Genomic DNA, 115,343 nt, shown 5'->3' with positions numbered 1-115,343 from the left:
CCCTCATCGGGGAAGCGTGCTGGCTTCAGCCGCGGTGGGCAAGCTGGGTCGAAGCCTGAGATACAACGGAGATCTGGTCCGTTCCCTGGCGGACAGAGACAAATGCTCCACGACGACAAAAGTGAGCATCTTCGCCCCCCTGGACAATATGGTCGCCCCGGCCTGCGCCCTGCATCCCCAGAATCCGGGATGGAAAGAGGTCCAGACTCCACCTGTGGGCCATATCTCCCTGCTTTTCCACCGTCCGACCGCCAAGCAGGTGCTGGCCTGCATATCCGAACATGCAGGCCCATTTTCCGGCCCGGAGCAAACCTCCCTGCCACCCAGCATCCATAGGAGCCAAGGGAAATGACTGTCTCCAGGCAGTGAGGGAGCCATGCACAGCCCGGACCTCATCTCATGATGCCTTTTGTGAACAGGAATGAATATTGACATGGGAGACCGATAGGATACTATGCACAATACTACGCCTAAAAGAAGTGACAGCAAATGGTCCGCGGATTGAAGGACAAAGGAGCAATACTATGGAATACAAGGATATGAAGACATTCCTTGTGGGGCTGTGCCTGAGCGGGCTCCTGGCTGGATCAGGGCTGGGGATCTCCGCCACGCTCGCCGGCTGCGGGTGAGGATCCGCCAACAGCAGTGCGGTCGGCAATGCTAACAGCAGTGGTTGAGGAGCCGCCACCGGGGACGCAGGTAGCGAGCCCGCAGGCAGCGGCTGAGGCGCAACTGACCAAGGTTCCGGAGGAACCGACCAGGACAAGACGCAGCACGGAGATACCGATCAGGATTCAAAGGATACTGAAGCACCTGCACCAAGCGGTTGAGGCGGAGGCACAAACTAGCGCGGGTCGCGCTGGAAAACACTCGCAAACCGGGCAGGGCATGAGGGGCGTAGGTGCTCTGCCCGGGGAGATTTACCATGGCGGACACCACCTTCTGGAAGCAGGTCTTTCCCGCCTGCCACCTGGCCATGGGGCAGACCCTGTGGACAGATGCCGAACACCGGGGTGACCATGACCACCTGGATGCCTTTCCTTCCACCTTGCAGCAGGTAATTCAAGACCGGGATCATCTGGCCTTCCTCCCGGATCTGGCCAGGCTGGAGATTGCTGTGCACCGCTTGCAGGATTGCCGGGCACAGCGCGGGAAAGCGGGCATTAAGGTCAATCCATGCCTGGAGCTTTTGGAGCTGGAATGGACCAATCTCTGGACCATGATTCCGAACAGGAGCACACATCCCCCCCTCACCCCTGAATATGGCAGTCAGCGAATTTTGGTCTGGCAGGATACAAGTGGCCGTGTCCGCTGTCGTCCAGCAACGGAACCCGATCTCGCCGCACTCAAGCTGGTGACCGAAGGCATCTCTGTACCTGAAGCGGCGGCACAGACCGGGTATCCTCAGTCGAGGATCTGGCCGATTTTGCACAAGGCACTACGGGAGGATATCCTGCTGCAAGGTGAGAGCTTGATTCGGCGTGCCTGGAGCATCCCGGCTGAGCTGGAAAAATATCAAGCAGCACAAGCATTCACCCTTCAGTGGCACATAACCCAGGCCTGTGATCTGAACTGCAGGCACTGCTACGGACGGGAAGCCAGGGATCCACTGCGCTTGGAACAGGCAATGGATGTCCTTGACGATTTCGACCACTTCTGCCGCACCAAAAACGTCCACGGGCAGGTTAGCTTCACCGGCGGGAACCCGATGCTCCATCCCCAATTGGACACAATCTTTGAGGAAGCGGTCAACCGGGGGTTTACAGTAGGTTTTTTGGGAAATCCGACCTCCAGGGAACGGCTCCAAAGCCTGCTGCACAAAGGGCCGATCACATTCTATCAAATCAGTCTCGAGGGTCTGGAAGAACACAACGACTACATCCGCGGCCCAGGGCACTTCCAGCGATCATTGCAGTTTCTGGATATCCTGCGGGAGCTGGGCATATATTCAATGGTCATGCTCACTCTGACCCAGGCAAACACCGGCCAGGTCCTCGATTTGGCCCGGGAGCTGGAGGGCAGGGCCGATCTGTTCACCTTCAACCGTCTCTCCACAGTAGGATCAGGAGCGTATTTGACCCCCGCAGACAGGGAGGAGTTCACCAGACTCCTTGCCGCCTATCAGGCCCAGGCCAAGGAAATTTCCGGAATGGGCTTCAAGGACAACCTGTTCAATGTCTACCGCTCGCAGCATGACCTGCCCTTGTTCGGCGGGTGCACAGGCTATGGCTGCGGGGCGGCCTTTAACTTTGTGGCCCTTCTCTGTGACGGAGAGGTCCATGCCTGCCGCAAGTTCCCCTCTCCTCTGGGAAATATCCATGACCACTGCCTGGAGGAGATCTACGACTCAGAATTGGCCGATTCGTACCGGCAGGGGCCGTCGGAATGCCAGAACTGCCGCCTTCGCCCTGTGTGCCGGGGCTGCCTGGCAGTGATCCACAGCTGCGGCAAGGATGTATTCACCGCCAGGGATCCTTATTGCTGTTCTCGGCCTGATGAACCGAATTTGTCCGTGGGGACTGAACGCTTACGCTGAACCTTGCACATAGAGTCGGGGACGCAAGAGGTGTGCATAGCGCAAAGCCTCGTGCCAGTCTTGGGTGTAGAACTGGTCAACTTCGTGTATTCGTGAGGGTGGAATCAGATCATCCCGGCCCAGAAACGATTCAGGCAAAATATACGCCGCATAGCCTATGAGATACAGCAGGCCGTCGCCAAGCTTGCGGTGTACAAACTTCAAAAACGGGGATTGAGTCCGAGAATGATCATGCGTAGAGAGCTGATTGAACTTCCGGATAAGCCTTAACTGCTTTTCAGAGAACGAGGCATTCTTAGCAGAAATTTGTATATCTTCAGGCCGATAGTCTGCACCGACATAGTCTGCGAGGGCATCAATTGCCGCAAACGGCTTGTTGATGAACTCTTCCTGAAACATAACAAATACAGGATGAGCGAAATGCTTCTCCAGTATGCGTATCTTTTGGCAATAATCTAGGTTTCTGATTTTTACAACCCCAGTATCGTTCTGAAGATCGAAAAAGTGGTCAAAGTGCTTACAGCCATGCTTGCGTATATAATACTTGTACTTGGACTTGATCATTCTTCCATGGCTTCGTAAAATCAGGATTGGACGAGTATCAGGATATCTGACAGCAACTTCCCGAATCTTGCGCATATATTTTTCTTGTTCCGGCTCCAGCTCTCGCGAGAGCAGAAATCTCTTGTCAGGAGAGCTTGCAATAATCTCATCCTTGCTTCTGAAGTCATGCTTCTTGATGAAGTGAATATTGCTCAAGCACGGAAAGACACTTTCCTGCAAGAAAGTCGATGCGGTCTTGTGCAGGCCGAGATGGAAGTATATTTCCTTGTCTTTTTCCGGACCGGCAACAGTTTGTTCGTTTTCCGCGTCAAGGCCGGGACGAATGCGCATTATTCTGGCTCCTCATTTCCCACCGGGCACCCCAGCTCGCATAACCGGCAATACTTGACTGCATACCCATAATCATCTTTCGCCCCCGGCAAAGTGCCTGATTCAAAAGCGTCAATAGATGTACGCAGGGCCTGCTGCTCTTCGTCTTGGTCAGCCAGGGCCTGTACGGCTTCATCGATGTCCAGGCCCATCTTCTGGTTGCAGACCACCCGGTCATAGCTTCCATCTGTACCTGGAAGTATAGATTGATGCATGATCTCGGAGGAATAGACCTGCTCGGCAAATGCATCGACCGGACAGGCCCTGCGGCAGAACTGCTCACAGCCCTGACAGGGATCAAAGGTAACCGGCCCGGTTGGCTGGGCCTCCAGACTGAGCAACAAGGCTCGAAACCGGACCCGCGCCCCGAACCGAGGCGTGATCACCAGATTGTTGCTGCCCACACAGCCCAAGCCGGCCATCACAGCCGCATCCTTGAGAAAGATGCCTCCTTTCTCGATGAGGTAGGGCATCTTCCAGGTCCGGCAGGCAAAAGATGTCTCCACCCAGGCCGAAAGATCCCGATTGATGCGCATCAGGATCCGATTTCCGGATGTTCCTTTCCCGTCCCACCAGTCCATCTCCGGCTTCTCTTCCGGATGGGACACCCCGATGACCACAACAGAGCGGGCCTCCGCAGGCCAGGCCACTTCCTGTCTTTTGTCCCCATCGGGCCAGTGGGTGTCCAGATCGCTTCCGATTTTGGGGTATAAAAGATGCGAGGGGGATCCACGCAATGCATCGACGCCAGCGACACCGGCAATATCCGCGCCCAGGGAAAGGGCCTTGTTCACCACTGCGCCGGTTATCTCTGATGCTGTCGGCATTGGTTGCTCCTGTGCAAATTGCTGTTCGATCTGGAGTGGGGAATAAATTGGCACGCATTGACGGCGGCCCATGGGTCTTATTTATGCATGAACAGACATGGACAAGGCATCTGTAGGACAATGCTGGGCACAGGCAGGTCCTTCCCCCCTCTGCACACAAAAATCGCATTTGTGCATCACTCCCCGGCTATCGAATTGGGGAACTTGATAGGGACAGGCATCCCGACAGACGCCGCACCCGACGCAGACCTCCTGGTCCACGACAACAATGCCGTCCCCTTCCCGCTTGACGATGGCCCCGGTCGGGCATTCCTGAACACAGGCCGGATCCTCGCAGTGCCTGCAGACCAAGGGAAAGAACTCCCTGCATATATCCGGATACGCGCCTTTCCAGACCTCCTGGATTACAATGGGCCAAATACCCGGCTCAAGGTCGTGGACTTCTTTGCAGGCCAGCTCGCAGGTCCGGCACTTGACGCACCTTCCTGGATCAAAGCGTACCCCGGTGTCGCTCATTGCTCTCTCCTCGTAAGCATCCAGCACCCTTCCAAAGGCCCTTGAACTCACACCTCTTCTCCACTCTCATCTCCCTTCTGCCTTCCGGATCTGAACCAGGGTCTGCTTGGGCATGGCCGTTACCAGGGGATCAAACGCGTCCGCAGGATCCGTGCTGTACATGAGATTCACATTCGCCCCGCCCTCCACCAGGGAAAACCCCTCCAGACCGAGCTCTTCGCATCCCTGCCACCACCCGTGCAGGCTCATGACCGTATCCGGACGGATGCCCGGCGTATACTGGGCCTGGAGACTGATCCGGCCGTGGGGGGACTCCACGATGACCCAGTCCCCATCTTCTATGCCTCTGGCCTTGGCTGTATCCGGATGCAGATGCAGCCAGGGATAGGGCTGCATCTCCCGCAGATAGGGGATGTTGCGCAGCCACCCGTGGCAATAGGCGTCCGAGGTATGGGTGTCGGTAAAGATCAGGGGATATTTTTCGGCCAGATCCGGGGTCCCGGTCTGACCTTCCGGAGGTTCCCTCCATTCCGGCATTGGGGCAAAGCCGTGGGCTGCAAAGGTCGTATTGTACAGGGCCACTTTGCCCTGGGGCAGATACGGTGCCTTGGACAGCCTGGTGCTGGGAGTGGAAAAGATCTGCTCGTACTTTTCATAGACCATGGGCTTTGGCTCGTACACGATCCCGGTGGGATAGGCTCTGAGCTCCTCCATGCTGAAGCCAAAGTTCTCCAGCTGATAGTCCATGCATCTCTCTATACTTCCCTCCCAGAAGTATTCGCCGTAGCCCATCTTCACTCCCAGATCCAGCCAGAACTGGTAGTCGGACCCATACTCGCCCAGGGGCTCAACCACCTTGTTCCGGGCCATGATCCAGTTTCCGGCCACTTCAAAGGGATGATCACACTCGTACATGCTGGCCACCGGAACAACCACGTCGGCCCAGGGCATGGCCGCAGTCTCCATCACATCGATCACGGCCAAGAAGTCCACCCTGCGCAGGGCCTCAATGACCCGACCCGGATTGCGGGTGCTGACCGTGGGCTGGGTCCCAGGGGCAATGATCGAATGAATTGGATACGGATCCTGGGTCAGAACGCTTTCCAGACAGCTGTAGTAGGCGGACGAGGGCCCTTCAATGAAGGGCTGAAACGGCATGGCAACTTCCGGAGCCACCAGCTTATTGATCAGTTCCGGGGTAAAGAGCTCCCAGGGGGTTACCGGGTTCAGCTTGGGCATGTCACTGCCCACCGGGACCACATTGCCCCCGGGCCGGTCCAGATTGCCGCTGATTGCAATCAGGGCGGCCACAGCCCGAACCGCATTGCTTGAGTTCACGGTCTGATCAAAGGCGTTTCCGGTTATGATGCAGGCCGATCCGGAAGTGGCGTACATCCTGGCCAAATCCCGGATCTTTTGTGCAGAAATCCCGGTTATCTCTTCAGCCCACTGCGGGGTGTACTGCCGGACATGGTCGGCCAGTTGATCGAATCCATAGCACCATCTGGAGACAAAATCATGGTCATAGATATTATCCTCAATCACGACCTGTAGCATAGCCAGGGCCAAGGCCCCGTCCGTCCCCGGCCTGATCGGAATCCAGACATCGGCCCGGGCTGCGTCCGGCTGCAGTTCCGGCTTAATGGACACAACCCTGGCCCCTCTTTCCCGGGCTTTGAAAATCTTTTGCAGCCGTCCCTGCGGCCCGCCGGAAAAGACAGGATTCGCACCCCAGATCAGAATGAGCTCGCTCTGGTCCAAATCCGCCCCACGCATGCCCAGCATGGGAAAGCCCACTATATAGGCAAAGCCGAAGGCCTGTTGAATCGCGCACAGTCCGCTGTGCCCGTAGTTCGGACTGCCGTGCACAGCCAGAAACCGCTGCAGGTAGTCGTTGTAGCTCCGTCTGGCTGGAGAGAGAATGGCCAATGATTCCGGGCCGTACTTCTCCTTCTGCTCCCCGAGCTCACCTGCGATCAGAGTGAGGGCTTCATCCCAGGATATGGGCGCAAACTTGCCCTCCCCGCGCTTGCCGGTTCGCTTCAGCGGTGTCTTGAGCCGCTGCGGAGAGTACAGCCACTGTGTGGAGGCAAATGCCTTGGGGCACAGTCGTCCCTGATTGGTGGGCGCCTCCGGCATGCCGGCAATATCTACAAGCCGGCCGTTGTGGATGTAGCAGTTGACGCCGCATCCGGCCATGGGGCCGCACATGGAGCAGAATGTAGGGATCTTGTGCATAAACAGCTCGAAACTTTACAAACTGGATAATTCGCCTGCGGCAGTCAAGCCTGCGAATTATGATTCTTCGACGTAGCTTGTGGATTTTTGCAGTTTACCATCTCTCTTTGGGCTCATGACCTTTTTTCCGGCCTCTGCCATTGTCATGGCCTACTTTTCGTCCCCTGCCGCGATCATGTGCTTTTTTCTCCATCATTTCACGGCTTTTTTCCCATCCCTTGGTTTGCTCGCGTCTTTCCAGCCCTCTTTCCCGGTCATGGTCTCTGCGCTCTCTATCCCAGTGCTCTTCAACACCCCGTTTTCTTTCATCAAAACGTTCGTTGGCCCGGCCCCGGTCATGACCACGCTCGAACCTTTCCTCTTTCATATCCCGTTTCTTATCAAACCTCGCTCTATCCCGATCACGTTCCCTCTCAATCTCCTCCCGGCGATCGAACCCATCTCTTTTACGGTCGAACCGATCACCGTCTCGATCTCTATCCCGGCCAAACTCATCCCTCTTTCTTTCGCCTCGGCGTTCAAACTCGTCTTCTCTCCGCTCCCGCTCTCTGTCCAGCCGCTCCTGTTCCCGTTCCCGCCGACGTTCGAGCTCGTCTCTTCGTCGTTTTTGCTCCCTCTCGATCTCATCTCGTCTCCGGTCCAGACCCCGATCTCGCTCGGCCTCCACCCTCTCCATCCGCTCTTTCTTCTTTCGCAGCATTCGCTCGATCTCTTCCTGAGTCCGAGCAGCCTCTTGGCCCTCCACTCCGTGCTCACTCTGCACAAGCATTATTGCGGGTTGCAAAAGCACGTCCCAAACACTTTTTTCATACCTGAACTCACTGTCAGGTTGGGCCGTGGCCGGAGCTGCAACAATGGTTAGGGCCAGCACGAGGCCGGACAACACATAGAACGTCCTTTTCATTTGGTTGCTCCTCTATCACGTGGTTGAAGACAAATACGCACAAGAACAATAACCCTACGGTTTTCGGTGTCAATAAATCCAAAGTCCTGGCAGGGTGCCCAAACCCGGACTGGAGGGACCGGACCGCGAGCCCCCCTGGCGGGCATTACCTGCATTGCTGTGTATTATGCGGCCCGTTGGTGTGATCTCCCTCATCAATCAGCTGCCCCATGACCGTTTGCGCCTCACCTCCCGGCACAATCCCGCCGATTTCGGCTTCCAGGGCCTTTACTCCGTCTTGTTTTGTAATCGTTACGGATGCTGTGGCTCGACCTTGTGGATCTATTTCTGTGATGACCCAGGTGCATCTCAGTCTCTCGCCAACATAAACCGGCCCCTTGAATCGGAGATTGAAGGCAGAAGCCAGCCATCCAATCTGTCCCCCGATCTCGGTAATCAGACTTGCAACCAGCAATCCGTGACAAATCGGGGCCGAAAAATTCCGGGCCGCAGCAAAACGGGCATCGAAATGAACAGGATTATAATCCCGTGAGATCCGGGCAAACCGAAGCACGTCGTCATTTGTAAATGTCCGGAACGTTTGAAATGAATCCCCGACTTGAAGGCCCTCTGCGGCCCGCTCCCTGAGACCTGCCATCTCTGACCTCCTCTTCAGTCAGCTTTGCCTCCGGCAGATCCGACATCTCCTTTGGGCCAACGAGTCCCAAAAAAGAGAACTTGCCGGATTAATCATGAATGAAACTGTCCGCTTACCCTCTCCTCCGTCATTGCTTGCCCCGGCACGCAGGCAATCATCGCTCTCAAGGCGTATACACGGAACATGCCTTTGGTCAAGAATGCCGATGCATACGCAAGCATGCGTCTAGGTCACGATCGTTTGGGGCAGTTTGGGGCACGAAAGACATGGCATTGCGCAAAAAAGAGTTGCAACGGTGGGAACTGATATTTCCGCAAGCCCGGACGGTACAAGTAAGTTCAGCCGGCCATTTCGTCCAGGAGGAAGCGCCGGATGAGCTTGCCGAAACCGTTATCCCTTTTCTCAGCGAGGACCCGTAGTCCATCAAGGCACTGTTAAAATCAACATATGTGCATTGACTATCAGGAGTACGTACAACACGGTCTCAAGTATGTGGGCAAGCCTCCAATCTGTGTTGAGCTCGGCCTGCGCTGCAAATAAGGTCCGCAACAAGAGAGGGCTTGTCTCGCTATGCTCCTGTAATCATCCCTCTCGAAAGCTTATCCTTCGTTCCAATGCGGGGTTGGGCTATGGCCAACCCCGCATTGGGGCCGCCAAGCACACCGCTGACAGCGGCCAATCTGAAAGTACATCCCCATCTCTGTTTACTCATCCTATATGCGATACCATTATTTGACGATAGGCAGCACGGCCCGGAATTCATCTGTATTCGACCGCTTGGCCCACTCAAAGATAACGATCTCTGCCGAAGTAACCACCGCCCCGGCCTGCCGCAGCTGAGACACGGCGATATCCCGGTTTTCCTTCAGCCTGGAAGCGACTGCGTCGGCTGTCAGGTGCACCTGAAAACCAGCCTGAATCAGATCCAAGCTGGTCTGCAACACGCAAACATGGGCTTCCGTTCCAGCCACCACTATTTTTTGCTTGCCAAAGGACTGTACCCAGGGAACAAAATCCGGCTCCAGACAGGCACTGAAATGCTCCTTGGCAAATACCCTGGGGTGACCAATGGCGTTCACAATGTCCGGATGGGTACCGCCCAATCCTTTGGCATACTGTTCAGTGAGCAGGATGGGAATATTTAAGAGTTTAGCGGCCTGAATGAGCTGCCCGGTTCGTTTGGCCACCTGATCCCAGCCTGATATTGCCTTGAGCATGGAGGTTTGCAGATCAACGATCAAAAGCAGGCTGTCTTCCTGAATGGCCACATAATCGTGCCGCATGAGCATACCTCCAAGGTAATCATTCACCCTGACTTTTTCCAACGAAGACATGACGGAAACGGCATGCGACTCTCATCTTTGGCTACAGTGATAATACCTTGCAGGTAGTTAACATATTGATTTCATACAACAAAATATTCTCTTTTTTCAAATGGTCAATCTCGGTTTATGAACCAAAGGTAGGATTTTGAGGGATTAGGGGTTGCTCGTGCCCTCCCGCCGAACTGCGGCCCGGCAGGAGGGTGTGGAATATACGGCCAGAGGTTACAGGGTCTGCAGGGAAAAGCCCTGCTTGTCCCGGACCAGGACAAATACCCTGTCTTCTCCTTGGAAGGTACAGAAACCGAAGTCGTAAATGTCCTTGGATATTTTCTTTGATTCCCAGGTCTCCTGAATGTTCTGCCCGTTCCATTTCAGCCCCACCAGGCTGTCCTGGGCATTTCTGTCGCCCATGAGGTCCTTGATCCGGTTCAGGCCGGCACGGGTCTGCCGCTGTTTGTTGATCACAAAGGCTTGGCCGTCGAATGCATTCTTGAGCACCAAGCGTCTTGGAGCAAAGACAAGGCGGGAGTTCTCCTCCATGGCTTGGGTGAATTTGGCCTTGTCCCTGAGAACAGGATAGGATGTAAGATGAAACTGGCCGTAATTCTTGTCGCTTATATCATTAAGCTCTTCTGTGGGCACAAAGTAGACGGCTACATCGTTTGACGGCTCCAGGATGAGCACATGATCCGAAGCCTGGGGCTGGAAGGCGAACTGATAGAGGGCATAGATATTGGCCGCCGGCTCGTACAAACCGCGGTTTACCAGCTCCTGGCTCTCTGCGTCCCAGGTGAAGCGGCAGATGTCCCCGGCATAGGGCTCGGATTCCCCCTTTTTTTGTCCGATAAGGACCTGCTCGCCGTTTCTGTCTTCAATCACCCGCAGGTAGTAGGGGAGGTCCCGGGCATAGGTGCGCACCCGACCGTCTTGGCAGGCCAGTATTCGGGAACTGATGAACGTATCCTCTCCATAGGGCGTGTCCTTGACTTTTCCCATGGTCACAACAAGCTCATCCTGCCCGTCGCCGGTTATATCCAGGGCATGCAGATGCAGCCCCACGCTGTTTTCCAAGTCAAATGAGCTATCGGCCAGCTGCTGCAGCCTGCCCTCCTGGTAATCGTAGATATCCAAGCCGTTGTCCCGGAGCAGGGCGAACTCCGGGCCGGGGTTCCCGTCCGCCTCACAAGGCACAAAGCGTGAGTACTTGCGCTCCAATCGAAGGACCTCTCTGTGGTAAAGGGGCTGGGCCTGCTCAAAGCCTGCTGCCTGCTTTTTCGGCTTTTCGGTTTCCGCAGATGGAACCTTTGTGTCCATGCCTGAAGACTGATTGGATGCAGGCGTCTTAGATGCTGTCTCCTGGATCGCGGAGGCCTGGGCAAGGTGCAGAGGGACTCCAGCCGCAGCAGTGGTCTGGATGTCAGTGGAGATCTCTTGGGTACGGGCAAAAAATGTATCTCCAGAGTACAGGGACTGCACCTTAACCGCCAGATTGTCTCCAGCAATGCCTTCCAGGCGCAGGAGAAGGCCGTAGCGGTCGGCATAGCGCTGGATGTCGCGGCCGTAGACCTCGACTACCTCATAGTTATTTTCCAAAAGCGTATCAATCAGGTGGGTGTACTGGGCAGACGATTCCTTTTCCCGTATGTTCGTGTACACATAGAGCACCGGGGAAGCCGGTTGGGCCACAAGATCGCCCTCTTCAATGGCACCTCCCAGGCTGGTCAGGGTCTGGGCCAGGACCTTGTCCTCGAACTGCGATTCCACCCGGATGACTCCGGCTGAAGGCAGAAGATAGTCCGGAACGTCAGTGTCCTGCTTGAGCACGAGGAGCTCATGCCCCCTGGAAACACTTTCGTCTGATGCGGCAAAGGCCAGGCGTCCGCTGTGGACCTCGTCCACAGGGGAGAGAATGCGGTGTCGGGGCGGATACTTGGAACCCAAGTGCTCGATCAGCCGCTCATAAGAAACGGCGTCTGCATGGACCAATCCCGGAACAAAGGCTAGAAGGACAAAAAAAAAAGGCGGCCTTTACTGCGGAGGGAAACATATGATGCTGCTCCTTCTTATTTTACAAACAGGGGAGCAACTCCCCTGTTTGTAATCAGCGAGAAGTTCGGGAAACAGAAAGGCTTCCGTTTAGAAGCTCCATCTCATCTCAAAGGTGTTCATGATCGCAGTCTGGTCGAAATCGTCTCCGTGCAGATCCTGGATCCCATCCCCTGGCTCGAAGATCGACAGCGTATTGCCCAGGGAAAAGTGGTTGGTGAAATTGTAGGTCAGATTCACGTCGAACTCCAGGCCCATCTCGTCGTCAATGCTATTGCCTTCCACATCTTCCAGGGCCCCGGTATCTTCAAACTGGAAGTACTGCAGCATGGCCTTGTACTCCCAGTTGTCCCGGGAACCTTTGGCCCCCAGCCCCATGGAGACCATGCCCGGAGAGTTGGCAGAGGCCGAGTTGCTGATCCCACCATAGCCCTGGCCTATATCTTCATCAATACCCAACATGCTCGGGGTCCCGTCGTACAGATTGCTGCCCAGGACCGGAATGGCTCGGTAGATAAAGGCGTTTTCCATGCCAAAGACCGGGGCATATCTGGCGATATTGGTCACAGCGTTGTAGGCGTCTATATCTCCGTCGTTGGCATCCCCGTCGCCCTGGTAGAAGTAGCCTCCGATAAAGGGCTTGAACAGGGAATGGACATCCGCTTCCAGGGCGGCGAACAGGGCATAGGATTCAATGTCCACGTCGTCTGTGTTGCCATTGGCTAATTCGTGGTTGTCTTTCTCCCCAGTGATGTAGACAAGCTCCGCCCTGGGGGTGAAGATGCCGAAGTCAGTAGGTACCACCGGCATAGCCGGTGGCTTGCCTAGCCCTAGAAGGGCCTTGTTACTTGCACCCCTTAAGGGGTACTTGAGGTTGGGGCTGAACCCAATCCTCGTTCCAGTTAGCAGTTACTACGTGCTCCCCTAAAAGGGGCTACGCATGTCTGTATCGTATTGGTCTTCTATCATTTCATGTTGTTCCTGGTTCTGGATATATTTTCGTACCTTGGCTTCATCTAATCCAACGGTGCTTACGTAATATCCTCTGGCCCAAAAACTATGGCCACGAAAATTCTTACGCAATCTACTGTACTTCTCAAATATGATCATGGCGCTCTTGCCTTTCACGTAACCTACTATGTTTGCAACTGAATATTTGGGCGGTATGGATACACACATATGGATATGATCAACACAGGCTTTGCCTTCAATGATCTTAATACCCTTGTACTCGCATAATTTCCTAAGTATTTGCCCAATCTCAACTTTTAGGTGACCGTATATGACCTTACGCCGTCTCTTCGGTACCCACACTATATGGTATTTGCACTCCCATACCGTATGGGCTAAACTCTCTTTCATATGCGCTCCTTTCGTTTCGCTTGTGCACGGATTCAGCCCCGTGCCAATATACGAAAGGAGCGCTTGCTTTTAAATACTACAGCATAGCTTTTTCAACTCTCCCCGGCGTAGCCGGGGGTTTAGCTCTGGAATTACCGATGCCCTCCAGTCCGAAGTAGTGCACGTCTGCCTCTCTGTCCTCATTGTCGCTAAAGAGGTAAAAGGGGCTTACATTAAAGCCGGTGTCTCCCAAGGGGAACTCCAGCTTCAAAGTATAGGCCCGCCAGTCCAGATCGTCTGCGTCATAGGCTTCTGTTTCCCCGTCCTGATCCAAGTCATCCTGAATAACCAGATAGAGAACATCCCATTTCACATCCGGCATGAGCTCCCCGCTGAGTTCGATGAATGGATGGTCGTCACCGTAGACCATGCCTCCTGTGGCCATGTCCGTGCCTTTGGTGTTCCACCCGGATCCCAGCTTTATCGGCACCCCGTGAGACGCGAAATCGTAGGTCGCCTCCAGCTTTTCTATCCCAAAGTCTTCACCGGTCATCCCGGAGTCTTCCAGACCCAAAGCTTCACCAGCCCCCCGGTCGGCATTGGCCTTGTTGTAGACAAAATCGGCTTCCAGGATGGAATGAAAGGTCCAGTTCTGCCCTTGGGCGTTGAATCCGATCCGAGCCTCATTCCTGATGCTTTCTTCATTTCCCAGGGCCCCGCTTTCGTCCAAAAAGTAGTCATACTCGGTGTCGTCATCGTTGAAATCCACATTGTCCACCAGGTGCGGATACACCTTCAGGCTGCCGAAGAGCTCCCAGTTCACGTCCCCGCTCTTGGCGCTGATCTTGCCCGAGCCCATCTTGGCTGAACCGACCGCAGCACAAACAAGCACCAACGACATGACTACACACCCAATACCAGCTGCTCTTTTCAAGCTCTCCCCTCCTTTTGACCGTGCATGAAACATCGAAAGCCCGTCTGCTGCCCTGGGTCGGAAAATTTACCGCCCTGCGGCCTGACCAGCCTCCCCTCCCCTAAACGCTGTTTGAAACAATTACAATTGTTCGAGATCTTGTATCGGAAAAAGACATCTTTGTCCATACCTTAGTTGATGCACATGCCTAGATTGTAAAAATCACAGAGCTTGCGGCCGATGAAAGCCGGACTGATGATGAACCCCAAGAAATTGATGACACAACCAGTATCCACTGCCGGATCTGAAATTGACGCCCGGGGAAATTCTGAGTATGCACACCGGATGAATATACACCCGCGTTTTCCTTCCAGCTTGCTGCTCACGGCAGCTTTGTTTTCCTTCTCGGCCCTTTTTGCCTGCTCCAGCACCTATTACACGGCAATGGAGAAGGTCGGTATTCATAAACGGGATATACTCGTGGACCGGGTTGAAGGGGCCCGGGATGCGCAGACACGTGCCCAGGAGGAATTCTCCTCTGCCCTGGAAAAGTTCTCGTCCGTTGTTGAGCTGGAAGAGACAGACTTGAAAGCGGCCTATGAAAAAATGCGGGATGCCTATGACCGCAGCAAGGAGCGGGCTGAAGAAGTATCCGAGCGGATAGACAGTGTGGAGTCGGTTGCCGGGGCCTTGTTTGCGGAGTGGGAAGACGAGCTTTCACTGTACGAAAATGCTAAGCTTCGACGCTCCAGCGAGCAGAAGCTGGATGCAACACGCAGGCAGTACGAAAAAATGCTGGCCAAGATGCGGGATGCAGAAGAGAAAATGGAGCCTGTGCTGCAGACCTTTCAGGACAATGTCCTGTATCTCAAACACAACCTGAACGCCCAGGCCATCGGGGCCCTGCGGACTGAGTTCGCCTCTCTGCGGGGGCAGATCGACACCCTGATCGAAAAGATGAACTCCTCCATCCAGGCCTCCAATGCGTTCATTGCCGAACTGCAATAGACGGAGAACGTTTTTTCTCTCAAGGATATGTGGACGCTTTTCCCATGCACAACAGGCCGGGATACAGAATAAAACACTTCAAGCCCGATTGGTTATCGAACCAAAGCTGATTTTTTTTATAAAATTTTCTCTGAAAGACTTGCTTTTTTCTTTTCCTGCTCTATACTATTAGTTGCATCCATCCATCACCATATTTGTGATCCACCCCCTCCTCACTTTCTTCATCAATCTGACATGGATGCGCACTGTGTATCTTGCTTGGATGTAAAATTTTTGACTGAGAGCTGAAATACTCCAATGATCTAAGATCAATTATAAATATATTTCTGCAATATTATAACGTGTTATCATTTTCTCCATATATACTAAGAATATGGATAACCATTCATGAACCATGGAGGGGGAGATGGTTACGCAATACATTCCCGGGTCATGTAAGCTGCCTCATGAGTCCTTTTATTTTTGCACACACTGCAACAAGCCTGTATATACAAGAAAAAATCCAACTGAACCATTCTTATGTCATAGCTGTGTTCTCCAAAAAAGGATCAAAAGAGGGTACATGTATTGTCAAAATTGTGGCAGCCGGGTATACCTCGATGACCAAGACACGCACTAACCCACTTGCCTGCCAAAGCGCAGGCAAGTGGGTTAGTTTTCCAGACCTGCGATATCCTGCAGGGGAACATCCTGCATCTGGGAGCGCATTTCCTGCTCCCCGGACACTGGTTCAGACTCCAGGACCACCAGGGTCTGATCGCCAAGAGCAACAATCAGCGTTCCTGCCCTGGCCTGCTTGTCGAACTGATACATTGCCTTATTCCCGTCCAAGTCCAGGGACCTGGCGATCTGATCCTGGCTTTCGGTATTAAACTCCGGCATCTGCCGAAACTGCTGCACTTGGGGAGCCGGGCCCTTGATTATGCTCAGGGTCATCTCCCTGTCCGAATCAGCATACCTTTGCTGTAGCGTGGACCATGCCTGTCCGCCGGAATCCATATTCATGCCCTCCGGCTCACCATCCTGCTCAACTCCGGCGATGCTCTGGGGCAAAACCGGAATCCAGTTCGTGTAGTCCATGGCAGATGCGTTCACCGAAAAAAACAGCAGCCCCAACCCGATCCCGACAATTGCCCAGCCTGTGGTTCGCATACCAACGCCTCCTTGTTGTGCATTCCGGTTGCAACCGTCCGATTCCAGCCAGTCCCGCGTACAACTCGTGCCCTGACAGAGGTCCGGACTCCGGAACACTGTCCCCCTGCACGCAGCTTTCCCGTGGCCGAGGTGTGCGTGATTCTTTCATACTACCACATGTTTCCTGTTGGTCAAAGAGGTAATCCGGCATCCGGCGCCGAAAACGTCTCTGGGGCATCGTCAGAGCCCCACCCGGCCTGATTGCAGCGACCTGCCCGCAGCACAAAGCCCATCCAGGTATCTGTACGTCGTATCGCGGATTCTTGGATCCAATGCTGTAAGTTCACCAATCCGCAGTCTGTGAAGACTCGGATGAGATCACCTTCTGGCCACAGATAGAACACCCGTCCATCCGGTCCGATCTCCCTGCCCCGCCCCTTTTTCATTGTGATCAGCACGTGCCCGCCGCTTTTTTTCAAGGCCCGCAATATCCGGGCCAGGACCGGCTTGAAACGGGCCTGGGGCACATGGACCAGGGCCCCGACCAAGATCAAGGCATCCATGTCCATTTTCTGAAAATCAAAGCTCTCAAAATCAGCTTCAATGACCGGCAGGCCGGTGTGCCTGCGGGCCAGTCCGGCCAGGGGCGAAGAAAGCTCCAGACCCCAACAGGTAAAGCCTTTTTGCTGCAGCCAGAGCATATCCCGTCCGGAACCGCATCCGATATCCAGAATGCGGGCCCCGGGGGATAGATATCCGGTCAGAGGACGGAGAAAAGAGGACGGATCGATGCCAAAAGTCTGCCCGAAATACTCCCGGGCCCGGGAGGAATAGAAGGTTTCTGAGCTCATAGCCGCTGCTAACGCATTGGTTCAGACCATGCTCTGTGCCCGATCCCTTTGGCCTTCACCCCCAGGCGGGGATGATAGGGCTTGGACAAGGTCTCGATCATGGCTGCGGCCACAACCAGAACCCCGCCCAAAGCCATGAGCCTGGAAAACGGTTCTCCAGCGAACAAGGCGGCGCTTATCGCGCCTACAATGACCTCGCTCATGAGCAGGATCCCGATTCTGGCCGGCTCTATGCGGGTGGTGGCCCACATGAAGCCGGTCAGGGAAAAGGCCCACCACAGCCCCCCAATGAGCAGGATCCAGCCCACAGCGGCTGGAATGGTGCCGGCAGAGATGTCCGGGACTGGTTGGTTCAGGGCCAAAGCCAGGACCAGCCCCATGATCACCCCCCCGGCGCAGAAAATAAAGTTGGTTTCAGCGGCTCTGGTTTTGGAATGGGCGTTGATCCCGGTTGCGGCAATGGACCACAGAATGCCGGAGGCTAATCCCAGAAAATCCCCCAGCGTCCTGGGAACGGGCAGGCCCGGATGACTTCCGGACAGGACCAGGCCGATCCCGATCAGGCCCAGGACAATGGCCAGGTACCTCCAGGGGGAAGCGGGCAATCCCAGCCAGAATCTGGCGATCAGTGTGCTCCACACAGGGGTCAAATAAAAGAGGAGAATGACAACAGCCACATGCCCGTAGATAAGACCATTGGAGTAGAGAACGAAGGACGCCCCGCCGAGGGCGGTGCTGAGCAGGGCCCTGGGCTTGGAGACGGCCAGCTGTTTTCGGCCCCTCCAGGCCAGAGGGGCTAGACACAGACAGCCGACCAGGACCACTGCTAAGGTCAGCCAGGGGCCGACAGGTGCAAGGGATTCCAGGCGGCGCAGAGGAACCCAGTAGATTCCCCACAGGGCGCCGATGACAACGACGAGAAAGCTGGGAAAGACTGTCTGGTTTTCGTGGTTCATAAGTATTGGAAGTACGGAAGCTCCGCTCCTGCCCACCCGCTCAGCCGGATCGAAATGGTGGACTTTTATGAATTTCAGGAATCATTTGCTCCAAAGAACAAAATATGGTACCCGATCGATTTCAGGAGTCAAGCCCGACCCAGATGGCTTTCGAGGTCCACGGACCCAACTTGCACTCCCCTGCCTCAGGGACGCGGCGAGCCATGGGTTATGCGCAATCCATAATCGGCAGAGAGGTTTTCATGCCTTTTCGCTTTTCGGTTTCCAAGCACCGGCCGGCTGAGAATGAGGATGGCAAAGCATTGCGCTGCAAGAGCTGCAACGGACTCCTTGCCCCATTCAAGACCTGATTTTTCATCGGTCTGCGCTGCAGGTCATGCGGCACACGTTTTCATTGGGAGCAATACGCTCACCAACTGGATGACGACTGGGAAGAAACTCTGGCCTCGGTCCCCTGTGATCGGCTGTAGCCGGCCCCGGCATACCGGGCCAAGGGCTGGCAAGAACCTCGAAGGACACGAGAAAAGAGGCCCTTCGACCCAGAAAGTGGAATTGCATACATAAGAGTTTGCCGTCTCTTCTGTGTGCCGTGAGCGGCAGGCCCGCACATTTTCTTGATCCCGCCACCCGGCACTCACGTGCATGATACGCTCACTCACACAGAAAGCAGTGACCTGCACGTGAGTAGCCGGGAGGGGGCAGGGATCCCCCTTTGGCGGGACTTAGAAAATACCGGGCCGAAAGTGGACACACAGAAGAGGTGGCAAACTCCAAAAATCCACAGGCTACGTCGAAGAACCAAAAAAGATTGGAGAGAACATGAACTGCGTATGTCTTTTGGGCAGCCCGCGGACCAAGGGCAATTCGGCAACCCTGGCCGCACGATTCACCCAAACGGCCCAGAGCCTGGGTGCCGGCGTGCAGACCTTTGCCCTCAACGAGCTTGCCTTTCAAGGCTGTCAGGCCTGCTTTGCCTGCAAAGGACAGGAAGAGAAGTGCATCCTTGAGGACGATTTGCAAGAGGTGCTGCAGGCCATTTCTGACTGCGACTGTCTGGTCCTGGCCTCCCCCATCTATTTCGGGGATGTGACCGCCCAAACCAAGGCCTTTATCGACCGCAGCTTCTCCTTCCTCCGGCCGGACTTTAAGACTTCGCCTCAGCCGGGCCGGTTGAGCGGGGAAAAGCACCTGGTGTTCATCCTCACCCAGGGCGACCCGGATGAGGAGTCCTTCAAGGACGTGTATCCCAAATATGCACGGTTTCTGAAGATGGAAGGCTACGCCCAGACCCACCTGATTCGGGGCTGCGGCCTGATGGGACCAGATGATGCCGCTGGAGACGAAAAAACGCTCCGCCAGGCCGAGGAGCTGGCCAGGCAGCTCTTCAGCTAGGGACCCGCAGTCCTTTCACCCCTTGCTCATTGCCCGAATCCAGGCGGCAGGTCATCCCCTTTGGTCCCTGGAGAGGTTGGACTTGATTGCACTGCCTCGTCCCGCTGCCCCCGGCTGATGGCCAGCCCCAGCTGCCGTCCCCGGGTCCGGTAGCTCCCCTGGGCCATTCGTTGGCTTCCGGTGGAGACGACGCGGATGGCCGCCCGCCCTTGCACTGGACAGGCATGCTCGCAGGCCCCGCATCCGGTGCACCTGTTTTCAAGGACCACGGGGACCGCCTCCTGGTTGCCTGCAATCTGCTGCATATCGATTGCCCCATAAGGACAGGCCTCGTCACAGACCAGGCAGCCCCGGTCCCATTCCCAGGCCAGACACAGCTGCCTGTCGATGGCCGCAGTCCCCATCTTGGCCCACATCTTCTCCGGCAGGGGCAGACTGCGGATGGCGCCGGTGGGACAGACCCGGCCGCAGGCTGCGCACTCCGGCCTGCACGGGCCACGCCTGGCCACGGCCAGGGGAGCGAACATGCCCTGCACGCCCTGCTCACCTCCCTGGGGCTGGAGCATATTGGTCGGACAGACCCGCATGCACGCTCCACACCGGACGCAGAGCCCTTGAAAGACTGTTTCCGGGACCGCCCCCGGGGGCCGAATCAGCTGCGCTGCCCTGAGCTGCCCTTTCTCCCGCTCACCCCGATAGGACCACAATCCCCCCCAGCTCACCCAGGCCGCTCCCGCACCCAGAATCATGGATCCCAGAACCTGTCGTCGGCCGGGCCAGAACCCGCTCCCCTGAGCCGGCCAATCGGCTGCCATCCAGGTCACGGACTGCTGCGGGCATGTTGTCTCGCATCTGCGGCAGACCAGGCATTCACCGGCCGGGACCCTTCCGGGACCGGCGATCCCCGCCGGACACTTGCGGGCGCATAGTCCACACTCCGTGCACCTGTCCCCAACCTTTCTGGTGATCAGGGCCAAGCGGCTGATCAGGGCCAGAAAAGCCCCGGTCGGACACAGATAGCGGCACCAGAACCTTGGAACCACCCAGGCGCTTCCAAGGACCACTCCCAGGAGCAGGACCATGCCGCCCAGGTGAGCCGTCCGTGGAGACTCACCTTCCATCCCCGGCAAGGGTGAAAGCCCGGCCGTAGCAACCACGGCGTGGACAAAGGGCCAGACCACGATGGTGTACAGGCGGCCGGCCAGAGACAGGGGCGAGCCCCAGTGGGTCAGATTCTGCCCGGCCAGGGCGGCTGCGGCCAAAATTACCAACAGGACGTATTTGCCCCGCCTCCAGCTCTGAGGCGGCCTCCACCCGCGTTTGTTTTTCCCCCTGCACGCAGAGACTGCTTCCATGCTGGTGCCCAGGGGGCAGACGTGGCTGCAGAAAAAGCGTCCCAGTATCAGGGTAACCAGGACAATGGTCCCGGCCTGGAGCAGTCCGGCCGGGACCATTTTTGTGCTCAGCCACTGCCCGATCCAGAGCAGGGGATCCAGCCTGATCATGGCCGGCAGGGGCGTCCATTTCTCCCAGGGGGAAAAACACAGCCAGACACCAAGGATAAAGAGGCCCAGGAAGCCGCCCTGAACTATTCGCTGCTGCATCCCGCTTCTCGCTTTATAGGAGCGCGTTCACAACCGCCCGTACCGGGCTCAAACCGAAACAGTACGCACATCCAGATTCTGCACATCCATCCGGCCCAGCCCCCACTCATGCCCAAGACGGATATGCTTGACCTTGGAGGGCGGTATCCGCTGCCCGTACCAGGGAACCATGGACACCGCCTGGGCATCGGCGGCAACCATGTCTCTGGAGGCCACGACCTTGTTCAGCTTAATCACCTCGCCAGGCCCGCTGGGCCCGTTTGTGGTCAGCGCCCGGGTCACGTCTATGACCGTGAGGTCGGCCTTGAGCAGACGGCATAGATCAGCGATGGAGGTGTGCAGATCGTATTGCCAGTGCATCTGGCTGCGGTTGGCGATGAGCCCCATCATCCCCTTCATGGACAGGCTGACCCCTGTGCTTCCATGGTGCTTGGCCACTGGCGCGGCTATGAGCACGTCCGACTCCAGGACCTCGCGCATGACCTCGGTTTGGGTAAAGTGCCCGGCCTTTGGAATGTTTTGGGCCACAAATCCCCGGGGGGGGTCCATGGCCCGGACCGTGCTGCCGGGCACCTGGCGGCACGCGGCCTGTATCCCGCTGTTTTCCAGGCAGGCCTCTGCTCCGCGCAGGGTATGATCCAGGATCAGGACCTTTTCCGCTCCGGCCTCCCGGCACATGGCGGCCAGGGTGCTGATGACCTCCGGATGGGTGGTGGTCCCCATTTCCGGGGGATTATCAAAGCTCATGTTCGGCTTGATCACCACCCGCTGCCCGGAGCGGACAAACCGGCCCATTCCGCCCAGAAGCTCCACCGCAGCCCTGGTTGCTGCGGCCGGGCTTCCCTTTGCCACTGCAATGTCCGGTGTGCTTTCGGCCCATAGATGCTTGGGCAGCACAGTCAGCGAACCGGCCAGGCTCAATGCGGCTCCGGCCTGCCATTTCAAGAACACGCGTCGGGAAAATCTGTTCATGTCTGCCTCCTCGGCTCAGTTCCGGCAGGTTGGAAGGAAAAGCGGGTCCCCAATCAATCCTCAGGCTTGGGGAACAGATGAAAAATGCAGGGATTGTCATTTTGCATACGTATGATATAGAACCAGCATACAAAAACATTTTTTTGAACCGGACCAAGCAAGGAGGGTGTGGTTATGGCCCTGCGCAGTCTGTCTATTTTCGACCATTGGGTCCAGAACGCATACATGGCCCCGGAGTCCCCGGCCCTGGACTGGCCGGAGGGACAGATGGACTACCCTCAATTACTCAAAGAATCTCAAGCTGTTGCCGCAGGACTCCAGGATCAGGGTGTGAAGTATGGAGACCGGGTCGCTGTTATGGCCCAGAATGTGCCCCACTATTTCTCCTTGCTTGGGGCCGCTTCCCTGAGCGGTGCGGTCTTGGTGTTGATCAACCGCCGCCTGTCCACTGAAGAGGTCAGGGTCATTCTCGACGACACCGCACCCAAGGTCATGTTCTATGAACCTGAGCAGCGGGAGGCGGTGCAGGACATCCTGGCCCAGTGCCCTTCTGTGCAAACCCGGGTTGCCCTGGGACAATCCCAGCCCGGAGAGCTGGCCTATGCCGACCTGCTCCAGGCCGGACTGGCCTACCCGGTTCAGGTTCCGGCCAATGCCCCCTATGCCATCATCCATACGGCTGCGGTTCAAGGCCGGCCCCGGGGAGCGGTGTTGAGCCAGGAAAACCTCATCCTGGCCGGCCTGCAGCTGACCCAGGCCTTTAAACTGCACCAGGAGGATGCCTGCCTGAACCTCCTGCCCCTCTACCATATCATGGGCCTGAATCTGGCCCTCGCAGCCAGCCTAGGACGGGGCAGAAACATCCTTCTTCCCAGATTCGACCCGGTCCGGGCAGCCCAGATCATAGATGCGCAAAAGCCCTCGGTGTTCGGCAGCTTCCCGCCCATCCTTTCCCAACTCATGCAGGCCATTGAAGACCAGGGCACGGATGCGTCCAGCCTCAGGCACGTCATCGGCCTGGAGAATGCGGAGAACGTAGAAAGGTGGGAGTCCCTGACCGGGTCCACATTCTGGACCATGTATGGTCAAACCGAGACCTCAGGCCTGATCACCTTTGCTCCCCAATCCAGACGTCCTGGCAGTGCCGGACTTCCGGGACCGTTGTCCAATATCGCAATTCAAGACGACAATGGCAAGCATCTTTCCATTGGCCAGACCGGTGAGATAACCCTCCAGGGTCCCCTGGTCTTTCTCGGATATTGGAACCAGGACGAGGTCAATGCCTATACCTTCCGCTTCGGACGGCACCACACCGGGGATCTGGGCCGGATTGACCAGGACGGACACCTTGTCTTTCAAGGCCGCAAGGCGGAAAAGGACCTGATCAAGACCGGCGGGGAGAATGTCTTTCCCGCCGAAGTAGAACAAGTCATTCTGCAGCATCCTGAGATCTGCGAGGCATGTGTCATTGGGGTCAACGATCCCAAGTTCGGAGAGGGGATCAAGGCAGTCTGCGTGCGGACGGATTCCAGCCAGGTCCAGGACAGGGATCTGATCGCCTTTGTGGGCTCGCGCATAGCCGGGTACAAGAAGCCCAGGTGGGTGGAGTTTGTGGACCAGCTGCCCAAGGCCGAAGGAGGAGATATCGATAGAGCGGCAGTCCGGCAGAGCTATTCCTAGTCCAGCCCTTTGCGCTCTTCCAAATAGCCAACGCCGAAGGGGCCTCAGGCCCCTTCGGCGTTGGCTATGGGCCTCGCCCGCTGTGTTTTGTTTTTTTAGGTCCAGGGCTTTCCGACCGGGAGATGGATGCCCACATCGGCACAAATGATATGGGCCATCAAGTACCAGGCAATCCCAGCGCACACAATCAGGTCCCATGCGGCCAATGTTCCTATGGCCTGCGATCCAGCAAGTTCTTTGAAGTCCAGTCCGATAAAGCCCAAAAGCAGGGTCAGAAACAAGAGGGCCATGACGGTATGATGCTTCATAGACGCAATAAACATGATGGCCGTGTAGATTGTCCAGGCTACCAAGAACCAGCCAAGCCCATTGGCTGAGAACTTCAATGTGGGATTCGCCGCCACCCAGTCAGGATTATGGCCGAAAATGAGAAATGCACACAAGGCCATCCAGAACGCTCCATAAGAGGTAAAGGCTGAAAAGCCAAAGTTATTGCCCAACTTGAACTCATGATATCCTGCAATGAGCTGAGCCAATCCCCCATAAAAGACCCCTATCCACAAAACAGGACCTAACTCAACCCAGCCAAGGTTGTGGATCTGGAGGACAAACGTTGTCATTGCAAATCCGCCAAGTCCTATCGCCCCTGGGTTGCACAACTTTCTCTCTTCACTCATGATGCCCCTCCTTGTCTGATTGCAATCCTCGGTCCGGCAAAATCCAGGGGGCCTCTAATGACAAACCACCGGAAGAGACCCCCTAACTTTGTGCAGACTAGCTCTGAACTTGTTTACGTATTTCTTCCACAATCTGTGGATTGGCCAGTGTGCTCACGTCACCAACGTCTTTTCCGCTGGAAATCGAAAGCAGTACACGACGCATGATTTTCCCGGACCGGGTTTTAGGCATATCCGGGACGATATAGACATTGGATGGCTTTGCTATCTTGCCAAGGACATCAGCCACATTGTCCGACACCTTTTTGGCCAGCTCGTCGCTGGGCTCATAGCCCGGTTTCAAGGACACGTACAGCTCCGGGACAGATCCCTTGATTTCATCTGGCATGGCCACCACCGCCGCCTCAGCCACTTCCTCGGTAGTCAGGGCCGCGGACTCGATCTCCTTGGTTCCCAGGCGATGCCCGGAGACATTGATCACGTCGTCGATCCGGCCCAAAATACGCACATATCCGTCCTTGGACATCACCGCTGCGTCCCCGGCCATATAGATCCAGTCCCGCCAGTCTTTGCTGTTCCGGTCCTTGGAGTATTTGCCGTAGTAGCTGTTGATGTACCGTTCCTTGTCCTTCCAGATGGTCTGAAAGGCCCCTGGCCAGGGATTGCGAATGCACAGATTGCCGGCCTTGCCTTCACCCGGCTGGATCTCATGGCCCTCATCGTCCAGGATAACCGGATGGATCCCGGGCAGCCCGGGCCCCGCACTGCCGGGCTTCATGGCGCTCACGGCCGGCAGGGTGCTGCACAGAAACCCTCCGGTCTCGGTCTGCCACCAGGTGTCCACGACCACAGCCTTGCCCTTGCCCACTACATTGTAGTACCAGCGCCAGACTTCGGGCTCTATGGGTTCACCCACAGTGGTCATGTGCTTGAACCGATAGTTGTATTTGGCCGGCTCATCACCCCCCACCTTGCGCAGGGCCCGGATGGCAGTGGGCGAGGTATGGAAGATGTTCACGTCCAGCTCCTCGGCTATCCGCCAACATCGTCCCGGGTCCGGATAGGTTGGGACCCCTTCATAGATCACGGTGCTGGCGGCCAGGGCCAACGGACCGTAGACGATGAAGGAATGCCCGGTGATCCAGCCGATATCGGCCATGCACCAGTAGACGTCTTCGGGATGGATGTCCTGCACATACTTGGACATCCAGGTCACATAGGACAGGTACCCTCCGATGCTGTGCTGGCACCCCTTGGGTCTTCCGGTCGAACCGCTGGTATACATGAGGAACAAAATGTCCTCTGCGGGCATGGAAACCGGTTCGACGATTTGGCTGCGCTTTTCCTTGATCAAATCGTCCAGGAAATAGTCCCGACCGTCGACCATATCAGTGGGCGATGAATACTTTCCGGGATAACGTCTCCAAACCAGAACCTTGTTCACCTTTTGACCGGCCTTTTCCGCAGCCTCCACCGCCTGATCGGAATTGGCCTTGTGATCCAGGAGCTTGCCACTTCGGTAATAGGCGTCCATGGTGATCAGGACCTCGCTCTCCGAGTCCCAGACCCTGTCCCCGCACGCCTTGCCCGAAAACCCGGCGAAGACCTGGCAGTGGATCACTCCCAACCGGGCGCAGGCCAGCATGGTGATGGGCAGCTCCGGAGTCATGGGCAGATACAGGGTCACCCGGTCCCCGGCCTTGAGGCCGCAAAAATCCCGGAGCACGGCAGCCGTCTCATTGACTCGGCGATAGAGCTCCTGGAAGGTCATGTGGACAACAGGTTCCTCTTCCAGCTCAGGAACGAAATGAATTGCCGTTTTATTCTTGTACTTTTCAAGGTGCCGATCAACGCAGTTATACGATGCATTGAGCTTCCCGCCCACGAACCATTTCCAACACGGGGCGTCACTGGTGTCCAACGTGGTGTGCCAGTACTGGTCCCAGTCCAATAGATCCGCAAATTCTTTAAAGCATTCAGGAAAGTTATCCAGAGAAAAACGGTCGAAAATTGAGGTGTCCGAGCAATTGGCCTGTCCGATAAATTGTGGTGGTGGATAATAGTATTCTTCCTCTTGCCAATGGACGTCGTAATGTGCGCTCTGCTCTTGTCCGTTTGTCATCTCCTCTCCCCTCCTTGATAGGTATGACGGTTTACTAGAGCCGAAAATGCAGAATAGCACCTTCGACTGGCCCCAGAAACAACTTAAGACTTTTTGATCCTTATGGGAAATATCCTATACCAAAGGCGTTTTGTCAACAGGGGAATAGTTTTTTTTTGATCGGTCCCGGGTACAGGACCCAAGCAGAGGCCCCTCCGAGCCAGGAAATGAAAGGCTCTTGGACACAGGAAGTAGAATTGCATGCGTAAGATTTTGCCGTCTATTCCGTGTGCCTTGAGCGGCAGGCCCGGCACATTTTCAAGCAGAACATGCCGGTTGATTCCCACAGATATGTGGGGTAGGTTTGAGCTGTTCCCCCATGGATCTGCACCGGGCTGCCTGGGCCCGAGAAGGAGAACGCGGCATGAGCCTCCGGCACCTGGAATCCCTGTTTCGCCCCAAGTCAATCACCTTGATCGGGGCCTCCAACCGCCCCAAGAGCATCGGGGCGGTGGTCATGAACAACCTCTTGCGCGGCGGCTTTTCAGGCCCCATTCTGCCTGTCACCCCGCGGCACAAGGCAGTCTGCGGAGTACTTACCTATCCCGCTGTGCAGGATCTGCCCCTGATCCCGGATCTGGCCGTTGTCTGCACTCCCCCCCAGACAGTGCCGGACTACGTCCAGGCCCTGGGAGAAAAGGGAGCCCGGTCCGTGCTGATCATGAGCACTGACCTGGAAAAGCATACCGACAGTCAGGGCCGCACCCACCGGCAGGCGGTTCTGGAGCTCGCCCGGCACTATTCCATGCGCCTTCTCGGCCCCAACTGCCTGGGGATCATGGTTCCCCGCTCCGGAGTCAATGCCAGCTTCGGCCATGCGAGCGTGCAAAAGGGACAGATAGCCTTTGTTTCCCAGTCCGACTCCCTGGGAATAGCTGTTCTGGATTGGGCCCAGTCCAAGGGTATAGGCTTCTCCCACTTCATCTCCCTGGGAGACGGGGATGATATCGATTTTGCCGACGTCATCGACTTTTTGGGCGGAGATCCGTACACAGCCTCCATCCTCCTGTATATCGAACAGGTCCAGAACGCCCGCAAGTTCATTTCCGCAGCCCGCTCGGCCTCCAGAAACAAGCCCCTGGTGGTCATCAAAAGTGGACAGGAAGACGAACGGGAACAAGCCACCCTTCCGGCCGGAACGCCGGTTCACATCAATGACATTTACGACGCCCTCTTCCGCCGCTCGGGCATGCTGCGGGTCTACGACGTGGCCGAGCTCTTCGACACCGTGGAAACCCTGGCCAGGTCCAAACCCCTGCAGGGCGACCGGTTGGCCATCATCAGCAACGGCGGCGGTCCGGCCTTGATGGTCAAGGACACCCTGGCCAATCAAGGAGGCCAGCTGGCGGCCTTTCAGGAACAGACCCTGTCTGATCTGGAGCCGGTCTACACCACCCACAGGCCGAGGACAAACCCGATCCGGATCATGGACCACGCCCCGAGCGAGACCTACGCACAGGCCCTGGAGACCGTGCTCAAGGACAAGGGGGTGGACGCGGTCATGGTCATTCACGTGCCCACAGCATTCGCCTCCAGCGAGGATATTGCCGGGGCCGTGGTCAACACCTTGGGCCGGACCCGGAAGAACATCTTCACTATCTGGCTGGGGGAGCATGATGCGGCTCAGGCCAGGAGGATCTTTGCTTTGGCCGGTGTGCCCACCTATGAGACTCCGGATCAGGCCGTGCGCTTGTACATGGATATGGTCCGCTACAGGCGGAATCAGGAAATGCTCATGGAGACCCCGGACAGCGTCCCCAAGGAGTTTACGCCGAACACGGACGCGGCCAAAGCCATCATCAACAACGCCCTGGAGGAGGGCCGGTCTCAATTAAGCCAGGCTGAAACCAACGAGGTGCTCTCTGTTTACGCCATTCCGGTGGTAGAGACCAGGATTGTAGAGAACGCGGAAGAGGCCGAGCTCATGGCCAGGGAGCTGGGATATCCCGTGGCTTTGAAGCTTTTGTCCCCGGACATCAAGAGCAAACACGCCATCGGCGGCCTGGCCATGGATCTGGAGTCGGCGGAGGAAATACATAAGGCAGCCCTGTCCATGTGGAACAGGGCGGAAAAGATTGAGCCCGAGGCCAATCTTGAAGGCTTTATCGTGCAGAAGATGGCTCGACGGCCCGGAGCCCACGAGCTGATCCTTGGGGTGACCTCCACCACCGAGTTCGGTCCGGTGATCATGTTCGGCCACGGCGGCCCGGCGGCGGACATCATTCACGATCATGCCGTGGGACTTCCGCCCCTGAACATGACCCTGGCCAAAGAGCTCATCCAGCACACCCGGATCTCCAAGCTCATGGAAGGTTTCGGCGGCCACCCGGCCACCGACATGCAGGCAGTCAAGCTGACCCTGGTCCAGATCTCGCAGCTGATCATCGACATCCCCCAGATCAAGAGCTTGAGCATCAATCCCCTGCTGGCCGATGCCCAGGGGGTTCTGGTCCTGGACGCCAGGATATCCATCGAGGAAAGCCGGGTTTCCGGCCCGGCCCGTCTGGCCATTCGGCCCTATCCCGAGTACCTGGAAGAATGCGTCAAGCTGTCCCCGGACCTGAAGGTCATGCTCCGGCCGATCCGCCCGGAAGACGAGCATCAGCATGCCGATTTCATCAACAGTCTGGCCCCCGAAGACTTGCGGATGCGCTTCTTCGGCTTTGTCCACGACTTTCCTCACAATCAGCTGGCCATGATGAGCCAGATCGACTACGACCGGGAGATGGCCTTTATCGCCACCACCATGGAGGATGAAGGCAAACCCAAAACCCTGGGCGTGGTCCGGACCTTCTTCGATCCGGACAATATCAACGCCGAGTTCGCCATCGTGGTCCGCACCGACCTGAAGATCAAAGGACTGGGCTCGGCCTTGATGGAAAAGATGATTCGCTATTGCCGGGAACGGGGAACCAAGGAGCTCATGGCCTATACCCTGCGGGAAAACAGGGCCATGCAGGCCCTGGGCAAAAAGTTCGGATTCAGGATCAAAACCGATCCAGACGATCCGGAGGCCATTCAGCTCGTCCTTGATATGTAGGGGCTCTTATGAATGCAGCAGACTCGGATCTCCAACCGGTCCCCAACATGGACACCACTTGTTTTGCCTGCGGTTCAGGGAACCCCTGTGGGCTGCACATGAAATTTTATACAGACGGAGAGAAGCTGTACTCCACAGTCGTTCCCCCATCTCACTTGAGTGGGTGGGAGAGCCTGCTCCATGGAGGGATCATCTCCACCCTGCTGGACGAGATCATGGCCTGGACCGCCATCCATCTCCTGCAGCGGATCATCCTGACCAAGTCCATGCAGGTGGAGTTTCTGCGGCCAATCCATGTCAACACCGAGCTGGAGGTCCAGGGCTGGGTGGAGGCCCAGGAAGGACACAAGGCCTGGATTCGAGGCCTCATTGTGGATTCTCAGGGGCAGAAGATGGCCGAGTCCAAAGGTGAGCTGGTCCTGTTCGAGCCGGACTCCAAGGTCTTGCAGCGGATCCTGCCGGAGGAAATCACCCAAAAGGTCAGGCAGAGGTTTCAGGGGCCCTAGCCTTCCGCCTCGCCTGACATGGGACATGCTGCACAGGACAAGGCCTTAACGGCCCTCAAGCCTTTCAAAGGCTTGGGCCAGAAGATGCCTGCGTAAGCCCCCCAGGTCCGCCGGTGTATAGCCAAACACCGCCCGCCATACCTCATCCGACTCCATGCACAGATAGATCTGTGTACCCATGCCGTGTTTTTGCAGCCTGCGGACCATGAACCGGAACTGCTCCACCCGCAGGGGGCGCAGAAGGCGGAACTTGCCGTCCAAACCGGTGACGTATTCATCATATATATATGTTGATCCCGGCCAGTTCCGGGCTATATGCGCCTTGAGCTCCGGCATGCCCCGAAAGGATCCCAGGCTGAGATACGCGATGTCCCTGGGCCGGAGGTAGTCGAAGATCATGTCCACGATTCGTCCATAGTCCTGTTCCCAGCCCGGAAAATGGATGATTGGATCGAAGTGCAGGCAGACCCGGAAGCCCCTCCGGGCACACTCGCGTGCCGCCTGAAGACGTTCTTCAAGGGAGGTTGTCCGCCGTTCCTCCTGGCGCACAACCTCCGGGGCATTCAAGGACCAGGCCGGCAGGATGTTCTCCGCCCGCTTGACCGCGTCCATCCAGCTCAGATCCACCACCTTGGTCTTCAACTCCAGGCACAGATTGGGGCACTCCCCCACATAAGACACAAGATCCCGGCTGTAGCCGGTGACCGCCTCCAGGGCCAAGGAATCGGTGAACTCCCCGGTCCCGGCCCGAAAGAACTCCCGGGGTCTGCTCTTGACCTGGCGGTCCAGCTCGGCGAACAGATCCTCCTGGTTGGCCCAGACCTTGAGGATATCGTCCTGAAAATAGGCCTTCAGGATGCAGTAGGAGCAGTTCAGGGGGCAATTTTCGCCGATATGGATGATCCGGTAGCCGCAGCAGCGATAGCGCTTCGTCCCCGGACACCAGCGCCAGAAGGCTCCCTTGTAGTGCTTGAGATACAGGACTGCCCCCTGGGCCGGCGGCGGTTCCTCCCGGCCTTCATCCAGGAGGATCCAGGGCACATGATACAGACGGCGGGTAACCCGCCTGGTCAAAGGGACGTTTCTGACCTCTGGGTCCACCCAGACCTGGGAGATGGTTTGCAAATGAGGGGGAAGGCGGGTCATGTGTTACTATCCAGCTCCCGTTCCTGCCAGGACCAGATGCGTTTCAGGTCCGGAGACTCAACGATGGACTGCAGCTCGGCCAGGACCCGTTCGGCATCCGCCTGGGAGCGTATCCTGGCCTGCAGGGTCAGGCCGTTGGCCTCGAAGTGCTGTTCAGGCTGAATGCGCCACCCGGTCCTGCCTTCCACCTGGGAGCGAAGATGGTCAAAGTCCCGCTCCAATCGGCTCAACTCCGGAAACCGCGCTTGGCGTACCCGGTGCATGACCGCCTGCTGGGCATCTTTCGGAGAGAGCTCCTGCCTCTGAAGTATCCCGGTGATCTCCAGCTCCTGGAGAATGTCGCCCACCGGCCGGGCCGAGCCTTCGGCCAGCTCAGACAGCCAGGAGACCACCTGCCGGGCCTTGTTCAGGGACCAGGCCCAGGGGGTGAACACGGGGAGCAGATCACGGGCCATATCCGGACCGGCGGAGGCCATGGCCGGCCCCAGCTCAAAAGGAACATGCCCCTTTGCTATGAGCCGGTCCCAGTCCGCATCCAAATCCAGCCAGGCCTGCAGGCAGCGCCAGTTCTTGGCCCCAAGCAGGGGTTTGAGGCTGGAAGCGCAGAACTCATCTGCCTCCTTTCTGGGCAGGCGGGAACGAATATACCTGGACCAGGACAGGGCTGCCGGACCGCTGGACATCTCTTGAGCATTACAGTGCAGAAAAATCTCGGCGCAGGCCAGATCGTCCGCTGTCACCGGCAGACAGGGAACCGGCAGCTCCAGCCTGCGGCAGGACTGGACCCGTTTCCAGCCGCAGACCAGGACCCAGCCCGAATCCCGCTTTGTAACCAGAACCGGCTGGACGACCCCGAACTTGCCTACGGCAGACACAAAGCCTGCATCCGGCTCCTGACGCCGCACAAGCCAACCAGGGCTGCAGTCAATTTCCTCGGCTGCAAGGTGACGAATGTGAGTGGTCATTTTATAACACACCGGTTATCGGTTATCAGTTATCTGTTAACAGTTCTCGATAAGGATATTTACTCCTGATAACGAGTAACTGATAACCGGCATATGAATGTCATTTCAGGAATTCCCGATAGGCCAAAACCGTCGCGTACAGATCCACAGCACTGCTTAACTCAAATGGACTGTGCATGCCCAAGACGCCGGGACCGAAATCAATGATGTCCAGACCGTACACGGCCAGGTGCTTGGCCACGGTGCCCCCGCCGCCGGCGTCCACCTTGCCGATCTCGGCCATCTGCCAGGGAATCCCGGCCGAATTGAGCAGACTGCGCAACCAGGCCACGTACTCGGCCGAGGCATCGTTGGCCCCCACCTTCCCCCGGTGTCCGGTGAACTTGCAGAACACCGGGCCGTAGCCAAGCTTGGAGGCGTTGAGCTGATCGTGCAGGTCCTGGTAGTCCGGATCGATGGCCCCGTGCACGTCAGCGGAAAGGGCCCTGGAGTTCATAAACACCTGGGCCAGGGAGGCCCCGGGCTCCCAGCTCTGGATCAGCTCCTGCAGGGTATACTCCATAAATAGGGACTTGGCGCTGGTCGCCCCTTCCGAGCCGATCTCCTCCTTATCCCAGAAGATAACCACCTGGGTGAATTCCGGCGAATCCTCAGCCATCAAAGCTTGAAACGCAGCAAAAACACAGATCCGGTCGTCCTGCCCGTATCCGCCGATCAGGCTCTTGTCCAGGCCGACCCAGCGGGCAGCACCGGCCGGAACGACTTGAACCTCGGCACTGAACAGGTCCTCTTCAACCAGTCCGTACTCCTGATTTAAAATCTGCAGGATCCTTTTCTTCAGCTGATTGTTCCCCTTGCCTCCCTCCTGGACATCACTGCCTTCCGTTTCTGCCGGTCTGTTGCCCAAAATCACGTTCAGCTTTTCCCCTTCAAAGGCCTCCGAGAGCTTGCGCTCATTCTGCTTGGTGGCCAAATGCGGCAAGAGATCGGCTATAACAAAGACCGGGGCCTCCGGCTTCTCGCCCAGGGAGAGGTCAATTCGCCGCCCGTCTGTGGTGATCACCACCCCGTGCAGGGCCAGGGGACGGGAAAGCCATTGATATTTGCGGATACCGCCGTAGTAATGCGTCTTGGCCAGGGCCAGATCGCAGGCCTCGTACAGGGGATGCTGCTTGAAATCCAGACGCGGGGTGTCAGCGTGGGCCCCGATAAGTCGAAAGCCTTCGCTCAGGGGCCTGCGCCCCTGCCGGGCCAGGAGCAGACTCTTGCCCTTGACCTCCCGCATCACCTGCGGCCCCCGGAGATCAGGTGAAAAGCCCGCGGACTCGGCCTGTTCCTTGAGCCAGGCCACTGTCTCCCGTTCAGTCTTGCACCGGGATAAAAACTGCACGTAGTCCTGGCCGTATTTCTGAATAGCGGCCTTGTGCTCCGTTCCGGCAAAGAGCTCCCAGCCGCTTTTGGGTTCATGCTCCAACCCTGTCTGCATGCGCTCCTCCTTTATATCTCCACCTAAGGGGTTAAAATTCAGCTGGGTGCGAAATGTTCTTTTCATTGCGCTCCCATCCGTGTGTATTTCAGGATCAGATATTCGGACGTGTCGCCCACTGACTACAGACCACTGCCACCGACTACTGATTCCTCCCCAGCAGCTCCAGGGCCTGTTCCAGGACCGGCCCCACCTGCCGCAGTTCATCCGCCTGCAACGTTCGCGGATCAAGACACAGGCTGTCATGCTCAACGCGGCCGACAAGGGGGGGATCGGTCTGCAGCAGCACATCCCGCAGTGCCTCCACCGCAATCCCTTTCTTGGGAACCAGCTGGATCAGGGTCGTGGGCAGATCATGTTCCGGGCTGGCCCCGCCGCCGACCCGCGAGGCCCCGGAAACTGTCCGGACCTCAAAGGCATGGCTCAGGTTGGAACGCAGCCCGGATGCCAGACGCCTGGCCTTGCGCTTGAGCTGCTCCGGACTCGCACAGATCATGCTCAGGGTGGGAACCTGCTTCTCCGCGTTTTCCGGGTCCAGGTACAAGCGCAGGGTTGCCTCCAGCCCGGCCAGGGTCATCTTATCGATGCGCAGGGCCCGATTCAGGGGATTCTTCTTGATCGGCTGGATGTATTCCTTGCGCCCGAGGATGATGCCGGCCTGGGGACCGCCCAGGAGCTTGTCTCCGCTGAAGGTGACCACTGAGACCCCGGTCTTGAGCACGCTTTGGACTGTGGGCTCATCCAGCCCGGTTTGTGAGGGAAAGGAGAATAGATTTCCGCTGCCCAGGTCCTCCAGGACCGGCAGATTGTAGCGCTCTCCGAGCTTGACCAGTTCAGGCAGAGGGACCTCTTTGTGGAAACCGATGATCCGATAGTTGGAGGTATGGGCCTTGAGCAGGGCCCCGGTATTTTCCCCTATAGCCTGTTCATAGTCATAAAGATGGGTCCGGTTGGTGGCCCCCACTTCCTTAAGCACCGCCCCGCTTTTGGCCATGACATCCGGAATGCGGAAAGAACCACCGATCTCCACCAGCTGCCCCCGGGAGACGACAACTTCCTTGCCGGCAGCCAGGGTGTCTAGCATGAGCAAAACAGCCGCTGCATTGTTGTTGACCACCAGGCCGGCTTCCGCCCCGGTCAGCCGGCAGAGCAGATCCTCAACCAGGGCGTAGCGGCTGCCCCGTTTCCCGGTCTCCAGGGAGAACTCCAGGTTGGAATACCATCTGCAAGCCTGGTCCACGGCCTGGACAGCCGGCTCGGCCATCAGGGAACGGCCCAGATTGGTGTGCACAACGACCCCTGTGGCATTGATCACCCGTCGAAAGTTGGGTCTGCTCTTTTGCCGCACATGGTGCAAAAGGCGGGGGACAAGAGATGAAACGTTAAGGTCGCTGCTGACGTCGATCCTGCCGGAACGAATATCCGACCGGCACTGATCCAGAAAGGTGTTGACCAGATCCTTGAGCAGAGTGCGGGGAATGGATTGAACGCCGGGCTCGTCTTGGATGGCTTTGAGCAGCTCATCCACGGACGGGATGCTGCGGAAGAGATTTTCGGTCATCGTCTCCTGTCCAAGGCTGTCGATTCGTATGGCTCGCACCATGATATGGATACGGTAAATGGGGGAAAAAGACCTGTACCTTCAGCTGACCGCTCATCTCAGCCCTTGACCAACGGGCGCGGTGACTTTATAAAAGAATCCACGCGCCAGTAGCTCAGTAGGATAGAGCAGCGGCCTTCTAAGCCGCCGGCCGGGTGTTCGAATCGCCCCTGGCGCGCCATGAATTTTCAGGGGTTATGGGGGTTTCTCATAGCCCCTTATTGTATTTTACACCGTACTTCCCACCTGCAACTGAATTTTCCCCTCTCATAAGGCGCGCTTTCCCCTGTTTATTTTCTTTTATACCCATTGTCCACCCCGCCCCTTCCAGCCTTGGTCATTGCGATCCCTTTTTGCCCGCAGCCGCACCAGGATCCAAAAGCCGAAAAAATATCCCCCGATATTTCTTGTGGATGCTCCGCGTTTGCCGGTCATAATGCACGGGCCCGGCGCGCCGGGCGATACTCCAATCTTGTTACTGCGTTGCAAATCTGACCGGGACTTCCAGGGCATCGTCCAGGGCAGGATTGTCCGAAGGGTTGTCCTTGCGCAGGATAAGCGTCCCCCGCTGGGCGAACGCCGGAGTTTCACCCTGACCGAAGGCAGGAGCGTTGAACTCCAGCCGGCAGGAAAACGGGACGAACTCTTCGGTCATCCACTCCCTCTCGGCTGAGGCTATCCCCCGGGCCACGATCCTGCCGTCCCAATCCGTAAGCAGGACCGGAAAGTCACCTTCAAAATACCAGCCTCCCCTGGCCCGGCCCTGAATGCGAAGCGGGGAGGACACCACCTCTCCGGGGAGTGGAGCATTCAGCACGATGCGATCCTCCTTGCAGTTGCCCCGGGGGTCCGTGCGGACGATGCTGAAGAGACGAAACACCCCATCCCCGTTGTCGTCCGGGGCTTCCTGTATCCCCTCCAAAATCACGAAGCGCGGGATCTGGGGCATCTGGCGCAATGTATCAGCCAGCTCAGTCCATTCCGTGCTTGTGTCCACGTCTTCCGCCTGCACCCTGTATTGACGCACCGGGTCCCCACAGGGCTGATATTTAAAGACCTTGCTTCTCTTGTCCCAGTATACATGACCGGGCCCAACCTCTGTTCCTTGTTCCCCGGCTGAGATCTCCGGCCCGGGGCCCTCCTCTTCTTCGATTCGCTGGCCGCGGTCCAGGAGGACATACATGCCGGCCAGCAGGGCACAGCCGATGAGGATTGCGGCCAACACGGCCTTTCGTGGTGTCTTCATATCCTGGTCTTTTTGTGCACCTTATATCGTTTCGACCCATCATCCTCTCTCCAGATTGGGGATGTCCTCCCGGGTCAGGGTCAGATCCAGCTCCTTTTCCTTCCACTCCTTGATCCTGGCCGTCATCTGCTCGATGCGTCCGGTGAAGACCGCGATCACGGTCTGCCATTCGGCTGTGGACAGGGCATGCTCCACTGCATCGTCTTCATCCGGAATGATCAGGATATCCGGGTCCTGATAACTGCTTTTCGCCCCCTGCAGGACCAGGTCCATGACCTCTTGGCTGTCCCGGCCCCGGGCATAGTCCGCGTCCTCCCAGACAATGAGCTGATCGAAATACTCCGCGGCTACCCGGCCGTACTCCACCAAGTCCTCATCCCTTCTGTCCCCTGTCCCGGCCAGAATGCCCACCTTGCGCCCGCTCCCCAGGGAAGACACGAACTTGCCGATGGCCTCCATGCTGGGGGGATTGTGCGCATAATCGATGAGCACCTTGAACTTTTCGAACTCAAATATGTTCATCCGCCCCGGCAGCTGTGCGGAGGAAGGGAAAAAGGTCTGCAGCCCGATGCGGATTTCTTCAACACTCACCTCCTGGACAAAGGCAGCCAGAGATGCGGCCAGCACATTCTGAATCTGAAAAGAGGCCTTGCCAGAGTAGGTTAAGGGAATATTGATCACCTTGTCCACCTGGATGGCCCAGTCCCCCTTGAGCAGGACAATGCTTCCCTCATCGTAGACCGCGGCCGTTCCTCCGGATGCGCAGTGCTCCCGGATGCGGGGATTGGAGGCGTCCATGCTGAACAGGGCCGCCTGACAAGGTATGCCCTCCTGCATAGAAATGACATGGGGATCATCTGCGTTGAGCACCGCATAGCCTTCAGGACGGACATTCTCGGCCACCAGGGCCTTGAGCCGAGTCAGCTGCTCCAGGGTATGAATCCCGCGCAGTCCGAGATGATCCGAGGCTATATTGGTCACCACGCCCACATCACTCGCGTCGTAGCCCAATCCGGAGCGCATCATCCCTCCCCGGGCGGTTTCAAAGACAGCATAGTCCACCGTGGGGTCGCGGAGCACGAAGCGGGCGCTTTCCGGGCCTGAACAATCCCCTTTGTACAGCAGGGTGTTCTGGATATAAATGCCGTCCGTGGTCGTGGCCCCGACCTTTTTTCCGTGTATCCGCATTATATGGGCAATGAGCCGGGTGGTGGTCGTCTTCCCATTGGTCCCGGTTACGGAGATAATGGGGATCCGTCCCGGACTGCCGGAGGGGAACAGCATGTCCAGGACCGGTTCGGCGACGTTTCTGGGCTTGCCCACGGTTGGGGCCAGGTGCATGCGGAACCCCGGAGCTCCGTTGACCTCAATGACCGCGCCCCCGTTTTCAGTAATCGGCTCGCTCAGGCTGGGAGCCATCACATCTATCCCGCAGATGTCCAGATCGATGATCCGGGCCACCCGTTCGGCCAAAAACACATTCCCGGAGTGAACCGTATCGGTCACGTCCTCGGAGATCCCTCCAGTGCTCAAATTCGCCGTGGTCTTTAAATACAGGACCCGGCCCTGGGGAAGAATCGTGTCCAAACCGAGGCCTTCCTGGTCCAGCAGACGCCGGGTCATATCGTCCACGCTGATCTCGGTCAGCTCCTGCTCGTGCCCGTAGCCCCGGCGGGGATCCTGGTTCACCTCGTCGATGAGTTCCTGGACGCTCATCCGCCCGTTGCCCACCACATGGGCCGGAGTTCGCCTGGCTGCGGCCACGAATGTGGAATTGATGACCAAAAGCCGGTAATCGAAGCCGGGGATATACTGTTCCACGATCACCCGGCCGGAATAGGTAACGGCCGCGGCAAATGCGGCCCGGGCTTCATCCATGCTTTGCACATTGATGCTTGCCCCCTTGCCCTGATGCCCGTCCACGGGCTTGACGACCAAGGGAAAACCGACCCTGGAGACTGCGGATTCCATCTCTTCCCAGGACTGGACCACCCGACCCAAGGGCACCGGACAGCCGTTGTTTTCCAGCATATTCTTGGTCTCTTCCTTGTCGTAGGCGATCTCCAGCCCTATGCTGCTGGTTTTTCCGGTCACTGTGGCCTGGATCCTCTGCTGGTGCACGCCCCATCCCATCTGGACCAGGGAGTACCTGTTCAGGCGCAAGACCGGTATATTCCGCTTCCTGGCCTCCTCCACCAGAGATCCTGTGCTGGGCCCGAAACGTTCCTCCTCCCTGATCTCCCGCAGACACTGGACATCCCGGTCCACATCGCAGGACCTTGCAGCTATCACCGAATTGACGATGCGGAAGGCTGCCTCTGCGGCGTAGAATCCAGCCCGTTCTTCTTCGTAAGAAAAAACAACATTGTATATCCCCTCTTCACCGTCCCATGTACAGCGCCCAAATCCGCACTGCATGCCGGCTAAAACCTGCAGCTCCAGGGCAACATGCTCCATTATGTGCCCCATCCAAGTCCCTTCCCGTACTCTTTCCAGAAATCCACCTTCATAACCGCGGGAACACCTGTGCTCATACAGAGAAGGAAGAACCTCTTCCAATCGTTCTGCGAATCCAGCTATTGTATTCGAGGGGTACTCTTCCATTTCTTCCAGATCAACCCGCATGACCATAAGCTTATGCCGCCGGTTGGACCAGTAATTCGGTCCGCGCAGGGCTCGTATTTCAAGTATTTTCATCTCCCGCATGCACCCTTGTTATGGTCCGGAAAATTCTCACTGAATTCTTGCTTTACTCCCGGGGAAAGAGTACGTTCTTTTCATGAAAAAAACAAAAGGAATTCTAATCATCATCGGCGGAGACCTGTCCCTTCCTTCTGAAGCCAACGGGTCCGAGGATATGGGCAACGGCACGATGCATGAGACCGAGGCCGAGATCATCACCACTTTCTGCCGGAGCCTGCCCGGAAAAACAAGCCGGATAGAAATCATCCCCACTGCATCCGAGGTCCCGGAAAAATCCAGCCAGCGATACGTCCAGGCCTTTGAGAACCTGGGACAGACCAACGTCGGGGTCCTGGACATCAGGACCAGAGAAGAAGCGCAGGCCGAGGACACCGTAGCCCGGACCAGAGAAGCTGAAGGCTTTCTGTTCACCGGCGGAAATCAGCTGCGGCTGACCACCCTCCTGGGAGGCACGGAGTTCTTAAGCGTCCTCCTGGACCGCTTCCGTCAGGAGCCGGTGGTTATTGCCGGAACCAGCGCCGGGGCCATGTGCATGTCTGATACCATGATTTACGAGGGCAGCAGCCACGAGGCCCTGCGCAAAGGCGAGGTCAAGTTCAGCAGCGGGTTCGGGATCTTGGACAATGTGATTATCGACACCCACTTCGTCAAACGCGGACGGATCGGCCGCCTGTTCCAGGCCGTGGCCCAAAATCCGGCCTCCCTGGGCATCGGTTTGGGAGAAGACACCGGGCTGTTGATCACCAAGGGGGATGTTCAGGAGGCCATCGGCTCCGGTCTGATCATCGTGGTCGACGGTGCCAACATCCGGCACACGAACATGGCGTCCATCAGCGAAGGCGAACTGATTTCCATCGAAAACTTAAACGTTCACGTCATGATCCCGGGGGACAAATATATCCTGTCCGAACACAAGTTCATCCCGGCTCAATCCGAGTGAGGTCTAGGATGAAAAAAAATATTTTCATCATTGGCTTGGACGAGTTCAACCTGCACATGATCCAGAAGGTCAAAAACGCGGAGAACTACAACTTCATCGGCCTGCTGGACATACACGCCTTGATCGACAGCGGCCGATACCGCCTGCAGGACATGCTGGATCAGGCTGACGCAGAGCTGAGGAGCTTTTCCGGACCCATCGATGCCATTGTGGGATACACCGACTTTCCGGTCAGCACCATGGTTCCCATCCTCTGCGAGCGGTTCAAGGTCCCCGGCCCCTCCCTGGAAAGCGTGCTCAAATGCGAGCACAAATACTGGAGCCGCCTGGAACAAAAGCAGGTCATTCCAGAGTACATCCCAAAGTTTACCCCCTTCGATCCCTTCGACGACCAGGCCCTGGACAAGATCAACCTGGAGTTCCCCTTCTGGATCAAGCCGGTCAAGTCCACCGCTTCCCAGCTGGGTTTTCGGATCAACACCGCCAGGGACTTTCAGCGGGCTGTTTCCGTTCTCAGGGAAAAGATCGGTCTTTTCCGTCCCTTTGATTATCTGCTGGACATTGTTCAGCTGCCGGAGGAAGTGGCCAGGGTGAACAGCTCGCACTGCGTGGCCGAGCAGATCATCTCCGGCCGGCAGTGCACCCTGGAGGGATATGTGCACAACAAAGCCGTGCATACCTACGGGATTATTGATTCCATTCGCGAACCCAACCGGACCACGTTTGCCCGCTACCAATACCCTTCCCGTCTGCCCCGCAGGGTACAGGAAAGGATGGCCGGGATTACCGAAAAGGTCATGTCCCGGATCGGGCTGGACCAATCGGCCTTTAATGTGGAGTTTTTCTGGAACGAGCGAAAGGACCAGGTCTGGTTCCTGGAAATAAATACCCGCATTCCGCAGTCCCACAGTGATCTGTTCGCCAAAGTGGACGGGGTATCCAACCACCAGATCATGCTCGACGTGGCCCTAAATCGCGATCCGTGGTTTCCCAAGCGCCAGGGCAGGTACAAGGTGGCCGGGAAGTTCTTTCTCCGCGAATATCAGGATAAACTGATTACTGCCATCCCCACCAGGCAGGACCTGGATGATATCGCTCGCCGGATACCCGGAACATTGATCGACATCCAGGGCAAGGTGGGCATGAAGCTCTCCGAGATCCCGGAACAGGACAGCTACAGCTATGCCACGGCCTTTATCTATCTGGGAGCAAACTCCCAGCAGGAGCTTGTTGACAAGTTCCAGCAGTGCAGGAAGATGCTGACCTTCCGTTTTGAACAGCCGATCCCAGTGGTCAGCCCGGATCAGGCTCAGGACCGGCTTCCGGAAACAGCTCCCCAGGTCGCTATCCAGGTCCTGGCCTCTCCGTTGCGGCTTCCGGAACAGAAGGTCCCCCTGCCCAATACCGGCGGGGTTCAGGACCGAATCAAACCATAGCCTCAGGTCACTATTTAGAGCCGTACATGGCTACCCGGGGCTCCTCTCCTTCCCGAAGCAGCCCCCGAAACATGCCCTGGGTAAGGTGGACAGCTGCGGCATGGCCCGAAGGATCCACAGCGATCATGCCGCCCATTCCGCCCAGGTCCTTAATCTCGGACAAAACCTGATCACATGCCTGCTCAAGGCTCAGGCCCCCGAGCTCGATAAGGACCGAAACCCTGTGCGCGGCCACGGTGCGGATAAAGTACTCCCCTTCGCCGGTGCAGGCCACGGCGCAGGTGGCGTTGTTCGCATAGGTCCCGGCCCCGATCAGGGGCGAATCCCCGACCCGTCCGTGGGTCTTGTTCATAGTCCCGCCAGTGGAACTGGAAGCGGCCACATTCCCCTGCCTGTCCAGGCAGACCGCCCCCACAGTGCCCAAATGTGCGGCATCCACACCAGATCCCTTGCCGGAAACATTTTGCCCCCCGGCCTGCACATATTCCTCCCAGCGCCGGCGGGTGGCGAAATACTCCGGATCCACCGGGTGCAGGCCCTGTTCACGGGCAAAGGCCTCCGCCCCCTCCCCGATGAGCAGGACGTGCGCTGATCTGTCCATGACCAGGCGGGCTGCCCGCACCGGATTTTGGATTCGGCTGGTTCCAGCCACAGCCCCGGCCTGCAGATCACGTCCGTTCATTATGGAAGCGTCCATTTCGTTCGTCCCTTGATGGGTGAAGACCGAGCCTCGCCCGGCGTTGAACAGCGGAGAGTCCTCCAGGACCATGACAGCGGATTCCGTGGCGTCCACGGCAGTACCGCCGGCTTCCAGAACCGTGCGCCCGGCCTGCAGGCTCTGCCTCAGGACGCTAAGGTGCTCCTGCTCCTCCCGGGCGGTGAATCTTTCCGGGACGATGTCCTCGCACCCGCCATGAATGCATAGTACGTACTGACTGTTCATTGTCCGGCCGAGTCCTTTCAGTTGTGCAGTCCAGATCACGATCGGCTCTTCGACACAGAAAGTGGAATTGCATACATAAGAGTTTGGCGTCTCTTCTGTGTGCCGTAAGCGGCAGGCCCGCACATTTTCTTGGTCCCGCCACCCGGCACTCACATGCATGATACGCTCACGCAAACAGAAAGCAGTGACCTGCATGTGAGTGCCGGGAGGGGGCAGGGATCCCCCTTTGGCGGGGCTTAGAAAATACCGGGCCGAAAGTGGGCACACAGAAGAGATGGCAAACGCCAAAATCCACAGGCTACATCGAAGAACCTCACGATCAGACATGATCGCGGGGGATTTCATAGCGCCAATTGCGGGCAAAAACACGTTCATTCCGAATAAACGCGTCCAGTTCAGCATGGATTTGAAAGCTCTCCGAAGTAGAGGTCAATACCGTCCTGGCGGTCGTGCGCACCGACCACTCCCCGCGCCGGAAGCTGCGCTCCCACAGAGTCTCGCCGCGCACGGAATCGAAGTCGTCGCCCTGATACGTGTACCATTCCCTGGCCCGGGCGCTCACGCTCCAATCGATGTCCTCCAGGCAAAAGGAGCCCTCGTCCTTTATAACCTCCAGGGTGGCCTCATCCCGGCCCAAATCCCGGATGACCCGCCAGGCATGCTCCTTGGGCTGCACCTGGCGGACTGCGGGAGCAGGGGCCCCTTCTGGTTCCGGAAATACACGCAGACCCGCATCTTCCTCTCTCTCCGGACGAACCGGGAGCTCCAGACTGCTGGGACCGATGTGCACCCTCAGGCGCACCGGGGACGGCGAAGGCCAGGCCAAGGGCCAATAGGAGGTGGAGATGGAAATCCTAAGCCGGTGTCCGGGGGGAAAGCTCTGAGCGATGTGGTTCATGGGCACCCGCACGGAATATATCCGGCCGGGCTGCAGCGGTTCCGGCTCGCTGTGTCCGTTTCTGTGGCACAGGTTGAGCAGCCCGTAGGTCACCCGGGTGGCCTTGTCGTCCGGGGCGACATCCGAAAGCCGGACCGCGGCCATGGCCACCGGACGGTTAGAGGATACATCCAGGGCCAGGACCGGCGCTCCCAATATCTCCAGCCTGTCCAGCAAGGGCTCGGTCTCAAAGACCAGGGCCCCGCCGTCCTCTTCCCGCTGATCATGGGGCAGATCCGGAGGGGCCGCGTAAGAACACCATTTCCCGGCATACAGACCGACGCTCAACGGAGACTGGATGGTGACGCTGCCTGCTTCGGCTGCCGGTTCCGGCAGGAGGAGATGTCCGGGGTGCAGGTGATAGGTTCGGAGTTCAATCCGGGGCGAGGGCCAGCTTGTCTCCGCCACCCAGCGTCCGGGCCGGTGTCTGTAGCGGGTGTTCGGCGGAACGCTGTCCTGCATCCAGACCCGGAGCATGGGCTCATCCATCCCTCCCGGGCCTTTGTCCTTGAGCCAGGAATCCCACCAGCGAAGGGCTTCCTGCAGAAAGCCGATGGCCGGTCCCGGGACTCCGAAATGGGGATATTTATGGCTCCATGGGCCGATAAGCCCCATCCTGGGGACGCTGAGTCCGGCCAAAAGGCGAAAGACCGCATTGGAGTATCCGTCTGCCCAGCCGCTGACCGCCAGGACCGGACAGGAAATGGCCGAATAGTCCTCACAGACCGAGCCGTGCCTCCAGTATTCGTCCCGGCGCTGATGCTCCAGCCATTTCTTCAGCCACAGCCCGCTCCCCTCCAGACGGGAGAGCCACATGTCCCGCCATGCCCCGCCCACCAGGGAAGGATCCGGAGGACATGCGTTGTAGCTGAACATGGTCGAGGCCCAGGACAGATTGTCTCCTAAGAGACAGCCCCCCATGTAGTGGACGTCGTCTGCATAGCGATCGTCCGTGGAGCAGACGGTTATGACCGCTCTAAGCTCCGGAGGCCGCAGCGCGGCCAGCTGCAGGGAGTTGAACCCGCCCCAGGAAATGCCCATCATTCCAATATTTCCGTCGCACCAGGGCTGAGCCGCGATCCAGTTCAGGATCTCCAGGCAGTCCTGCTGCTCCTGGGCCAGGTATTCGTCCTCCAAGACCCCTTCCGAGTCCCCTGCTCCGCGCAGATCCGCACGGATACAGGCATAGCCGTGCCCGGCGAAGTATCCGTGGGTGATGCTGTCCCCAACGGCTTCCACGTCCCGCTTGCGGTAGGGGATGAACTCCAAGACGGCCGGGACCGGCATCCGCTCAGCGCATGCGGGAAGCCATATCTTGGCTGCCACTCGGATCCCGTCGGACAAAGGAATCCAGACGTGCTCCAGGACCCTGACGTTCTCCGGAAAGGACTGACGAGTCTTCATTGCCTGGCAGCCTCCTGGTTGGACCAAATACACGTTCTCAGACCATAGAGCTATCTATATGCCGAGCAGGTGCAGAAGGCAAGAGGAACTGCGCACGGCGGACGAGCCGCTTGGAAGATTGCGCGATTTGGGACTTGGGCGTGTCCTGCGGAGGGCTGGGAAGCACACGGCGGGTCATCTCTGGCCCCGCCGTGGCAGGTATGCCAGCCCCGCGCTCCGCGGGGCTGGCATACCTGATCATTGCACCGGTTATCCGAGAAGGGTCTGGGCCTTATCAAACCAGACCTGATTTTGGGCGCAAATAGCCTCCCGCCGGGAGTGTACCCTGCGCACGGCCCTGGAGACAAAGAGTTCGGCCGCATCTCTTTTGTGGTCCAAGTGCAGCGCATCCCGGACAAGAAGATAGGCCATGCCGGTCTCGGCGGCCATATCCACCAGCCGCCGGGCATGAAACTCCTGAAACCGGGAGTCCGCGCGCTCTTTTATCTGGGCCACCGCCGCCTCGCATGCTTTGCGGCACTCCCTGGCCCCTTCCAGCTGCGCGGGCAGGCTTGAAAGGTCGGTGTCCTGCTCCAGGACGTCCAACCAGTCAAAGAAGGTCCCGGTCATGATTCCGCCGATAGCCGCCACAACCTGCAGCTGGGTGGTGCCTTCATAGATGTTTGTAATCCGGGCATCCCGATACAGGCGCTCAACCGGGAAATCCTTGGTGTAGCCGGTACCTCCGTGGATCTGGATTGCCATATCGCAGATGTCGTTGACCACTTCCGAGGTATAGGCCTTGACCAGGGGGGTGAACAGGGCGCTGTAGCGGGTGTATCGCTTTAAGGCGTCTTTGCGGGATTTGGCCTGCTCCGGATCCCGTTCAGCCAGCTCTTCCAGCCCCTCTTTGATATCCACCAGACGCGAGGTCTCATAGAGCAGGCTGCGTCCGGCCTGTATACTCACCTGCATCTCGGCCAGCATCTCGGTCACCGGCAAAAAGCGATCAATGGATTGTCCGAACTGCACTCTCTGTCTGGCGTACCCCTTGGCTTCGCGCAGAGCGGCCTCGGCAACACCCACGGCCTGGGCGGCCACTCCCAGCCTGGCCCCGTTCATCAGGGACATGGTGTATTTGACCAGTCCCTTCTTGCGCTCTCCCAGCAGCTCGGCCGGAGCATCCTGAAACTGCAGCTCGCAGGTGGGCGAACCGTGGATGCCCAGCTTGTCTTCAATCCGCCGGATGCGCATGTGCTCATCCCGTTCGTAGATAAACAGGGAGACGCCTCGGCCTCCGGAAATCCCGGGCTCGGACCTGGCCATAACCAGGGAGACGTCGGCACAGCCGTTGGTAATGAACCTCTTGACCCCGTTGAGAACCCATCCACCGTCCTCGTTCTGATCCGCCCGCAGGGAAATGGACTGCAGATCCGACCCGGCATCCGGCTCGGTCAAGGCCATGGCCCCTGATGTTTCTCCAGAGCAGAACCGGGGAAGATAACGCTCTTTCTGTTCCCGGGAGCCGAACTTGCATATGGTGTCTGCAATCTCCTGCAGGCCGAACAGGTTCATCAGGGAGGCATCGGCCCGGGAGATCATTTCAATGGCCATGGAATAGACGGTCTTGGGCATATTGATCCCCCCGTACTCCCGGGGAAGGGTAAAGCCCATCAGATCGGCCTGGGCCAGACGCTCCAAAGCCTCTTTGGTTCCCTGAGCATAGTGGACTGCTCCATCCTCAAACCTGGCCCCCTCCCGGTCCACGGCATCCGCCCTGGGGGCGACAAAATCACCTGCGATCTGGCCCACAATTTCCAGGACTCGGTGGTAGTTGTCCAGAGCATCTGGTAGGTCCTGGGGAGCGTGGGCGTACACCCCGTGCTGGGCAAAATCCTGCTCTTTAAGCCGGATTACCTGCTCCAGGTCCATGTGCTGCAAATGGTGCAGAATATCTGGATTGTCCAGGTAAAAGTTGCTCACACATCCTCCTTGTATGCACCACCCGGCCACGCGCCCTGCTCCCGGCAGCCCATCTCCGGAGGGATCTGGCTGGTGGCCCGGGGTTCGTAGTTCCTCAGAACGGCCGTTGGACCCAGTGAGAGGGATTGGATCCGAACCCGCCTGCCCCCTGTTCTGGATCCAGAGGCGGCCAGGCTCGCATTATTCTCCAGGCAGTTCCGGAGCCCCCTCACGCCTGCACGCCTATTCCTTGTCCTTATAGGCCTTGATCATATGCTGGATCACCTGCTTTACATCGCCGACTATGCCGTAATGGGCAATATCAAAGATCGGGGCCGCGGGATCCGTATTGATGGCCACGATCCGCTTGGACTCGGACATCCCTGCCCGGTGCTGAATCTGCCCTGAGATGCCGCAGGCAATATACAGGTTGGGACGGACAGTGGTCCCGGTCTGCCCCACCTGGTGCTCCTTGGGCACAATCCCGGCATCAACCACCGGTCTGGACGCACCCACCACCCCGCCCAAAGCGGCGGCCAGTTCATGGACCGCCTCCAGGGACTGGGGATCTGCGGCCCCCATTCCCGCGGACACGATTATCTTGGCCTTTTTCATGTCCACGGCCTTTTCCTTGTGCACCACGTCCAGGATTTCAGTCAGGACATCGCCCTCCCCGAGGTCAATGTCCTCCTTAACAACCTGGGCCGGCTGCCAGGAATCGAGCTCCCGTCTGGGCATGACGCCTTCGCGCACCGTAGCCATGCTCGGCCTGCTGTCCGGAGAAACAATGGTGGCCACAATATTGCCTCCAAAAGCAGGCCTGATCTGGAGCAGCACGTTTGTATACACAGTCCCCTTGGCCTTGTGCTCGCCGATCTGCAGATCGGTACAGTCCGCAGTCAAACCGCATTGCAGCTCTGAGGCCACCCTGGGAGCCACGTCCCGGCCTGTGGTTGTGGCTCCGAAGAGCACAACCTGGGGTTCATAGCGTTGAATAACTTGGGTCAGGGTCTTGGCATAGGGGACGGAGGTAAACCGCTCCAAGCCGGGATGCTGAACCAGCACCACCCGTTCACACCCGTAGCGGCCCAAAGAGCCGGGATCGTATCCGTCACCGGCTCCAAGAACGGCGGCCTCCACCCCCACTCCCAGAGCGGCCGCCAGCTCCCGGGCCTTGGACAGAAGCTCCAGGCTGACCTCTGCCGGCATGCCGTCCCGGTGCTCAATAAAGACCATGACATTCCCGCGTTCCTGCATGTATCCTCCATTCTCTTTTCCCCCCTGCCGGCAGTATGCGCCCGGGGCGAAACAAGGTCCTGTCTTCTCATCAAGCTTTGTATCAGCTATCCCAGAATATGCTCCTGCACCAATTCATGCACCAACCCGGATATGGCCTGCGGCGTATTGTCTATTCGTTTGGTCTCGGTAGCCGCCAAGACCACGCTCTCGATCTTTTTGACCTTGGTCGCCGAACCGGAAAGCCCGCAGCGCTGGGGATCGGCCTGGATGGAGGCCATGTTCCACTGCTTGATGTGCTCCGCCCCCAAACCGCATTCCGGTTCTATATACGACTCATCGTAGGCATCGTCTGCGTGGCAAAGGATGTTCTTATAGGCCATGACCAGCTTTGCCCTCGGCGGCCTGGGATCGTTGGCCGCACTGGATACGGTCATCAACACCGGAAAACGGCTGCGTACGGTCTCGTCTCCTGTCTCCACACTGCGCACGACCGTTATATATTCGCCGTGCACGTCCTGCACAGCAGAGACCGAGGTGATCTGATTCATGTTCAGCTTCTGGGCAACCTGGGGACCGACCTGGGCGGTGTCGCCGTCGATAGCCTGCCTCCCGCAGAGGACCAGGTCCACCCGGCCCAAACGCTGCACCGCACAGGCCAGGGCATAGGAGGTGGCCAATGTATCCGCTCCGGCAAATCCGCGGTCTGAGACCAAAACCGCCTGATCAACGCCCCGGTACAGGCACTCCTTGAGCACCTCGCTGGCCTTGGGCGGCCCCATGCTGATTGCCGTTACTGTTGCCTCCCCAACAGTCTCTTTGATCCGCAGGGCCTCCTCCAGGGCATTTTGATCTTCGGGATTGAAAATCGCAGGCAAGGCATCCCGGTTCACCGTCCCGTCCTCCTTCATGGCCTGACCGGTCACATTCTGAGTATCCGGGACTTGCTTGACAAAAACAACAATTCGCAGGGTCATTGCTCTCCTCCAGCTCTGCATCTCGCCTGTAGGTCGCCGACCGGGTGCCCGTCGGCTCCATTATCTGCACACAGCCGTGCGCCTGATATCAAAACAGTGTTCATCGCCATGGCGGACGCAAGAAGACCGGGAACCGATCTCCCCATCGCGGCCGGGCGAAAGAGGAATACTAGGCAATCTGGGCTGAGGTTTCAAGGATGGATTTTGGGGCTCGTGGACACGGATGTGGAATCTCATGCAGAAGAGAGGGCGGGGTCGCACCACCACAGGCAAGGTCGAAGATCCCTTTGGGGCTGGTCAAGCGCGGAATGCGCGCTTGATTTACCCCCCTGGAGAAGAGGGGACTGCTGGGCAGGTCAATCGATTCTAATGTCCGGACACCGGTCCAGTCCCTGGTCCATACTCATCTTGAATGCGGCCGCAGCCTGAACGAAGTTTTCAGCCCAGGCCGGAACACTGAAGGCATGGACATGGGTATAGCAGGCGAAGGTATTCCGGAATAAAAGCCCATCCTGAGCCTGACCCAGCCCAGTTCCCCGGAGCATGTCCAGGCACGGCTGCTGGACTGCACAGGACGCCTTGCCCTGAGGAGGAAGGCACTTGGAGTAGTGGAACTCATGGCCATAAAACTCATAGCCCAGGGGATAAAATGGATTTGCTCTGCTTACCCGGGCCAGGGTATACCCGTGCCCCTGCGGTTTGCGGCTCAGCTCGGCCTCCAGGGGAAAGATGCCGACCATGGGCTGCTGGGTGCCGGCCGAGTGCAGCGCCCGGCACAAATACATCAGCCCCCCGCATTCGGCATAAATGGGCAGACCCTTGTCCGCCAGCCTGAACACCAGCTCCCGGACGGCGGTGTTGGCTGCCAGGTCCAGAGCCTGGGTCTCCGGAAACCCGCCGCCGAGATAGAGTCCGTGGACCTCAGGCCAGGCATTGTCGTTGAGCAGACTGACCTCCTGGATCTCTGCCCCCGCCCGGCTCAAGGCCTCCAGATTTTCCGGATAGTAAAACCACAGACAGGCATCCTTGACCACCCCTATCCGGACCCGGTTGCCGGGGTGTGCGGTGCGGGGCCAAATCATGGGCTGGGCCGGACTCATCTGCGGAGCCCGCCGGGCTATCTGCGCGATCTGGTCCAGATCCAGCCAGTCGCTGATGGTTCGGGCTATGGATTCCAAGGCCTGCTCGGAAGCGTGCTCCTGATCTGATACCAGGCCCATGTGCCGTTCCGGGATGGGATTGGTCCTCAGCTTGGGAAGTGTGCCCAGGACAGGGAGGCCGCAATAGGTCTCTATGCACTGGCGCAGGATGCTCCTGTGCCGCGCCCCGGCGGTATTGTTCAAGACAACCCCGGCGATGCGCACATCAGGCTCAAAGGCCAGACAGCCCTGAATCAGGGCGGCCGCTGTCCGGGTCATCTTGGTGCAGTCGACGATGAGCAGGACCGGAGTGTCCAGGAGGCGGGCCAGATGGGCGGTGGAACAGCTGCCGTCCAGATCTTTGCCGTCGAACAGGCCGCGGTTGCCCTCCACCAGGCAGACATCGTGGTCCTGGGCGCGGTGGACGAAAAGGGACCTGATCTGGTCCTCAGACATGAGAAAAGGGTCCAAATTGGTGGCTGTTCGCCCGGCCGCTCGGCCGAGCCAGACAGCATCAATATAATCAGGACCCTTTTTAAAAGGCTTGACCTTCCAGCCTGTCTGCTTCCAGTACCTGGCCAGGCCGAGACTGAGTATGGTCTTTCCTGACCCGCCGCGCAGACCGGCAACCGTCAAGCGAGGAATGGTGAGCACAAAAATCGGTATGTTCGGATAAAGCGATTACTCTTCCTTGTCTCCGCCTTCTCCCTCGGCCCCGGCTTGCTTGCCCATGCCGGGAAGAGTGTACATGGTCGTGCTCCCGCTGGACCAAAAGGAGAGCATGCCTTCGGAGACCATCTCATTGACGACTTTCTTGGCCGCTCGCGGCTTCTCGTCCATGATCTTGGCCAAGTCATTAAAATAGAATTTTGTTTTGCTCGATGATTTTTTCTTCAGCTCATCAACAACTTTTTGTTTCAGCTCTTCATTGGCCATGGGGCTTGCCTCCATTGAAAGTTGGAAAGGGGGCGGTGCCCTGCCCCCTTTCCTGATTGTCAATCCTACTCGGCTTTGATCGCCGCGTAATCGTTCATGCCTTCCGTGAACTTGAAGTTCGAGGTCTGCCGCCAGGTGTAGTAGGCAGGATCCCGGAAGTCGTCGATCAAATGATGCGAGAACTCCAGACCGGTGACCTCAAAGAACTTCTCCCAGCCGATCCGCTCAGCCCATTCGCCCAGCCGCTCGTACTTGCGGGCGTTCTTTTCGTAGGCTTCCACGATCTGGCGGATGGTCTTGGCCAGTGTCGGCCAGCGCGGAGGCTCGTTGGGGATGAATGCAACCACGACCTTGGAGAACTTGGGGGCGCTGATCCGGTTGGACACCTTGCCGCCGGCCATGAGCACGATTCCGTCGCCCTCGGCATTGGCCAGGGGCAGGGAGGGGCACATGGTGTAGCAGTTCCCGCAGTACATGCATTTTTCCACGTTGATCTCAACGCTCTTGACTTCCTTTTTCTCCCCTGTGCGCTCGGAGGTGATCTCCTTCTTCTTGGGCTTGATGGCCGCGGTGGGGCATGCGGCGATGGCCAAAGGAATCTCGCACAGGTTGTCCAGGAATTCGTCGTCGATCATCGGCGGCTTGCGGTGATAGCCCAAAATGGCGATGTCTGAGCAGTGCACAGCCCCGCACATGTTCAAGCAGCAGGCCATGGAGATGCGCAGCTGAGCGGGCAGACGCATGTTCTGGAACTCTTCAAAGAGCTCGTCCATGACCACCTTCACCGTGCCCGAGGCGTCTGTTGCCGGGGTATGGCAATGGATCCAGCCCTGGGTATGAATGATATTGGTCAGCCCGGCACCTGTTCCGCCGATGGGGAACTTGTAGGAACCGCCTTCCATCTTCCGGCTCATCAGGTCCTGCTTCAGGGGCTCGACCTTGTCCTTGCTGTCCACCATGAACTCGATGTTGTTCCGGGTGGTGAAGCGGACATAGCCGTCGCAGTGCTTGTCTGCGATCTCGCAGATCTCGCGGGCGAACTCGACGCTCATCAGACGCATGCCGCCGACGCGGACGGTGTAGACCTCGTCCCCGCCCTCGGCCTTGTGCATGAGGACGCCCGGCTCCAGGATCTCATGCCACTGCCACTTGCCGAAGTTGTTCTTGATAACCGGAGGCAGGAACTCGCCGTAGTGGTGGTTCCCAATATCCGTAATCCGATCTTCCATCGGCTTATCTGGGTTATATCCGGATGACACAAAAGCCATAGCGTTCCTCCCTTAGCGTTGATGGCGTTTCCTGAAATCAGTGATGTCTTGACTGAACCCACCGGGCACTTCTTCTTCTCTCCAGAAGATGTAGGGGTTGTGCCGCGGCTCTTGAACGTGCTGGGCCAGGGCCTTCAATCCGGTCATATCCAGAAGCTTCTGGAATCCCTGCCGCTTGATCAGCTCGCCCAGGCGTTCCCGGTTCTTGCCTTCTTCCATCCACCAATCCCAGATATTCTCGATGACTTCCTTGATGTCGTCGTAGGGCTCTTCCACCTTCATGAACGGTACGAGCATGGAGCTCATCTGCGCGCCGTCCAGGATGGGGGCCTTGGCCCCGACCAGGATGGACAGTCCCTTGTCCTCGCCGGGACGCAGAGCGCGGGGCATGACATTGATGCAGTGCATGCACCGGTTGCATTCCTTGTCGTTGATCTTCAGCTGATCGCCTTCCATCCACATGCATTGGGTCGGGCACCGATCGATGACTTCCTTCTGGATGTCGAAGGGACCCCAGTCCCGGCCGGAGTGGGCGCCGCCGTTGGGAGGAAGCTCTCCGCCCACATAGGCCTTGACCGCTTCCTGATCGATGCGGATGTTGTCCCTCCAGGTCCCGAGAAAGGACATGTCCGCCCGGGCAATGGCAGCCACGCAGCCGTTGGGGCAGCCGTCGAACTTGAACTTGAACTTGTAGGGGAAGGCGGGACGATGCAGCTCGTCCTGATATTCGTGGGTCAGCTGGTAGCAGAGCTCCTGGGTGTTGTAGCAGGCCCACTCGCAGCGGGACTCGCCCAGGCAGCAGGACGGGGTGCGCAGGTTGGAGCCTGATCCGCCCAGGTCCTGATCCATCTTGTGGGTCATCTCGTAGAAGATCTCTTCCAGCTGCTCGGTCCGGGTACCCAAAAAGATGATGTCCCCGGTGGAACCGTGCATATTCATGACCCCGCTGCCGCGGAAATCCCACAGATCACAGATTCTGCGCAGATAATCGGTGGTGTAGTACTTGCCGTTGGGCTGATTGACCCGGAGGGTGTGGAAATGGGCAACCCCGGGAAACTGCTCGGGTTGGTCACAGTACCGGCCAATGACTCCCCCGCCGTAGCCGAACACACCGACAATGCCGCCGTGCTTCCAGTGCACTTCCTTTTCCTTGTAGGACAGCTCAACAACGCCAAGGATATCCTCAACGCAATCGGTGTCGATCTGATATTCGACATTGTCCGGGTTTTCTTTCCGATGCGTGGCCTGCCGCTTCAAATCGGACACAAAGCTTGGCCATGGCCCGCTCTCAAGCTGGTCCAGCAAAGGGGTTTCATGCTTGAATGCCATTACTCAGCCTCCTTCTCGTAGTCATAAGGTTTTGGAGTACAAAACAATTCCAACATCTATGGTAATCTCGGCCTCATGCCATGGAGTTTGTGATATTAGGGACAAGATATGGGCTTTGTCAAGGCCCAACACGACTGAGGACCCAAAAGGCGCGGGTTTTCAGCCTCCCGAATCACTCGTGATCGACCGGGCACGGGCCGGAGTTGCCGCCACTACTTCCGGTACGGCTGGAGTTCCTGCAGGATATCGTCCGGCATCTCATAGCCGTACTTGATAGCCAGATCACAATTCTCTATCGCCTGGTCGTAGTCCTGCAGCTGGATATAGGCTAAGCACAGATTGTTATAGGCTGGACCAAAGGTGGGCTGCTCCGTGATCACCTGCCGGCACTGCTCAATGCAGCCGTCAATATCCCCTTGCATCAGGTAGGCGCTGCCCAGGGTGGACCTGGCCTGGACAAACTTCGGATCGAAGCTCAGAGCCCGGCGCAGGGCAGCCACTGCCTCGTCCACCTTCCCCAGCTGCATCTGGACGAAGCCGATGTTTCCGTGCGGAACCGCAAACCTGGGCCGCAGCTCTGTGGCCTTCTTGTTGAAGCTCAAACAGGTCATCAGGTCCCCATTGCGCAAGGCCAGTCCGCCGAGCTGAACATAGGCCTCAGCCAGATCAGGCGTCAACTGAATCGCTGTCTTCAGCTCCTGCTCCGCCTTCTCGTATTCGCCTTTTCCGATGAGCACGCAGCCGAGATTGTAGTGGGCAACCCCATCCTGCGGATTGTCTTTGAGCTGCTGCTGCAGCGTTTGCAAGTATTCGTCTACGCTTTGATACTGTTCGGCCATGCATTCTCCCGATCGGATAGCAGCCGGCTCCGGCCGCCACCTCAGTGGTTACAGTCCCAATCAGTCTTCCCACACCATGTCCGGGGTCATGTTCCGCTTGTCCAGCTCCTTGGCGTACCACAAGCAGAACTCGAATATGCCCCGGTAGCGATCGTCGCGCCCGAATATGCCCATGCAGAACTCATGCACCCCTCTGTTGTAGGCGCTGGTTCGTTTCTGGACCTCGTTTTGGGCAAAATATTCCTCGTACAGCTCCTGTGCCGTGCGCCGGGTCGCCTCAGTCCGAATCTCTATCGGGTGCTTGGGCTCCTGGAACGGATCCCATTTCTCGAACCCTATGCGATCCACAAACCTCCGGCGGCGCGCGGACATCCGCTCATATATCGCCCTCTTCTGAACTTCTTTATCCATTCGATCAATCCTTCTCCACCGGGCCCAGGGTCCATTCCGCGGCCTGACTCTGGATATGCTCCTGGGCATGCACGATCCCCAGATAGTCATCGTCGTACTCAGTAAGCAGGGCCATGGAAACGGGCACCATGACCTCAGCCAGCTTGTCGTATTTTGTGGGCATGGAAGCGACCATGCGCTGGCTGATATCCAAGAGCTTGTCCTGCAGTCTGTCCATGTTGATGGACGGATAGGACTTTCCGGGCTCAAATCCAGTCATTCCGCAGGTTCGAACCTGTCCATGGATCTGCAGAGGAAGGCCGTAGACCCGGCATGTCAGCGGGCGGTGCGCGTACAGGACACAGGCATTATCCTCAGTGAGCAGGGGACAGCGTACCCTTTTGGCCCCCACATCCCGGAAGATTTCCTCAGTCTCCACTCCTTTCTGCTGCGCTTTGTAGGCCTGATGCTTTATCCTGTGGATCTCTCGGTCGGCCCGCTCCGCACGTTCGAGCACCTGTTTTTTCTTTTCCTGGTCCAGATTGGCGTGAAAGTGTCTGTTCAAGGCCATAGCCTCAACCAGGGTCAGGTCGAACAGGGCGTAGCAGCACTCACAGCACCCGGGCTGACAGCGGACTTCCTGCGGATACTGGGCCTGGATCTGTTCGAAGGCTGAATCCAGCCCGCGCACGATCTTGTCATATTCGTCAAAAAAAGGAGACAGATCAAATTGCATAATACCTACCTCGTAGCCGAATTTTGATCTGCCAAGTTTGCCTGAAGGGGTATGAGCAGTCAACTCTGAAATCTCAGACCTTCCAACCGGCTACTGTGCTATAAACTTGAAATCCTTGGCGATGGCCTCCAGCGGAAGGGGCGTCATTGGTTCAGGGGCCGAAAAACGGCGCATTCACCTCTCATCACTGGTTCTTCGACCCAGCCTGTGTTCTTTTGTAATTCCACTTCCTGTGTCAAAGAGCCTCGTCACTGGCCCTGCACATTGAAAAGCCCCTGATATGGGTCCATATCAGGGGCTTTACTCATCTTGTCTGCAAATGCAGGCAGTGGGTCAGCCTAGTCGACTTCCAGGGTGATGGCGTCCTGCTCACAGGTTTCAACACAGGACTCGCACTCAAGGCATTCGTCCTCGTTGACAACAACAGCCTTGTCATCCTGCATTTCCAAAACATCTGCTGGGCAGACGTCGACACATTCACCGCAGCCAATGCACTTTTCTTCATCAATTGTAATTTTAGGCATGATTGCCTCCTCATGGGAATAATGTTGAACAAATATCTCCTTATCCGATGCAAAATCGCTTGTACGCCTTGAGTCATAATTCGTTCATCGGCGTTTGGCAAGTGACTTATGCAGAGCCTGTCTCCTTTTTGACCCCGATAGCTATCTTCCACAGAACAGTCAGAATCAACAGACCGGTGGCGTAAATCATGACCGAGATCATTATTTCCGGAATTGTCGGCGCGTACTCGGTTATGCCCTCGAACGGGTTGGGAATAAAGCCGCCGACAACCAGCCCCAGCCCCTTGTCGATCCAGGTCGCGGCGATCAGCAAAATCAAGCCTGGGACCAAGAGCTCCGGCTTCTGCCGGAACTGAGGGGGGATGAGCAGCACAAGGCTGAGGAGGGCGCAGACCGCCATGACCCACATCCAGCCCACTAAGCTGCCGGCTCCGTGCAGTCCGGTAAAGAGGTAGGCCAGGGTATGCGTATGACCCGGAATATCGCTGTAAAAAGCAGTGAATACCTCAAGCAGGAAGAAGAAGACGTTGATCACCATGGCGTAGGTGATGATGGTGGCCAGGGTCTGAACCGCCTTTTCCCCCGGGTCGTACTTGGCGACCTTCTTGGCGATAAGGGCCAGGATCAGCAGAATGGCCGGTCCGGAGCAAAACGCCGAGGACAAAAACCTGGCTGCCAGGATGGCGGTCAGCCAGTAATGCCGACCGGGCAATCCCTGATACAAAAAGGCTGTCACGGTGTGAATGCTCACCGCCCAGACGATGGACAGATACACCAAGGGCTTCACCCACTTGGGATGGGACAGCCCCTTGTGCTCAGCATGCAGATTGGACCACCCGATGACAATGTTCAACAAGAGATACCCGTTTAGAACGATCATATCCCAAAAAAGGATGGAGTTCGGGGTCGGGTGCAGGACCACGTTGAACAGACGCTGCGGCTGCCCCAGATCGACAACAATAAATCCCAGGCAGACAATGACTGCGGCTATGGCCATGAACTCACCCAGGATGACCATCCTGGAGAACTGCTTGGCATTGTGCAGGTAAAAGGGCAACACGAGCATAACCGCTGAAGCAGCCACCCCAACCATATAGGTGAACTGAGCGATGTAGAATCCCCAGGAGACATCCCTGGTCATCCCGGTTACCGTCAAGCCGTTCACCAGCTGAAGGAGGTAAAAGATGCTCCCTATCCCCATGACGGCCAAAAGAAAAATTATCCAGGCCCAGTAGCGCCTGTCCCCTTGTAATGCCTTTTCGAACATATCCGCCCCCTAAACTATGTAGAAAACACAAGGATTGGTGCCCAGCTCAACTTTGCGCCGAACAGTAAAATTCTCCCGCAGGACCTTGCGGATCTCAGAATCCGGGTCAGAGAGATCACCAAAGATGAGGCCCCCATTTGAGGCCTCGACGCAGGCGGGCATCTGTCCCTGCTCCAGTCGAGCGGCACAAAAAGTGCATTTTTCGACCACCCCCCGCATCCTGGCGGGAAAATCGGGATTCAAATTTTGCACATAAGGCTTTGGATCGCTGAAATTGAAGCTGCGTGATCCATAGGGACACCCGGCCATGCAGTACCTGCACCCGATGCACCTGTGAAAATCCATCATGATGATACCGTCTGCCCGCTGAAATGTGGCCTTGGTCGGACATACCCGAACACAGGGGGGGTTATTGCAATGATTGCATAACAAAAGAAAATCTTGCTGTTCATAACGCTCAGCCAGATACGGATTCGAACTACTGGGAAAAACTTGCTCGAAATGATCAGTCCATATCCACTTGATTTCTTCATTCCCTTGGATGTCCGGAACATTGTGCGTTTGGTGGCAAGCTTCGATGACCCTTTGGAAATCTTCCGGCTTGGTGAACTTCCGGGTATCGATGACCATGCCCCAGCGCTTTCCAGTGATCTGACCTTTTGTCGGCACATATTCGACATCTGCAGGGGTATAGGCCTGCAAAGACAGGGGAATGCCGCCACTCAGGCCCAAGGCAGCACTGATCCCGGCAATTTTGAGAAATGTTCTCCTGTTATTGTCCATTGGCGACCTCCTCAGGCGCTATGTGACAGTCCCAGCAATATGGGCTCACAGCCGCTTTGTTGTGGCACTCGTCGCAAAAATTGACCTTATCCGTATGGCAGTCCATGCAGGTTTTCTGCAAGCTGATCTCCATACTTTCTCCGGAGGTGCTCACAAACGTGGTCAAGCCTTCTCGGACAGACATGTCCCGCCACGTATTCAAGAGCTCCATGTGATTGGTCCGCATCCATTGAGTAGGCTCAATACATTGCTGAGAGTCCTCCGGAAGAACTAAATCTGGGGGTTCGTATGAAGCCTGTCCCAGGTTGTACCAGAAGGGAAAGGTGATCAATAAGAGGAAAATGATCAATCCGGTGAGGATCTTACCACTGTCGTACATCGCTTACCCCTCCTTCCCTGGCAAGGGTTCACCGCGCAGGTCGGTCTCTCGTTCCTTTTCGCCGCGCATGACCAAGGCATTGGCCACCAGCTCGTGCACACCAGTGACATCGACTCCTGGGACCCAGTACTCCATCAAAGGCGGCAGAGCAGCTCGGTCAATGGCGCAGATGCAGGAGAGCATGTTCACTCCATACTGTTCTTGCACGTGTTTGACAGCATTAGCCCGGGGCATCCCCCCGCGCATGCGCATCTCCATAAATTCCTCATTATTCAGTCCGGACCCGGATCCACAGCAAAACGTCTGCTCCCGGATAGTCTGCTCCGGCATTTCATAAAAGTTGTTGCACACGTTTTTGATCACGTACCGCGGCTCTTCCAGAAGCCCCATGGCCCGCGACGGATTGCAGGAGTCATGGTAGGTGACATTCAAGTTATCGTTGCGGCTTGGATCAAGATTTAACACCTTATTTTTGATCAGATCGGCGGTGAATTCGGTGATATGGACCATCTTTGTGGACCGGGCATTGGAAAATACAGTCCCGGTCAACGGATTTCTGGGCACATCCAAAAAATCGGCCGGACCATTCATGGTGTCCATATACTGGTTGATAACCCGCCACATATGACCGCACTCACCGCCCAAAATCCATTTCACCCCCAAGCGTTTGGCTTCGGCGTAGATTTTGGCATTAAGGCGTTTCATGGCTTCGGCCGAAGTGAAGAGTCCAAAATTCCCCCCTTCCGACGCATATGCACTCATTGTATAATCCAGGCCCAGCTCATGAAAGAGCATCAAATAACCCATGAAGGTATAGGTGCCCGGGTCAGCAAAATAGTCACCAGACGGAGTAACAAATAAGATCTCTGCTCCCTTTTTATTGATGGGCGGATCGATCTTAACCCCGGTAATGTCCTCAATATCCTCGCACATGAAGTCAACAATATCCTTAAAAGTGTGCGGAGGAATGCCCAAATGGTTTCCTACTCTGAAACAGTTGGCCACCGGCTCCATGACCCAGTTGATGTTCAATCCCAAGAGATTGAGCAGTTCCCGGCCCATCATAGTTATTTCAGCCGTGTCAATGCCATAGGGACAAAACAGAGAGCAACGCCGGCATTCCGAGCACTGATAGAAATACATGAACCATTCTTTGATCACATCTTCTGTCAGCTCCCGGGATCCGCTCAAGGACTTGAGTATCTTGCCGGCCATGGTGAAGTCCCGGCGATATACGGAACGCAGCAATTCAGCCCGCAACACCGGCATGTTTTTAGGGTCACCGGAGCCTATGAAATAATGACATTTGTCTGCACATGCCCCGCACCGGACACACACATCCATAAAGACCTTTAACGAACGATACTTGTGCAACCGCTCCTTAAAACCCTCATAAATAATCTCTTGCCAATTCTCAGGCAGTTTCCAATCGTCGTCCTCAGGGGCCCATTGCCTGGGATTGGGAAAATCCAGGATCTTAAGATTTTTGGGATTGGCCGGATAACTATATACCCCAGGCCGGAATTCTGCCGGAACTTCCATCCACGGCTTGCGCGGCGGAGTGTAATCAATACTCGCTGCGAGTGTATCGGCTGCTGGCAATTTGGACATACTCTACTCCTTTTCCACTGGAAGGCCTGCTTCTTTCATCTGTTCGCGGTATTCGTCTTCCCATTCTTGATATGTATGGACCTTCACCGGATGATTCCAGGGATTGATATGTCGCTGCATCCGGTTGTTATTGGCCAGATTGCGGGTTGGGCTCAAAAACACCCCGCCCAGGTGCATAAGCTTGCTCATAGGAAAATATACCAGCAAAGCAGAGACGAGAAACATGTGAATGTAAAAGATGACTCCAATACCTTCAGGAACAGAAAAATTGAGCGTAGCCAACCCCATGGTCAAGGTCTTGATATCCATAACATCAGTTCGGATAAAGTAGCGCATGAGGATTCCGGAAATCACAATAGCCAGAATCAGAAAAAGAGGGAAATAATCTGCGGGCAGGGAAATATACCGCAGTTGGGGAACCACCACCCGGCGCAGGAAAAGATAGGCCAAAGCCGCAAGAATGACAATCTCGGTCAGGTACAGGGTGGGAACACCGATTTGGAGTATCCCGTCCAGCTTGTCCAACCATTCAAAGGGCATGGGTATTGGCTCGGTGAAAAAACGCATATGCCGAGCCACAATGATAAAAAACGAATAATGGAAGGCGATAGCCCCCAGCCACAGCCATTTTGATGAGCCATAACTGAGTTTGGGGCCTTGGGAAAGCTGTGTTTGCGTGTTCCGAAACAGGGACCTGAAAAGAAGGATTTCCAGGGCCATCCGTCCGACGGTTCCGGCTGTGGTTGAAGGATTGTCCAGTTTCGATTGCTTAATCCAGGGCATGGTTTCTTGTTGTCCACCGGTTGTCGGAATCCGAAAGGGAACCGCTGAACGTCCCCAGTCCAAAATTCGATAGACAAACCCGACCAAAAAAACCACCACAGCAAACAGAGGGATGAACACACCGAACAGGGTGTGCCAACCCAGGGCTCCGGCCCCGATAAGGGGAATAACTACCAGAGCCAGAACTAAAAGCAGGGAGTAGAGAACGTTCATAGTGGCTAACCTCGCTTCCTGTTTGTCCTTAGCGTTTCCATCAACCAGCCCTTACGTAACGGGATCCGGCGAATCTGAAACGGTCCAGTCAACGCCTGCTTTCTTGCGCAGCAGATTTTTGGTCCTGTGCTGCGCCTCTTTTGCTTTAAGCTCCCAAATTTTTTCCCGGCAGTGGACGAAGGCTTCAAAAGCCGTGAGCATCAATTGGTCGATCTTGGCGTCAAATCCTGCCAGCTCGTGCAGCAGGTCCTGATCCCGGATCTGGGTACCCACGACTTGGCGGACGATGTTCTTCAGCTGCAGAAAACACCCCACAGCTGCGGAGGGAGTAAAATCCTGCACCGCCCTGACCCGGATGATCCCATCCACTGCTGTGTACAGAGCATCTGAGCTCTGCTCCTGCAGGAGCTGGGTAAAGATGCTGTCCAAATCCCGGGCCAGGTTTGCTCCGATGGGGTTGGCGAACTGGTCCTTTTGGGACGTCAGGAACTCGGATGTCTTGGGAGGGTAGGTATTCACCACGCCCTGAAGCCAGGCCTTTACGATCTGCTTGCGGTTTCTTTCCAAAAGAGCGGTGAATTCTTGGTCTCGAGCGGCCATTGTGGGTCGTCTTCCTTCATCAGGCCATTCTTGGCGCAGGGAGCGCCGAGATTCTGAACGTTATTTTTTTCACGAACCGGCATGCATGTCCCGGGGCTGACTTGCCCCCTCGGCCATGGGCTTTCGGCTCTGCTAGGCGCGGCTGAAAACAGACATACAAAACGGTTGAATTCATAGCCCTAAGTTTCGCTCAATGTCAAGAGAAGCTCACAGGCCGGAATTCGCCTCCCGGTGGAAAAAGAAAAGGCACGTTCCGTCCGGAACGTGCCTTGTGTGGTCTTGGGCTGGTATCCCCAAAGAAGCCTGCGGTACAGGTTGTTTCGCTGTGCTTAACCGCCCTGCCCTCCCTGACCGGACATGGCCCGCAGTCTTTGAATTCGCTCCTGAACCGGGGGATGGGTGCTGAACAGATGGGCCATACTCCCTCCGCTGAAGGGATTGACTATGAACATATGGGCCGTGGCCGGTGTCCCGCTTTGCATGGGAATCCGCCTGCTGTAGGCGTCGAGCTTTTCCAGGGCGCTGGCCAGGGATCGCGGGTCTCCGGCCAGCTGAGCCCCGGTCTGGTCGGCCAGGTACTCCCGGGAGCGGGAAATGGCCATTTGAATCAGCATGGCGGCGATGGGGGCGACAATGGCCATGACGATGGCCACCAGGGGGTTGCCTCCGCCCTCCTCGTCATTTCCGCCCATGCCGAAGATAGCCGCCCATTGCAGCATGTTGGAGACAAACATGATCACGCCGGCCAGGGTTGCGGCCACAGTCTGGATCAGGATGTCCCGGTTGCGGATATGCCCCATTTCGTGGGCCAATACGCCTTTGAGCTCTTCCATGGTCAAAAGCTGCATGATCCCTTTGGTGACCGCGACCACTCCCTGCTTGGGCGTTCGTCCGGTGGCAAAGGCATTGGGCGCCTCCTGGGGAATGATGAAAACCCTCGGCTTGGGCACTCCAGCCCGCTGCGCGAGCTCGGCCACGATCTCGTGCAGCCTGGGCGCATCGGAGGGGCTGACCTCCTTGGCCTTGTACATGGAAAGCACAATGCGATCCGAGTACCAGTAGCTGCCCACGTTCATGGCAATGGCAATAATGAAGGCCAGGACAAGTCCTCCCTGACCGCCGAGCATCTGGCCGAAAAGCAAAATGATTGCTGTGAGCAGTCCCAGCAGCAATCCAGTCTTGAGTTGATTGGTCATCGTGATCACTCCTGCACACACCGTGCGGTGCATCCTGTTTTTTATTCTCTGAGCGGCCCGGCAGGCCGGGCCGGCTTACTCCTCATCCACAACTTCAATCCGCTGCTTCCTGTCGCCGGCATCCATCTTGCCGATGGTCACAGTCAACAGCCCGTTGACAAAGGTGGCCTGGATCCTTTCCGGATCTGCCAGCTTGGGCAGGGCGAAACGCCGGGCAAAAGGCCCGTAGGATCGTTCCAGGACCTGATACCGGCTTCCATGGGCATCCTTAAGCATCCGCCGCTCCCCGTAAACATAGAGCTCACGGTCCTTTATCTCCAGATTGATCTGGTCCCGGTCCATCCCCGCCAATTCGACTTGAACCACATAGCTTTCCGGAGTTTCGAATGCGTCCGTGACCGGTTGCCACAATGCAGTGCGGTCCCTGTCCGTCTGCCGGGCGTCGAAACGTTCCCGCACATCATCCATCAGCTTGTCCATCCTTTTTTTCATTCCCTGAATCTCCAGCCATGGGTCCATTGTATGTTTGGCCATATCCCCAACTCCGAACCGATTTCAAAACTGCAACCAGACACGCCATCTCCCGGATTGCGGAAGATTGCACCTTCACCGAATCACACAATCTGTAAGCAGTCTGAAAAAAAAGTCAACGCCGGACCGTCTCAGTACTGGCTCCCTGCCAAAAAGAGGCACACAAAAGAACCGGCGGACTCTGCACATCCACAGACAGCCTCGGAGTACCGATATCTGATTGACACAAGCCAGGCATCGTCGCTACAAACGATCAAGCCTTTGCCCGCAGACCCTGATGCATGCGGGAAGGAGCGTGCGCGGCTGGACGCACTGAGATGCAGCGTGCAGTCCACTACAATGATCAGTTCACATCCGTCCTAATTTCCAGGGGAGTTCACTATGCACCAGTTCCCCCGCATGCAGCGGCTACCTCCATATGTCTTCGCAGTGGTCAACGATCTGAAGATGGAGCTTCGGCGCAAAGGCGACGATATCGTCGACCTGGGAATGGGCAACCCGGACATTCCCACTCCCCGGCATATCGTGGATAAGCTGATGGAAGCCGCGCCAAAAGCTGTCAATCACCGCTATTCCGCTTCCAGGGGGCTGCCCAATCTGCGCCGGGCCATCACCGACTGGTACGCCCGCAGATACGATGTGGACCTCGATCCGGAGCGGGAAACCGTGGTCACTATCGGGGCCAAGGAAGGTCTCTCCCACTTGGCGCTGGCCATGCTCAGCCCGGGGGACGTGGTCTTTGTCCCGGACCCAACCTACCCCATCCATACCTACAGCGCGATCATCGCCGGCGCGGACGTCCGGCGCATACCCATCGGGGTGGATCGGGACTTCTTTCAGGACCTGCTGTCTGCAACCCAGCAGACCTGGCCCCAGCCCAAGCTGCTGATCCTCTCCTTTCCCCACAATCCGACCACAGCGGTGGTCGATCTGCAGTTTTTCCAAAAAATCGTCGACTTCGCCAAGGAACACAACATCTGGGTGATTCACGATCTGGCCTATGCCGATCTGGGCTTTGACGGCTACACCCCGCCCAGCTTTCTGCAGGCCGAAGGCGCCAAGGATGTGGGCGTGGAGTTCTTCTCCATGTCCAAAAGCTATTCCATGGCCGGCTGGCGGGTGGGATTCTGCTCCGGGAACCCGGATATCGTCCATGCCCTGACCCGGCTCAAGAGCTATTTGGACTATGGCATTTTCCAGCCTATTCAAATCGCGTCCATTGTGGCCTTAAACGAGTCTCAGGACTGCGTGCAGGAGATCGTGGACGAGTATCAGTCCCGGCGGGACAGCCTGATCAGCGGGCTAAACCGCATCGGATGGCCGGTTCAGCCGCCCAAGGCAACAATGTTTGTGTGGGCCAAGATACCGGAGCAGTTTCAGGACATGGGCTCAGTCGAGTTTTCCAAGCTGCTGCTCCGGGAGGCCAAGGTGGCAGTTTCCCCCGGACTGGGCTTCGGCCACTTCGGGGATCAGTACGTCCGTTTCGCCCTGGTTGAGAATCGACACCGCACCAATCAGGCCATTCGAGGCCTGAAAAAGGTCGTGAGGTAATACATGGAGGATACGGGTATCCGCATTGGACTCGCCGGATTCGGCACAGTTGGCAGCGGGCTGCTCCAGATCCTGGAGAGCAACCGGAGCTGGATCACCAAGCGTCTGGGCGCGGAGCTGACAGTGAAGACCATACTGGTCCGGGATCTGCAAAAGTCCAGGTCCAGCCTTCCGGATGCAGACACAACCTTTACCGCCAGAATGGAGGATCTTGTCCATGACCCGGAGCTGGACATCATCGTCGAGCTTATCGGGGGCCAAGACGACGCCTACAGACTGATCAAGAACTCCCTCCTGGCGGGGAAATCCGTGGTCACGGCCAACAAGGCCCTGCTGGCCGAGCACGGCCCAGAGCTCTTCGAGCTGGCCGCAGCCAGGAATCTGGGGCTGTATTATGAAGCCAGCGTGGCCGGCGGCATCCCCATCGTCCAGACCCTGAAGGAAAGCTTGGCCGGGAACCGGATCAAGTCCCTGACCGGGATCCTGAACGGCACGGCCAACTTCATCCTTTCGGAAATGACCCACAAGCAGCTGGGCTATGAGCAGGCCCTGGCCCTGGCCCAGGACAAAGGGTACGCCGAGGCGGATCCGGCCCTGGACGTCGACGGCCTGGATGCAGCCCACAAGCTGACGGTGCTCATCCGTCTGGCCTACGGTCAGGACTACCCCCTGCACGAGCTCCCGGTGCATGGAATTCGAGATGTTGATCAGTACGACATCCTGCGGGCCAAGGACTTCGGCTATGTGCTCAAGCTCATCGCCCAGGTCAAGGAACAGTCCGGATCCTTGCAGGCCGGGGTCTTTCCGGCCCTGGTCCGTTCCGATCACATGCTGGCCAAGGTAGATGGTCCGTTTAACGCCGTTCTGCTCGAAGGCAATGCCGTGGGTCCGATTATGCTCTACGGCCAGGGAGCCGGGGATCTGCCCACGGGCAGTGCTGTTCTGGCCGATATCATGACCCTGGTCAACCGCAAGGCATTTTACAATAACACCGGCTTTCTGGACCTCTCCATGCCCAAGGCCTCCATCCTCCCGCCGGAGCTCACCTCGGCCAAGCATTACTTCCGGTTCACGGTCCAGGACCGCCCAGGGGTCCTTTCGGTCTTGTCCGGAATCATGGGCGAGCACAACATCAGCATCGCCCAGGTGGTCCAGAAACAGGAAGCCAACGGCCAGACCGTGCCGGTTGTCTTCTTGACCCACACCGCCCAGCTCAAAGACGTCAACTCTGCTGTACGCGAGATCTCCGGACTGGACTTCATCAAGGCCCCCACTGTGCATTACCGGCTGCTGTAGCCAAGAAACTGGGATCAAAGACTTCCCGACAACCCACCGGCTTTGGCAGACCAAAGCCGGCCGCGAGACACTATGCCCCGAAAGCTTCTGATCCTGATCGCCGACGGCATGGGCGATTATCCGGCCCAAGAGCTGGACGGCCGCACTCCGCTGCAGGCGGCCCGGACCCCGAACATGGATGCAGCCGCAGCCCAGGGTACGGTAGGCACCTGCCGGACCATCCCTTCGGGCATGCCGGCCGGTTCGGATATCGCCAACATGGCCATCATGGGCTACGCCCCAAAACGGTATCACACCGGCCGGGGGCCCATCGAGGCCGCAGCCCAGGGCTTGGACTGCGCACCTTCGGATCTCATCTACCGCCTGAATCTGTGCACAGTCTCCGAGCTCTCCCCGTCCGGTCTCATGCTCGATCACAGCGGCGGCCACATCCAGAACGAGGAGGCCCTGAACCTGCTTCAGGTCCTGCGCACCGAACTGGACACCGACCAGGTCCAGATCATCCCCGGATTTCAGTATCGCCACCTGCTCAAGCACACGGATGGAGTCGGGACCCTTGAAGCCGGGCTGGATCTCGTGCCCCCCCACGACATCCTGAACACGCCTCTGGCTCCGGCCCTGGAGGTTTATGCCCGCAGTCCGCTCTTGGATTCCATGATCCACCGGGCCCACTCCATCCTGACCTCGGCATGGAACCAGACCCAAGCGAACGCCATCTGGCCCTGGGGCCAGGGCCCTCCTTTGGCTCTGCCCTCTTTTGCACACACCTTCGGCCTCAGAGGCGCGGTCATTTCAGCCGTGGACCTGATCAAGGGGCTGGGCCGGGCAGCGGGCATGGACGTCCTGGACGTTCCCGGAGCCACCGGGCTGGTGGACACCAACTACCAGGGCAAGGTCCAGGCCGCACTGAACTTTCTGGAGCATGGCGACTTTGTCTTTGTTCACCTGGAGGGCCCGGATGAATGCGGCCATGCCGGAGATCTGGATTGTAAGATCCAGGCCATCGAACGCTTTGACGAGCACATCGTCGGGCCGGTTATGCTCGATCTGGCCCGGATGGAAGGCGCCGTGTGCATGGCCTGCGATCACCTCACCCCGGTAGGGGTCCGGACCCATACGACAGAACCGGTGCCCTTCTGCTTTCTGGACAGCAGGCAGATCCAATCCGGAGCCCACGAGGGATTCAGCGAAGCGGCGGCCGCGGCAGGGGATGTGCACCTGGAGGCCGGGCATTTGTTGCTTCCCTATCTCCTGGACCGCATGCAGGAGGCGGACGGATGAGACAGGACACGTTTCCCAGCCCGGAAATCTGGTGGCCGCACCAGGTATCCTTTGGCGAAACGGACGCCATGGGGGTGGTCTACTACGGAAACTACCTGCACTGGTTTGAACAGGCCAGAAGCCACTTCATCCGCCAGCTGGGCATGAGCTATACTGAGATAGAGGCCCGCGGGGTCAGCCTGCCGGTCCGGGAGGCCTTTTGCCGCTACCGGGCACCGGCCCGGTTCGAAGATCTGATCCGGATCAGGACCGGCATCGGGTCCTGGGGCCGGGCCTCACTGACCTTTCACTATGAAGTCTACAACACCACAACAAACAATACATTCATGACCTCCGGCTACACCCAGCATGCCTGCATCGGCCCGGAGGGAAAGCCGATTCCGGTACCGGACTGGCTCAAGGACCTTATTTTAGGAGCGCAGCCCCAGGGTTGAGGCCATGTATCCATGACGGTCGATTCCAATGCACATGCGAGCTTGATGTATTTGTTCAGGATGCCTTGTCCAGTTAGGCGCTGAAGGCCTCCTGATCCTGGCTGCTTGATTATTTTGGCTCTTCGACACAAAACGTGGAATTGTCTACATAAGAGTTTGCCGTCTCTTCTGTGTGCCGTGAGCGGCAGGCCCACACAGAAACTGGACAAGGCCCCCTGAACTTTGGGAAGGGGGCCTGAACGATCACAACCTTATTCGCGAGCCTGGTTTATGAAAAAGCTTCCCCTTTCCCCGGTGCAGATCACACCCCATTTCGACCTGGAGACATTTATGATCCTCTCCGGCCAGCGCCGCATCAGCGGGGATCAGGCCCAGGAAATCGAGCAGCTGTGGCAGAAGCTGTTCACCCATCTCCGGGCCTACCGCCTGGGGCAGAACAAGGGCTACATCCTTATATACCTCACCCCGGAGGCTGAGAACACCCTGCACCAGGAACAATCGTCCGGCACTGAGCATGGGCACAATGCCCCATTGGTGGCCCAGGCCATGCTCATGGCCGCGTTGCTGGAAGCAGTTCCCGAGGCCTCCCTGGGAACCTGCGCCCCGGTTCCGGAACCAAACAAGATTCTGAAAAACTCCCTGGCCGAAGTCGGGCTTGAGTTCTCCAACTCCGGACAGCTCAGCGTCCAATACGGAATGCTGACCAGACTGCCCTTTCGCAGCAACTGCGAGGAGTGCTACCTCAAGCCTTCCTGCCCCAAGAAGATCATGGAGGGGAACTGAGTCCTCCGGCTCCAAAGCAGAAGCACTTTTACCCCATGAGCTTGACCACATCCAGGGGGTGGGCAGCTACATAAAAAGCCTCGTGCTCTTCGAGTTCCTCTCTGGTCCGGAATCCCCATGCGGCCCCGACAGCTTTCATCCCGGCCCGGCGCGCCGCCTGCATGTCAATATTGCTGTCGCCCAGGTACAGGCTGCGTTCCGGAGCTGCCCCACAGGCCTTAAGGGCTACGTGCAGGCCGGCCGGATCGGGCTTGGGAGGCAGATCCTCTGTCTGCCCTGCAACAACGGCAAAAGGCACATGGGGAAAGAAGGCCTGGATGCAGGCCAAGGTGGGTTCGTGCGGTTTGTTGCTCACCACCCCCATGGGAACACCCTTGTGCATCAGGGCCTGCAGCAGGTCCTCGATTCCGGGATAGGGTCTGGTCGTCTCCCGCCACCGCCGGCTGTAGACCTGCCGAAAGGCCTGCACCGCTTCTTGGACAGCGGCTTCTGAGGGCAAAGGCCCCGGCAGGGCCCTGGCGGCCAGCATGTGCACCCCGTCTCCGACAAAATACCGGTAGTCATCTTCAGAATGCACCGGGCATCCCCGCTGTTCGAGAACCTCGTTCATGCTCGCAGTCAGATCGGCTATGGTATTTAACAGGGTGCCGTCCAGATCGAAAAGCACCGCCTCATATTTATCGGACATGATAATCTCCTTGGGACAGGATGAAGGCCCTCTTACCCGGCGGCGTTCCCGGACCCGGAGTGGAAAAAACTGGCCGCGATCCGCTTGTACTCCTCCCCTTTCCAGGCCGTGGACGGCTTGGTCCGCTCGCTGGTCAGGACATCGCCGGGCAGGAAAGGCAAAAAATCCGAGATCCCGGGCATGATCACCCGGACCACAGGAAAACCGATAACCGGATGGGTGTGATCAAGGACAATGCAGTCCGTGTCCAGCCGGCGGCAGATATCCTTAATAGACGCCAGCTCCTCGGCCATGTCCCGGGCCTTCCATTCCCGATACTGGCACATCTCCCCGCGATCCAGAAAAGACACGTCTGTGGGAGAAACCCCGCATTTCATGAGCAGATAATAGGAATTGACCTCGGACTTGGGCCGAACCGGCTGATCAAGCTGAGCCCGAACCGCCTGCAGGGACTTTTTGCCCTGAATCCCTTCGGTAAAGCATCGACTCAAGGCCTCCCGGCTGTGAAAAGCGGCCCCGGGGATGAACGTCCTGTATTCCAGCCGGTCAGGGGGCAGGTTGCGGTTGGTGTACACCGCGGCAAGCACGGGGAAAAGCCCGCCGAAGGACAGGTCCTTCAGGGTGACCTGAACATTGTTGGCCGCATAGAATGCGAGCATCTCATGGACTGACTCATCCTCAATGGACTCCGGGTCGATGCTCGGCACCTGGTCCTCCCCCCTGACCACCCGGATCTGGGTATGACGCTCAAAGACCTCGCAGGCGGCCTGAACCAGGGCCTCCTCCAAAACGTTTCCGGCCGCGATGCCGTTGGTTCCGTGGATATAGGCCGCGAACTTCATGGGAACCTTGACTTTCTGCTCCTGGAGCAGTGAGTACCCGTCCACCCAGTGCCCGGCCATCTCCGAGTCCTTGATCTCCTGCACCTGATCCGGCCTCAGATGGGTCTGCCCGGACAACAGATCCTCGATTCGAATCAGCGGTCCCTGGATGTGGTCCTGATGCCCCTGCACATACCCGTCCATCCAGGCGTAGTTCAAAAAATCCCGGGTCCTGGCCTCATACAGGGCCGGAAGATGAAACCTGACCTGTTCCTCGAAGGCCGGATAGTAGAGGCCGGCGCTGAGCCGTTCCGCAAGCTCGGCATAGGCGCTGGTCTTGGCCAGCCTGCTGCTTTTTCCCTTGCCTTCACAGATCAAATGCAGGGATTCGATCCATACCCGCCCCCAGTACAACCCCTTTGAGGCCTGTACCCCGGAATACTGGGCGGCGAGCCCCAGACGATCCAAGCCGTTTTGGATTCGATCCAGAGTGTTGTCCGGAACATCGCATTTGTAGAACTCGTTGCGGACCCGATTCGTCAGCTGCATGGATTTCCTCTTTGCCTGGTGTTTGACATACGTTTTCCAGCCGGGTTATAGATACAATACGCATAAAAGTGAAGATCCGTGCGTATCCCTCAACCAAGGAGGTAGACCATGGCCGGAAGTGTGTACAAATTCATCGATCTGGTCGGAACCAGCCCCACGTCGTGGGAGGAGGCAGCAAAAACAGCGGTGGAGACGGCAGCCAAGACCCTTCGGGAAGTCAGGATCGCGGAAGTCAAGGAACTGGATATGAAGGTTGAATCTGGCAAGGTGTCTCTGTACCGGGCCAAGGTCAGGCTCTCCTTCAAGTACGAAGGATAGCACCGAGACAGCCGGGGGAGACATCCCCCCGGCTGTCTTTCTTAATCAGGGCAAAAAGTTGTTTGGTTCCTCGACGTAGCCTGTGGATTCTTGGAGTTTGCCATCTCTTATAGATGCAATTCCACTTTTTGTGTCCAAGAGCCAGTTGTTTCCTTTTTTGCATCCTGCACTGAAGCTGCGCGGGAAATACATCCCCGCTTGCTTCATGCGCGAATCCCCGGCCCGCTTCGGCTGGCGCTTTGCCCCAGCCCGGGGCGCCAGCCGTTCTGCCCTTCCAGCTCCACCCCCCTGTGGGCATTTCGGGCTTATTCCCACTCCGGACAGGAAGTCAAGGCCTCATCAATAACCCCCTGGGGAAGCTCATAATCCTCAAGCCTGCCTTGGAAATATGCCTCATAGGACGCAAGATCCAGGAGCCCGTGTCCGGAATACAGAAAGACCATGCTTGAACCCGGCCTGGCCTTCTCCGCTGTTTCGATAGCCGCACGGATGGCGTGGGAGGTCTCCGGGGCAGGCAGGAAGCCTTCAGTATTCTGAAAAAGCCTGGCCGCCTCGAAGCATTCGTTCTGAAAATAGGCCCTGGGCTGGACCACCCCGGCGTCAACCAGATTGCACAGGACCGGGGCGTTTCCGTGATACCTGAGTCCGCCGGCATGGATGGGCGCCGGCATAAAGCTGTGCCCCAGGGTGTGCATCTTGATCAGGGGGGTCAGCCTGGCCATGTCCCCGAAATCATACCTGTAGGCCCCCCTGGTCAATGACGGGCAGGCCTTGGGTTCAGCGGCAATACAGGTAATATCCTCTCCTGCCAGCTTCAAGGGCAGAAAGGGCAGCATCAATCCGGCGAAGTTGCTCCCCCCGCCGACACAGCCGATGAGGTAATCAGGCTTTTCCCCCACTGCTTGCAGCTGCTGCCTGGTTTCCAGACCGATGATTGTTTGGTGCAAAAGCACGTGATTGAGCACACTGCCCAGGGTATACTTGGTTCCGAGGTTGGTGGCCGCATCTTCAACCGCCTCGGAAATGGCCAGCCCCAGGCTCCCCTTGCACTCCGGGTCCTGATCCAGCACAGCAGACCCGCTCTTGGTCCTGCGGGACGGAGAGGGGAAGATCTCGCCCCCGTAGGACTTGATGATGATCTGCCGGTAAGGCTTTTGTTCAAAGCTGATCCGGACCATATACACAGTGCAGTGCATATCCAGCATCCGGCAGGCAAAGGACAGAGCTGTTCCCCATTGGCCGGCCCCGGTTTCCGTGGACAGGCGGGTAATGCCTTCCGCCTTGTTGAAGTAGGCTTGGGGGACCGCTGTGTTCGGCTTATGCGAACCGGTGGGGGAAACCGATTCGTCCTTAAAGTAAATCCGGCAGGATGTCCCGATGGCCTTCTCCAGCCTGGCGGCCCGGATAAGAGGTGTCGGCCTCCACAGGCGATAGATGTCCTGGACCGGCTCAGGAATGGGGATCAAGGGCTCTGAGCTCAGCTCCTGCTCGATCAGCCCCCGGGGGAAAATGGCTTCCAGCTGTTGCGGGTCCAGAGCTTCCCCGGTCTGCGGATCCAGGGGCGGAGCCAGGGGAGTGGGCAAATCGGGCAGCGCGTTGTACCAATGGGTGGGCAGATCCGACTGGGGGAGCGTGATTCGCGTCTGCATGCGTCTCTCCTGTTCAGATTTCGTCCTCCTGTGGACAGTTGCAAACCAAAAAGGCCGCAGACGATTTGCGTCTGCGGCCTTTGAAGGAACCCTATGGCTGTTTCTGGCACTACAAGCGCACCCCCCTTCCTCGGCCGTTGGCGGCCAGCCGCCACGACCACGCTGTCCCGAAAGATGCGATGCAGGTGCACGTAATGTCCATATTTTTTTTGTAACCTGAAAAGGCCTGATGTGTCAATACACACGGCGCCAGTGCCCTAGGATGATAGGGCCCTTTACCTCTGTCCGCCGGAAGGTGTACATTGGATCGTCGACACAAGATATGGAGTCATGGTCATGCGCGTTTGCCGTATGTGTTTGTGGGCCAAGCTTTCGGCCCGGTATTTTCTAGGTCCCGCCCAAAGGCATACAACATATACGGCACACTTCAAAATTCCACAGTCAGGGTCAAAGAACCTGTACATTCATGTCCATAGCTTCCAGACAGAGCTGTAAACCCAAATGGAGTCTCCATGCACAAACACACCACTTTGTTCGGGCCCGTTCCCTCCCGGCGCTTCGGCCGCTCCCTGGGCATCGATCTGGTCCCGTTCAAGACCTGCACCCTGAACTGTCTGTTCTGTCAACTGGGCCGAACTCCGGCCACTACCATGCACAGAAAGGACTATGTCCCTGTGGACACGGTCCGTGCAGAGCTTGAGCAATGGATCGGGGCCGGGAACCGGGCGGATGTCCTCACCCTGTCTGGCTCCGGCGAACCAACCCTGCATGCCCATTTCGGCCGGGTCCTGGAGTACGTCGCCCAAAACACAGACATCCCGTCCCTGCTTCTGACCAACGCCACTCTGCTGCACCTGCCGGAGGTCCGCAGGGACGCAGCCCGGGCCTCAATGGTCAAAACCTCCCTCTGCGCCTGGGATCAGGCATCCTTTGCCCGCATCAACCGCCCCCATCCGGATCTCGACTTTGCAGGGTTCATCGGCGGCCAGCTCCGTTTCCGGGAAGAGTTCTCCGGTCAGCTTATCTTGGAGGTCTTCCTCCTGCACGGGATCAGTGACGCACAGTCCCAGCTCCGGAACCTGGCCGATATTGCCCGGCGGATAGCCCCGGACCGTATCCACTTGAACACGGTTGAACGCCCTCCGGCCGAGGACAGCGCCCGTCCCGTCCCCATGGACGTTCTCGCCCAGGCCCAGGACCTGTTCACCCCGTGCGCCGAGCTGGCCGTGTCCGGCATACGGCATGAGAGCCCCCACTTTGAGGCTAATGAAGAGGCCATACTGCAGACCATCAGCCGCCGCCCCTGCACCCTGGACGACCTGGCCTCCATCTTCGGCCTGCATCACAACGAGGTATCCAAGTATGTGACCAGTCTGGTGCACAAGGGCAAAGCCCAGTGGACCCACGGGGGATCGGATCAACCCTATGTGAGCCCTTCCGGGCATGGAGACTGACCCTACTTCCTGCTCCAGCTCCCATCGTCCTTTTGAATCCACCACCCGGCTGACGCCTTCTCCCGCCACTGACGGGCAAAGATCTCTTCCACCCGGGACACGTTGGATGGGTCCAGCTGCAGGGCAGCGGCAACCTCCCGGTACAGCTGGCGTCTGGCCTCATTGTCCTTGGCCACTGTCTTGCGCAGGGCGGCCACCTGGCCCAGATTCAGCTCCTGCGTGTTTCTGATCTCCAGGTATCCGTCCTTGTCAATGCCCACTGCTCCCTGCCGATAAAACGGCAGCAGCTTTTGGTGATTGTCGGCTATGGTCTGCTTCAGCCCCCGAATGGCCGCATTGCTCACTGAGGTCACTTCCTGGGCCCAGGCCGTGTCCGGTCCCAGCCAGGCCAGGAACCGCTGCAGGGCCGACTGGTCGCCGCCACCGCCTCCGGTCTCATTCCTGTCCTGGCCGTAGACATCATCCACAATCCTCTCCGCTGCCTTCTCCACCTCAGCCGCCGGAAAGTAAATGTTCACCGTCACGCACGCCCCCAGACCGAGAAGCAGGGCCAGCCCCACCATCCATCCCGAATGCATCCTGTTCATATAAACTCCTGGTTTTTATTGGTTCTTCGACGTTGATTGTGGATTTTTGGAGTTTGCCATCTCTTCTGTGTGCCCACTTTCGGCCCGGTATTTTCTAAGCCCCGCCAAAGGGGGATCCCTGCCCCCTCCCGGCTACTCACGTGCAGGTCACTGCTTTGTGTGTGACGAAAGCTTATCATACACGTGAGTGCCGGGTTTCCCCCTTTTGGCGGGACCAAGAAAATGTGCGGGCCTGCCGCTCACGGCACACAGAAGAGACGGCAAACTCTTATGGAGGCAATTCCACTTTCTGTGTCCAAGAACCGTTTTATTTTTCAGATTGGGCAAACACCCGTTCCAGCCGCTTGAGCATATCGGAAAAAGCGATCATATTGTTCGGATTGGTATTAATGACATTGATCCCGGTCAACCCGCGTTTGACAATGTATTCCACCCCGTCGTCGGCTATCAGGCCGCTCAAGGAAAACACGTCATTGGCCAGCACACAGGAAAGCCCGATCCGCTGATAGGGAAACTGCTCGAAAAAATTGGCATACAGCTTGATGCCCACACCGGATAGACCGCGGCCTGTCCCGATAATAGACAGCGAGTTAATCGCCTGCAGACTGATTCTTCGGGACACATCGGGGTCGTCCACGGACCGGGCCCGCAGGTGAAACCGCACCGGCTGTCCATAGGCGATCCCCAGGCGATCCACATCGATATCCATCCTTCCGGTGACCCGCCCCACCTCCAGGCTCTGACTCAGGGGTTCCAGATCCAGGCCGGAAACATGAATATTGCCGGTAACCATCCGGCTGGCACTCAAAGGGCGGATGACCCCCAACTCTTCAATCCGCAGGCTTCCATCGAAAACCGTCCCCCGGATTGTGCCCGTGGTGCGCACCTCCCGGGCGGAGGCGGCAAAGACCATACTGCCTTGCAGCTTGGCCGCGTCCTGAGGGACCGCCTTGAGCAGCTGTCCGGAACGAAGAGCAGCGATATGCAGCCTTCCACGTGCCCGCCATTGTCCCTTCCAGGGCAGATGCAGCCGGACATCGCGCAGCCGGACATCCGCCCCGGGGGCACACATTCCCGGCTCTCCATGGACCTCCAGCGTTTCACCCTGCACCCGGACCCTGGCCGGAGAAAGGTGCCATTTGCGATGGGCAACCCGTGTCCGGCCCGGACGGAGAACCCCCCAGGACTCGGGGCTGTCCCGGGCCGCCCTTCTTGGGGCCTCTCCAAACCGATAGGCCACCGGCAGATCGAAATCCCACCGGCTCAAGCGGATGTTCCCGTCCGGCCCGGCCAGCCCCATTTTGCTTCCCCGCAGCACCCCGTGCAGCACAGCTCCGTCTTTGGAACCCGTGAGGGCCCCAGTCCACTCCAGCCGGCCGAGCATCCGCCAGCCCTGAGGTACAATGCCCTGCACATGCCGGTTCAAACCGGCCAGGTACAGACTGCTGCGGTCAACCTGCACCTCCCAACCGGAGAGGTCCCGGCTCAGGGGGAGCCTGGCCTGTCCGTGCAGATCGAAAAATCGTCCTCCCTCAATCTGCAGGTCCCGGATGGCCGCCCTGCCCTGGGTGATCCTTCCTTTTGCCTGGATCGAGACCGGTGCCTGCCCCAGATCCACATAGCGAGCCCCCCAGAGGGCTTCACCCTGCTCAATATGCAAAGAGACTGCGCCCTGAAGAACGGAGGTCCAATCCAGACTGCCCTGCAGTCTCCCCTGCAGGCCGGCTGCCATGACTTCTTGGTCCAAAGCTTCCCCGCCCGCATTCTGAAACTCCAGAGAGCACTGGGCATGAACTCCCTCCCGGGTCTTGCTGGCCGTCAGCTCAAGATCCAGCGTACCGCGCGCATCCCCGCCGATGGGCACTGTCCAGCCTGCAAGCCGACTGACCTCGGCCAGGGCGGCCAGCTCAAGGCCGCGGGCTTTCGCCCTGACCCGCTGCTTGGCGTCCCCGGACCATTCACCGGCTATGGACAGAGACCCCGGATCCGGCATCTGTCCAGGGTCAGCCTTGAGTCCGGGCCACACAGAGGCCAGGGAGCCCAACAAGGGCCGCAGGCGGATATCAACCGCCCCGTTCCCCCCGGAAGGACCGTGCTCCAATCTCCCGCGGGCCAGGACTCGGGAACCGATGGACCATTGCATGCGGTCCAGAACAATTGTTGCGTTCTGTATATCCAGGTTCCCCCTGGCCTGGAGGTCGATGTCCGGCACAGGCCGCCATTCCTGGTCCAGGCGGACGCGGACGTCCCGCAACTGTCCGGAGAGCCTGGAGATACTTATATTTCGGCCCAGCAAGCGGACCTCCAGCTCCACCCTGGATTTGGCCCGGATCCACGGGGTCTGCACATTGCCGAGATCCAGAGCCAGGTTGAAGCCGTGGGATGTCTTTTCCTGATGGCGGGCCATGTCTGCCTCCGGCATGCGGGCATCCAGAATCGATGTCCAGGCCGGACCCAAAAGAACAAGGCAGTTCAGGAGGAAAAACAGCCAGAAAGCAGAAGCAGTCCCGGGCCAATGTTTCATGGATGATTTATTCCTTGCACTCAGCTTCCAAGGATTCTATGCTTATCGGCTTGGACCCAATTGAACATCACAGCAGTCTCGTCCCAGAAGGAAGGAATACGCATGGCTTCAGAAACGCATCAAGTTGGAGATATTGTTGAATCAACCTGCCGCAAATGCAACGATGTCACCGGTCACGCGGTCGTATCCATCGTCGAAGGACAGATAGCCAAAGTCGAGTGCCGGGGGTGCGGAAGCGTGCATAAGTACCGACCAGCGAAAAAGTCCGGTCAGTCCAAGTCCGCCGGGTCCTCTTCCCGCGCGGAAAAAGGCAAGAGCACGGCCTCCAAGGGGAAGAAAAGCCAGACAGCCAAGGAAAAAGAGGCCCAGCAGCTTGCAGAGCAGATCTATAAGGAGTGGCAGACCAAGACCCAAGGCAAGAACCAGGCCGAGGCCAAGACGTACCGGATGGACGGGGAGTTTACAGCCAACGAGCTCATTGACCACCCCAGTTTCGGGCTGGGCGTGGTCCAGCGCATAATCCCCCCGAACAAGATGGACGTCCTTTTTCAAGACAGCGAAAAGCGCCTGCGCTGCGCCGTGGCCTCCAAATCACCCGGGCGGCCTGAAAACAAGTCTGATTCCCATGCCGAATAATCAGCCTGCTATCGCCCGCTGTTCAAAATGGTCTCCAGGGCCTGCAGCTTATCGTCCAAGCTGGATTGCGCCTCCTCCAGCCGCCGGTTTGTTTCCTCCAGCTCGTCGTTCCACACCCGGCACAGCTCCGCGCAGACCTGTTCCCCCCGGATACGGGCCCAGTCTTTCCGCCGCTGCTCATGGGACCGGTAAAAGCGGATCCCTGCGCCGAGCATAAGCAATGCGAAGCTGAATAAAGCGGCCAGCCCCATGGGACTGAACAGGGATTCCAGGATCCCGAAGAGGACCTCGAGCCCGGCTCCAGGTCCCGGCTGCTCGAAAAGCCTCAGCCAGGCCTGCCTGCCGCCCAGCCCAAGCAGCAGGCACATGGTCAGCACCCCGTAGACCGCTCCCTGGCTGAAGGTCAGCCCCAATCCTCGAATCGGTCTCCGCCAGCTCAGGGCATTGTGGATCACCCCCTGCCATCCGGAGTTCACCCTGTCCCACATGCGGTCTGCATTCAGGATCTCGTCCACCACCGGACGGACATTTTCGGCCTGCTCTGTGCGCAAGACAGTGGTTAGCAGTTTGTTCCCCAGGTTTTCTATCCGGGGATACAGCCTGCGGAGCTCCTCCTCCTGATCCACCTGGAGGCTTCCGTCCTGCCGGCACTCCCCCTGCCGCCTCCATTCCCGGAGGGCCGCGCCCACCATCCTGGCCGGACCGAACAGCGGCTTCAGCCCCGGGCCCTGCTGGGCCAGAACCGGCTCCAGCCGATTGTGCACCCAGGATTCAAGGATGTTGGCTCCATCCCTGTCCCAGGCCGCGGCCTCGTTATCCACTTCTATGCGCAATCTGCGGATCAGGGCTGCACCCTGCTCCAGGGCGGCCCTTTCAGCGTGCAGCGGCTGGCACATGCCCCGCATTTCCTGTTCCAGGTTGGCGGCCTTGATGGCCGCAGTCTGTTTGGCCGACCGCCGGGTGAACAACGATTCCCGAAACATGCCCAGCTGATTCCATACCGAGTACGGCGGCTCTTCCACAGCCGAAACCATGAACAGCAGGGGACTCTCTCCGGTTGTTCCGGCATTTTTCCGGGCCAGAGTGGCGGCCACCTGACTGCGGAAGTGCTCACCCATCCGCTGCATCTGCTCCAGGCTCTCCTCGGCCCGGGCCCGATCCCACAGCCGGTCCACCTTGTTCAGCACAAAATAAAAATTGCCCGCAGCCTTGGAGGCTTGGCCCAAAACCTCATGCAGGCTGCGGTCGGCATATTTTTCCGGAGAGGCAACCCAGACCACAAGGTCGAGATGGGACATGAACTGCAGGACTGCTTCCCTGTTCTCTGTCCGCAGGCTGTCGAAATCCGGAAGGTCGCACAGAAGCATGCTGGCCACTGCATCTGCCTGATGCACGTATTCCCGCCACGGCGCAGGGCTCTGTTCCACGAACGGCGGCAGCTGGGCCTGGACATGGCGGTAGACCAGGACCTGGTGCGTGTGCGGACGCCTATGGCTGGTCCCGGCTACCTCCGCCCCGGCCAGGGCGTTCATCAGGCTTGACTTGCCCACCCCTGTTCCACCCAGGAAACCGGCGCACAAGAGCTGATCTTCCGCAGCCTGCAGCCGGTCTTCGAGCCCAGCCGCGGCCTGTTCCAGATCCCGCCTGTCTTCGGGTCCCAGGCTGACCAAGTCCTGTTCCCGGATAAAGCGCCGCACCCGGCTCAAATCGTTGTGCAGCTGCCGGTACAACCTGTTCTCCATCCCCGCTCCATCGCCTTTGTCATCTGTGCTCCGGGCCTGTGCTCAAGGCAGCCGTCGCGTCCTTTTCCGTCCATCCGGCCAGCTCCCGAACCGCTTCCAGGGCCGGTTCATCCGGACCGAGATCCCGCATTGCCTGGACATACCTGTCTTTTTGCTCCTGGACAATATCCGTGATCCCTTGTTCCAGTCTGTCCGAAAGCTCCCGGGTAATGCTGCGCAGCTCCTGATAGGCGAACAGCTCCACCGCTCCCTTGGTCACATACGGAGCGATAGCAGAATCGATGACCACTTCCACCAGACTCAGCCCCCCGCCGACAACGGTCTCAAAAGAAACGATCAGTGCGCCCCACAGAGCGGATGTGGAGTATATCCCCCAGGCCTTTCCCCGGGGAGCCTCCCTGGCCATACGTTCGAAACGGGCGTTGAGCCAGGAGGCCATCCTGTCCTGGACCGCCATGAACCTGGACTCCACGTCTTCCGGGGTCAAGGCCAGCTCGGGCCTGCGCAGGGCCCGGGCGGCGGGTGAACTCTGATTCTGCGGAACGCACCGTTTTAGAACCAGGGCATTGAAGGCATCGACGGCTTCCTGCACCGGCCTGGCGTCACCCTTGTTTTTGGCCTTGTCCAGGTCCTTCTGCCGCCCGCGGGAGGAGTCGCCGCTCAGACCCGCCAGGCGCAAAGGCAGGCGCAGACAGGTTCCGATGACCCGCCTGGGCCCGGCCAAAAAGTCGTACCTGCCGAAGACGTTTCGTATCTCCTCCTGCACAGTCCGGCGCTGCCCAGCCTGGAATCTGGCCTCTTCCCGCTGCAGGAGCCTGTGCACGCACTCCTCGAAGATCCCCTGCAGCCGTTCTTCCCAGGCGACGATCTCCCCCTTTTCGGCTGCAGCTATCTCCTGAACCCGTTCCAGATCAGCCTTCAGATGCGCCCAGACCCGGTGCTGTTCGGTCCGGCGCCGCTCTGTGCCCAGACCCGCGGCATACATCCGGCATACGGCAGCGGCAAACTCCTGGTGCGCCCCCCCGGCCTGCGCACCAGGTCCGGCCGGGATAAAGGGCAGGGCCACGCACAGCTCCCGGTCCAGCAAGGCCTGCTCCGGATCCAGGGCCTCGGTCACCTCCGCAAGCAGACCGGCCAGGTCCATTCCCCGGGGCGGATCGGCCTTATTGAGCACAAAATGCAGGTCAGTGCCCCAGCTCCGCAGGGAGAGCAGCATGCTGTACAAAACATCGTCGGCATACTTCTCCTGACTGGCCACAAAGATGACCACGTCGGCCATGCGCAGGATGTCCAGGGCAGATTCCCGGTGTTCTTCAACCAGGCTGTCCAGATCCGGCGTATCCGCCAGGACGATGGATTCAAGGGCCGGATCCCGATGAAGGGCCAGGGTCAGGCCCTGGCCTTCTCCGCTGCATCCGGTGCCGTCTTCGGTCTCCATCCGGCGGACGGGACCGAGGAATCCGGGCAGGCGGTGTTCGATCCCTGTTTGTTCATGGGCGTAGATCACCGCCCCGCGGGTCTTGGGCCGCTCCACTCCGGTCCGGCTGATCTGTCTGCCGCAGAAGGCATTGTACAAGGTGGATTTGCCCGTGCCGGTCCCGCCCACAAAAGCGATCCAGACCGCCGGGATCCGCAGCTTGGCAGCCAGAGTCTGGGCTTGTTTGGGGATCTGTTCGCACAGCTTTCGCAATTCCGGGCCTTCTGAGCTCAGCTCCGGAACCTTCAGACCGGCCCAGAACGCCGGATCCTTAAGCTGCAGTGAGCGGCGTATTTGTGATTCGCGTCCCACACGTGACTCGCTGTTTCCGCTTTCCAGGATCTGCCCTTGTGCTCAAAACCCGACCGCCTGTCCGTCTTTGCGCGGGTCAGATGCCGCGGCAAACCCGGACCCCTGGCAGTGGACGATCTGCCCTCCCCCGAAAAGAAATCCTGGCGGATCATGGACCAGTTCGTGGCCCATTGCTACCAGCTGCGGGCCGATGCTTCCGGCCAGACGGGGCTCCAGGGCCAGACTGCAGTCCGGGTTCACCTGCCAGCGCGGCGCGTCCAGGGCGGTCTGGGCATTCTGCCCCCACAGCTGCATACGCTGCAGGACCTGCACATGCCCCTGCGGCTGCATGTGGGCACCCATCACCCCAAAGCTGAGCAGCGGCCTGCCGTGGCTGGTCACAAACCCGGGGAGAATGGTGTGAAAGGGCCGCTTGCCTCCGGCCACGCAGTTGGGATGCTCCGGATCGAGGACAAACCCAGCTCCCCGGTTCTGCAGGCTGATTCCGGTCCCGCCGACCACCACCCCTGAGCCAAAGCCGGTGTAATTGGACTGGATCAGAGAAACCATCCGCCCTTGTTCGTCCGCAGCGGTGAGATAGACGGTCCCTCCGCTGGACGGGATATGGGAAACCGGCCTCGCCGCCCGGTGCGGGTCAATGCTCCGGGCAAGCTGGTCCAAAAATTCCGGGGCCAGGAAATCTTCAGCCGGCGTGGTCATGGCCCGGGGATCGGCCACATGGGCGTGGACCTGGGAAAAGGCGGCCTTCATGGCTTCCACCTGATAATGCACCGCCTGCGCCGAATCCGCTGCAAACCGGTCTACCTGCAGAATGTCCAGAATCCCCAGGGCAATGAGCGCGGCCAGTCCCTGCCCGTTGGGCGGCATCTCGTGCACCGTCCAATCCCGAACCCCGATCCCTATGGGCTCGGTCCAGACGGACTCGTGCTCGGCCAAGTCAGTCAGGGTCAGGGCACCGCCCTGTTCCCGAGCCTGACGGACCATGGCCTCGGCCAGCTCCCCCTGATACAAAGCCTGCCCCTGGGTCTCGGCCAACAGCTGCAATGAGCGGGCCTGATCCGGATTGGCGAACCGCTCTCCGGTTCTCGGAGGCCTCCCGCCGGGCAAAAACGCGTCCGCGAACTCCGGTCGGTGGGCGTGGAGGCGGGACACGGCGGCCCATTGCCCGGCTATCAGCGGAGAGACCAGGAAGCCGTCCCGGGCATAGCGGATCGCCGGCTCAAACAGGTCGGCAAAGGGCAGAGCTCCGTAGCGGGCTGAAAGATCGCTCCAGGCCCGAACCGCGCCAGGGACAGTCACCGCGTCCCAACCGGCAGTCGGCATGCTCCGCAGACCGGCAAACCGCTGAAGGTTCCAGGCCCGGGGGGACCGGCCGGAACCGTTGATGCCCTGCAGCCCTTGCCCGTCCCATATCAGGGCGAAGAGATCAGAGCCCAGACCGTTGCCGGTTGGCTCGACCACAGTCAGGGCAATGGCCGCGGCCAAGGCCGCGTCCAGGGCATTCCCTCCATGCCTGAGCATGTGCAATCCGGCCTGGGCGGCCAGGGGCTGGGAGGTAGCCAGCACATTGTCGGCCAGCACCGGCATGCGCTGTGACGGATAGGGAAAGGTCCAGAACGTCATACAAACCTCATGGTTCACATATACTTTGGGGCCATCTTGCTTGACAAAACGGGAAAAAACAACATACTCAGTAAGTGACCATTGGTCACAAAGTGAACAAGGATTCAAAATGGCCAGACGACAAAAGGAAAAAGCCCAACAGACCAAAGAGGAGCTCATGCAGTCGGCCGCGCGCATTTTCGAGCGCAAAGGCTTTGGAGCGGCCACCATCGCCGAGATAACCGACCATGCCGGATACGCCAAGGGCAGCTTCTACCGTTGCTGGAAAAGCAAGGACGAGATATTCCTGGACATCATGGAAGCCAGATTGCGGGAATACCGCACTTTGAGGCAGCAGAAGATGGACCGGGCCCAGAACCTGGACCAGATGCTCAATGTCCTGGTGGATTTTCTGGAGACCATTATTGACGACGAGAACTGGTCCAGGGTGTTCCTGGAGTTTACCATCCATGCCTTCGGGAACAAAGAGGTCAGGGAAAAGCTGAACCGGAGCAGCTACCGCCTGTCCACGGACCTGTTCTCCCAGATCCTGGCTCCGTTTATCCACGACAGCGCGGAGGCCCAAAAGCTTGGGGCCTTTGTCATTGCCCTCTTTGAAGGATTTCTCATCCAACAGTTTCTGGAGAGCAATGTCTTGAGCAAACAGGACCTCCGGCAGGCCATACTCTTTTTGGGGCACAAGTTCACCACCCCGTTCAGGGCTGTTCAGACCGATCAAAACCAAAATCCCTGTTCATGAATCAAACAACCGCAAGGAGAGGGCCATGAATATCCGAGCCGCATTCTGTGCGCTATGCATGCTGCTGACCGCAGCATCCGCCGCCATCGCCGGTCCGCAGTCCCTGGACAGATGGAAGCCGGACTTCGATCCCTCCGGAGCGGAGTACACGTGCATCATCTCCAACGTCTCCCACCCGGTGATCAAGGGCGGATACGCCGGGTACGCCCTGCGCGACGCCATGTGGGAGGCGACACAGGGAAAGATCTATATCGACTACAAACCCTTTTCCATGCTCGGCGGGGAAGTTGAGGTCCTGAACATGCTCAAGATGGGCGCCATTCAGGGCATGGGGGTCAGCTCAGTGGCGGCCACCAATCTCGGTCCCCGCTTCGGCCTGGTCAATCTCCCCTTTCTGATCAACTCCTACGCAAAGCTGGATCGCTTCGTGGACAGCGGAAAGCTGTTCGAGCACTTTCTGCGCTCCATGCTGCACCAGGGCATTGTGGGCCTGGACATCACCACCTACGGAACCTACGGCTGGGCAACCACCGAACCCGTGACCGATCTGGACCAGGCCCGCAGAGTCAAGTTCCGGATAGCCGAAGCAGCAGTCAACCAGCTGCTGTATAGGAAATGGGATCTCAGCACCGTGGTTATGCCCTGGCCTGATGTGCATGTGGCCTTGAAGCAGAACGTGATCACCGGCCTGGATCATTCTCCCATCGTCTGCAACATCACCAAAAAGTTCGAGGTGGCCCAGCACTTCACCCGGATCAACTACGCCCAGGGCCTGTACATCTGGATTTTCAACCAGTCCTGGCTGCAGAGTCTCCCCCCGGAGCTGCGGGAAACCTTCGAACGGGTGGTCCATGAGGTGTACGCCGAGATCAGGGGCCAGGGGCAGGCCCAGGAAGAGGAGCAGATTGCCCTGGCCCAAGAGGCGGGGGTGAAATTCCATCAGCTTCCGGAGCAAGACATGGCCTGGCTGCAGCAGAAAGGTCATGCTGTGCATGAACAGTATGCCCAGCGGATCAACGCCCTGTATCCCAGCGATCCATACCGACCGGACGACTACCTGGGAGAAGTTCAGGAATATATGGGCTATGAGCCGGTTGTGGGCGAGTAGAGACCAATGCCCGGAAAACCGAAGAAAGTGTCGCGAAAGTGGCAGGCAGACCCTGGAGAGAACGAATGCAGCGCGAATCTGGCAAGATCATGACCAGGCTGCAAGGCATGTATTCCCGCTTGGACCGGCTGATGAGCGCGGGTGAGGAGTGGGTTCTGGCTCTTAGTGTCATCGGGGCCCTGATCGCCCTGCTGATCAATGTCGTCCTCCGCTACGGCTTCCATCACTCCCTGCCCTGGGCTCAGGAACTGGTCCGGGAGGTGATCATCGTCACCACCCTGCTGGGCTGCAGCCTGGCGGTCAAACGCGGCCAGCAGGTCAGCATCGACGCTGCGGCCCATATCTTTCCCAATCTGCGCCGCTTCCTGGCCGGAGTACACTATCTGGCCACCCTGGCTTTTGCCCTCCTGCTCATCCGTTTCGGCTGGGAAATGGTCATCATGATGCAGGAAACAAACCAGCGAACCATCGCCATGCACATTCCCCTGGCCTGGATCTACGCCGTGCTGCCTGTGACCGGCCTGCTGATGACGATCAGAAGCCTGCAGGCCCTGGGCCGCCTTCGGCATTCACCCTTCTAGCCACCTTTTGGCCGCCAATGGAATCCAGCGATCTGATCGTCCTTTTCATCCTCCTCGGCGCATTGGCCGTGAACATTCCGGTCTATATCTGTCTGTTCGTTTCCGCGGCCCTGGGCCTTATTTTGTTCACCCCCATGCCCATGCTGCTTTTGTACCAGACTCTGTTCCGCAGCCTGGACAACTTTGCCCTGGTGGTCCTCTTCTTTATTCTCTGCGGCAATATCATGGGCTCCGGCCAGATCGTCTCCAGGCTGATCCGGGTGGCCAACGCCTTTGTGGGCTGGCTTCCAGGCGGCCTGGGCATGGCCGGAGTCCTGGCCTGCGGGCTGTTCGGGGCCATCTCCGGCTCCACGGTGGCCACTGTGGTGGCCATCGGGGGCGTGATGATCCCCTCCCTCCTCCAGCAGGGCTACAACGAGTCCTATGCTCTGGGGGTGATGAGCACCTCCCCCAATCTGGGGGTGATCATCCCCCCCAGCATCAGCATGATCCTGTACAGCATGATCAGCAATGTGTCCCTGGAGGGGCTTTTCCTGACCGGGTTCATTCCCGGGGACTGATTATGCTCGGGGTCTGCGTCTATACCTGGCTGATCAGCAGAAAGAATCCACACCTATGCAGCCGGAGGCCCCTGCGAGCAGGAGAGATCCGGCAGGCCCTGCGGGAAGGCATCTGGGCCCTGCTTTTGCCGATGATCATCTTCGGGGGCATCTTCTCCGGAATATTCACCGCCAACGAGGCGGCGGTGGTGGCCACTGCCTACGCCTTTGCCGTGGAGCTGTTCATCCACCGTTCCCTGTCCTGGTCCCAGGCCAGACGAATCACCGTGGACTCCGCAATCACCTCCTCCACCCTGCTGATCATCGTGGCCGGGGCCACCTGCTTCGGCCGCTTTCTGACCCTGGAAAACATCCCCGGCCGATTGACCGAGATGGTCCTGGCCGGCATCGACTCTCCGGCCCTGTTTCTCTTGTGCATGAACTGCATGCTTCTGATCATCGGCATGTTCATGGACATCATTTCCGCCACCCTGATCCTGGGACCGATCTTCCTGCCCATGCTGGCCTCGTTTGGCATCGACCCCATGCACTTCGGGCTGATCATGACCGTCAATCTGGCCATCGGCTACTGCACCCCGCCCATGGGGGTCAGCCTGTTCATCACCGCATCCCTGGCCAGGCGGAACATCCTGTACGTGTCCAGGGCCGTTTTGCCCTTTCTGGGCATACAGCTGGTCGTGCTCCTGATCTTGACCTATCTCCCCCAGAGCGTCCTGTGGCTTCCCCAGATCATGGGGTTTCGGTAGAACCAGCCCTCAAGCCTGAAGAGTGGTCCTTACAGATCCGTCCGCAGCATAAGCAGACTCAGCATGCATGTGGACCAGACGATGTCCACGGCCATATGCTCCAGGCAGCTCCTGTCCACCAGCAGGGTGGCCCCGGCAGGAAACTCATCGTCACTGAACCAGAAGATGAGCTGAACCGGGATGCGGGGAAAGGAAAACAGCTTCAGCCCTGCATCCCCGTGCTCGTCCTGCACGCCGCCAAGGACCTTCCCCCGGCGCACCAGCTCTTGCCCCAGGTGGTCGAACCTGCGGGCCAATGCACCCATGGGCAGAACGTGGCTGCCTGAGGCGAAAAAGTCTCCGCCCGGAAGTTGACTGGGTTTGATCATCTCCCCGCTCAATGGCTTGTCCTGGGCATGAGCCAGGTAGCGGAGAATGGACAGCTTGGAGTACTCCGGATATGTATTTAGCATGGAGTTGCCCAGATCGGACTGAGCCCACAGCCGCTTTTGCCCAAGACTGACCGCAACCGTCTGCCCCAAACAGGGAACCATGTATGTTCCAGTCTGGCGGTCATAGTCGACCAAGGCCCCGGCTTGGACCGCCTGCGGCTCCCTGCCGGCCAGCACCTCCCAGGATTCCTTGATCCCGGGAGAGGCTATACTTTCTGGAAATCCCTGATCCATGCATCACCCCCGGTTTTCCCCGCGCAGAAACTCCCCGGTCACTGACTCCGGATTGTCTCCAATCTCTTCCGGAGTGCCCTGGGCCACAATATGTCCTCCAAACTCCCCTCCTCCCGGTCCGAGATCAAAGACATAATCCGCGGCCCGGATCACGTCCAGATTGTGCTCGATGACCACCACCGAGGCCTTCTTGTCCACCAGGGCCTGCAGGACATGAATCAGCTTGCCCACCTCGTGCATGTGCAGACCGGTGGTCGGCTCGTCCAGGACATACAGGGTCCCGGGCAGGCTCTTCTTGCCCAGCTCCCTGGATATCTTCAGCCGCTGGGCCTCGCCCCCGGACAGAGTGGTGGCCGGCTGGCCCAGGGTGATGTATTCCAGCCCCACATCCTCCAGGATGCCCAGCTTGCGTTCCAAAACCGGATAGTTGGCGAAAAACGACCTGGCTTGGCGCACGCTTAAATCCAGGACCTGGGCGATGTTCAGCCCCTTGTAGGTCACGTCCAGGGTCTCCCGGTTGTAGCGCTGGCCCTGACAAACGTCGCAGGTGACGAAGACATCCGGCAGAAAATGCATTTCCACCCGGATCTGTCCGTCCCCCTGGCAGGCCTCGCACCGTCCGCCCCGGACGTTGAAGCTGAACCGTCCCGGCTTGTATCCCCGCTTTCTGGCCTCGGCGGTCGCGGCAAAGACCTTTCGTATCTCGTCAAAGACCTTGGTATAGGTGGCTGGATTGGACCTCGGGGTCCTGCCTATCGGGGACTGATCAATGGATATGATTTTCTCCACCTGCTCCGCGCCCACAAAGCTGTCCACCTGACCGGGATTGTCCACCTTGATCCCCCGGGCCAGTGCCAGATGCTTGTACATGGTATCCACCACCAGGGAGCTCTTGCCCGAACCGGAGACCCCGGTCACGCAGACCAGCGCCCCCAGGGGGATGTCCAGGCTCAGGTCCTGCAGGTTGTTGGTTCGCACATGCTCCAGGCGCAGGGTCTGCTCCGCCCTGCGTCTGGACTCGGGCACCGGGATGACCAGATCCCGGCGCAGGTACTTTCCGGTCAAAGAATCCTGGGCCTGCAAAAGCTCCGGGACCCGTCCGGCAAAGATCACCTCACCGCCCAGGGCCCCGGATCCCGGTCCAAGCTCCAGAACATGATCCGCAGCCCTGATGGTCGGCTCGTCGTGCTCCACCACCAGCACGGTGTTCCCCCGGCCCTGGAGATCCTTGAGGGACTGGATCAAACGGGCGTTGTCCCTGGGATGCAGGCCGATGCTCGGTTCGTCCAGGACATAGGTCACTCCGACCAGTCCGGACCCCAGCTGTCCGGCCAGGCGGATACGCTGGGCCTCGCCTCCGGACAGGGTGGACATGGTCCGGCCCAGGCTCAGGTAGTCCAGCCCCACATTGACCAGAAATTCCAGCCTATGGGTGAGCTCCCGAAGCAGAGGAAGCGCGATATGCTCTTGATATCCCTGAAAGTCAAGCCCCTGCAGCCATTCCAGGGCCCGGAGGATGGACATGCGGCAGATGTCCTGGATGCTTCTGCCCTCCACCTTGACCGCCAGGGCCTCCGGGCACAGTCTGGCCCCGGCGCACTCCTGACAGTCGGTACTGCGCCGGAACCGGGCCAGCTCATCCTGCCAGATCCTGCCCAGCTGCACACCGGATTCAAGGAGGGAGACCACTCCCGGCCAGCTGCACTCCGCATGCCCGTAAAACAAAGCGTCCCAGCCTTCTGGAGGGTAGTCCTTCAAGGCGGTATCCAGATCAAAGCCGAACCTCCGGCCCAGACAGTCCAGCTCCCGGGCATAGCGGGAGAGCAGGTTTCCCTTTTTCCAGGGCACCAGGGCCCCCTGGTTCAGAGACAAGCCCCGGTTCGGCGCCACCAGCATGGGCTCGAAATACTCCACGCTGCCCAGTCCTGAACAGGCAGGACATGCGCCTTGCGGGCTGTTAAAGGAAAAGAGCTGAGGCGAAGGCACGGGCAGGGAAATGCCGCAAGCGGAACACACCGCCTCTGTGCTGTACAGAGCGTCCTCCCCTCCGATCTCGGAAACCACCACCCGCCCGTTGCCCAGCTGCAGGGCCAGCTCCAGGGAATCGGCCAGACGCTTGCGCACCGTGTCCTTGATCACCAGACGGTCCACGACCACATCCACTGAGTGCACCTTGTTCTTGGCCAGCTCAGTGAGCTCCTCGAGAGTCCGTATCTCCCCGTCCACTCGAACCCGGACAACGCCCTGGCTCTTGAGCTTCTTGAACAGATCGGCCTGGGTCCCTTTGCGCCGCTCCACCACCGGGGCCAAAAGCATAAACTTGGTCCCGGCGGTCATGTTCAGGATGGAGTCGATGATCTCGTCCGAGCTCTGGGCCACTATGGCTCGCCCGCACTGGGGACAGAAGGGCCGGCCCAGACGGGCATAGAAAACCCGCAGGTAATCATAGATCTCGGTCACCGTGCCCACGGTGGACCTGGGATTGCGGGTGGAGGTGTGCTGCTCCAGCGAAATTGCCGGGGACAGCCCCTCCACCTTGTCCACCTTGGGCTTGTCCAGCTGGGGCAGAAACTGCCGGGCATAGGCGGACAGGGATTCCACATACCTGCGCTGGCCCTCGGCGTAGATGATATCAAAGGCCAACGTGGACTTCCCGGATCCGCTGGGACCGCAGATGACCACCAGCTCATTCCTGGGAATATCCAGATCAAGGTTTTTCAGATTGTGGTGTCTGGCACCACGAATGCGTATATTTTCGTGCATAGGGCAAAAAGATGCGCCTGCAATGGAGATTGCAGGCGCAGGGTTACGTGCAACCGCATGCGGCCCACGATGTATGCAGCGAGGCCTTCAGCACCTCTGGGCAAGACCCCCTGAACAGATACCTCCCGCCAGTATCTCTTATTCCTTGTGCAGGGCCTTTTTGCGATACTGGATATATCCGTCTTTAAACGCAGTGTACGGGTCCAGCGCCCCTTCCTTCAGATCCTGGTACTGGTCCAGATTCAGGGACAGAATATTGACCCCGTCCCCGGCTTTTAGACCAATATCCCACTCCCAGGGAGTAAAATAGTAGACTGGATGCAAGAAGCCGTCTCCGACCTTGCCCACAGTATCCCGCAGGCTGGAAGGGCCAATGACCGGCCAGAAGAGATAGATCCCATGCCCAATTCCCCAGCTTCCAAGGGTCAATCCGGTATCAGTATCCGGCGGATCAGGGGTTAAGGCCGGAATGCCCCGGGAAGGCTCCAGGAGTCCGCCGAAGCCGAAGACCGTGTTTATGAAGCAGGCCCCCAGCTCTTGCCCGGCCTGAACAACATCTCCCTGCAGCAGATCGTTCACTATCCGAACCGGAGAAGCGGCGTTGTCGAATGCATTGGCAAAAGACTCCCGCCACGGTCTGGGCATCACGGCCGCATACCCTTCTGCAGTCGGATGCAGAACCCAGAAATACAGCTTGTCGTTGACCTGAAACATGAGCCTATTCCATGGCTCCAGGGGATCGGCGATGGCCTGCTGGCCCGGCTCCCCGTAATCCGATCCCAGCTCGGCCATCAGATCGTCTTCTGCACCAGGACCCGCGGTTTGAACCGATTCGCTTCCGGCAGGACCCGGACCCACATCCGCAGCCTGAACCAGGCCGGATGGAACGGCACAAACCGCCACCAGGACAAGACAAAGAAATATACGGTATCCCATTGCTCCCTCAGGCTTGGTATCGGGGTTCGACAATGCAATGCGTTGCGATCCGCTCAAAGGACATGCTAGGTCGAAGGACCTTCATCTTCGTGTTGCTCGTCTTCTCCGTCTTCCAGCTCCTGCACCTTGTCCCGCATGTCCTGCATAAATGCCTGAACCGAGGAGTTTTGCAGCGCATCATTGAACTGACTCCGATAGTTCTGGACCAGGCTGACCTCCTCGACAAGGACATCGTAGATTTTCCATCCCTGATCCAGCTTCACGAAGCGGTAATTAACCGGGACATTCTTGTCGTTATACACGATCTTGGTCTGGACTTCGGCCTTGCGGGAAGAAAATATGATCTCCTCGCTGACCTGCATATCATCTTTGGTGTATCCGGTTATCTGATCCAGGTGCTGCTCGATCTTCTGAAAATAGGTGTTCTCCAGCAGCCTGGTGAACAAGTCGACAAACTCCTGCTGCTGCCCGGCATTCAGACCTCGCCAGTTGCGCCCCAGGCTCATCTGCCCCATGATCCGGAAAGAGAACACCTCCCGGGCCATACTCTGCAGCTCGGCCCGCAGCTCATCTTTGTTCAGGTCCTGGTCGTCAAGAACACTTAGCACCTTGTCGTAGTAAGCACGGACAATCGGGGCGGGCCCCTCGTCCTCCTGGGCCGTGGCCCAGGTGAGCACTCCCCAGCCCAGATTGAGCAGCAGGCCGGCACATACAAGGACCGCCACCTGCCGCCAGGTGCATACTCTGCTGTTTTGCAAAATCATATTCTGCTCCCTTCCATATGTGCCCATGCACAGTCCGTCACCGCTGTGCTCTGCTCCGGTCTCCACCCTGGCGGAACCCGGAGCCTGGGGACTGTTTACTTGCTCTCGTCGTCCGCTCCACCGAAAACATACTTGCCCACCAGCTCTTCCACGTCAATCGGACTCTGGGTATCGATAATCATGTCTCCGGACTCCATGGGCAGCCCCACGCCTCCGGGAGAGATGCTGATGTACTTGTCCCCGATCAGACCGCTGGTCTTGACCGCCGCCATGGAATCGTCGAGCAGCTCCACGTCCTGATCGATGCTCATGGTCACAATGGCCACATACTGCTCGGTATTCAGATCAATCTCTTCCACCTTGCCCACGCTGACGCCGGCAATCTGCACCTCGTTGCCCACCTTCAAGCCGGAGACGGAGTTGAAACGGGCCTTGATCCGGTAGGTATCGGCCCCGAAAAAGTCGAAGTCCCCGAGCTGAATGGTCAAATACCCGACGCAAAGCAGAGCCACCAAGACGAAAACCCCCACAGATGTCTCAACCGCATACCTGCTGCTCATACTGTTTCCCCGTGTCCACTGTTTTGGCCGCAGACCAGCCTGGCCAATTCGTGTTCTGCATCTTCTGCCTGCTCGACCGTCTCGTGCAGGATGGAGTCCGTCCCAGCCGCGGTCCAACCGGCGGTCACCCCGAACGGCGTGCATCTGCTGCCCAGAAAGGTGGGATGAAAAAACCTGGTCTCTTGCAGAGGGTGCTGGACGTTTCTGATCACCTCATCCGCTTCCTGGGAAATATGGCCGGGGACCAGGCATACAATCCTTTCCTGACTGTACCGGCCGCATACGGCGCTTTTCCCTTCCAGGGCGGAACTGACCAAGCCGGCAACCGTGCTTACAATCTTATGGGCCATGAGCTCCCCGATTCTGCCCCGGATCCGTTCCAAATTCTCGATATGGAACACGAACAGGGTCAGATCCTTGTGTTTTTTGACCATATTGGTGTAGGCCGCTTCCAGATCCAGCCGGCTTTTGAGTTCGATAATCTCGTTTTCCAGGCTCTGTACGCTGTTGATATATTCATAGACGACCTGAAGATCACTCTGCTCCAGTTCCAGGGGGGTGCCCTGGAAAACGATCTGGGCATCCTCAAGAACGGCGATGCGGTTGGAGATGTAGAACACATCCGGGACGTCGTGACTGACCAACACGGCGGTGAACCCGAAATTTCTCTGATTATGGGTGATCATGCTCAGGACGTTGTTCTTGCGCACCGGGTCCAGGCCGGTGGTCGGCTCGTCAAACAGGACCACCTTGGGGTCGGTGATCAAAGCCCGGGCCAAAGCCACCCTCTTCTGCATCCCGCCTGAGATTTGGGACGGATATTGGTGCTCAACATCATGCAGGTCAAGGGCGTCCATCTTGGACTCAACCCGCTGCCTGATCTCGTCCGCTGTCATGTCAGTTTTTTCTTTCAGGGGCAGGGCTATATTGTCGTAGACATTCAGGGAGTCGAACAAGGCATTGTTCTGAAACATGAAGTTGACCTGCTTCCTGATCGCCTTGCGCTCCTTGCTGGACAAAGCCTGGAGGCTTTGTCCCTGGTACAGGATCTCCCCCTCATCGGGCTGCAAGAGCCCAATGATCAGCTTAAGGGTCACGCTCTTGCCCACGCCGCTCTTGCCGATCAACGTGGTCACTTCCTGGGGATAAATGCACAGATTGGCCTTGCGCAGGATGCATTTGTCCCCAAAGCATTTGGTCACGTTCCTAAATTCTATCAAAGGAGTGGTCATGAACTCGCCAAACGTCTGTGGTCGTATTCGCTTAAAGCAAGAAGGAGGTCAGCACATAGTCGGAAATGAGCACCGCCACTGAAGACAGGACGACAGCGCTGGTCGTGGCCAGACTGACCCCCTTGGCCCCATGGCCTCCAGCCCTCTGATGGACGTAGAAGCCTTGATAACAGCAGATTGTAACCACAATAATCCCGAAAAACAGAGCCTTGACAAATCCTCCGGTCACATCGGCCACGACCACAAGGGACTCCATTCTTGAAAAGAATACGCCGGGATTGATGCCCAAAAGAATAACTCCGGTCAAATACCCGCCGATGATGCCTACCACATCAAACAGTGCCGTGAGCAGGGGAAAGCTGATCAGAGAAGCCAGGATCCGGGGGCTGATCAAATAGCGGATCGGGTTGATGTCCATGGTAAACAGAGCGTCGATCTGCTCGGTTATGCGCATGATCCCGATCTCTGCGGCCATGGCCGATCCGGCCCGGCCGATGATCATGATGGCGGTCAGCACCGGACCCAGCTCCCGGATGATGGAAAGGGCCACACCGGCCCCGAGCACCCCTTCTGACCCGAACTTGACCAGGGTATAGTAGAGCTGCAGTCCAAGCACCATCCCGGTGAAAAGGCCGACCAGGAGAATGACGAACACGGATTTGACCCCGATGAAGTACACCTGGTGCACAGCCTTGCTCACCTCCGGAGGCCAGGCCAGGATATGGCGCACCCCGGAGAGAAAGAAGACAAACACGGCCCCGAGCTCCTGAATGAGGTGGATGATGGCCCGGCCCAGGGCTGAAACGCCCCCCAACGGATTGATGCTCACTTTGTCCATAACCTATCCCTACCCATGCCGAAATATGAGCCCATACGCACCAGCCCCGTCCTGTTTCCGGACTGGCCTCATGCATACCCCGCTTTATTGGCTCCTTAAGTCTGATAGGCACATGTACCCGGTTTCAGAGGTCAGGTCAAACCCGGACCCGGACTATTCAAACAGGACCTGGAGCCAGAGTGATTCCTGATTGTCCAAGACCTTCCGGGTCTGCTCCCAGACGTCGCTGTTTCCCAATAGCTCGCGCCATCCGGCATTCTGCGGCTTGCGGCCCTCGCCCTCGGGCTGCATGCCTGTACTGTGGGCATCCAGGTCCTGGAACTGCATAGAGATAACACCCTCCCGCTCGGCCTGGGTCATGTCCTCCACCACCCGGGCCAAACGCTCTCCCTCTACCCGCACTCCCCGGGATAAAAGCAGTGGCCCGATCCTTGGGGCCAGAAAGTTGAACAGCTTGACCCGGATATATCCAGTCTGCGGCTGGCTGCGGCCGCCTTTCTCCCCGGACCAGGAAATGCCCTGGCGCAGACCGGCGTATGTCCCCCCCCTGCGCATGCATGCCCCGATCAGACCGGGCATGGCAGCGGACAGGGAGAGGACACTCCCCGGTTTCAGCACAGGGGTATCCAGATCATCAACCGGGTGGTGGTCCAGAAAAAGGCTTTGGATCTCCTTCTGGATACTATCTTCCGGGATCTGCAGGTCATCCCGCAGTATTGCAAACACGCTCTTGCCCACCTCCACCCGGACATCCACCCCTTCCCGGAGCAGGGGAAAGAACATCTGCCCCTCCCGGTCCTTGACTTTGATCCGAATCACCATATCGCCTCCATAAAAGAAAGCGGCCCTTTCGGCCGCTTTCTTCTCAATCCTTTGCAATTGCCCGCCCCGGTTCAAGCCAGTGCCCACGGCAACGGCTCATATCCCGGGGTGCATGAGCAGCTGGAGCTACCAGTTAAACACTGTGTCCAACTCATCATCCGAGATGTCAAAGGTCACATTGTGCGGTTCCAGGGCTTCCCTCCGGAAGTAGCGAGGCAGCCGGTCATGGGCTGCCGTAAAGCCTGCCCGGGCATTGAAGTCCCGTTCATTCTTTAGGATGGACTTGCCCAGCTCACTCACATCGTCTGCGGTGAGCTCAAGTCCGTACATGGCATTGAGCATATCGATCAGGGCCTGAAAGGTCTCCGGCTGATCCAGAACAGCAAAGGCCACGAACAGGCACATGCCGGTGGCGTCCACAGCCGCTGTGGCGATCTGCAGATTCCGGGACAGATCCACCTGGCCTTCGGCCTTGAGGGGATCCACTTCGCCGCCCACCTTCAGAATATTGGCGGTTACCGCATATCCGGCGGTGTGATCCGCACCCATGGGCGTTGTGGCGTAGGTCACCCCCACCCCTTTCACAGCCCGCGGATCATACGCCGGCATGGCCTGATTCTTGACCACCGGGGCCCGTTCAAGACCGAAGGCCTTGGCGGTTGCTCCGGTCCCGCTGCCCAGGATCCGGCCCAACGGCGTGCCCTTGCCCACCTCATGGACCAGGTCAATGGCCTTTTGGGCATCCCCGAACTCCAGCAGACCGGCCTCCATGGCCACCCCGATGGTCGCGCCCATCTCAATGGTGTCCAGCCCGTAGTCGTCGTCCAGGAAATCCAGCCTGGCGATCTCGTCCAGATCGCAGATCCCGCAGTTTCCGCCGTGGGACCAGACGGTCTCGTACTCCGGCTGCTTGGTCACGTAGTTGCCGTCCTTGTCTACAAACACCCCGGAGCAGCGCATAACGCATCCGCGGTGGCAGCCGTGGGTGGGATTGCCCCCCCGCTTGGTCTCCAGCTCGGCCTGGGCCTCACCGCTGATCTTGGCTGCATCCTTGTACCGGCCGGTCTTGAAGTTGTAGCTCGGATAGGCCCCGGCCTCATTGACCACATTGGTCAGGATGTTGGTCCCGTACGTCGGCAGGCCCTGCCCGGTGACCGGGTGTTTCTGCAGGCCTTCGGTAAACACCTTGTTCGCGGCCTTGAACTTTTCCGGATCCTTGGGCTGAAGCATCTTGGCTCCGGCTCCGTCCACCAGGATGGTCTTGATCCCCTTGGAGCCCATGACCGCACCGACTCCGCCCCGGCCCGCATGCCGAGTCGGGCGTCCTTCCGGGTCGGTCACCGCCACAGTGGAGTTGGCCATGCGCATCTCTCCGGCTGTGCCGATACTGATCATGGACCCGTTTTTGCTGTATTCGTCCTTGAACTTCTCGGCCAGCTGATAGTTGGTCAGCATCCGTACGCTGCTGTCCGCCTCAATCTTGACCCCATCCTTGCTGATGCGCACAACATACAGATCGTCGCCGCTTCGTTCGCCTTCCAGAATCACGGCTGCATACCCCAGCTTGGCCAGGACCTGGGCCGCCTGTCCGCCGGCGTTGGCTTCCTTGATCCCCCCGGTCAGGGGGCTTTTGCAGCCCACGGAGAGACGACCGGAGTTTACGGCGGCAGTACCGCTGAGCATGCCGGGGGCGATAACCAGCTTGTTTTCCGGCCCCAGGGGATGGCAATCGGCCGGGACCTCGGCATTGACTACCGCCGAGGTCAAAGCCCGGCCGCCCAGGCCGGCGTACTCGCCCAGGCCTTCTTCCTTGAAAGAGGGCCGAGCTCCGCTGACATCAATACGCAAAATCTTGTCCATGCAGGCCTCCTTGAATGCACGATCTGTGTTTTCCAATCTTTCCTCTGTGCTGAACAGACTCACCAGAGGTTTCTCTGCTTCTTAAGTACACGATAATAGTATGCAGTTTGCCTTCATGGAGCAAGGGGGACAGCTCTGTCAATTTTGTCATACCAAAGCCGGAACAAAACAGAGGGAGGCCCTGCTTGAGCCTCCCTCTTTCCTGCTCCTTTCCGCCCCAGACTCCACAGGGCACCCGGATGAAGAACCAAAAACCTCAGCCGGGCTGCCGCTGCAGTTCGGATTTCTGTAGTCGTATTCTACAAAGCGGCCTTATAGATGGCCATCACATCCTCGTCCGTCGGGCACCTGGGATTGGTGAACCCACAGGCATCCTTCTGAGCATTGGCGGTCATGGTCGCTATATCCTCCTCCTTGACCCCCAGATCAGCCAAGCCTCTGGGAATGCCGATATCAGTGGAAAGCCTTTCGATTGCGCTTAAAGCCCTATCCGCCGCATCCCGCTTGGAAAGACCGTCCACCTGTTCGCCCAGGGCCTTGGCAATATCCACAAACCGGTCCATCTTGGCGATCAGGTTAAACCGTTCCACATGGGGCAGAAGAATGGCATTGCACACCCCGTGGGGCAGATCGTAGAATCCGCCGAGCTGATGGGCCATGGCGTGCACGTGCCCCAGACTCGCGTTGTTGAACGCCATCCCGGCCAGGTACTGGGCATAGCACATATCTTCCCTGGCCTGAACATCCTGGCCGTTGGCCACCGCCGGCCGCAGGGACTGGCCGATGATCTCAATGGCCTTTAATGCGCACGCATCGGTCATTGGAGTTGCGGCCAAGGAGACATAGGCCTCCACGGCATGGGTCAGGGCATCCATCCCGGTGGCCGCGGTCAACCCAGGAGGCATGCCCATCATCAGCAGCGGATCATCAATGGCCATATTCGGAGTCACCCGCCAGTCCACAATGGCCATCTTCACTTTCCGGGAGGTGTCGGTAATGATGCAGAACCTGGTCATCTCACTGGCTGTTCCGGCCGTGGTATTGATGGCCAGATAGGGAGGCATGGGCTTGGTGGACTTGTCGATGCCTTCAAAGTCATGGATCTTGCCCCCGTTGCTGATGACCAGCCCAACGCCCTTGCCGCAGTCGTGAGAGCTGCCGCCCCCCAGGGTTATCAACGAATCGCAGTTATTCTTCTTGTAGAACTCCACGCCGGCATGGACATTATTGTCAGTAGGATTGGGCACGGTTTCATCGAAAACCGCCACCTGCAGGCCGCTTTTCTCTATAAGATCCGTCATCTGCTTGGTGATTCCGGCCTCTGTAATGCCCTTGTCCGTCACCAGACAGATCTTGCTCCCGCCCAATGCCTTCATCCGATCCGGCACTTCCTTATGCGCCCCGATTCCGATCAGAGTCACGCTGGGGATAAAAAAACCGTTGACTTGTTCGCGTACTGCCATAACATCCCTCCTGAAAAAAAGGTTGTAGAAGCCGAATCTTTTTTGCCTCGTTTGAGCGGACCTTGCCTGGATCAGACTGGAATTCCAGACTGATCCCTCCAAGGCAACCTCGTATATCAACAAACTTTGCAAAAAGAAGGCCAAGATCATTTATATAACAAGTCAGGAGAGATAGAGGAATATCTTTTGAAACGGATAAGATGAAAGGGGCAGAACTCCCCGCCAAGAGGACAGCCAGGGGGAGACATTTAGATTAGATTGATATTCCGGAAGGTTACAAGAGGAGTCATTTTGACCCTGAGCACTCGCAGTTGAGTCATAATGACTCATTCCAGTTCCTGCAGCTTTCTGTACAGGGTTTTGCGGGTGATGCCCAGCAGAACAGCCGCTCGACTCCGATGTCCATTGCATAGATGCAGGACTTTCCTGATATGCCGCCTCTCCACCTCCCGCAGGGAAAGACCGGCTTCTTTCCAGGGCTGAGCCTTCTCCACAGCCAGGGCCGATATCTCGGCCGGCAGATCGTGTTCAGTAATACAGTTCCCTTCGGCCAAGATCAGGCTGCGTTCCAAGACGTTGCGCAGTTCACGCACATTCCCCGGCCAATGAACGGTTGGCCCCTTCATAATCACTTATTGCTCCGCCGTTACTGGCAATCAGAGCGATACCCTTGGCCGTGTCCATTGGGCTTCCTCCGCCCAGGGCCACGATCACATCCGCCCGCTGCCGCTCGTAGAACCTGGCTCCCCTCCGGATCTGAAAATCCCGGGGATTGGAATCCACTGTATTGTAGTACACCCAGCTCAGACCTTCCTGGTCCAAAGCGTCGATTACCTTTTCCACCCATCCGGCTTCTTCTATGCCCTGATCGCTGACCAGAAGAACGCGCTTTCCTCCGTTGCGTCTGGCACATGGACCGACATAGGCCAGACAGTCCTGCCCGAAAATAATCTCCGGAATGGCAAATTTGGTAACGCTCATGCATTTATCCTTGTGAAACAGCAAACTCGGGTTTAGGATTGCCTTTCGTTTGGATCACAGTGGTCGCTATGCAGACAGAAAAAATGGCTCTTGGACACAGAAAGTGAAATTGCATACATAGACTCAACTGCAAAAAGTCGAAGACTGGGGTTAAACGCACAAATTAAAATTTACAACTACTTGATTTCACTTAAAACTTTCAACTTAAAACTTAACACTGCCTGCAAAAACATATTTTTTGCAGGCGCATCTACATAAGAGTTTGCCGTCCCTTCTGTGTGCCGTAAGCGGCAGGCCCGCACATTTTCTTGGTCCCGCCAAAAGGGGGAAACCAGGCACTCACATGCATGATATGCTCAGTCCATCTGAAGGCAATGGCCATCATGTGAGTGCCTGGAGGGGGCAGGATCCCCCTTTGGCGGGGCTTAGAAAATACCGGGCCAAAAGTGGGCACCCAGAAGAGATGGCAAACCCTACAATCCACAGGCTACGTCGAAGACCCGAAAAAATGAAGGCCTAAAGGATAGCACAAAGCGTCATGGCACGAAAACGGAAAAAAAAGCAGCACATAACCGCCGGAAAGATCCTGGAAATAGTCAGGAACCACCAATCCCCGGTTCGGCTCAAGGATATGTTCAAGGAGCTGCGGCCCGGAAGCGAGGACCGGGAACGCATTCACTCCATTTTGAATTCCCTGACCGCCGAGGGCAAGCTGATCAGCCTGAGCGGGGGCAAGGCCTTCGGCCTCCCGGAGCGCATGTCCCTGGTTCGGGGCAGGCTGGAAATGATCTCCTCCGGGGCAGGCTTTGTCCTCACCGACGACCAGCGGCGGAAGGACATCTTTGTCGCTCCGGCCAATCTGGGGGATGCCTGGCCCGGGGACCGGGTGGTCGTGGCCCTTATGCCCCAGCGGAAGGGGAAAAATCCGGAAGGCCGCATTGTGCGCATCCTGGAACGCCGCATGAAGGACGTCCCGGCCGTGGTGCACAAAAAGATGAAATCCGACCTCTTCTGGGCCCAGCCCATGGATCCGAATCTGCACATCAACTTTCTGGTCCAGGTCTCCTCCTTGCCCACCCGGCCTAAGCCGGGCGAGGTGGTTGTCCTCACCCCTGAAGAACGCCTGGACAGCGATCTGTGGCAGGGCCAGGCCACCAGGCTCCTGGGAGCGGAAACCGAGATCACGGTCCAGGAGACTGTGGTCAAGCTCAATCATCACATCCCGTCCGAGTTTCCTCCCGAGGCCCTTGAACAGGCCCAAAGCCTGCCTCGCGACCCGACGGCCGAGGACAGGGCCGGACGAAAGGACCTCACCGGACGTCCTTTTGTGACCATAGACGGGGCAGAGGCCAAAGACTTCGACGATGCAATCTGTGTGCAAAGAACCGACCAGGGGTACCAGCTTCTGGTGGCCATTGCCGATGTCAGCCACTATGTCCCCATCGGATCTCCGCTGGACCGGGAGGCCCGGACCCGGGGAAACTCCTGTTACTTCCCCCAGTCCGTGGAACCCATGTTCCCCCCTGCCCTGTCCAACGGCCTGTGCAGCTTGAACCCCCAGGTTCCCAGACTGGCTATGGTCGTGGACATGACCATGTCCCTGAAGGGAAAACGTCTGCGGGCCGAGTACTATCCGGCCGTGATCCGCAGCCAGTCCAGACTTACCTACAGCCAGGTCAAAGCGGCCGTGCTGGACGAGGATCCCCGGTCCAGAGAAGAGATGCAAGACGTTCTGCCCATGCTCGAGAAGGCCCATGCCCTGGCCCGACAGCTCCATGACCGCCGCCGGGAACGCGGGTCTTTGGATTTCGATCTCCCCGAACCGGAGCTTTTATTCACCCTGCAGGGGGAAACCAGGGACATTCGGCCCAGGGCCAGACACTTCGGCCACCAGATCATCGAAGAGTTCATGATAACGGCCAATGAGGCAGTGGCTGAATACCTGCAGGAGCAGGGCCGGCCGTCAGTGTTTCGCATCCATCCGGACCCGGATCCGGACAAGCTGCTCAACCTCTTCAAACTCCTACGTTCCACCGACCTCGCTGAGCATCTCCCCACGGACACGGACATCAAGAGCCTGCAGGCCCTGCTCACCGCGGCCGAGGGCAGCGACCTGGAGTTTCTGGTCAATCGACTCATGCTCCGGACCATGATGCAGGCTTCCTACAGCCCGGACAACATGGGGCATTTCGGGCTGGGCTCCAGCTGCTACACCCATTTCACTTCTCCGATCCGGCGCTATGCCGATCTCATCGTCCACCGCTGCCTGCGCTCCGCCCTGGACCCGGATGCGCCCCCGGGACATGGACGCAAGGGCCTGCGCAAGCTCAGCCTGCACATCAGCCGCACTGAACGAACCGCGATGGACGCTGAACGGGAAATACTGAAGCGGATGACCATCTGCTTTCTGCAGGACAGGATCGGGGAGGAGTATTCCGGACTGATCAACGGAGTGAGCGAGTTCGGATTCTGGGTGGAGCTGACTGAGGTCATGGCCGAGGGCCTGGTTCGGCTGTCCACAGTCACCGACGACTATTACCTGTATGTGCCCAAGGAGCACAAGCTCGTCGGCCAGCACACAGGCCGGACCTTCACCCTGGGCCAAAAGGTCCGGGTCCGGCTGGTCAATGTCAGCCTCAAGCGGCTGCAAATCGATTTTGAGCTCATGGAAACAGGGGGCCAGGCTGTTGCGCAGACTGACCGCAAGCCTAACTGACTAAAAAGAAACGGATTTTCGCTGGAGTGTTCGCCGACCAAGCATATATCATTTGCCGATGCAGAAACGGGAAAAGATCTGGTCCAGGACATCTTCGCTGGAGATCTCCCCGGTAATCTCTCCCAACCGGTCCACGCCGGTCTGCAGGGGAACCAGGACAACATCCGGGGGCATCCCCGACTCAATGGCCTGCCCGGCCTCACCCAGGGCCTGCCGGGCTTTCTCCAGCAATGTCTTTTGCCGCATATTGGGCACCAGCTCATCCCCGGCCGGTTCCGGACTCAGCCCCACGATCTTCTCCCGGATGGCCCGAGCCAGGGCATCAACCCCGTCTCCGGTGAGCGCGGAAACAGCCACACAGGAAAAGCCCCGGTCCCTGAACCAGCGCTCCGAATCCCATTCATCAAAGATCAGGTCCTGCTTGTTGCCCACAGCCAGGACCCTGGCCGTTCCCAGCCTCCCGGCCGCCTCCCGGAGGTCAGCATCCAGCTCCCGGGAGCGGTCAAAGACCAGACAAACCAGATCCGCCTGCTGCATGAGGTCAGCGCCCTGCTCCAGCCCTGCCCTCTCCACCTCGTCCTCGGTCTGGCGCAGGCCGGCGGTATCCACCAGACGGATGGGCAGGCCATCCAGATTCAGGCCTTCCTCCAGATAGTCCCGGGTGGTTCCGGGAACTGAGGTCACGATGGCCCGTTTCCGGCCCAGAAGGGCATTGAGCAGACTGGATTTTCCGGCGTTCACCGGCCCGGAGAGAACGACCAAAGCCCCTTCCCGATAGCACCTGTACCTGGAGGCTGCCTCCAGGAGAGAGTGCAGCTGCTCTTGAACCGTATTCAGCTCAGCGCACACATATTCCGCTGTTTCCATCTCCTCGGCATGCTCGGCCATCTCCTCCGGAAAATCCAGCTCCGCCATGAGCCGGGCCAAAAGTCCCTGCAGACGGCTGCGCAGGGAGTGGACAGTTTCCCGCAGGCCCCCGCCCAGCTTTGCGCCGGCCAAATCCAGTCCGATCCTGGTGTCGGCCTCGACCATCTCGGCCACTGCCTCGGCCTGACTGAGATCCATTCTCCCGTTGAGAAAGGCCCTGAGAGTGAACTCGCCTGGATCAGCCAGCCTCGCTCCCTGCTCCAGAACCAGCTCCAGGATTGTCTGCACCACGGCCGGACCGCCGTGGCTGTTGATCTCCAGGACATCCTCCCCGGTGTAGGAGGCCGGAGCCGGCATAAAGCTGGTCAGGACCTCATCGATCCTTTGCCCCTGGCAGGACACGATCCACCCATGGTGCAGGACGTGAGATGCGAATCCACCGAAATCCCGCCGGGCCGAGACGAAAAGGGTCTCGCCTATCTCCCGGCTCTTCGGACCGCTGATGCGGACTATCCCGATTCCGCCCCGGCCCAGAGGGGTGGCAACTGCTGCGATGGTATCCGTGGAGTCCATAGTGGCGTGGGAGAAAAAAGGCACAAGCGGTCAACTTCCGCTTGTGCCGGTAAAGGTTTAAAGTCGTGGTCAAACCCGGGCCATGGAAGCCAAGGCCGGACCCGGAAGAGTTTCGTCAGCCTGTGTATGCCTGGAAAGGCCAGGGTGTGCGGGGTGTCGACCGCCGAAGGCCGCTTTTACATACGCATTGCAATGAAGGGTATATTGGCCTACTGCTTGTCGCTCTCAGCTCCTGACCCTTCCTGGTTCGTCTGGGTGGCCTCCTGTTGCTCCTTCCGTTTTTTCAGGGCAATGAGCACCCGTTTCATGGGCCCATCCCCCTTGCTACGGGTTATGAGATCGGTCTCATCCTGCAGGGCGACATGAACCAGCCTGCGATGGTAGGAGCTCATGGGTTTTGTGCTCTGAGCCTTTCCGGACTCCTTGACTTTCTGGGCCAGATACAAGGCCTTCTGCCGGACCTGGTCATCCTGACGCTGGCGGTATCCCCCGGCATCAAGCTGGACATAGACCCGCTCCGGCCAGCTCTTGGCCACAATCCGGTTGACCATGTACTCCAGGGAGCTGATTGTCTGCCCTTCCTTTCCGATAATCAGACCGGAATATTCCTGATCTTGGATAGTCACATTGATCCGGTCCTGCTCAAACTGCACATCCAGAGTGGGGGCATCAATCAACGGGGCCAGCAACCTGCTCACAACGCTTTGGACCAGCTCTGCAAGCTCCTGCTCATTGCCCCGGATCTCTTTGTCGTTACCCTGTGGTTCTTTACCATTGTCCGGTGACTTTTTGTCGTTGGCCCGGGGGCCCTTGTCCCTGCCCTGTGGTTCCTTATCCCTGCCCTGGGAGGTCTTGTCATTTCCCTGGGCCTTCTTCTGAACAGCGGCCTGAATGGCGGCGTTTCTTCCTCCCAGACCGAAAATTCCGCTTGAGCCGCTGTCTATGACTTCGATGTCCAAGCCGTCCTTGGTCGTATTAAAATACGTACAGGCCTGCTCAATGGCTGATTCCACGCTTTTCGCTTCAAATCGCTTCATATCCTGCATATCCACTCCTGTCATTCCTTGCAGCCTGTTCGCTCGGTCAGTTATGCCTTGCGCATCAGCCTCCACTGCTGGAAGATGGACAACAAGTTGTTGGTCAAGAAATACACAACCAGACCGGCCGGAAAGTTGAGAAAGATAAAAGTCAAGAAGATGGGCATTATCATCATGATCTTGGCCTGAGTGGGATCGCCCGCCGTCGGAGACAGCTTTTGCTGCAAGAACATGCTCAACCCCATAACCACCGGGGTAATATAAAACGGGTCCTTGGACGACAGGTCGGCCAGCCAAACGATGTCGGTAAACGGAAAATGGGAGATGAACGAGGCGTGACGCAGCTCAACCGCTCCCAGCAGGGCCTCGTACAGACCGATGAATACCGGTATCTGCAGGAGCATGGGCAGGCACCCACCGGCCGGATTGACCTTGTAGGTCTTGTACAGCTGCATCAGCTCCTGATTCATCTTTTGCCGGTCATCTTTGTATTTTTCCTTGAGCTCCTTCATCATGGGCTGGATTTTTTTCATCTTCTCCATCGACTTGTAGCTCTTGTGCGACAGGGGCCAAAAGATGAGCTTGATCACAAAGGTCAAGAGGATGATTGCAACTCCGTAGTTGCCGACATAGGTATAGAAAAATTTAAGGACTTGTACAAGCGGACGGGCTATAATGTTCAGCCATCCATAATGCAGGGCCCCGATCAGATTGTTGCCCACCTGGGCCAGATGCTTCTGCTCCTTGGGTCCCAGGTAGTAGCTGGCGGCTATCTGCTCGCTCTGTCCGGGCTCAATGCCAGTATTCTGCTCCAAAGCCACCCTGTAGACCGAATCTTCCAGCTTGCCTTTGAAGAACATGTCCTGGGAGGTGGGAACCACCGAGAGCAGGAAGTAGTTGCTGTCCACCCCGGCCCAATTGACAGGGTTGTCGGAAGCGATGCCCAGCCCCAGGTCATCCTTGTCATCTTCCTTATTTAAGTGCTGGTTGGCATAATGGGCGATGCTGGTCGTATTGTATCTGCTTTCATTGGCCACCAGCCCGCTGCTGGCCATGGTCAGGCTTAACACGCCGCTTACGTAGGAATCCCCGGCGTTGCGTACCTTCAGGTCTTCGTCCACAGCATAGCTGTCTGCCTGGAAGGTGAATGTCCGGACAATCTCCAGCCCGTTGTGGATCTCCCCCCGAAAGACGAGCTGAGCTGATTCACCTCCGCTCAGTTGTACATCCTGACCCTGAACGGACCATTCTGCGTTCTGCCAGACTGGAGACCGGTTCCACAACAGGCCCATCGGGGCCTTGGCCAGTGTCTTTTTGCTCACCAGGTCGATAGGTGGAGAATCTGGCTCAATGGTTTCTTTGTAGTTTTTTAAATAAAAATGCTTCAGGATCCCTCCCTGGGAGCTGAACACGGCAGTATACAGGGGAGTGTCCACCTGCAGGGTCTTTGATCCGCCGGCTGAAAAAACAGCCTGCGCATCGCTGCTCAGAGCTCCATCCGCCTCCGGCTGCGGCTTCTCAGGGGTCGGAGAACGGGAGTCCGCCTTTTGCTCTGCCTGTTGCGGGCTGCTTTGGGTCTGATTTCGACTCTGTTCCTGGATTTGCTGAGGAGGAAACAGCAGATTCCACCCCACCAGGACCAGCATAGTTAAACCCAAGGCTACAAAGATTCGCCAGTTGTCGTTCATGTTCGACCTTCGATCCTCTCACATCAGAGATTAATAAATAACGTCACGCTCCGCTGGGCAAACTCCGGCAGGGCTCCGGCTTTCCCTCCCGGCACTTGAGTGCAAGGCATAGGCGCAGGTGCTTCTGTCGCCTTTTCCGACCGGCTCGATTTCGGGAACAGGATCCAGGCCGCCGCGAGCCAGAGGATGACATCTGAGCACCCGTCCCAGGGTGAGCCCAAGCCCCCGAAAAAATCCGTGCAGGGCAAAAGCCTCTATCGCGTATTCGGAGCAGGATGGAATAAAGCGGCAGCTTCCAGGAAGGAATGGAGATACGGCAACCTGGTACATGCGTACCAAGCCGATGCACAGTTTTCGGACCAAATATCCGGCCTGCAGCTCAGCGTACACTGGTGACGACCTTGTCCACGACTGGTTTCAGTTCCCGCTCAACGGATGCATACCCCAATTTCGCGACTGGTATATGGCGTTTGGGCACAGCAACTATGTCCAGATCTGCCTGCACCTCATGTTGATGTCGGCGAAAGAATTCCCGGAGCAGCCTTTTGACCCTGTTCCGCTGCGCGGCCTTGCCTATTTTTTTGCTCACTGCCGTGCCGAAACGGACCCTGGCCCCATCATCCTCCCGTCTGCGGACAAAAAGGAGAAAATTGGAGGAATGGAATTTCTTCCCTCCCTGATAACAGGCGACATACTGGGTGCGATGGGTAAGACGAAGGGATCGAGGATACGAGAACGAGAGGGCCCGCGGTGCAGGCCCCTCTTCTCCCTGGGCCGGACAGCAGCAATACATCGCGGTAGGGTCCCTTCAATAGATGAATCTACACTGCCAGACGCTTACGGCCCTTGGCCCGGCGTCTGCGCAGGACGGCCCGCCCGCCCTTGGTCCGGGAACGGACCAGAAAGCCGTGGGTTCGCTTCCGGCTCACCTTGCTGGGCTGAAATGTGCGCTTCATATCTGCTTCCTCCTTCGAAGTAGGATTTCCGTCGGTTACAAGCCGAATATTGAGTTTATGGATACATCCTCAAAGAAGAGGCCTGAATACTCTGATTTTGCTTCTCAGTCAAGGAACGGCACCTGCACGTCCCTTAAGCACTATCCGACTTTCTCCGGACCGGTTGACCTTTCCCCCCAAAAATCCCTACTCTCTTTTCTGTACCAGGGATATTCCCTCCCGGTTGGACATGGACGGCCCCATATGTGGCGAGTAAACAAGACTTTTCGACACAAAATAACATACATAAGAGCTTGCCGTCTCTTCTGGGTGCCGTGACCGGCAGGCCCGCACATTTTCTTGGTCCCGCCAAAAGGGGGAAACCAGGCACTCACATGCATGATATGCTCAGTCCATCTGAAAGCAATGTCCAGCATGTGAGTGCCTGGAGGGGGCAGGGATCCCCCTTTGGCGGGGCTTAGAAAATACCGGGCCGAAAGTGGGCACACAGAAGAGATGGCAAACTCCAAAAATCCACAGGCTAGGTCCAAGAAACGTAAACAATATGAGAAGGAGATATTGACATGAGCGATTCCGCCCTGCAGACGTATTGGCGCGGGAAGCTGGAAACCGTGCAGGCCGTGCTGGAAGACAACAACTTCAAGGTCTGGATAGCCGATTCACTCGATCAGGCCGCAACCTTGTTCTGGTCCAAGATTTTTGATCAGGTTCAGCCCCAGAGTGTTTCCTTCGGCGGGTCCATGACCGTGGTCGACTCCGGGCTCTACGCTGACCTCAAAAAGCGTACGGACATCAAGGTCCTTGACACCTACGACACGTCCGCCCCCAAGGAAGAGTTCCTGGAACGTCGGCGGCAGGCTCTGCTCTCAGATCTGTTCATCACCAGTACCAATGCCGTGACCAAGGAAGGGCATCTGGTCAATCTGGACGGCCTGGGCAACCGGGTCGCCGCTCTCACCTTCGGGCCCAGGCACGTGGCCCTGCTCATCGGACGGAACAAGATCGTTACCGACATGGACCAGGCCATTGAGCGGATCAAGGATTTTGCCGCTCCGGCCAACACCATCCGGCTGAACAAGAAAACGCCCTGCGTGAAGACCTTTCAGTGCGAGGACTGCTCCAGTCCGGACCGAATTTGCAACACCTGGACCATTACTGAAAAGTGCAACCCTCCGGAAAGGATAAAGATTATCCTCATCAACCAGGACGTGGGCTACTAAGATCCTTTTTTCGAAAAAAAATGCAAAAAATGTTTGACAAACAATCCGCATTTGGATAGATTGTTTTCTTGTCACACGGCGATGCGGGGTGGAGCAGTTTGGTAGCTCGTCGGGCTCATAACCCGAAGGTCCCAGGTTCAAGTCCTGGCCCCGCTACCAATAAATTCAAGGGGTTAGATCATACGGTCTAACCCCTTTTTTCTGTCCCTACCCAATTTGTCCCTATCCTGTCCCTACCTATTTGATTTGCTACCTCCTCATTAACTTTTGCCCATCCCACTCTAGGTAACCGCCAACAAATGGGAAGTCATGTTTTTCTGACCTCCCCTGAGTACAAACCCTATCGTTCACACAGCACGTCATTTTATGTCATCTCATTGACCTTTATCCCAGCTTCAGATATCCCAAACGGATGGTAAGTAATACTCTGTGTCCTATGTTCTTGGCCTGTATCAATATCTACCCCTCCAAATGAACCAAAGGCCTTCCTATGCTCAAACTGGAGCAGATCTCCGCTGGTCAGCAGGTCACAGGCATTGAACAGGACAAGATTGTCCGCATAGTCTCCACAGAAAAGCTGGGCGAACACGCTATCAATGCCATTTATCGGGATGGTTCCGGTCGCCTGGGGGAGCGAATGCTCTTTCGCTCGGACGAACCGACCATCTCCCTGGCTGAGTCTGGCTGCCCCTGGGGTTTTGATGCCCCGGCCCAGGATTTCAAACTGGCTCTGGAAGCCCAGCGCATAAAACTGGCCTACCTTTTTGACCCCATGATGGCGGTACACACCTCCAACGTGGACCCCCTCCCGCATCAAATTACAGCTGTGTATCAGCACATGCTCACCAAACAGCCCCTGCGCTTTGTGCTGGCCGACGACCCCGGTGCGGGCAAAACCATCATGGCCGGTCTATTTGTTCGCGAACTGATCATGCGCGGAGACACCAAGCGCATTCTGGTGGTCTGCCCCGGAGGCTTGGTGGAACAGTGGCAGGATGAGCTGTATGAAAAATTCGGGCTGATCTTTTCCATCTTCACCCGGGACATGATGAATAACTCCCATTCCGGAAATCCCTTTGAAGATCAGGACCGGATCATTGCCAGGATGGATCAGCTGGCCAGAAGCGATGAGCTCTATGAAAAGTTGGCCAATACCGAGTGGGACCTGATCATTGTGGATGAGGCCCACAAGATGTCTGCCAGCTACTTTGGCAACAAGGTGACCAAGACCAAGCGCTTCCTGCTTGGTGAGCTATTGTCCACCCGGACCCGACATTTCCTGCTCATGACCGCAACACCCCACAATGGCAAGGAAGCGGACTTTCAGCTCTTCATGTCTCTCTTGGACGGAGACCGTTTCTACGGCCGGTTTCGGGACGGAGTGCATCAGGTGGACATCTCGGACATGCTGCGGCGCATGGTCAAAGAAGAGCTACTCAAATTCGACGGCACGCCCCTGTTCCCTGAGCGCCGGGCCATCACCGCTACCTACCGCCTATCTGACCTGGAATCCGAACTCTATGCCCTGGTCACTGACTACGTCAAAAACGAAATGAACAAGGCCGACAATCTGGACGGCAAGCGCAGGGGATCTGTGGGCTTTGCCCTGACCATGCTCCAGCGCCGCCTGGCCTCCTCCCCGGAAGCCATATACCAGTCCTTAAAACGCAGGCGGCAGCGCCTGGAACGGCGCATAGAAGATGAAAAGGTCCAGCACCGAGGTCATTTGGTGGCTGAAACCTATGCCGAGTTCGGGGTTGATAATTTTGAGGATGCCGATGAACAACTCTCAGAATCAGAATTTGAAAATCTGGCCGATACCCTGGTGGACCAGGCCACCGCAGCCAGGACCATAGAAGAGCTGGAAAATGAAGTGGCCACCTTAAGGTCTTTGGAAAGCAAGGCCAAAACCGTGGTCCACTCCGGGAAGGACTGCAAATGGGAACAGCTTTCCTCTATCTTGCAGGACGACGACCGGATGAAGGATTCCAGGGGCAAAAGACTCAAGCTTATCATCTTTACTGAGCACAAGGACACTCTAAGATACTTAAGAGACCGCATAGCCGATCTGTTCGGAGATCATGACACAGTGCTGACCATCCATGGAGGCATGGGCAGAGACCAGCGCCGCAAGACCCAGGAAACCTTTCGTTTTGACCCAGGGGCTCTCATTCTGGTGGCCACGGACGCGGCAGGGGAAGGAGTGAACCTGCAAAACGCCAGCCTGATGGTAAATTACGACCTGCCATGGAATCCGAACCGCCTGGAACAGCGCTTTGGCCGCATTCACCGCATTGGCCAGACCGAGATCTGCCACCTGTGGAACATGGTGGCCATGGACACCCGGGAAGGCGACGTCTTTTACCGCTTGTTTCAAAAACTTGATAATGAACGCCAGGCCTTGGGCGGACGGGTCTTTGATATTTTGGGCGAGGTCTTTGAAGGCAAATCCCTTAAAGACATGCTGGTGGAGGCCATCCGCTACGGAGACGATCCCGAGGTCCGGGCCAGACTGGAGAAGCAGGTGGAAGGCGCCCTGGATACCCAGCACTTGCGAGAGATCATGAACCGCAACGCCCTGGCCGAAGAAGTCATGACCAGGGAGCAGCTCTATGCAGTCAAAGAAGAACTGGAAAAGGCCGAGGCCAGAAAACTCCAGCCACATTTTGTGCGCGCCTTCTTCATGGAGGCCTTTCAGGCCTTTCAAGGCGAGCTGCGCCAGCGGGAAACCGGCAGGTATGAGATACGCTATGTGCCAGGAGTTGTCCGGGAACGGGACCGGGTTATCGGGGGCCGGGACCCGGTCTTGAAAAGATATGAACGGATCTGCTTTGAGCGCCACCTGGTCCGGGTGTACGGCAAGCCCATGGCCAGCCTGGTCCATCCCGGCCATCCCCTTATGGCCGCTTTGACCGACCTGATCATCGAGGCCCACGCCAACAAGTTCAAGCAAGGAACCATCTTTGTCGATCCCACAGATGAGACCGACACCCCCAAGGTCCTGGTCATGCTGGACCATGCAGTGCGAGAGAGCGCCTATGGCCAGAACGAGCGCCAGGTTGCCTCCAGACGCATCCAGTTTGTGCAGATCGATTCCCAGGGCGCGGTGACCAATGCCGGATGGGCGCCGCACCTGGATATGGAACCCCTGGCTGACAGCGACCAGGTCCTGATCCAAGATGTATTAAATCAGCCCTGGCTCAGCGACACCCTTGAGCAGCAGGCCCTTTCCTACGCCGCTGAAAAGCTTGTTCCTGAGCACTTCCAGGAGATCAAAGAACAAAGGGAACGCCAGGTCAAAAAAATCCTGGATGCAGTACATGAGCGATTGACCAAAGAAATTGATCATTGGCAGGATCGATACTTTCACCTTAAAGAAGCCATGGAGGCCGGCAAGCAGCCCCGCATGCAGCCGGAAAACGCCAGGCGCAGGGCGGAAGAGCTCCGCGCCCGCCTGGAACAGCGGACCAAGGAGCTCATGGCCAAACGCAGCGTGGTCTCCAGTTCCCCTGTGGTGGTGGGCGCTGCCTTGGTTGTTCCGGCCGGACTTCTGGCCAGGCGCAAAGGACAGGATGAGGCCCTGTTCAGTCAGGATGCCCATAGACGGAAGCACATAGAGCAAATCGCGATGCACAGAGTCATGGAGCATGAACAGACTCAAGGGTACAAGGTCAAAGACGTCTCTGCTGAAAAATGCGGCTGGGATGTTTCAGCCTACAAGGAAGGCCATGCAGACCGGCATATTGAGGTCAAGGGCCGGGGCAAGGGGCAGAGCACCATCACTGTAACTCGCAATGAGATCATGTACGCCCTGAATCAGGAAGATAAGTTCTGGTTGGCCGTGGTCTTTGTGGACGAGGACGATACACCGGACGGCCCCTACTATGTGCAAAAACCCTTCAAGGTTGAACCTGACTGGGGAGTAGCCAGCCTGAATTATGATGTTAACGAATTGCTCACTCTGTGATTCATCAAAAAGATGGATGGACTTCATAAATACTGCTAAAACACCAAAATGAGATATGAGATATGCGAACTAAAATGAATAATGAAGAAGCCATGAAAAATATTTTAGAAAATGCCTATGATTTTCTTGATCAAGCTATTGATGAAGTCAAAGAAAAGCCCAAATACTCAATCATTCATTTTTATACTGCTCTTGAATTACTAATGAAAGCTAGACTGATGCATGAACATTGGACTCTCATCCTCACCAAACCACAAGATGCTGACAGAGATAATTTTGAGATAGGTAAATTTCAATCGGTATCCCTAAAAGATGCTAATGAACGCTTAAATAAAATCGTTTCTGATGGACTAACAAAAGAAGAATTAAACTCATTTAATAAGATTCGTGACCTACGCAATAAGATGGTTCATTTCTTTCACAAAGACATTTTATTTCATGATGGTTATGTATATGAAATAATGAAACAACAATACGTTGCCATGTACTATTTGAACCACATAATAAGAGATAGATGGACAAATGTATTTCAATTATATGCTGATATCGATTTTGGTATAGATCAAAAAATGAAAAAACATCGAGATTACTTAGAGACAAAATATGCCTTAGTCAAAGAAGATATCAATAAACTTATATCTGATGGAAATATCATAATTAAGTGCCCAGCATGTTTATTTAATTCAATGCGTGTATATGAAATTACAAAAGAAGATGAGGCAGTTTACTTTGAAGGAGAATGTTTGGTTTGTTCTTTATCTGATTCAAACTTTTTCTCATTCTATTGTGAAGAATGTGAAGAAAGGATTGTCACAAATGAAGGTGAATGTAAGTGCGCACATTGCTTAGCTCAATATACTACACAAGATTTGTTAGAAATTATTGATGGAACCAAAGAAAACTTACGCATAAAGGAAGGAGGTGGTTCTAGAGCACATTGTTCTGAATGCGAAGGATTTGAGACAGTTGTTCCATTTGGAGGCCTTTATCTGTGTTTACAATGTCTGAACTCATTTGATGAGGAAGAGCTTCATGAATGTGAATATTGTGGTTCTTTATGTACAACCGAACTTGAGATGAGTTACCTCACTGGTTGTTTAGCTTGTGATGGCAAATTTGGAAGCTCGTCCTTTGAGAGAGAATGAACATATGATCAAAGCCCCCAAGAAACTCATAGAATGCGCCCTCCCCCTGGATGAAATTAACGCTGCCGCAGCCAGGGAAAAGTCTATCCGCCATGGTCATCCTTCCACTCTGCACCTGTGGTGGGCCAGGCGCCCTTTGGCCGCAGCCCGGGCAGTGCTCTTTGCCCAACTAGTCAATGATCCCGGCGGAGAGCGCGGCTGGGGCAAATATCCAGGTCAGACCAAGAAGGATGCCCAAAGGGAACGTGAGCGCCTGTTTGATATTCTCAGGGAGCTGGTCAAGTGGGAAAACACCAATAATGAGGAGCTCCTGGAAAAGGCCAGGGAAGAAATCCGCAAGTCTTGGCGGGAAACCTGTGAGATGAATAAGGGCAAACCCGGATTTGACCCGGATAAACTGCCTGCCTTTCATGATCCTTTTGCTGGTGGAGGAGCTATTCCTCTGGAAGCCCAGCGTCTCGGCCTGGAGGCCTATGCCTCGGACCTCAATCCTGTGGCCGTGCTCATCAACAAGGCCATGATCGAGATCCCGCCCAAGTTTGCAGGCAAAGCACCTGTAGGACCAATTCCTGATGGTGAGCAGGGAGACCAAAGGGGCCAACACGACTGGACTGGGGCACAAGGGCTGGCTGAAGACGTCCGCCGTTATGGTCACTGGATGCGCAAAGAGGCGGAAAAGCGGATAGGCCACCTCTACCCCAAGGTCAAAATCACCAAAGATATGGTGGACGAACGACCGGACTTGGCATCTTACCTGGGCCGGGAGCTGACAGTCATCGCCTGGATTTGGGCTCGCACAGTCAAAAGCCCCAATCCAGCCTTTTCCCATGTAGGCTCCACTCAAGAATCTGTGCATGAAGTGAGGCCATAGACTTGAAAAGCATGAGTCCCCTCGGGTAGTTAGGTGGTTACCACACACACCAGCTACCACGGAGGAACTCATGCTCGTGTCCCAGTTGATCAAATCTACGCTTGATATTCAAGGATTTCGTGTCAGCCAGGTCCAAGGCGATACGAACGCGATCATCGTGGATATTGTCCCGGATCGTCGTCATTCGCTCTTTTGCAGCTCTTGTGGAAGCGCTTCCAGGTATCGGGATACTCTCTCTGTTCGTCATTTTCGGCATGTTCCTCTCTGGGGCATCCCTGT

The 115,343-nt window shown here is 57.6% G+C and carries 99 protein-coding genes, 2 tRNA genes and 2 pseudogenes (1 of these 103 running past the window's edge); 32 read left to right on the top strand and 71 right to left on the bottom strand.

The window, feature by feature from the left end; all coding sequences use genetic code 11:
- The 3 genes from N902_RS18610 to sbtM form a co-directional block, all read left to right on the top strand.
- Positions 1 to 352: the end of an esterase/lipase family protein gene (locus tag N902_RS18610; RefSeq protein ID WP_051564328.1), read on the top strand. The gene continues 557 nt to the left of window position 1, outside the view; 352 of the gene's 909 nt are visible here — the last part of the coding sequence; its start codon lies beyond the left edge, outside the window; it ends in the stop codon at positions 350 to 352.
- Between the two features lie 172 nt (positions 353 to 524).
- Positions 525 to 830, top strand: a complete 306-nt coding sequence (gene sbtA / locus N902_RS20140; protein WP_208596267.1) for an SbtA family thio(seleno)oxazole RiPP natural product precursor — start codon at positions 525 to 527, stop codon at positions 828 to 830.
- A 95-nt stretch (positions 831 to 925) separates the two neighbouring features.
- Positions 926 to 2,536 carry a thio(seleno)oxazole modification radical SAM maturase SbtM gene (gene sbtM / locus N902_RS16540; RefSeq protein ID WP_051564326.1) on the top strand — a complete coding sequence of 537 codons (1,611 nt, stop codon included), beginning with the start codon at positions 926 to 928 and terminating at the stop codon, positions 2,534 to 2,536.
- On the opposite strand, the gene N902_RS0105175 is transcribed toward sbtM, so the two are convergent.
- The 11 genes from N902_RS0105175 to N902_RS0105120 form a co-directional block, all read right to left on the bottom strand.
- The gene (locus tag N902_RS0105175; protein WP_027370064.1) at positions 2,528 to 3,430 is read right to left on the bottom strand and encodes a hypothetical protein; all 903 of its coding nucleotides are present in this window, start codon (positions 3,428 to 3,430) and stop codon (positions 2,528 to 2,530) included. The two genes, sbtM and N902_RS0105175, sit on opposite strands and share 9 nt — an antisense overlap.
- Complete coding sequence (locus N902_RS0105170; RefSeq protein ID WP_027370063.1) at positions 3,430 to 4,296, bottom strand: hypothetical protein; 867 nt, start codon at positions 4,294 to 4,296, stop codon at positions 3,430 to 3,432. Before N902_RS0105170 ends, N902_RS0105175 begins: the two co-directional genes overlap by 1 nt.
- 81 nt (positions 4,297 to 4,377) lie before the next feature.
- Complete coding sequence (locus tag N902_RS16535; protein WP_051564324.1) at positions 4,378 to 4,812, bottom strand: 4Fe-4S dicluster domain-containing protein; 435 nt, start codon at positions 4,810 to 4,812, stop codon at positions 4,378 to 4,380.
- A 66-nt stretch (positions 4,813 to 4,878) separates the two neighbouring features.
- Positions 4,879 to 7,050, bottom strand: coding sequence for a molybdopterin-containing oxidoreductase family protein (locus N902_RS16530; protein ID WP_084287819.1), 2,172 nt, complete (start codon positions 7,048 to 7,050; stop codon positions 4,879 to 4,881).
- A 94-nt stretch (positions 7,051 to 7,144) separates the two neighbouring features.
- Entirely contained in the window at positions 7,145 to 7,954 is an 810-nt protein-coding gene (locus N902_RS0105155) for a hypothetical protein (protein WP_027370062.1), read from the bottom strand.
- Between the two features lie 145 nt (positions 7,955 to 8,099).
- Entirely contained in the window at positions 8,100 to 8,591 is a 492-nt protein-coding gene (locus N902_RS0105150) for a MaoC family dehydratase (protein ID WP_027370061.1), read from the bottom strand.
- Positions 8,592 to 9,319: 728 nt separating this feature from the next.
- Positions 9,320 to 9,874: an isochorismatase family protein gene (locus tag N902_RS0105140; protein WP_051564336.1), complete on the bottom strand. Its 555-nt coding sequence runs from the start codon at positions 9,872 to 9,874 to the stop codon at positions 9,320 to 9,322.
- A gap of 264 nt (positions 9,875 to 10,138) precedes the next feature.
- Positions 10,139 to 11,902 carry a hypothetical protein gene (locus tag N902_RS0105135; RefSeq protein WP_153304142.1) on the bottom strand — a complete coding sequence of 588 codons (1,764 nt, stop codon included), beginning with the start codon at positions 11,900 to 11,902 and terminating at the stop codon, positions 10,139 to 10,141.
- Between the two features lie 150 nt (positions 11,903 to 12,052).
- Positions 12,053 to 12,772 carry a hypothetical protein gene (locus tag N902_RS16525; RefSeq protein ID WP_051564322.1) on the bottom strand — a complete coding sequence of 240 codons (720 nt, stop codon included), beginning with the start codon at positions 12,770 to 12,772 and terminating at the stop codon, positions 12,053 to 12,055.
- Between the two features lie 114 nt (positions 12,773 to 12,886).
- Positions 12,887 to 13,324 carry an IS200/IS605 family transposase gene (tnpA, locus tag N902_RS0105125; RefSeq protein WP_027370058.1) on the bottom strand — a complete coding sequence of 146 codons (438 nt, stop codon included), beginning with the start codon at positions 13,322 to 13,324 and terminating at the stop codon, positions 12,887 to 12,889.
- 76 nt (positions 13,325 to 13,400) lie between these two features.
- A complete protein-coding gene (locus N902_RS0105120; protein ID WP_027370057.1) occupies positions 13,401 to 14,204 on the bottom strand; it encodes a hypothetical protein in 804 nt (267 codons plus the stop codon).
- Positions 14,205 to 14,561: 357 nt separating this feature from the next.
- On the opposite strand from N902_RS0105120, the gene N902_RS0105115 reads away from it, so the two are divergent.
- Positions 14,562 to 15,224 carry a DUF2959 domain-containing protein gene (locus tag N902_RS0105115; RefSeq protein WP_027370056.1) on the top strand — a complete coding sequence of 221 codons (663 nt, stop codon included), beginning with the start codon at positions 14,562 to 14,564 and terminating at the stop codon, positions 15,222 to 15,224.
- 651 nt (positions 15,225 to 15,875) lie between these two features.
- Here N902_RS0105115 and N902_RS0105110 read toward each other — a convergent pair.
- The 3 genes from N902_RS0105110 to N902_RS16515 form a co-directional block, all read right to left on the bottom strand.
- The gene (locus N902_RS0105110) at positions 15,876 to 16,376 is read right to left on the bottom strand and encodes a hypothetical protein (RefSeq protein WP_027370055.1); all 501 of its coding nucleotides are present in this window, start codon (positions 16,374 to 16,376) and stop codon (positions 15,876 to 15,878) included.
- Between the two features lie 173 nt (positions 16,377 to 16,549).
- On the bottom strand, positions 16,550 to 17,209 hold the full coding sequence (locus tag N902_RS16520) for a class I SAM-dependent methyltransferase (RefSeq protein ID WP_084287816.1): 660 nt from the start codon (positions 17,207 to 17,209) through the stop codon (positions 16,550 to 16,552).
- A gap of 8 nt (positions 17,210 to 17,217) precedes the next feature.
- Positions 17,218 to 18,165, bottom strand: a complete 948-nt coding sequence (locus tag N902_RS16515; RefSeq protein WP_051564320.1) for a DMT family transporter — start codon at positions 18,163 to 18,165, stop codon at positions 17,218 to 17,220.
- Positions 18,166 to 18,521: 356 nt separating this feature from the next.
- Here N902_RS16515 and N902_RS20620 point away from each other — a divergent pair, with 356 nt between their 5' ends.
- Together N902_RS20620 and N902_RS0105090 are read left to right on the top strand one after the other, a co-directional pair.
- Complete coding sequence (locus N902_RS20620; protein ID WP_425246515.1) at positions 18,522 to 18,635, top strand: dual CXXC motif small (seleno)protein; 114 nt, start codon at positions 18,522 to 18,524, stop codon at positions 18,633 to 18,635.
- A gap of 349 nt (positions 18,636 to 18,984) precedes the next feature.
- Entirely contained in the window at positions 18,985 to 19,557 is a 573-nt protein-coding gene (locus tag N902_RS0105090) for a flavodoxin family protein (RefSeq protein ID WP_027370053.1), read from the top strand.
- Positions 19,558 to 19,583: 26 nt separating this feature from the next.
- On the opposite strand, the gene N902_RS16510 is transcribed toward N902_RS0105090, so the two are convergent.
- Entirely contained in the window at positions 19,584 to 21,161 is a 1,578-nt protein-coding gene (locus N902_RS16510; RefSeq protein WP_027370052.1) for a 4Fe-4S binding protein, read from the bottom strand.
- A 48-nt stretch (positions 21,162 to 21,209) separates the two neighbouring features.
- Positions 21,210 to 22,133 carry a DUF362 domain-containing protein gene (locus N902_RS0105080; protein ID WP_027370051.1) on the bottom strand — a complete coding sequence of 308 codons (924 nt, stop codon included), beginning with the start codon at positions 22,131 to 22,133 and terminating at the stop codon, positions 21,210 to 21,212.
- Between the two features lie 174 nt (positions 22,134 to 22,307).
- Here N902_RS0105080 and N902_RS0105075 point away from each other — a divergent pair, with 174 nt between their 5' ends.
- The gene (locus N902_RS0105075; protein ID WP_027370050.1) at positions 22,308 to 23,813 is read left to right on the top strand and encodes an AMP-binding protein; all 1,506 of its coding nucleotides are present in this window, start codon (positions 22,308 to 22,310) and stop codon (positions 23,811 to 23,813) included.
- A 95-nt stretch (positions 23,814 to 23,908) separates the two neighbouring features.
- On the opposite strand, the gene N902_RS0105070 is transcribed toward N902_RS0105075, so the two are convergent.
- A complete protein-coding gene (locus tag N902_RS0105070; RefSeq protein ID WP_027370049.1) occupies positions 23,909 to 24,490 on the bottom strand; it encodes an acetate uptake transporter in 582 nt (193 codons plus the stop codon).
- 97 nt (positions 24,491 to 24,587) lie between these two features.
- Entirely contained in the window at positions 24,588 to 26,612 is a 2,025-nt protein-coding gene (gene acs / locus N902_RS0105065; RefSeq protein ID WP_027370048.1) for an acetate--CoA ligase, read from the bottom strand.
- Positions 26,613 to 27,015: 403 nt separating this feature from the next.
- Here acs and N902_RS0105060 point away from each other — a divergent pair, with 403 nt between their 5' ends.
- Positions 27,016 to 29,691, top strand: coding sequence for a bifunctional acetate--CoA ligase family protein/GNAT family N-acetyltransferase (locus tag N902_RS0105060; RefSeq protein ID WP_027370047.1), 2,676 nt, complete (start codon positions 27,016 to 27,018; stop codon positions 29,689 to 29,691).
- Positions 29,692 to 29,789: 98 nt separating this feature from the next.
- Positions 29,790 to 30,197 (top strand): PaaI family thioesterase, encoded by a 408-nt coding sequence (locus tag N902_RS18605; protein ID WP_161635157.1) that lies wholly within the window; start codon positions 29,790 to 29,792, stop codon positions 30,195 to 30,197.
- A gap of 45 nt (positions 30,198 to 30,242) precedes the next feature.
- On the opposite strand, the gene N902_RS0105050 is transcribed toward N902_RS18605, so the two are convergent.
- From N902_RS0105050 to selA, 4 genes are all read right to left on the bottom strand, one after another.
- Positions 30,243 to 31,343 carry an SPL family radical SAM protein gene (locus tag N902_RS0105050; protein WP_027370046.1) on the bottom strand — a complete coding sequence of 367 codons (1,101 nt, stop codon included), beginning with the start codon at positions 31,341 to 31,343 and terminating at the stop codon, positions 30,243 to 30,245.
- Entirely contained in the window at positions 31,340 to 32,218 is an 879-nt protein-coding gene (locus tag N902_RS0105045; protein ID WP_153304141.1) for a hypothetical protein, read from the bottom strand. The genes N902_RS0105050 and N902_RS0105045 overlap by 4 nt, the downstream gene beginning before the upstream one ends.
- Positions 32,219 to 32,408: 190 nt before the next feature.
- Positions 32,409 to 33,794, bottom strand: coding sequence for an aminopeptidase (locus tag N902_RS0105040; protein ID WP_027370044.1), 1,386 nt, complete (start codon positions 33,792 to 33,794; stop codon positions 32,409 to 32,411).
- A gap of 142 nt (positions 33,795 to 33,936) precedes the next feature.
- Positions 33,937 to 35,355: an L-seryl-tRNA(Sec) selenium transferase gene (gene selA / locus N902_RS0105035; RefSeq protein ID WP_027370043.1), complete on the bottom strand. Its 1,419-nt coding sequence runs from the start codon at positions 35,353 to 35,355 to the stop codon at positions 33,937 to 33,939.
- A 143-nt stretch (positions 35,356 to 35,498) separates the two neighbouring features.
- On the opposite strand from selA, the gene N902_RS0105030 reads away from it, so the two are divergent.
- Positions 35,499 to 35,575: transfer RNA gene (locus N902_RS0105030), tRNA-Arg, on the top strand.
- Between the two features lie 294 nt (positions 35,576 to 35,869).
- Here N902_RS0105030 and N902_RS0105025 read toward each other — a convergent pair.
- Both N902_RS0105025 and cphA read right to left on the bottom strand, forming a co-directional pair.
- Positions 35,870 to 36,640, bottom strand: coding sequence for a Gmad2 immunoglobulin-like domain-containing protein (locus tag N902_RS0105025; RefSeq protein WP_027370042.1), 771 nt, complete (start codon positions 36,638 to 36,640; stop codon positions 35,870 to 35,872).
- 39 nt (positions 36,641 to 36,679) lie between these two features.
- Positions 36,680 to 39,337, bottom strand: a complete 2,658-nt coding sequence (gene cphA, locus N902_RS0105020; protein ID WP_027370041.1) for a cyanophycin synthetase — start codon at positions 39,335 to 39,337, stop codon at positions 36,680 to 36,682.
- A gap of 82 nt (positions 39,338 to 39,419) precedes the next feature.
- Between cphA and N902_RS0105015 the strand changes: the two genes are divergently transcribed.
- Both N902_RS0105015 and N902_RS0105010 read left to right on the top strand, forming a co-directional pair.
- Complete coding sequence (locus tag N902_RS0105015; RefSeq protein WP_027370040.1) at positions 39,420 to 40,283, top strand: cyanophycinase; 864 nt, start codon at positions 39,420 to 39,422, stop codon at positions 40,281 to 40,283.
- A gap of 8 nt (positions 40,284 to 40,291) precedes the next feature.
- A complete protein-coding gene (locus tag N902_RS0105010) occupies positions 40,292 to 41,719 on the top strand; it encodes an ATP-grasp domain-containing protein (RefSeq protein WP_027370039.1) in 1,428 nt (475 codons plus the stop codon).
- A 10-nt stretch (positions 41,720 to 41,729) separates the two neighbouring features.
- On the opposite strand, the gene N902_RS0105005 is transcribed toward N902_RS0105010, so the two are convergent.
- The 21 genes from N902_RS0105005 to N902_RS16480 all read right to left on the bottom strand — a co-directional run bounded on the left by N902_RS0105005 (position 41,730) and on the right by N902_RS16480 (position 63,684).
- On the bottom strand, positions 41,730 to 42,662 hold the full coding sequence (locus N902_RS0105005) for an isoaspartyl peptidase/L-asparaginase family protein (RefSeq protein WP_027370038.1): 933 nt from the start codon (positions 42,660 to 42,662) through the stop codon (positions 41,730 to 41,732).
- 319 nt (positions 42,663 to 42,981) lie between these two features.
- A complete protein-coding gene (locus N902_RS0105000) occupies positions 42,982 to 45,003 on the bottom strand; it encodes a CocE/NonD family hydrolase (protein ID WP_027370037.1) in 2,022 nt (673 codons plus the stop codon).
- Between the two features lie 249 nt (positions 45,004 to 45,252).
- Entirely contained in the window at positions 45,253 to 46,965 is a 1,713-nt protein-coding gene (locus N902_RS0104995) for an acyl-CoA dehydrogenase family protein (protein ID WP_027370036.1), read from the bottom strand.
- Between the two features lie 222 nt (positions 46,966 to 47,187).
- On the bottom strand, positions 47,188 to 48,201 hold the full coding sequence (locus tag N902_RS0104985; protein ID WP_027370034.1) for an electron transfer flavoprotein subunit alpha/FixB family protein: 1,014 nt from the start codon (positions 48,199 to 48,201) through the stop codon (positions 47,188 to 47,190).
- An 86-nt stretch (positions 48,202 to 48,287) separates the two neighbouring features.
- Positions 48,288 to 49,157 (bottom strand): electron transfer flavoprotein subunit beta/FixA family protein, encoded by an 870-nt coding sequence (locus N902_RS0104980; RefSeq protein ID WP_027370033.1) that lies wholly within the window; start codon positions 49,155 to 49,157, stop codon positions 48,288 to 48,290.
- 356 nt (positions 49,158 to 49,513) lie between these two features.
- Entirely contained in the window at positions 49,514 to 50,950 is a 1,437-nt protein-coding gene (locus N902_RS16500; RefSeq protein WP_034621635.1) for a cobyrinic acid a,c-diamide synthase CobB, read from the bottom strand.
- A gap of 27 nt (positions 50,951 to 50,977) precedes the next feature.
- A complete protein-coding gene (locus N902_RS0104970) occupies positions 50,978 to 51,232 on the bottom strand; it encodes a dissimilatory sulfite reductase D family protein (protein ID WP_027370032.1) in 255 nt (84 codons plus the stop codon).
- A gap of 65 nt (positions 51,233 to 51,297) precedes the next feature.
- On the bottom strand, positions 51,298 to 52,500 hold the full coding sequence (gene dsrB / locus N902_RS0104965; protein ID WP_027370031.1) for a dissimilatory-type sulfite reductase subunit beta: 1,203 nt from the start codon (positions 52,498 to 52,500) through the stop codon (positions 51,298 to 51,300).
- Positions 52,501 to 52,512: 12 nt separating this feature from the next.
- On the bottom strand, positions 52,513 to 53,829 hold the full coding sequence (gene dsrA / locus N902_RS0104960) for a dissimilatory-type sulfite reductase subunit alpha (protein WP_027370030.1): 1,317 nt from the start codon (positions 53,827 to 53,829) through the stop codon (positions 52,513 to 52,515).
- A 212-nt stretch (positions 53,830 to 54,041) separates the two neighbouring features.
- On the bottom strand, positions 54,042 to 54,668 hold the full coding sequence (locus tag N902_RS0104955; protein ID WP_027370029.1) for a tetratricopeptide repeat protein: 627 nt from the start codon (positions 54,666 to 54,668) through the stop codon (positions 54,042 to 54,044).
- A 60-nt stretch (positions 54,669 to 54,728) separates the two neighbouring features.
- Complete coding sequence (locus N902_RS16495; RefSeq protein ID WP_034621630.1) at positions 54,729 to 55,079, bottom strand: hypothetical protein; 351 nt, start codon at positions 55,077 to 55,079, stop codon at positions 54,729 to 54,731.
- Positions 55,080 to 55,083: 4 nt separating this feature from the next.
- Entirely contained in the window at positions 55,084 to 55,794 is a 711-nt protein-coding gene (locus N902_RS16490; RefSeq protein WP_034621673.1) for a YkgJ family cysteine cluster protein, read from the bottom strand.
- A 338-nt stretch (positions 55,795 to 56,132) separates the two neighbouring features.
- Positions 56,133 to 56,354, bottom strand: a complete 222-nt coding sequence (locus N902_RS0104940; RefSeq protein WP_279614647.1) for an ATP-binding protein — start codon at positions 56,352 to 56,354, stop codon at positions 56,133 to 56,135.
- Positions 56,355 to 56,424: 70 nt separating this feature from the next.
- A complete protein-coding gene (gene dsrP, locus N902_RS0104935; RefSeq protein ID WP_027370027.1) occupies positions 56,425 to 57,585 on the bottom strand; it encodes a sulfate reduction electron transfer complex DsrMKJOP subunit DsrP in 1,161 nt (386 codons plus the stop codon).
- Between the two features lie 9 nt (positions 57,586 to 57,594).
- A complete protein-coding gene (gene dsrO / locus N902_RS0104930) occupies positions 57,595 to 58,368 on the bottom strand; it encodes a sulfate reduction electron transfer complex DsrMKJOP subunit DsrO (protein ID WP_027370026.1) in 774 nt (257 codons plus the stop codon).
- Positions 58,358 to 58,747 (bottom strand): sulfate reduction electron transfer complex DsrMKJOP subunit DsrJ, encoded by a 390-nt coding sequence (dsrJ, locus tag N902_RS0104925; protein ID WP_027370025.1) that lies wholly within the window; start codon positions 58,745 to 58,747, stop codon positions 58,358 to 58,360. The genes dsrO and dsrJ overlap by 11 nt, the downstream gene beginning before the upstream one ends.
- Before the next feature lie 3 nt (positions 58,748 to 58,750).
- The gene (gene dsrK / locus N902_RS0104920; RefSeq protein ID WP_027370024.1) at positions 58,751 to 60,358 is read right to left on the bottom strand and encodes a sulfate reduction electron transfer complex DsrMKJOP subunit DsrK; all 1,608 of its coding nucleotides are present in this window, start codon (positions 60,356 to 60,358) and stop codon (positions 58,751 to 58,753) included.
- Positions 60,359 to 60,361: 3 nt separating this feature from the next.
- Complete coding sequence (gene dsrM / locus N902_RS0104915) at positions 60,362 to 61,354, bottom strand: sulfate reduction electron transfer complex DsrMKJOP subunit DsrM (protein WP_027370023.1); 993 nt, start codon at positions 61,352 to 61,354, stop codon at positions 60,362 to 60,364.
- A gap of 51 nt (positions 61,355 to 61,405) precedes the next feature.
- On the bottom strand, positions 61,406 to 61,954 hold the full coding sequence (locus N902_RS16485; protein ID WP_051564315.1) for an RsbRD N-terminal domain-containing protein: 549 nt from the start codon (positions 61,952 to 61,954) through the stop codon (positions 61,406 to 61,408).
- Between the two features lie 329 nt (positions 61,955 to 62,283).
- A complete protein-coding gene (gene htpX / locus N902_RS0104905) occupies positions 62,284 to 63,150 on the bottom strand; it encodes a zinc metalloprotease HtpX (RefSeq protein ID WP_027370022.1) in 867 nt (288 codons plus the stop codon).
- 75 nt (positions 63,151 to 63,225) lie between these two features.
- The gene (locus tag N902_RS16480) at positions 63,226 to 63,684 is read right to left on the bottom strand and encodes an Hsp20/alpha crystallin family protein (protein WP_051564313.1); all 459 of its coding nucleotides are present in this window, start codon (positions 63,682 to 63,684) and stop codon (positions 63,226 to 63,228) included.
- A 378-nt stretch (positions 63,685 to 64,062) separates the two neighbouring features.
- Here N902_RS16480 and N902_RS0104895 point away from each other — a divergent pair, with 378 nt between their 5' ends.
- The 5 genes from N902_RS0104895 to N902_RS0104875 all read left to right on the top strand — a co-directional run bounded on the left by N902_RS0104895 (position 64,063) and on the right by N902_RS0104875 (position 69,026).
- Complete coding sequence (locus N902_RS0104895) at positions 64,063 to 65,232, top strand: aminotransferase class I/II-fold pyridoxal phosphate-dependent enzyme (RefSeq protein WP_027370021.1); 1,170 nt, start codon at positions 64,063 to 64,065, stop codon at positions 65,230 to 65,232.
- A gap of 3 nt (positions 65,233 to 65,235) precedes the next feature.
- The gene (locus N902_RS0104890) at positions 65,236 to 66,528 is read left to right on the top strand and encodes a homoserine dehydrogenase (protein ID WP_027370020.1); all 1,293 of its coding nucleotides are present in this window, start codon (positions 65,236 to 65,238) and stop codon (positions 66,526 to 66,528) included.
- A 72-nt stretch (positions 66,529 to 66,600) separates the two neighbouring features.
- Complete coding sequence (locus tag N902_RS0104885) at positions 66,601 to 67,809, top strand: cofactor-independent phosphoglycerate mutase (RefSeq protein WP_027370019.1); 1,209 nt, start codon at positions 66,601 to 66,603, stop codon at positions 67,807 to 67,809.
- Positions 67,806 to 68,243: an acyl-CoA thioesterase gene (locus N902_RS0104880; protein WP_027370018.1), complete on the top strand. Its 438-nt coding sequence runs from the start codon at positions 67,806 to 67,808 to the stop codon at positions 68,241 to 68,243. The genes N902_RS0104885 and N902_RS0104880 overlap by 4 nt, the downstream gene beginning before the upstream one ends.
- A 270-nt stretch (positions 68,244 to 68,513) precedes the next feature.
- The gene (locus tag N902_RS0104875) at positions 68,514 to 69,026 is read left to right on the top strand and encodes a hypothetical protein (protein WP_027370017.1); all 513 of its coding nucleotides are present in this window, start codon (positions 68,514 to 68,516) and stop codon (positions 69,024 to 69,026) included.
- 28 nt (positions 69,027 to 69,054) lie between these two features.
- Here N902_RS0104875 and N902_RS0104870 read toward each other — a convergent pair whose 3' ends face one another.
- Positions 69,055 to 69,714 (bottom strand): HAD family hydrolase, encoded by a 660-nt coding sequence (locus N902_RS0104870; protein WP_027370016.1) that lies wholly within the window; start codon positions 69,712 to 69,714, stop codon positions 69,055 to 69,057.
- Between the two features lie 32 nt (positions 69,715 to 69,746).
- Entirely contained in the window at positions 69,747 to 71,084 is a 1,338-nt protein-coding gene (locus N902_RS0104865) for a YcaO-like family protein (protein WP_027370015.1), read from the bottom strand.
- Positions 71,085 to 71,192: 108 nt separating this feature from the next.
- Between N902_RS0104865 and N902_RS0104860 the strand changes: the two genes are divergently transcribed.
- Positions 71,193 to 71,402: a dodecin family protein gene (locus N902_RS0104860; RefSeq protein WP_027370014.1), complete on the top strand. Its 210-nt coding sequence runs from the start codon at positions 71,193 to 71,195 to the stop codon at positions 71,400 to 71,402.
- 305 nt (positions 71,403 to 71,707) lie between these two features.
- On the opposite strand, the gene N902_RS0104855 is transcribed toward N902_RS0104860, so the two are convergent.
- The gene (locus N902_RS0104855; protein ID WP_027370013.1) at positions 71,708 to 73,051 is read right to left on the bottom strand and encodes a TrpB-like pyridoxal phosphate-dependent enzyme; all 1,344 of its coding nucleotides are present in this window, start codon (positions 73,049 to 73,051) and stop codon (positions 71,708 to 71,710) included.
- Between the two features lie 512 nt (positions 73,052 to 73,563).
- Between N902_RS0104855 and N902_RS16475 the strand changes: the two genes are divergently transcribed.
- The gene (locus N902_RS16475) at positions 73,564 to 74,505 is read left to right on the top strand and encodes a radical SAM protein (RefSeq protein WP_051564311.1); all 942 of its coding nucleotides are present in this window, start codon (positions 73,564 to 73,566) and stop codon (positions 74,503 to 74,505) included.
- Positions 74,506 to 74,507: 2 nt separating this feature from the next.
- Here the strand turns inward: N902_RS16475 and N902_RS0104845 are convergent, their stop codons facing one another.
- Both N902_RS0104845 and N902_RS0104840 read right to left on the bottom strand, forming a co-directional pair.
- Complete coding sequence (locus N902_RS0104845) at positions 74,508 to 75,092, bottom strand: DUF1318 domain-containing protein (protein WP_244147371.1); 585 nt, start codon at positions 75,090 to 75,092, stop codon at positions 74,508 to 74,510.
- A gap of 307 nt (positions 75,093 to 75,399) precedes the next feature.
- Positions 75,400 to 77,616, bottom strand: a complete 2,217-nt coding sequence (locus tag N902_RS0104840) for a translocation/assembly module TamB domain-containing protein (RefSeq protein ID WP_027370011.1) — start codon at positions 77,614 to 77,616, stop codon at positions 75,400 to 75,402.
- Positions 77,617 to 77,718: 102 nt separating this feature from the next.
- On the opposite strand from N902_RS0104840, the gene N902_RS16470 reads away from it, so the two are divergent.
- Complete coding sequence (locus N902_RS16470; RefSeq protein ID WP_051564309.1) at positions 77,719 to 78,252, top strand: hypothetical protein; 534 nt, start codon at positions 77,719 to 77,721, stop codon at positions 78,250 to 78,252.
- 8 nt (positions 78,253 to 78,260) lie between these two features.
- Here N902_RS16470 and N902_RS0104830 read toward each other — a convergent pair whose 3' ends face one another.
- From N902_RS0104830 to N902_RS0104820, 3 genes are read right to left on the bottom strand one after another with little or no spacing between them, the layout of a single operon-like run.
- On the bottom strand, positions 78,261 to 79,994 hold the full coding sequence (locus N902_RS0104830; protein ID WP_027370010.1) for a GTPase: 1,734 nt from the start codon (positions 79,992 to 79,994) through the stop codon (positions 78,261 to 78,263).
- Between the two features lie 19 nt (positions 79,995 to 80,013).
- On the bottom strand, positions 80,014 to 81,783 hold the full coding sequence (locus tag N902_RS0104825) for a GTPase (RefSeq protein ID WP_027370009.1): 1,770 nt from the start codon (positions 81,781 to 81,783) through the stop codon (positions 80,014 to 80,016).
- Positions 81,784 to 81,825: 42 nt separating this feature from the next.
- The gene (locus N902_RS0104820) at positions 81,826 to 83,406 is read right to left on the bottom strand and encodes a gamma-glutamyltransferase family protein (RefSeq protein ID WP_027370008.1); all 1,581 of its coding nucleotides are present in this window, start codon (positions 83,404 to 83,406) and stop codon (positions 81,826 to 81,828) included.
- 109 nt (positions 83,407 to 83,515) lie between these two features.
- Between N902_RS0104820 and N902_RS16465 the strand changes: the two genes are divergently transcribed.
- The 5 genes from N902_RS16465 (at position 83,516) to N902_RS20130 (ending at position 87,140) form a co-directional block, all read left to right on the top strand.
- Positions 83,516 to 84,145: a TetR/AcrR family transcriptional regulator gene (locus N902_RS16465; protein ID WP_084287804.1), complete on the top strand. Its 630-nt coding sequence runs from the start codon at positions 83,516 to 83,518 to the stop codon at positions 84,143 to 84,145.
- A 25-nt stretch (positions 84,146 to 84,170) separates the two neighbouring features.
- A complete protein-coding gene (locus N902_RS16460; protein ID WP_084287801.1) occupies positions 84,171 to 85,253 on the top strand; it encodes a TRAP transporter substrate-binding protein in 1,083 nt (360 codons plus the stop codon).
- A gap of 65 nt (positions 85,254 to 85,318) precedes the next feature.
- Positions 85,319 to 85,834, top strand: coding sequence for a TRAP transporter small permease (locus N902_RS0104805; protein ID WP_051564307.1), 516 nt, complete (start codon positions 85,319 to 85,321; stop codon positions 85,832 to 85,834).
- A 17-nt stretch (positions 85,835 to 85,851) separates the two neighbouring features.
- Positions 85,852 to 86,394, top strand: a complete 543-nt coding sequence (locus tag N902_RS20135) for a TRAP transporter large permease subunit (RefSeq protein WP_208596266.1) — start codon at positions 85,852 to 85,854, stop codon at positions 86,392 to 86,394.
- Between the two features lie 2 nt (positions 86,395 to 86,396).
- Complete coding sequence (locus N902_RS20130; protein WP_208596265.1) at positions 86,397 to 87,140, top strand: TRAP transporter large permease; 744 nt, start codon at positions 86,397 to 86,399, stop codon at positions 87,138 to 87,140.
- Positions 87,141 to 87,169: 29 nt separating this feature from the next.
- Here N902_RS20130 and N902_RS0104795 read toward each other — a convergent pair whose 3' ends face one another.
- The 12 genes and pseudogenes from N902_RS0104795 to N902_RS0104735 form a co-directional block, all read right to left on the bottom strand.
- Complete coding sequence (locus tag N902_RS0104795; RefSeq protein WP_027370006.1) at positions 87,170 to 87,805, bottom strand: DUF3786 domain-containing protein; 636 nt, start codon at positions 87,803 to 87,805, stop codon at positions 87,170 to 87,172.
- A gap of 3 nt (positions 87,806 to 87,808) precedes the next feature.
- Entirely contained in the window at positions 87,809 to 90,568 is a 2,760-nt protein-coding gene (gene uvrA / locus N902_RS0104790) for an excinuclease ABC subunit UvrA (RefSeq protein ID WP_027370005.1), read from the bottom strand.
- 138 nt (positions 90,569 to 90,706) lie between these two features.
- Positions 90,707 to 91,504 carry an MlaA family lipoprotein gene (locus N902_RS16450; protein ID WP_027370004.1) on the bottom strand — a complete coding sequence of 266 codons (798 nt, stop codon included), beginning with the start codon at positions 91,502 to 91,504 and terminating at the stop codon, positions 90,707 to 90,709.
- 65 nt (positions 91,505 to 91,569) lie between these two features.
- Positions 91,570 to 92,268: an MlaC/ttg2D family ABC transporter substrate-binding protein gene (locus tag N902_RS18600; protein ID WP_051564306.1), complete on the bottom strand. Its 699-nt coding sequence runs from the start codon at positions 92,266 to 92,268 to the stop codon at positions 91,570 to 91,572.
- Positions 92,269 to 92,363: 95 nt separating this feature from the next.
- Positions 92,364 to 92,828 (bottom strand): outer membrane lipid asymmetry maintenance protein MlaD, encoded by a 465-nt coding sequence (mlaD, locus tag N902_RS0104775; protein WP_027370003.1) that lies wholly within the window; start codon positions 92,826 to 92,828, stop codon positions 92,364 to 92,366.
- Positions 92,825 to 94,060, bottom strand: coding sequence for an ABC transporter ATP-binding protein (locus tag N902_RS19110; RefSeq protein WP_084287795.1), 1,236 nt, complete (start codon positions 94,058 to 94,060; stop codon positions 92,825 to 92,827). The genes mlaD and N902_RS19110 overlap by 4 nt, the downstream gene beginning before the upstream one ends.
- A 31-nt stretch (positions 94,061 to 94,091) precedes the next feature.
- On the bottom strand, positions 94,092 to 94,898 hold the full coding sequence (locus N902_RS0104765; protein WP_034621628.1) for an MlaE family ABC transporter permease: 807 nt from the start codon (positions 94,896 to 94,898) through the stop codon (positions 94,092 to 94,094).
- A 153-nt stretch (positions 94,899 to 95,051) separates the two neighbouring features.
- Positions 95,052 to 95,720 carry a hypothetical protein gene (locus N902_RS18595; RefSeq protein ID WP_051564305.1) on the bottom strand — a complete coding sequence of 223 codons (669 nt, stop codon included), beginning with the start codon at positions 95,718 to 95,720 and terminating at the stop codon, positions 95,052 to 95,054.
- Positions 95,721 to 95,846: 126 nt separating this feature from the next.
- Positions 95,847 to 97,580: an aldehyde ferredoxin oxidoreductase family protein gene (locus N902_RS0104755; protein WP_027370001.1), complete on the bottom strand. Its 1,734-nt coding sequence runs from the start codon at positions 97,578 to 97,580 to the stop codon at positions 95,847 to 95,849.
- A 299-nt stretch (positions 97,581 to 97,879) separates the two neighbouring features.
- Positions 97,880 to 99,043 carry an iron-containing alcohol dehydrogenase gene (locus N902_RS0104745; RefSeq protein ID WP_027369999.1) on the bottom strand — a complete coding sequence of 388 codons (1,164 nt, stop codon included), beginning with the start codon at positions 99,041 to 99,043 and terminating at the stop codon, positions 97,880 to 97,882.
- A 326-nt stretch (positions 99,044 to 99,369) separates the two neighbouring features.
- Positions 99,370 to 99,636: a helix-turn-helix domain-containing protein gene (locus N902_RS0104740; protein ID WP_027369998.1), complete on the bottom strand. Its 267-nt coding sequence runs from the start codon at positions 99,634 to 99,636 to the stop codon at positions 99,370 to 99,372.
- Between the two features lie 16 nt (positions 99,637 to 99,652).
- Positions 99,653 to 100,024 (bottom strand): annotated as a pseudogene (locus N902_RS0104735) (iron-containing alcohol dehydrogenase); the annotation flags it as partial.
- Between the two features lie 538 nt (positions 100,025 to 100,562).
- Between N902_RS0104735 and rnr the strand changes: the two are divergent.
- Positions 100,563 to 102,740: a ribonuclease R gene (rnr, locus tag N902_RS16430; protein ID WP_051564304.1), complete on the top strand. Its 2,178-nt coding sequence runs from the start codon at positions 100,563 to 100,565 to the stop codon at positions 102,738 to 102,740.
- Positions 102,741 to 102,788: 48 nt separating this feature from the next.
- Here the strand turns inward: rnr and mnmE are convergent, their stop codons facing one another.
- The 6 genes from mnmE to rpmH all read right to left on the bottom strand — a co-directional run bounded on the left by mnmE (position 102,789) and on the right by rpmH (position 107,861).
- Entirely contained in the window at positions 102,789 to 104,180 is a 1,392-nt protein-coding gene (mnmE, locus tag N902_RS0104720) for a tRNA uridine-5-carboxymethylaminomethyl(34) synthesis GTPase MnmE (protein WP_027369996.1), read from the bottom strand.
- 209 nt (positions 104,181 to 104,389) lie between these two features.
- A complete protein-coding gene (gene jag / locus N902_RS16425; protein WP_051564302.1) occupies positions 104,390 to 105,226 on the bottom strand; it encodes an RNA-binding cell elongation regulator Jag/EloR in 837 nt (278 codons plus the stop codon).
- A 41-nt stretch (positions 105,227 to 105,267) separates the two neighbouring features.
- Entirely contained in the window at positions 105,268 to 106,905 is a 1,638-nt protein-coding gene (yidC, locus tag N902_RS0104710; RefSeq protein ID WP_027369995.1) for a membrane protein insertase YidC, read from the bottom strand.
- A gap of 30 nt (positions 106,906 to 106,935) precedes the next feature.
- On the bottom strand, positions 106,936 to 107,295 hold the full coding sequence (yidD, locus tag N902_RS19105) for a membrane protein insertion efficiency factor YidD (RefSeq protein WP_341830620.1): 360 nt from the start codon (positions 107,293 to 107,295) through the stop codon (positions 106,936 to 106,938).
- The gene (gene rnpA / locus N902_RS16415) at positions 107,285 to 107,698 is read right to left on the bottom strand and encodes a ribonuclease P protein component (RefSeq protein WP_051564301.1); all 414 of its coding nucleotides are present in this window, start codon (positions 107,696 to 107,698) and stop codon (positions 107,285 to 107,287) included. The genes yidD and rnpA overlap by 11 nt, the downstream gene beginning before the upstream one ends.
- A 28-nt stretch (positions 107,699 to 107,726) precedes the next feature.
- The gene (gene rpmH / locus N902_RS0104695) at positions 107,727 to 107,861 is read right to left on the bottom strand and encodes a 50S ribosomal protein L34 (protein ID WP_027369994.1); all 135 of its coding nucleotides are present in this window, start codon (positions 107,859 to 107,861) and stop codon (positions 107,727 to 107,729) included.
- A 563-nt stretch (positions 107,862 to 108,424) separates the two neighbouring features.
- Between rpmH and N902_RS0104690 the strand changes: the two genes are divergently transcribed.
- From N902_RS0104690 to N902_RS20125, 6 genes and pseudogenes are all read left to right on the top strand, one after another.
- On the top strand, positions 108,425 to 109,081 hold the full coding sequence (locus N902_RS0104690) for a lactate utilization protein (protein WP_034621626.1): 657 nt from the start codon (positions 108,425 to 108,427) through the stop codon (positions 109,079 to 109,081).
- Positions 109,082 to 109,163: 82 nt separating this feature from the next.
- Positions 109,164 to 109,240, top strand: a tRNA-Met gene (locus N902_RS0104685).
- A gap of 331 nt (positions 109,241 to 109,571) precedes the next feature.
- On the top strand, positions 109,572 to 113,048 hold the full coding sequence (locus N902_RS0104680) for a helicase-related protein (RefSeq protein ID WP_027369992.1): 3,477 nt from the start codon (positions 109,572 to 109,574) through the stop codon (positions 113,046 to 113,048).
- A gap of 74 nt (positions 113,049 to 113,122) precedes the next feature.
- Positions 113,123 to 114,193: a hypothetical protein gene (locus N902_RS0104675; RefSeq protein WP_153304139.1), complete on the top strand. Its 1,071-nt coding sequence runs from the start codon at positions 113,123 to 113,125 to the stop codon at positions 114,191 to 114,193.
- Positions 114,194 to 114,197: 4 nt separating this feature from the next.
- Positions 114,198 to 115,064: a DUF1156 domain-containing protein gene (locus tag N902_RS0104670; RefSeq protein ID WP_027369990.1), complete on the top strand. Its 867-nt coding sequence runs from the start codon at positions 114,198 to 114,200 to the stop codon at positions 115,062 to 115,064.
- A gap of 70 nt (positions 115,065 to 115,134) precedes the next feature.
- Positions 115,135 to 115,343 (top strand): annotated as a pseudogene (locus N902_RS20125) (ISL3 family transposase); the annotation flags it as partial.

The sequence above is a fragment of the Desulfovermiculus halophilus DSM 18834 genome (genome assembly GCF_000620765.1).
GTDB lineage: Bacteria > Desulfobacterota > Desulfovibrionia > Desulfovibrionales > Desulfothermaceae > Desulfovermiculus > Desulfovermiculus halophilus.
This window is presented reverse-complemented; position numbering and strand designations above follow the sequence as displayed.

What these genes read in the sequence shown, in the direction of transcription:
- N902_RS0104860 (WP_027370014.1), top strand. Translation starts at nt 71,193, where the DNA reads ATGGCCGGAAGTGTGTACAAATTCATCGATCTGGTCGGAACCAGCCCC.
- N902_RS0105170 (WP_027370063.1), bottom strand. Translation starts at nt 4,296, where the DNA reads ATGCCGACAGCATCAGAGATAACCGGCGCAGTGGTGAACAAGGCCCTT.
- N902_RS16490 (WP_034621673.1), bottom strand. Translation starts at nt 55,794, where the DNA reads ATGCAATTTGATCTGTCTCCTTTTTTTGACGAATATGACAAGATCGTG.
- N902_RS0105175 (WP_027370064.1), bottom strand. Translation starts at nt 3,430, where the DNA reads ATGCGCATTCGTCCCGGCCTTGACGCGGAAAACGAACAAACTGTTGCC.
- cphA (WP_027370041.1), bottom strand. Translation starts at nt 39,337, where the DNA reads ATGAAAATACTTGAAATACGAGCCCTGCGCGGACCGAATTACTGGTCC.
- N902_RS16535 (WP_051564324.1), bottom strand. Translation starts at nt 4,812, where the DNA reads ATGAGCGACACCGGGGTACGCTTTGATCCAGGAAGGTGCGTCAAGTGC.
- N902_RS0104970 (WP_027370032.1), bottom strand. Translation starts at nt 51,232, where the DNA reads ATGGCCAATGAAGAGCTGAAACAAAAAGTTGTTGATGAGCTGAAGAAA.
- selA (WP_027370043.1), bottom strand. Translation starts at nt 35,355, where the DNA reads ATGACCGAAAATCTCTTCCGCAGCATCCCGTCCGTGGATGAGCTGCTC.
- N902_RS0105090 (WP_027370053.1), top strand. Translation starts at nt 18,985, where the DNA reads ATGAACTGCGTATGTCTTTTGGGCAGCCCGCGGACCAAGGGCAATTCG.
- N902_RS0105010 (WP_027370039.1), top strand. Translation starts at nt 40,292, where the DNA reads ATGAAAAAAAATATTTTCATCATTGGCTTGGACGAGTTCAACCTGCAC.
- N902_RS16450 (WP_027370004.1), bottom strand. Translation starts at nt 91,504, where the DNA reads ATGGGATACCGTATATTTCTTTGTCTTGTCCTGGTGGCGGTTTGTGCC.
- N902_RS0105005 (WP_027370038.1), bottom strand. Translation starts at nt 42,662, where the DNA reads ATGAACAGTCAGTACGTACTATGCATTCATGGCGGGTGCGAGGACATC.
- htpX (WP_027370022.1), bottom strand. Translation starts at nt 63,150, where the DNA reads ATGACCAATCAACTCAAGACTGGATTGCTGCTGGGACTGCTCACAGCA.
- N902_RS0104745 (WP_027369999.1), bottom strand. Translation starts at nt 99,043, where the DNA reads ATGGCAGTACGCGAACAAGTCAACGGTTTTTTTATCCCCAGCGTGACT.
- N902_RS0104855 (WP_027370013.1), bottom strand. Translation starts at nt 73,051, where the DNA reads ATGCAGACGCGAATCACGCTCCCCCAGTCGGATCTGCCCACCCATTGG.
- N902_RS0104875 (WP_027370017.1), top strand. Translation starts at nt 68,514, where the DNA reads ATGAAAAAGCTTCCCCTTTCCCCGGTGCAGATCACACCCCATTTCGAC.
- N902_RS0105110 (WP_027370055.1), bottom strand. Translation starts at nt 16,376, where the DNA reads ATGCGAACCACAGGCTGGGCAATTGTCGGGATCGGGTTGGGGCTGCTG.
- N902_RS16510 (WP_027370052.1), bottom strand. Translation starts at nt 21,161, where the DNA reads ATGCAGCAGCGAATAGTTCAGGGCGGCTTCCTGGGCCTCTTTATCCTT.
- N902_RS0104955 (WP_027370029.1), bottom strand. Translation starts at nt 54,668, where the DNA reads ATGGCCGAACAGTATCAAAGCGTAGACGAATACTTGCAAACGCTGCAG.
- N902_RS18605 (WP_161635157.1), top strand. Translation starts at nt 29,790, where the DNA reads ATGAAATTTTATACAGACGGAGAGAAGCTGTACTCCACAGTCGTTCCC.
- N902_RS18595 (WP_051564305.1), bottom strand. Translation starts at nt 95,720, where the DNA reads ATGGTGATTCGGATCAAAGTCAAGGACCGGGAGGGGCAGATGTTCTTT.
- N902_RS0105060 (WP_027370047.1), top strand. Translation starts at nt 27,016, where the DNA reads ATGAGCCTCCGGCACCTGGAATCCCTGTTTCGCCCCAAGTCAATCACC.
- N902_RS0104865 (WP_027370015.1), bottom strand. Translation starts at nt 71,084, where the DNA reads ATGCAGCTGACGAATCGGGTCCGCAACGAGTTCTACAAATGCGATGTT.
- N902_RS16525 (WP_051564322.1), bottom strand. Translation starts at nt 12,772, where the DNA reads ATGCCGGTGGTACCTACTGACTTCGGCATCTTCACCCCCAGGGCGGAG.
- dsrM (WP_027370023.1), bottom strand. Translation starts at nt 61,354, where the DNA reads ATGAACGTTCTCTACTCCCTGCTTTTAGTTCTGGCTCTGGTAGTTATT.
- rpmH (WP_027369994.1), bottom strand. Translation starts at nt 107,861, where the DNA reads ATGAAGCGCACATTTCAGCCCAGCAAGGTGAGCCGGAAGCGAACCCAC.
- N902_RS16465 (WP_084287804.1), top strand. Translation starts at nt 83,516, where the DNA reads ATGGCCAGACGACAAAAGGAAAAAGCCCAACAGACCAAAGAGGAGCTC.
- dsrP (WP_027370027.1), bottom strand. Translation starts at nt 57,585, where the DNA reads ATGTTCGAAAAGGCATTACAAGGGGACAGGCGCTACTGGGCCTGGATA.
- N902_RS0104820 (WP_027370008.1), bottom strand. Translation starts at nt 83,406, where the DNA reads ATGACGTTCTGGACCTTTCCCTATCCGTCACAGCGCATGCCGGTGCTG.
- rnpA (WP_051564301.1), bottom strand. Translation starts at nt 107,698, where the DNA reads ATGTATTGCTGCTGTCCGGCCCAGGGAGAAGAGGGGCCTGCACCGCGG.
- mlaD (WP_027370003.1), bottom strand. Translation starts at nt 92,828, where the DNA reads ATGAGCAGCAGGTATGCGGTTGAGACATCTGTGGGGGTTTTCGTCTTG.
- jag (WP_051564302.1), bottom strand. Translation starts at nt 105,226, where the DNA reads ATGCAGGATATGAAGCGATTTGAAGCGAAAAGCGTGGAATCAGCCATT.
- N902_RS0105075 (WP_027370050.1), top strand. Translation starts at nt 22,308, where the DNA reads ATGGCCCTGCGCAGTCTGTCTATTTTCGACCATTGGGTCCAGAACGCA.
- tnpA (WP_027370058.1), bottom strand. Translation starts at nt 13,324, where the DNA reads ATGAAAGAGAGTTTAGCCCATACGGTATGGGAGTGCAAATACCATATA.
- N902_RS0104680 (WP_027369992.1), top strand. Translation starts at nt 109,572, where the DNA reads ATGCTCAAACTGGAGCAGATCTCCGCTGGTCAGCAGGTCACAGGCATT.
- N902_RS0104895 (WP_027370021.1), top strand. Translation starts at nt 64,063, where the DNA reads ATGCACCAGTTCCCCCGCATGCAGCGGCTACCTCCATATGTCTTCGCA.
- N902_RS16515 (WP_051564320.1), bottom strand. Translation starts at nt 18,165, where the DNA reads ATGAACCACGAAAACCAGACAGTCTTTCCCAGCTTTCTCGTCGTTGTC.
- N902_RS16530 (WP_084287819.1), bottom strand. Translation starts at nt 7,050, where the DNA reads ATGCACAAGATCCCTACATTCTGCTCCATGTGCGGCCCCATGGCCGGA.
- N902_RS0104890 (WP_027370020.1), top strand. Translation starts at nt 65,236, where the DNA reads ATGGAGGATACGGGTATCCGCATTGGACTCGCCGGATTCGGCACAGTT.
- N902_RS0104880 (WP_027370018.1), top strand. Translation starts at nt 67,806, where the DNA reads ATGAGACAGGACACGTTTCCCAGCCCGGAAATCTGGTGGCCGCACCAG.
- N902_RS0105120 (WP_027370057.1), bottom strand. Translation starts at nt 14,204, where the DNA reads ATGTCGTTGGTGCTTGTTTGTGCTGCGGTCGGTTCAGCCAAGATGGGC.
- N902_RS0105150 (WP_027370061.1), bottom strand. Translation starts at nt 8,591, where the DNA reads ATGGCAGGTCTCAGGGAGCGGGCCGCAGAGGGCCTTCAAGTCGGGGAT.
- N902_RS20135 (WP_208596266.1), top strand. Translation starts at nt 85,852, where the DNA reads ATGGAATCCAGCGATCTGATCGTCCTTTTCATCCTCCTCGGCGCATTG.
- N902_RS16485 (WP_051564315.1), bottom strand. Translation starts at nt 61,954, where the DNA reads ATGGCCGCTCGAGACCAAGAATTCACCGCTCTTTTGGAAAGAAACCGC.
- dsrB (WP_027370031.1), bottom strand. Translation starts at nt 52,500, where the DNA reads ATGGCTTTTGTGTCATCCGGATATAACCCAGATAAGCCGATGGAAGAT.
- uvrA (WP_027370005.1), bottom strand. Translation starts at nt 90,568, where the DNA reads ATGCACGAAAATATACGCATTCGTGGTGCCAGACACCACAATCTGAAA.
- acs (WP_027370048.1), bottom strand. Translation starts at nt 26,612, where the DNA reads ATGACAAACGGACAAGAGCAGAGCGCACATTACGACGTCCATTGGCAA.
- N902_RS0105015 (WP_027370040.1), top strand. Translation starts at nt 39,420, where the DNA reads ATGAAAAAAACAAAAGGAATTCTAATCATCATCGGCGGAGACCTGTCC.
- N902_RS16460 (WP_084287801.1), top strand. Translation starts at nt 84,171, where the DNA reads ATGAATATCCGAGCCGCATTCTGTGCGCTATGCATGCTGCTGACCGCA.
- N902_RS0105040 (WP_027370044.1), bottom strand. Translation starts at nt 33,794, where the DNA reads ATGCAGACAGGGTTGGAGCATGAACCCAAAAGCGGCTGGGAGCTCTTT.
- N902_RS0105115 (WP_027370056.1), top strand. Translation starts at nt 14,562, where the DNA reads ATGAATATACACCCGCGTTTTCCTTCCAGCTTGCTGCTCACGGCAGCT.
- dsrK (WP_027370024.1), bottom strand. Translation starts at nt 60,358, where the DNA reads ATGTCCAAATTGCCAGCAGCCGATACACTCGCAGCGAGTATTGATTAC.
- dsrO (WP_027370026.1), bottom strand. Translation starts at nt 58,368, where the DNA reads ATGGACAATAACAGGAGAACATTTCTCAAAATTGCCGGGATCAGTGCT.
- N902_RS0104805 (WP_051564307.1), top strand. Translation starts at nt 85,319, where the DNA reads ATGCAGCGCGAATCTGGCAAGATCATGACCAGGCTGCAAGGCATGTAT.
- N902_RS0104830 (WP_027370010.1), bottom strand. Translation starts at nt 79,994, where the DNA reads ATGGAGAACAGGTTGTACCGGCAGCTGCACAACGATTTGAGCCGGGTG.
- N902_RS0104980 (WP_027370033.1), bottom strand. Translation starts at nt 49,157, where the DNA reads ATGACCCTGCGAATTGTTGTTTTTGTCAAGCAAGTCCCGGATACTCAG.
- N902_RS0105025 (WP_027370042.1), bottom strand. Translation starts at nt 36,640, where the DNA reads ATGAAGACACCACGAAAGGCCGTGTTGGCCGCAATCCTCATCGGCTGT.
- N902_RS16520 (WP_084287816.1), bottom strand. Translation starts at nt 17,209, where the DNA reads ATGAGCTCAGAAACCTTCTATTCCTCCCGGGCCCGGGAGTATTTCGGG.
- N902_RS16480 (WP_051564313.1), bottom strand. Translation starts at nt 63,684, where the DNA reads ATGGCCAAACATACAATGGACCCATGGCTGGAGATTCAGGGAATGAAA.
- sbtM (WP_051564326.1), top strand. Translation starts at nt 926, where the DNA reads ATGGCGGACACCACCTTCTGGAAGCAGGTCTTTCCCGCCTGCCACCTG.
- N902_RS16470 (WP_051564309.1), top strand. Translation starts at nt 77,719, where the DNA reads ATGGCTTCAGAAACGCATCAAGTTGGAGATATTGTTGAATCAACCTGC.
- N902_RS0104670 (WP_027369990.1), top strand. Translation starts at nt 114,198, where the DNA reads ATGATCAAAGCCCCCAAGAAACTCATAGAATGCGCCCTCCCCCTGGAT.
- N902_RS16475 (WP_051564311.1), top strand. Translation starts at nt 73,564, where the DNA reads ATGCACAAACACACCACTTTGTTCGGGCCCGTTCCCTCCCGGCGCTTC.
- N902_RS0104690 (WP_034621626.1), top strand. Translation starts at nt 108,425, where the DNA reads ATGAGCGATTCCGCCCTGCAGACGTATTGGCGCGGGAAGCTGGAAACC.
- N902_RS0104845 (WP_244147371.1), bottom strand. Translation starts at nt 75,092, where the DNA reads ATGAACAGGATGCATTCGGGATGGATGGTGGGGCTGGCCCTGCTTCTC.
- mnmE (WP_027369996.1), bottom strand. Translation starts at nt 104,180, where the DNA reads ATGGACTCCACGGATACCATCGCAGCAGTTGCCACCCCTCTGGGCCGG.
- N902_RS0104765 (WP_034621628.1), bottom strand. Translation starts at nt 94,898, where the DNA reads ATGGACAAAGTGAGCATCAATCCGTTGGGGGGCGTTTCAGCCCTGGGC.
- N902_RS20130 (WP_208596265.1), top strand. Translation starts at nt 86,397, where the DNA reads ATGCTCGGGGTCTGCGTCTATACCTGGCTGATCAGCAGAAAGAATCCA.
- dsrA (WP_027370030.1), bottom strand. Translation starts at nt 53,829, where the DNA reads ATGGCATTCAAGCATGAAACCCCTTTGCTGGACCAGCTTGAGAGCGGG.
- N902_RS0104870 (WP_027370016.1), bottom strand. Translation starts at nt 69,714, where the DNA reads ATGTCCGATAAATATGAGGCGGTGCTTTTCGATCTGGACGGCACCCTG.
- N902_RS0104885 (WP_027370019.1), top strand. Translation starts at nt 66,601, where the DNA reads ATGCCCCGAAAGCTTCTGATCCTGATCGCCGACGGCATGGGCGATTAT.
- N902_RS0105140 (WP_051564336.1), bottom strand. Translation starts at nt 9,874, where the DNA reads ATGCGGCACGATTATGTGGCCATTCAGGAAGACAGCCTGCTTTTGATC.
- N902_RS19110 (WP_084287795.1), bottom strand. Translation starts at nt 94,060, where the DNA reads ATGACCACTCCTTTGATAGAATTTAGGAACGTGACCAAATGCTTTGGG.
- N902_RS16495 (WP_034621630.1), bottom strand. Translation starts at nt 55,079, where the DNA reads ATGGATAAAGAAGTTCAGAAGAGGGCGATATATGAGCGGATGTCCGCG.
- yidC (WP_027369995.1), bottom strand. Translation starts at nt 106,905, where the DNA reads ATGAACGACAACTGGCGAATCTTTGTAGCCTTGGGTTTAACTATGCTG.
- N902_RS0104840 (WP_027370011.1), bottom strand. Translation starts at nt 77,616, where the DNA reads ATGAAACATTGGCCCGGGACTGCTTCTGCTTTCTGGCTGTTTTTCCTC.
- N902_RS0104795 (WP_027370006.1), bottom strand. Translation starts at nt 87,805, where the DNA reads ATGGATCAGGGATTTCCAGAAAGTATAGCCTCTCCCGGGATCAAGGAA.
- dsrJ (WP_027370025.1), bottom strand. Translation starts at nt 58,747, where the DNA reads ATGTACGACAGTGGTAAGATCCTCACCGGATTGATCATTTTCCTCTTA.
- N902_RS0105000 (WP_027370037.1), bottom strand. Translation starts at nt 45,003, where the DNA reads ATGAAGACTCGTCAGTCCTTTCCGGAGAACGTCAGGGTCCTGGAGCAC.
- N902_RS0104675 (WP_153304139.1), top strand. Translation starts at nt 113,123, where the DNA reads ATGAATAATGAAGAAGCCATGAAAAATATTTTAGAAAATGCCTATGAT.
- N902_RS0105070 (WP_027370049.1), bottom strand. Translation starts at nt 24,490, where the DNA reads ATGAGTGAAGAGAGAAAGTTGTGCAACCCAGGGGCGATAGGACTTGGC.
- N902_RS0104755 (WP_027370001.1), bottom strand. Translation starts at nt 97,580, where the DNA reads ATGGACAAGATTTTGCGTATTGATGTCAGCGGAGCTCGGCCCTCTTTC.
- N902_RS0105155 (WP_027370062.1), bottom strand. Translation starts at nt 7,954, where the DNA reads ATGAAAAGGACGTTCTATGTGTTGTCCGGCCTCGTGCTGGCCCTAACC.
- N902_RS18600 (WP_051564306.1), bottom strand. Translation starts at nt 92,268, where the DNA reads ATGATTTTGCAAAACAGCAGAGTATGCACCTGGCGGCAGGTGGCGGTC.
- N902_RS0105080 (WP_027370051.1), bottom strand. Translation starts at nt 22,133, where the DNA reads ATGAACAGATTTTCCCGACGCGTGTTCTTGAAATGGCAGGCCGGAGCC.
- N902_RS0104985 (WP_027370034.1), bottom strand. Translation starts at nt 48,201, where the DNA reads ATGCAGGAACGCGGGAATGTCATGGTCTTTATTGAGCACCGGGACGGC.
- N902_RS0105050 (WP_027370046.1), bottom strand. Translation starts at nt 31,343, where the DNA reads ATGACCCGCCTTCCCCCTCATTTGCAAACCATCTCCCAGGTCTGGGTG.
- rnr (WP_051564304.1), top strand. Translation starts at nt 100,563, where the DNA reads ATGGCACGAAAACGGAAAAAAAAGCAGCACATAACCGCCGGAAAGATC.